At 43.0% G+C, this 115,343-nt stretch carries 94 protein-coding genes, 2 tRNA genes, 3 rRNA genes and 1 pseudogene (2 of these 100 only partly in view); 42 read left to right on the top strand and 58 right to left on the bottom strand.

From position 1 onward, the window contains the following. The 5 genes from SALWKB2_RS02015 to SALWKB2_RS01975 form a co-directional block, all read right to left on the bottom strand. Positions 1–1,812: the start of a T6SS phospholipase effector Tle1-like catalytic domain-containing protein gene (locus SALWKB2_RS02015; protein WP_025330021.1), read on the bottom strand. Its footprint begins 2,697 nt before the window's first position; 1,812 of the gene's 4,509 nt are visible here — the first part of the coding sequence; it begins with the start codon at positions 1,810–1,812; the stop codon falls past the left edge of the window. A gap of 295 nt (positions 1,813–2,107) precedes the next feature. Continuing rightward, complete coding sequence (locus SALWKB2_RS02005) at positions 2,108–2,884, bottom strand: DUF3304 domain-containing protein (RefSeq protein WP_025330020.1); 777 nt, start codon at positions 2,882–2,884, stop codon at positions 2,108–2,110. Positions 2,885–3,290: 406 nt separating this feature from the next. Continuing rightward, the gene (locus SALWKB2_RS01995) at positions 3,291–4,067 is read right to left on the bottom strand and encodes a DUF3304 domain-containing protein (RefSeq protein ID WP_025330018.1); all 777 of its coding nucleotides are present in this window, start codon (positions 4,065–4,067) and stop codon (positions 3,291–3,293) included. A 398-nt stretch (positions 4,068–4,465) separates the two neighbouring features. After that, positions 4,466–5,248: a DUF3304 domain-containing protein gene (locus tag SALWKB2_RS01985; RefSeq protein ID WP_025330016.1), complete on the bottom strand. Its 783-nt coding sequence runs from the start codon at positions 5,246–5,248 to the stop codon at positions 4,466–4,468. A 398-nt stretch (positions 5,249–5,646) separates the two neighbouring features. Next, the gene (locus SALWKB2_RS01975) at positions 5,647–6,423 is read right to left on the bottom strand and encodes a DUF3304 domain-containing protein (protein ID WP_025330014.1); all 777 of its coding nucleotides are present in this window, start codon (positions 6,421–6,423) and stop codon (positions 5,647–5,649) included. Between the two features lie 716 nt (positions 6,424–7,139). On the opposite strand from SALWKB2_RS01975, the gene SALWKB2_RS11540 reads away from it, so the two are divergent. Both SALWKB2_RS11540 and rnz read left to right on the top strand, forming a co-directional pair. Then, positions 7,140–7,508, top strand: a complete 369-nt coding sequence (locus SALWKB2_RS11540; RefSeq protein WP_025330013.1) for a lysozyme inhibitor LprI family protein — start codon at positions 7,140–7,142, stop codon at positions 7,506–7,508. 103 nt (positions 7,509–7,611) lie between these two features. After that, positions 7,612–8,529, top strand: coding sequence for a ribonuclease Z (gene rnz, locus SALWKB2_RS01965; protein WP_025330012.1), 918 nt, complete (start codon positions 7,612–7,614; stop codon positions 8,527–8,529). A gap of 260 nt (positions 8,530–8,789) precedes the next feature. On the opposite strand, the gene SALWKB2_RS01960 is transcribed toward rnz, so the two are convergent. After that, a complete protein-coding gene (locus SALWKB2_RS01960; protein WP_025330011.1) occupies positions 8,790–9,350 on the bottom strand; it encodes an NAD(P)H-dependent oxidoreductase in 561 nt (186 codons plus the stop codon). 114 nt (positions 9,351–9,464) lie between these two features. Here SALWKB2_RS01960 and SALWKB2_RS01955 point away from each other — a divergent pair, with 114 nt between their 5' ends. Then, positions 9,465–9,812, top strand: coding sequence for a winged helix-turn-helix transcriptional regulator (locus tag SALWKB2_RS01955; protein WP_025330010.1), 348 nt, complete (start codon positions 9,465–9,467; stop codon positions 9,810–9,812). A 933-nt stretch (positions 9,813–10,745) separates the two neighbouring features. On the opposite strand, the gene mqo is transcribed toward SALWKB2_RS01955, so the two are convergent. The 3 genes from mqo to uvrB form a co-directional block, all read right to left on the bottom strand. Continuing rightward, a complete protein-coding gene (gene mqo / locus SALWKB2_RS01950) occupies positions 10,746–12,257 on the bottom strand; it encodes a malate dehydrogenase (quinone) (protein ID WP_025330009.1) in 1,512 nt (503 codons plus the stop codon). A gap of 400 nt (positions 12,258–12,657) precedes the next feature. After that, complete coding sequence (locus tag SALWKB2_RS01945; RefSeq protein WP_144353309.1) at positions 12,658–13,098, bottom strand: hypothetical protein; 441 nt, start codon at positions 13,096–13,098, stop codon at positions 12,658–12,660. A gap of 163 nt (positions 13,099–13,261) precedes the next feature. Beyond that, on the bottom strand, positions 13,262–15,289 hold the full coding sequence (gene uvrB, locus SALWKB2_RS01940; protein ID WP_025330007.1) for an excinuclease ABC subunit UvrB: 2,028 nt from the start codon (positions 15,287–15,289) through the stop codon (positions 13,262–13,264). 306 nt (positions 15,290–15,595) lie between these two features. Here uvrB and SALWKB2_RS01935 point away from each other — a divergent pair, with 306 nt between their 5' ends. Together SALWKB2_RS01935 and SALWKB2_RS01930 are read left to right on the top strand one after the other, a co-directional pair. After that, positions 15,596–15,796, top strand: coding sequence for a hypothetical protein (locus tag SALWKB2_RS01935; RefSeq protein WP_025330006.1), 201 nt, complete (start codon positions 15,596–15,598; stop codon positions 15,794–15,796). Beyond that, positions 15,789–17,210, top strand: coding sequence for a KAP family P-loop NTPase fold protein (locus SALWKB2_RS01930; RefSeq protein WP_025330005.1), 1,422 nt, complete (start codon positions 15,789–15,791; stop codon positions 17,208–17,210). The genes SALWKB2_RS01935 and SALWKB2_RS01930 overlap by 8 nt, the downstream gene beginning before the upstream one ends. Positions 17,211–17,339: 129 nt before the next feature. On the opposite strand, the gene SALWKB2_RS01925 is transcribed toward SALWKB2_RS01930, so the two are convergent. The 3 genes from SALWKB2_RS01925 to SALWKB2_RS01915 form a co-directional block, all read right to left on the bottom strand. Continuing rightward, a complete protein-coding gene (locus SALWKB2_RS01925) occupies positions 17,340–17,888 on the bottom strand; it encodes a hypothetical protein (RefSeq protein ID WP_025330004.1) in 549 nt (182 codons plus the stop codon). A gap of 273 nt (positions 17,889–18,161) precedes the next feature. Further along, on the bottom strand, positions 18,162–18,986 hold the full coding sequence (locus tag SALWKB2_RS01920; protein ID WP_025330003.1) for an amidohydrolase family protein: 825 nt from the start codon (positions 18,984–18,986) through the stop codon (positions 18,162–18,164). A gap of 22 nt (positions 18,987–19,008) precedes the next feature. Next, a complete protein-coding gene (locus SALWKB2_RS01915) occupies positions 19,009–20,277 on the bottom strand; it encodes an MFS transporter (protein WP_025330002.1) in 1,269 nt (422 codons plus the stop codon). Positions 20,278–21,286: 1,009 nt separating this feature from the next. Between SALWKB2_RS01915 and SALWKB2_RS01910 the strand changes: the two genes are divergently transcribed. Both SALWKB2_RS01910 and SALWKB2_RS01905 read left to right on the top strand, forming a co-directional pair. Continuing rightward, a complete protein-coding gene (locus SALWKB2_RS01910; RefSeq protein ID WP_025330001.1) occupies positions 21,287–21,547 on the top strand; it encodes a hypothetical protein in 261 nt (86 codons plus the stop codon). Positions 21,548–22,008: 461 nt separating this feature from the next. Continuing rightward, positions 22,009–22,437, top strand: coding sequence for a hypothetical protein (locus SALWKB2_RS01905; protein ID WP_144353310.1), 429 nt, complete (start codon positions 22,009–22,011; stop codon positions 22,435–22,437). Between the two features lie 9 nt (positions 22,438–22,446). Here the strand turns inward: SALWKB2_RS01905 and SALWKB2_RS01900 are convergent, their stop codons facing one another. The 7 genes from SALWKB2_RS01900 to SALWKB2_RS01870 form a co-directional block, all read right to left on the bottom strand. After that, positions 22,447–23,364, bottom strand: coding sequence for a lysine exporter LysO family protein (locus SALWKB2_RS01900; protein WP_025329999.1), 918 nt, complete (start codon positions 23,362–23,364; stop codon positions 22,447–22,449). Between the two features lie 112 nt (positions 23,365–23,476). After that, complete coding sequence (locus SALWKB2_RS01895; RefSeq protein ID WP_025329998.1) at positions 23,477–24,253, bottom strand: ferredoxin--NADP reductase; 777 nt, start codon at positions 24,251–24,253, stop codon at positions 23,477–23,479. A gap of 267 nt (positions 24,254–24,520) precedes the next feature. Then, positions 24,521–27,190, bottom strand: coding sequence for a preprotein translocase subunit SecA (gene secA, locus SALWKB2_RS01890; RefSeq protein ID WP_025329997.1), 2,670 nt, complete (start codon positions 27,188–27,190; stop codon positions 24,521–24,523). A 446-nt stretch (positions 27,191–27,636) separates the two neighbouring features. Then, positions 27,637–28,053, bottom strand: coding sequence for a DciA family protein (locus SALWKB2_RS01885; RefSeq protein ID WP_025329996.1), 417 nt, complete (start codon positions 28,051–28,053; stop codon positions 27,637–27,639). Between the two features lie 107 nt (positions 28,054–28,160). Continuing rightward, on the bottom strand, positions 28,161–28,937 hold the full coding sequence (locus SALWKB2_RS01880; protein WP_025329995.1) for a ferredoxin--NADP reductase: 777 nt from the start codon (positions 28,935–28,937) through the stop codon (positions 28,161–28,163). A gap of 47 nt (positions 28,938–28,984) precedes the next feature. After that, complete coding sequence (locus SALWKB2_RS01875) at positions 28,985–29,767, bottom strand: J domain-containing protein (protein WP_025329994.1); 783 nt, start codon at positions 29,765–29,767, stop codon at positions 28,985–28,987. A gap of 20 nt (positions 29,768–29,787) precedes the next feature. Further along, the gene (locus tag SALWKB2_RS01870; protein ID WP_025329993.1) at positions 29,788–30,945 is read right to left on the bottom strand and encodes a trans-sulfuration enzyme family protein; all 1,158 of its coding nucleotides are present in this window, start codon (positions 30,943–30,945) and stop codon (positions 29,788–29,790) included. A gap of 256 nt (positions 30,946–31,201) precedes the next feature. Between SALWKB2_RS01870 and folE2 the strand changes: the two genes are divergently transcribed. After that, complete coding sequence (gene folE2 / locus SALWKB2_RS01865; RefSeq protein ID WP_025329992.1) at positions 31,202–31,975, top strand: GTP cyclohydrolase FolE2; 774 nt, start codon at positions 31,202–31,204, stop codon at positions 31,973–31,975. A 149-nt stretch (positions 31,976–32,124) separates the two neighbouring features. Continuing rightward, on the top strand, positions 32,125–33,984 hold the full coding sequence (dsbD, locus tag SALWKB2_RS01860) for a protein-disulfide reductase DsbD (RefSeq protein ID WP_237749810.1): 1,860 nt from the start codon (positions 32,125–32,127) through the stop codon (positions 33,982–33,984). 77 nt (positions 33,985–34,061) lie between these two features. Here dsbD and SALWKB2_RS01855 read toward each other — a convergent pair whose 3' ends face one another. Next, on the bottom strand, positions 34,062–34,433 hold the full coding sequence (locus SALWKB2_RS01855; protein WP_025329990.1) for a hypothetical protein: 372 nt from the start codon (positions 34,431–34,433) through the stop codon (positions 34,062–34,064). Between the two features lie 251 nt (positions 34,434–34,684). Here SALWKB2_RS01855 and recC point away from each other — a divergent pair, with 251 nt between their 5' ends. From recC to SALWKB2_RS01825, 6 genes are all read left to right on the top strand, one after another. Then, positions 34,685–37,909 (top strand): exodeoxyribonuclease V subunit gamma, encoded by a 3,225-nt coding sequence (gene recC, locus SALWKB2_RS01850; protein WP_025329989.1) that lies wholly within the window; start codon positions 34,685–34,687, stop codon positions 37,907–37,909. Continuing rightward, a complete protein-coding gene (gene recB / locus SALWKB2_RS01845) occupies positions 37,909–41,535 on the top strand; it encodes an exodeoxyribonuclease V subunit beta (protein WP_025329988.1) in 3,627 nt (1,208 codons plus the stop codon). The genes recC and recB overlap by 1 nt, the downstream gene beginning before the upstream one ends. 54 nt (positions 41,536–41,589) lie before the next feature. After that, positions 41,590–41,991 (top strand): hypothetical protein, encoded by a 402-nt coding sequence (locus SALWKB2_RS01840; RefSeq protein WP_025329987.1) that lies wholly within the window; start codon positions 41,590–41,592, stop codon positions 41,989–41,991. A 480-nt stretch (positions 41,992–42,471) separates the two neighbouring features. After that, on the top strand, positions 42,472–43,107 hold the full coding sequence (locus tag SALWKB2_RS01835; RefSeq protein WP_025329986.1) for a hypothetical protein: 636 nt from the start codon (positions 42,472–42,474) through the stop codon (positions 43,105–43,107). Positions 43,108–43,404: 297 nt separating this feature from the next. Continuing rightward, entirely contained in the window at positions 43,405–44,721 is a 1,317-nt protein-coding gene (locus SALWKB2_RS01830; protein WP_025329985.1) for a DUF445 domain-containing protein, read from the top strand. 111 nt (positions 44,722–44,832) lie between these two features. After that, positions 44,833–46,914, top strand: a complete 2,082-nt coding sequence (locus SALWKB2_RS01825) for a TonB-dependent copper receptor (protein WP_025329984.1) — start codon at positions 44,833–44,835, stop codon at positions 46,912–46,914. 81 nt (positions 46,915–46,995) lie between these two features. Here the strand turns inward: SALWKB2_RS01825 and SALWKB2_RS01820 are convergent, their stop codons facing one another. From SALWKB2_RS01820 to SALWKB2_RS01810, 3 genes are all read right to left on the bottom strand, one after another. Beyond that, the gene (locus SALWKB2_RS01820) at positions 46,996–47,517 is read right to left on the bottom strand and encodes a Spy/CpxP family protein refolding chaperone (RefSeq protein ID WP_025329983.1); all 522 of its coding nucleotides are present in this window, start codon (positions 47,515–47,517) and stop codon (positions 46,996–46,998) included. 169 nt (positions 47,518–47,686) lie between these two features. Then, entirely contained in the window at positions 47,687–50,095 is a 2,409-nt protein-coding gene (locus SALWKB2_RS01815) for a membrane-bound PQQ-dependent dehydrogenase, glucose/quinate/shikimate family (protein ID WP_025329982.1), read from the bottom strand. 443 nt (positions 50,096–50,538) lie between these two features. Continuing rightward, a complete protein-coding gene (locus SALWKB2_RS01810; RefSeq protein WP_025329981.1) occupies positions 50,539–51,714 on the bottom strand; it encodes a phosphoglycerate kinase in 1,176 nt (391 codons plus the stop codon). Between the two features lie 252 nt (positions 51,715–51,966). Here SALWKB2_RS01810 and SALWKB2_RS01805 point away from each other — a divergent pair, with 252 nt between their 5' ends. From SALWKB2_RS01805 to SALWKB2_RS01795, 3 genes are all read left to right on the top strand, one after another. Beyond that, entirely contained in the window at positions 51,967–52,350 is a 384-nt protein-coding gene (locus SALWKB2_RS01805; protein WP_025329980.1) for an MAPEG family protein, read from the top strand. Positions 52,351–52,404: 54 nt separating this feature from the next. Then, positions 52,405–52,824: a GFA family protein gene (locus SALWKB2_RS01800; protein WP_025329979.1), complete on the top strand. Its 420-nt coding sequence runs from the start codon at positions 52,405–52,407 to the stop codon at positions 52,822–52,824. Positions 52,825–52,980: 156 nt separating this feature from the next. Then, positions 52,981–53,451, top strand: a complete 471-nt coding sequence (locus SALWKB2_RS01795; protein ID WP_025329978.1) for a nuclear transport factor 2 family protein — start codon at positions 52,981–52,983, stop codon at positions 53,449–53,451. A 120-nt stretch (positions 53,452–53,571) separates the two neighbouring features. Here the strand turns inward: SALWKB2_RS01795 and SALWKB2_RS01790 are convergent, their stop codons facing one another. The 6 genes from SALWKB2_RS01790 to SALWKB2_RS01765 form a co-directional block, all read right to left on the bottom strand. After that, positions 53,572–54,753, bottom strand: coding sequence for an acetyl-CoA C-acetyltransferase (locus tag SALWKB2_RS01790; protein ID WP_025329977.1), 1,182 nt, complete (start codon positions 54,751–54,753; stop codon positions 53,572–53,574). Between the two features lie 30 nt (positions 54,754–54,783). Beyond that, on the bottom strand, positions 54,784–55,449 hold the full coding sequence (locus SALWKB2_RS01785) for a 3-oxoacid CoA-transferase subunit B (RefSeq protein ID WP_025329976.1): 666 nt from the start codon (positions 55,447–55,449) through the stop codon (positions 54,784–54,786). A gap of 13 nt (positions 55,450–55,462) precedes the next feature. Further along, the gene (gene atoD, locus SALWKB2_RS01780; protein ID WP_025329975.1) at positions 55,463–56,116 is read right to left on the bottom strand and encodes an acetate CoA-transferase subunit alpha; all 654 of its coding nucleotides are present in this window, start codon (positions 56,114–56,116) and stop codon (positions 55,463–55,465) included. 123 nt (positions 56,117–56,239) lie between these two features. Continuing rightward, positions 56,240–56,542 carry an AtuA-related protein gene (locus SALWKB2_RS01775; RefSeq protein WP_025329974.1) on the bottom strand — a complete coding sequence of 101 codons (303 nt, stop codon included), beginning with the start codon at positions 56,540–56,542 and terminating at the stop codon, positions 56,240–56,242. A 2-nt stretch (positions 56,543–56,544) separates the two neighbouring features. Continuing rightward, positions 56,545–57,882 (bottom strand): acyclic terpene utilization AtuA family protein, encoded by a 1,338-nt coding sequence (locus SALWKB2_RS01770; RefSeq protein WP_025329973.1) that lies wholly within the window; start codon positions 57,880–57,882, stop codon positions 56,545–56,547. 43 nt (positions 57,883–57,925) lie between these two features. Next, complete coding sequence (locus SALWKB2_RS01765) at positions 57,926–59,290, bottom strand: CitMHS family transporter (protein ID WP_025329972.1); 1,365 nt, start codon at positions 59,288–59,290, stop codon at positions 57,926–57,928. Positions 59,291–59,525: 235 nt separating this feature from the next. Between SALWKB2_RS01765 and SALWKB2_RS01760 the strand changes: the two genes are divergently transcribed. Then, complete coding sequence (locus SALWKB2_RS01760; RefSeq protein WP_025329971.1) at positions 59,526–60,413, top strand: LysR family transcriptional regulator; 888 nt, start codon at positions 59,526–59,528, stop codon at positions 60,411–60,413. 23 nt (positions 60,414–60,436) lie between these two features. Here the strand turns inward: SALWKB2_RS01760 and SALWKB2_RS01755 are convergent, their stop codons facing one another. Continuing rightward, positions 60,437–60,754, bottom strand: a complete 318-nt coding sequence (locus tag SALWKB2_RS01755; protein ID WP_025329970.1) for a ComEA family DNA-binding protein — start codon at positions 60,752–60,754, stop codon at positions 60,437–60,439. Between the two features lie 311 nt (positions 60,755–61,065). On the opposite strand from SALWKB2_RS01755, the gene tkt reads away from it, so the two are divergent. Next, the gene (tkt, locus tag SALWKB2_RS01750) at positions 61,066–63,051 is read left to right on the top strand and encodes a transketolase (protein WP_025329969.1); all 1,986 of its coding nucleotides are present in this window, start codon (positions 61,066–61,068) and stop codon (positions 63,049–63,051) included. A 60-nt stretch (positions 63,052–63,111) separates the two neighbouring features. Here tkt and SALWKB2_RS01745 read toward each other — a convergent pair whose 3' ends face one another. The 6 genes from SALWKB2_RS01745 to SALWKB2_RS01720 all read right to left on the bottom strand — a co-directional run bounded on the left by SALWKB2_RS01745 (position 63,112) and on the right by SALWKB2_RS01720 (position 71,087). Next, positions 63,112–64,398 carry an MFS transporter gene (locus SALWKB2_RS01745; protein ID WP_025329968.1) on the bottom strand — a complete coding sequence of 429 codons (1,287 nt, stop codon included), beginning with the start codon at positions 64,396–64,398 and terminating at the stop codon, positions 63,112–63,114. Between the two features lie 40 nt (positions 64,399–64,438). Next, positions 64,439–65,626 carry a M20 aminoacylase family protein gene (locus SALWKB2_RS01740; RefSeq protein ID WP_025329967.1) on the bottom strand — a complete coding sequence of 396 codons (1,188 nt, stop codon included), beginning with the start codon at positions 65,624–65,626 and terminating at the stop codon, positions 64,439–64,441. Between the two features lie 305 nt (positions 65,627–65,931). Continuing rightward, positions 65,932–67,797, bottom strand: coding sequence for a YfhO family protein (locus SALWKB2_RS01735; protein WP_148295343.1), 1,866 nt, complete (start codon positions 67,795–67,797; stop codon positions 65,932–65,934). 485 nt (positions 67,798–68,282) lie between these two features. After that, positions 68,283–69,257, bottom strand: a complete 975-nt coding sequence (locus tag SALWKB2_RS01730) for an NAD-dependent epimerase/dehydratase family protein (protein ID WP_025329965.1) — start codon at positions 69,255–69,257, stop codon at positions 68,283–68,285. A 1-nt stretch (position 69,258) separates the two neighbouring features. Then, entirely contained in the window at positions 69,259–69,633 is a 375-nt protein-coding gene (locus SALWKB2_RS01725; protein WP_144353312.1) for an EamA family transporter, read from the bottom strand. A 23-nt stretch (positions 69,634–69,656) separates the two neighbouring features. After that, entirely contained in the window at positions 69,657–71,087 is a 1,431-nt protein-coding gene (locus tag SALWKB2_RS01720; protein ID WP_025329963.1) for a UbiA family prenyltransferase, read from the bottom strand. Positions 71,088–71,133: 46 nt separating this feature from the next. Between SALWKB2_RS01720 and SALWKB2_RS11820 the strand changes: the two genes are divergently transcribed. Beyond that, positions 71,134–71,454, top strand: coding sequence for a tRNA (cytidine(34)-2'-O)-methyltransferase (locus SALWKB2_RS11820; RefSeq protein ID WP_080690422.1), 321 nt, complete (start codon positions 71,134–71,136; stop codon positions 71,452–71,454). Between the two features lie 113 nt (positions 71,455–71,567). Here the strand turns inward: SALWKB2_RS11820 and rrf are convergent. From rrf to SALWKB2_RS01690, 6 genes are all read right to left on the bottom strand, one after another. Beyond that, positions 71,568–71,681: ribosomal RNA gene (gene rrf, locus SALWKB2_RS01715) — 5S ribosomal RNA — on the bottom strand. Between the two features lie 105 nt (positions 71,682–71,786). Beyond that, positions 71,787–74,676, bottom strand: a 23S ribosomal RNA gene (locus tag SALWKB2_RS01710). 326 nt (positions 74,677–75,002) lie between these two features. Further along, positions 75,003–75,078 (bottom strand) — tRNA-Ala (locus SALWKB2_RS01705). 16 nt (positions 75,079–75,094) lie between these two features. Beyond that, positions 75,095–75,171: transfer RNA gene (locus tag SALWKB2_RS01700), tRNA-Ile, on the bottom strand. Between the two features lie 77 nt (positions 75,172–75,248). Further along, positions 75,249–76,788, bottom strand: a 16S ribosomal RNA gene (locus SALWKB2_RS01695). Together the 16S, 23S and 5S rRNA genes with 2 tRNA genes alongside form the textbook arrangement of a ribosomal RNA operon. Positions 76,789–77,155: 367 nt before the next feature. Then, on the bottom strand, positions 77,156–78,049 hold the full coding sequence (locus tag SALWKB2_RS01690) for a Rossmann-like and DUF2520 domain-containing protein (protein WP_025329962.1): 894 nt from the start codon (positions 78,047–78,049) through the stop codon (positions 77,156–77,158). Positions 78,050–78,182: 133 nt separating this feature from the next. On the opposite strand from SALWKB2_RS01690, the gene minC reads away from it, so the two are divergent. The 5 genes from minC (at position 78,183) to dtd (ending at position 81,604) form a co-directional block, all read left to right on the top strand. Then, entirely contained in the window at positions 78,183–78,914 is a 732-nt protein-coding gene (gene minC, locus SALWKB2_RS01685) for a septum site-determining protein MinC (protein ID WP_025329961.1), read from the top strand. A gap of 62 nt (positions 78,915–78,976) precedes the next feature. Further along, complete coding sequence (gene minD, locus SALWKB2_RS01680; RefSeq protein ID WP_025329960.1) at positions 78,977–79,792, top strand: septum site-determining protein MinD; 816 nt, start codon at positions 78,977–78,979, stop codon at positions 79,790–79,792. 3 nt (positions 79,793–79,795) lie between these two features. After that, positions 79,796–80,062: a cell division topological specificity factor MinE gene (gene minE / locus SALWKB2_RS01675; protein ID WP_025329959.1), complete on the top strand. Its 267-nt coding sequence runs from the start codon at positions 79,796–79,798 to the stop codon at positions 80,060–80,062. After that, complete coding sequence (locus tag SALWKB2_RS01670; protein ID WP_025329958.1) at positions 80,062–80,988, top strand: hydrogen peroxide-inducible genes activator; 927 nt, start codon at positions 80,062–80,064, stop codon at positions 80,986–80,988. Before minE ends, SALWKB2_RS01670 begins: the two co-directional genes overlap by 1 nt. A gap of 181 nt (positions 80,989–81,169) precedes the next feature. Then, the gene (gene dtd, locus SALWKB2_RS01665) at positions 81,170–81,604 is read left to right on the top strand and encodes a D-aminoacyl-tRNA deacylase (protein ID WP_025329957.1); all 435 of its coding nucleotides are present in this window, start codon (positions 81,170–81,172) and stop codon (positions 81,602–81,604) included. Positions 81,605–81,640: 36 nt separating this feature from the next. On the opposite strand, the gene SALWKB2_RS01660 is transcribed toward dtd, so the two are convergent. Then, positions 81,641–82,225 carry a hypothetical protein gene (locus tag SALWKB2_RS01660; RefSeq protein WP_144353313.1) on the bottom strand — a complete coding sequence of 195 codons (585 nt, stop codon included), beginning with the start codon at positions 82,223–82,225 and terminating at the stop codon, positions 81,641–81,643. A 386-nt stretch (positions 82,226–82,611) separates the two neighbouring features. On the opposite strand from SALWKB2_RS01660, the gene SALWKB2_RS12475 reads away from it, so the two are divergent. Next, on the top strand, positions 82,612–83,202 hold the full coding sequence (locus SALWKB2_RS12475) for a CHAP domain-containing protein (protein ID WP_025329955.1): 591 nt from the start codon (positions 82,612–82,614) through the stop codon (positions 83,200–83,202). Between the two features lie 39 nt (positions 83,203–83,241). Here the strand turns inward: SALWKB2_RS12475 and SALWKB2_RS01650 are convergent, their stop codons facing one another. From SALWKB2_RS01650 to SALWKB2_RS01640, 3 genes are all read right to left on the bottom strand, one after another. After that, positions 83,242–83,805 carry a DNA-3-methyladenine glycosylase I gene (locus tag SALWKB2_RS01650; protein ID WP_037393194.1) on the bottom strand — a complete coding sequence of 188 codons (564 nt, stop codon included), beginning with the start codon at positions 83,803–83,805 and terminating at the stop codon, positions 83,242–83,244. A 52-nt stretch (positions 83,806–83,857) separates the two neighbouring features. Continuing rightward, positions 83,858–84,424, bottom strand: a complete 567-nt coding sequence (locus SALWKB2_RS01645) for a TMEM165/GDT1 family protein (RefSeq protein WP_025329953.1) — start codon at positions 84,422–84,424, stop codon at positions 83,858–83,860. Between the two features lie 320 nt (positions 84,425–84,744). Further along, the gene (locus tag SALWKB2_RS01640) at positions 84,745–86,199 is read right to left on the bottom strand and encodes an anion permease (protein ID WP_025329952.1); all 1,455 of its coding nucleotides are present in this window, start codon (positions 86,197–86,199) and stop codon (positions 84,745–84,747) included. 398 nt (positions 86,200–86,597) lie between these two features. Here SALWKB2_RS01640 and dnaK point away from each other — a divergent pair, with 398 nt between their 5' ends. From dnaK to SALWKB2_RS01625, 4 genes are all read left to right on the top strand, one after another. After that, positions 86,598–88,532 (top strand): molecular chaperone DnaK, encoded by a 1,935-nt coding sequence (gene dnaK / locus SALWKB2_RS01635; protein ID WP_025329951.1) that lies wholly within the window; start codon positions 86,598–86,600, stop codon positions 88,530–88,532. Positions 88,533–88,813: 281 nt separating this feature from the next. After that, positions 88,814–88,981, top strand: a complete 168-nt coding sequence (locus tag SALWKB2_RS12295) for a hypothetical protein (protein WP_167539456.1) — start codon at positions 88,814–88,816, stop codon at positions 88,979–88,981. Positions 88,982–89,152: 171 nt separating this feature from the next. Further along, on the top strand, positions 89,153–90,322 hold the full coding sequence (locus SALWKB2_RS01630; protein WP_025329950.1) for an alpha-hydroxy acid oxidase: 1,170 nt from the start codon (positions 89,153–89,155) through the stop codon (positions 90,320–90,322). A 178-nt stretch (positions 90,323–90,500) separates the two neighbouring features. Next, complete coding sequence (locus SALWKB2_RS01625) at positions 90,501–92,780, top strand: Tex family protein (RefSeq protein ID WP_025329949.1); 2,280 nt, start codon at positions 90,501–90,503, stop codon at positions 92,778–92,780. Between the two features lie 66 nt (positions 92,781–92,846). Here SALWKB2_RS01625 and SALWKB2_RS01620 read toward each other — a convergent pair whose 3' ends face one another. Beyond that, a complete protein-coding gene (locus tag SALWKB2_RS01620) occupies positions 92,847–93,284 on the bottom strand; it encodes a hypothetical protein (protein ID WP_025329948.1) in 438 nt (145 codons plus the stop codon). Between the two features lie 112 nt (positions 93,285–93,396). Continuing rightward, positions 93,397–94,098 carry an acetolactate decarboxylase gene (gene budA / locus SALWKB2_RS01615; protein ID WP_025329947.1) on the bottom strand — a complete coding sequence of 234 codons (702 nt, stop codon included), beginning with the start codon at positions 94,096–94,098 and terminating at the stop codon, positions 93,397–93,399. 76 nt (positions 94,099–94,174) lie between these two features. On the opposite strand from budA, the gene SALWKB2_RS12470 reads away from it, so the two are divergent. The 5 genes from SALWKB2_RS12470 to SALWKB2_RS01590 all read left to right on the top strand — a co-directional run bounded on the left by SALWKB2_RS12470 (position 94,175) and on the right by SALWKB2_RS01590 (position 97,554). Further along, positions 94,175–94,780: a YnfA family protein gene (locus tag SALWKB2_RS12470; RefSeq protein WP_232335828.1), complete on the top strand. Its 606-nt coding sequence runs from the start codon at positions 94,175–94,177 to the stop codon at positions 94,778–94,780. A gap of 111 nt (positions 94,781–94,891) precedes the next feature. Then, on the top strand, positions 94,892–96,052 hold the full coding sequence (locus tag SALWKB2_RS01605; protein ID WP_025329945.1) for an MFS transporter: 1,161 nt from the start codon (positions 94,892–94,894) through the stop codon (positions 96,050–96,052). Positions 96,053–96,069: 17 nt separating this feature from the next. After that, positions 96,070–96,276 carry a hypothetical protein gene (locus SALWKB2_RS01600; RefSeq protein WP_025329944.1) on the top strand — a complete coding sequence of 69 codons (207 nt, stop codon included), beginning with the start codon at positions 96,070–96,072 and terminating at the stop codon, positions 96,274–96,276. Between the two features lie 27 nt (positions 96,277–96,303). Then, positions 96,304–96,897, top strand: a complete 594-nt coding sequence (locus SALWKB2_RS01595) for a uracil-DNA glycosylase family protein (protein ID WP_025329943.1) — start codon at positions 96,304–96,306, stop codon at positions 96,895–96,897. Positions 96,898–96,924: 27 nt separating this feature from the next. Next, a complete protein-coding gene (locus tag SALWKB2_RS01590; protein ID WP_025329942.1) occupies positions 96,925–97,554 on the top strand; it encodes an NAD(P)-dependent oxidoreductase in 630 nt (209 codons plus the stop codon). A 60-nt stretch (positions 97,555–97,614) separates the two neighbouring features. On the opposite strand, the gene SALWKB2_RS01585 is transcribed toward SALWKB2_RS01590, so the two are convergent. The 6 genes from SALWKB2_RS01585 to metK form a co-directional block, all read right to left on the bottom strand. After that, positions 97,615–98,499, bottom strand: coding sequence for a lipid A biosynthesis lauroyl acyltransferase (locus SALWKB2_RS01585; RefSeq protein ID WP_025329941.1), 885 nt, complete (start codon positions 98,497–98,499; stop codon positions 97,615–97,617). A 207-nt stretch (positions 98,500–98,706) separates the two neighbouring features. Continuing rightward, the gene (locus SALWKB2_RS01580) at positions 98,707–100,236 is read right to left on the bottom strand and encodes a DHA2 family efflux MFS transporter permease subunit (protein WP_025329940.1); all 1,530 of its coding nucleotides are present in this window, start codon (positions 100,234–100,236) and stop codon (positions 98,707–98,709) included. 208 nt (positions 100,237–100,444) lie between these two features. Next, positions 100,445–101,641, bottom strand: a complete 1,197-nt coding sequence (locus tag SALWKB2_RS01575) for an efflux RND transporter periplasmic adaptor subunit (protein WP_025329939.1) — start codon at positions 101,639–101,641, stop codon at positions 100,445–100,447. A 38-nt stretch (positions 101,642–101,679) separates the two neighbouring features. Then, positions 101,680–103,125: an efflux transporter outer membrane subunit gene (locus SALWKB2_RS01570; protein ID WP_025329938.1), complete on the bottom strand. Its 1,446-nt coding sequence runs from the start codon at positions 103,123–103,125 to the stop codon at positions 101,680–101,682. Between the two features lie 18 nt (positions 103,126–103,143). Next, positions 103,144–103,638 carry a MarR family transcriptional regulator gene (locus SALWKB2_RS01565; RefSeq protein ID WP_025329937.1) on the bottom strand — a complete coding sequence of 165 codons (495 nt, stop codon included), beginning with the start codon at positions 103,636–103,638 and terminating at the stop codon, positions 103,144–103,146. A 784-nt stretch (positions 103,639–104,422) separates the two neighbouring features. After that, positions 104,423–105,592, bottom strand: coding sequence for a methionine adenosyltransferase (gene metK / locus SALWKB2_RS01555; RefSeq protein ID WP_025329935.1), 1,170 nt, complete (start codon positions 105,590–105,592; stop codon positions 104,423–104,425). 103 nt (positions 105,593–105,695) lie between these two features. Between metK and SALWKB2_RS01550 the strand changes: the two genes are divergently transcribed. Further along, entirely contained in the window at positions 105,696–106,568 is an 873-nt protein-coding gene (locus tag SALWKB2_RS01550) for a lysophospholipid acyltransferase family protein (RefSeq protein WP_025329934.1), read from the top strand. A 381-nt stretch (positions 106,569–106,949) separates the two neighbouring features. Here the strand turns inward: SALWKB2_RS01550 and SALWKB2_RS12680 are convergent. From SALWKB2_RS12680 to dinG, 4 genes and pseudogenes are all read right to left on the bottom strand, one after another. Continuing rightward, a pseudogene (locus tag SALWKB2_RS12680) lies at positions 106,950–107,168 on the bottom strand (tRNA-dihydrouridine synthase); the annotation flags it as partial. Positions 107,169–107,330: 162 nt separating this feature from the next. Beyond that, a complete protein-coding gene (gene rpsI / locus SALWKB2_RS01540; RefSeq protein ID WP_025329932.1) occupies positions 107,331–107,723 on the bottom strand; it encodes a 30S ribosomal protein S9 in 393 nt (130 codons plus the stop codon). A 9-nt stretch (positions 107,724–107,732) separates the two neighbouring features. Continuing rightward, positions 107,733–108,161: a 50S ribosomal protein L13 gene (gene rplM, locus SALWKB2_RS01535; RefSeq protein WP_025329931.1), complete on the bottom strand. Its 429-nt coding sequence runs from the start codon at positions 108,159–108,161 to the stop codon at positions 107,733–107,735. Positions 108,162–108,305: 144 nt separating this feature from the next. Next, a complete protein-coding gene (gene dinG, locus SALWKB2_RS01530) occupies positions 108,306–110,438 on the bottom strand; it encodes an ATP-dependent DNA helicase DinG (RefSeq protein ID WP_025329930.1) in 2,133 nt (710 codons plus the stop codon). Between the two features lie 133 nt (positions 110,439–110,571). Between dinG and SALWKB2_RS01525 the strand changes: the two genes are divergently transcribed. The 5 genes from SALWKB2_RS01525 to SALWKB2_RS01505 all read left to right on the top strand — a co-directional run. Continuing rightward, positions 110,572–111,402, top strand: coding sequence for a MetQ/NlpA family ABC transporter substrate-binding protein (locus tag SALWKB2_RS01525; protein ID WP_025329929.1), 831 nt, complete (start codon positions 110,572–110,574; stop codon positions 111,400–111,402). 285 nt (positions 111,403–111,687) lie between these two features. Then, entirely contained in the window at positions 111,688–112,287 is a 600-nt protein-coding gene (locus SALWKB2_RS01520) for a CDP-alcohol phosphatidyltransferase family protein (RefSeq protein ID WP_025329928.1), read from the top strand. A gap of 1 nt (position 112,288) precedes the next feature. Then, positions 112,289–113,203: a phosphatidate cytidylyltransferase gene (locus SALWKB2_RS01515; RefSeq protein ID WP_025329927.1), complete on the top strand. Its 915-nt coding sequence runs from the start codon at positions 112,289–112,291 to the stop codon at positions 113,201–113,203. Positions 113,204–113,206: 3 nt separating this feature from the next. Then, positions 113,207–113,851, top strand: coding sequence for a lysophospholipid acyltransferase family protein (locus SALWKB2_RS01510; protein ID WP_025329926.1), 645 nt, complete (start codon positions 113,207–113,209; stop codon positions 113,849–113,851). Continuing rightward, positions 113,844–115,343, top strand: the 5' portion of a protein-coding gene (locus tag SALWKB2_RS01505) for a bifunctional alpha/beta hydrolase/class I SAM-dependent methyltransferase (protein ID WP_025329925.1). 261 nt of this gene lie beyond the right edge of the window; the window shows 1,500 of its 1,761 coding nt (coding positions 1–1,500); its start codon is at positions 113,844–113,846; its stop codon lies off the right edge, out of view. Before SALWKB2_RS01510 ends, SALWKB2_RS01505 begins: the two co-directional genes overlap by 8 nt.

Raw genomic sequence — 115,343 nt, 5'->3', positions numbered from 1 at the left:
GAGCAGTTTCAGCTCTATGCCCTCATAGGGTTTTTCTGCTTTCTTATCATCGGCCTTAGCCGGTTTGTTGCCTTTCGGAGCACTGGCGCTCATGGTAGCAGCCTGCGCCTGCACCCGCTGCATGGCGGCTTTGGTAGCGCTGCTGTTTACCGGCGCGGCGGCGGTAGGAGCCGGCTGCTTGGCTTTATCCTTGTCCTGCTCGTCTGATTTGTCTTTGTTTTTCGCCTCGGCTTCCTCTTTGGCTTTAGCCTCTGCCGCAGCACGGTCGTCTTTACGCTGTTTGATGCGCTCTTTCTCCTGCTCCGCCATCAGCTTTTCCAGCTGCTCGCGTGCGTCAGCATTTTCATCACGGTCGAGCAGATAGTCGAGCAGCCAGTTCATAAAGGTGCGCGCCTCGGCGGCACCGCGGGAAAAGCCGACCACATACAGCTTAATTGCATCGGGTAATGGTTTGGAATCCGGGCGCTGCAAGGTATCCAGAAAGCTGTCGAGCTGGCTTTTGCGTCCGGCACGCGAATCCATACCTTTTACCATTTTCTGCGCGGTTTCCAGTGATAACTCTTTTATATTAAATATTTCACTGATACCTAAGCTATCGCAGATACGGGTTAAACCCCAGTTTATCCGTGCCTGGCCGAACTTCGCCAGCGCCTCGCCGAGCATCCCCGGATCATCATCGCCGATTTCCTCAAAGCGGGTGCCGACGCCCTGAATATAATGCTTAAACCAGCCGTATTTAATCATTTCCTTATCACGGTTACTTTCTCCCGGTGTACCGCCGGCACCCATACAGGCATGAAACAGGCGCGCCGCATTGGATGTACGCGGATAAGTATACGGCTTAATCAGCTTTGCCTGCTGAGCAGCGGCATCTTTAAGCGGATCAAGCTGCTCTGGGGTCGGTGGCGTGGCACCGGAAACTACTTTATCGGCTTTTTCATGATTATTGGTGCCATCAAAAAAGAAGTTGATTTTAAGCACTTTCTGGCACGGCTTGGCTTTAGTGCGGTCGACAAAATTATTGTCTTTGCGGTTTTCCTGGATGCTGCTGATGGAAGCCGGCAGGCGGCCACCGGCAGCAGTGGGAAACTCATCCGGTTTAAGCACGCCCGGCCACTGAAATTCAATCGGCTTAATCGTCGGCAAATACGGCTTAAGCTTATCGCCGATCTTTTTTCCGATACTCGGCGGTTTGTCCAGAGGGGGTACTCCCGGCCCGGTTTGCGGCAGAAATTTGTCGTCGGGCTTGTTACCATTCGCTGTTGTATTCGCCGGTGTTTTAGCGCCCGGTTTTTGACCTTGCTGCGAAGCTGCCGGCTTATTCGGCTGGTTTTGCCCGGACTGGGGCTTGTTCGGCTGGTTTTGCCCGGACTGCGGCTTGTTCGGCTGGTTTTGCCCGGACTGCGGCTTGTTCGGCTGATTTTGTCCAGACTGCGGCTTGTTCGACTGGTTTTGCCCGGACTGCGGTTTTTTCGGGTTGGCAGGAGGCGGATGATTGGCAGCATCGGCAGCGTCACCATCCTTATAAATTCCGAAATCATTCTGCTCTGGCGAGTGGCCGGCAGTGATGCTGTCTATACTGATTCCTTTATTGTGCGGATTATTCGGCGTTGGCAGCGGCGCTTTGCCGCCACCCGGCTTGCCCGCTCCTGCGGCACCGGCAGGTTTATCGCCTGCACCCGGCTTACCGCCTGCGGCACCGCCACCGGCAGGCTTTCCGCCTGCACCCGGTTTACCGCCGCCGGCACCTCCCGGCTGCGGAGCACCGGCAGGTGCATTCGGCTGTTTTTTATTATCGTCGTTACTCGCCATAACTGGTTTCCCTCTTTAACTAAGAAATACAAATAAGCTGAGTGCCGGTGGCCGGTAGTACTTCGTATTGTGAGGCAGGCTGATTCTGTTTGCCCGGATGCCGACGCTGCTCCCTGGTCTGTGCATTTATGCCGATATAAGCGCTATCTGAATGCACCATTTCCGTAACCACTTATTTTAACATATTTAATACAATTTCTGTAGTTTTGTTTACATAATTATAAACAAAAACACAATTTAAAAACGCAGCCATACCGGCAAGCTGCGGTATGGCTGCGAAAAATTAAATGATATTTTATTTACTCGGCGTAGGTAATTTGCCCTGCTGCTCGAGTTCTTTAATATATTCCGGCAAGATTACCTGCTTAATATTTGCCCGTTCCTGCTTGATTGCATCCATTTTTGCTTTATTGCGCCGGTAATCTGCCATGGATTTGATTGACGGGCGCGGGGTACATAGTTTCTGGCTTTTGGCAAAAAGCTGGTAATGCATCGGGGTATTTCTGCCTTCTTCTACTGTACCGTAAGTAATATACAATTGATTACAGGCCAGAAAATGCACTGTGATATTCCTTACTTTGCCAAAATCATCACCGGCAGACGGTGGAGGGGGGGGTAATGGTATTACTGCTGAATAGTTTTCATCATATTGATCAAGAATAGCTAATTCTTTAGGATCCCTAACCATTCCAGGGACATTTAGTCCTCTGGCATGCCAGCCCGGATAAGGCAATACACGCCAGTATATACGTGCAGTCATACCCGGCTTCCATTTCGCCGGCAAATAAGCTGCACCACAAGTTGCACCGCCACCATAACGTTGTTTGCCAACTGCATAATCGTCTATTCCCGGTGTTTTGGGAATACAACCACCATTGATTGAGCCGCCGGACATATTTTCATAGTTGTATTCCAGTGCCTCTACCGGCGCAGCATAGGATTTGTTTTTACCGGAAGTAACGCCAACAAAGGGTTCGAAACCTCCGCCACAGGAGGTAACCGCAGTTACCGACAGCAGTAGTAAGCTCAGCCGGATAAGACGGCTTGCCGTAAATATTTTTCTTCCAGACATTTGATTCTCACTATTCTTAAATTGATACGGTATTTTTATGCAATATTCGGTGTTAACTTTGTATTAGCAGCCGTGTCTGATTTGCCGGCTTTATGCCGGTTTTGGTTGATGGTATCGCTTCCGGCTTTTACTACCTATATCAATATTTTACACAATTACCACTACCGGCGCAGAATATTATTTACATTAATATGCTGAATATAATTAATTTTCCGAACTAAGACATTATTTATGTATATATTAATTTTTTACAGCATAATATTGCGATATTCTGGTTTTTATTTAGTTTTATGGCTATGCGGGATTAATTCCGTTGTGGTGAAAGTGTCGGTTGCAGCGCCGGCGATGGCTATCACTGTTGCCGTTGCCAAATCAACCGGCGCACTAAGCAGCAAAAACCGCCAGTCTATTTACCAGTAACCGGCAGCTTGCCCTGCTGCTCCAGTTCCTTTATATATTCGGGCAGAATCACCTGCTTAATATTTGCCCGTTCCTGCTTGATTGCATCCAGTTTAGCTTTATTACGCCGGTAATCCGCCATGGATTTGATTGACGGGCGCGGTGTGCATAGTTTCTGGCTTTTCGCAAACAATTTGTAATGCATTGGCGTATTTCTGCCTTCCTCGACTGTACCGTAAGTAATATACAATTGATTACAAGCCAGAAAATGCACTGTGATATTTGCCACCTTGCCAAAATCATCACCGGCAGATGGTGGTGGAGGTGGTAATGGTATTACTGCGGAATAGCTTTCATCATATTGATCAATAATAACTGACTCTTTACGATCAAAAACTAATCCTGGTTTATCTAATACTTTTGCGCGCCAACCTGGATAAGGAAAAACCCGCCAGTTTATACGTGCTGTCATACCCGGTTTCCATTTCGCCGGCAAATAGGCAGCTCCACAAGTAGCACCACCACCGTAACGTTTTTTGCCCACCTCATAATCATCTACACCATTAGTACCGGGAATACAGCCACCATTGATTGAACCACCATCTATATTTTCATAGACGTATACAAGTGCCTCGACCGGCGCAGCATAAGCTTTGTTTTTGCCGGAAGTAACGCCGACAAAAGGTTCGAAGCCTCCGCCACAGGAGGTAACCGCGGTTACCGACAGCAGTAGTAAGCTCAGCCGGATAAGGCGGCTTGCCGTAAATATTTTTCTTCCAGACATTTGATTCTCACTATTCTTAAATTGATACGGTATTTTTATACAAAATTCGGTGTTAACTTTGTATTAGCAGCCGTGTCTGTTTTTTCTGCTTTATGCCGGTTTTAATTGATGGTATCGCTTCCAGCTTTTATTACATATCAATATTTTACACAATTACAGCTACCGGCGCAGGATATTGTTTACATTAATATGCTGAATATAATTAATTTTCCGGACTAAGACATTATTTATGTATATATTAATTTTTTACAGCATAATATTGCGATATTCTGGTTTTTATTTGTTTTTATGGCTATTCCGGTTTCATTCCGTTGTAGTGAAAGTGCCGGTTGCAGCGCCGGCGATGGCTGTTACTGTTGCCAAATCAACCGGCGCACTAAGCAGCAAAATCTACCAGTCTATTTACCCGTAACCGGCAGCTTGCCCTGCTGCTCGAGTTCCTTTATATATTCCGGCAGGATTACCTGCTTAATATTTGCCCGCTCCTGCTTGATTGCATCCATTTTGGCTTTATTACGCCGGTAATCTGCCATGGATTTGATGGATGGGCGCGGCGTACATAGTTTCTGGCTTTTCTTAAATAGTTCAAACTGTTTCTTTATTGCCTCACGGGTATCATCGTCTGTAGTACCGTAATCAATATATAACTGATTACAGGCCAGAAAATGGACAGTGATATTACTTACTTTGCCAAAATCATCACCGGCAGACGGTGGCGGAGGTGGTAATGGGATTACTGCTGAATAGTTTTCACTGTATTGCTGAATTGTTGCCCGTTCTTTTTCGTCAAAATTTAATCCAGGCAGATTTAATACTCTGGCATGCCAACCCGGATAAGGCAAAACCCGCCAGTTAATACGTGCCATCATACCCGGTTTCCATTTTGCCGATAGATAAGCTGCTCCACATGTAGAACCACCACCATAACGTTTTTTACCTACCTCATAATCATCTACTCCAGGGGTATTCGGTATACAACCACCATTGATTGAACCACCGGAAATATTTTCATAGACGTATACAAGTGCCTCCACTGGTGCAGCATAAGCTTTGTTTTTACCGGAAGTAACGCCGACAAAAGGTTCGAAGCCTCCGCCGCAGGAGGTAACCGCGGTAGCCGACAGCAGCAATAAACTCAGCCGGATAAGGCGGCTTGCCGTAAATATTTTTCTTCCGGACATTTGATTCTCACTATTCTTGGATTGATACAGTATGTTTATGCAAAATTCGGGGTTAACTTTGTATTAGCAGCCGTGTCTGATTTGCCGGCTTTATGCCGGTTTTGGTTGATGGTATCGCTTCCGGCTTTTATTACATATCAGTATTTTATACAATTACAGCTATTAGCGCAGAATATTGTTTACATTAATATGCTGAATATAATTAATTTTCCGGACTAAGACATTTTTATGTAGATGTTAAGTTTTTTACAGCATAATATTGCGCCAGTCTGGTTTTTATTTATTTTTATGGCTATGCGGGATTCATTCCGTTGTGATGAAATTGCCGGTTGCAGCGCCGGCGATGGCTGTCACTGTTGCCAAATCATCCGGCGCACCAAGCAGCAAAATCTGCCCGTCTATTTAGCAGTAACCGGCAGCTTGCCCTGCTGCTCCAGTTCCTTTATATATTCCGGCAGAATTACCTGCTGGATATTTGCCCGCTCCTGCTTGATTGCATCCATTTTGGCTTTATTGCGCCGGTAATCTGCCATGGATTTGATTGATGGACGCGGAGTGCATAGTTTCTGGCTTTTCGCAAAAAGCTTATAATGCATGGGCGTATTTCTGCCTTCCTCAACTGTACCATAAGTAATATACAATTGATTACAGGCCAGAAAATGCACTGTGATATTCCTTACCTTGCCAAAATCATCACCGGCAGATGGTGGTGGAGGTGGTAATGGGATTACTGCTGAATAGTTTTCATAATATTGCCTCATTATACTTTTTTGACTTTCATCAAAATTAACTCCCGGCATATCTAACATACGTGCTTTCCAGCCGGGGTAAGGTAAAACCTCCCAGTTAATACGTGCTGTCATACCCGGCTTCCATTTCGCCGGCAGGTAGGCAGCGCCACAAGTAGCGCCACCCCCGTAACGTTTTTTGCCCACCTCATAATCATCTATACCATTAGTCCCGGGAATACAACCACCATTAATTGAACCACCAGAGATATTTTCATAGACGTATACAAGTGCCTCCACCGGCGCAGCATAAGCTTTGTTTTTACCGGAAGTAACGCCGACAAAAGGCTCAAAACCGCCGCCGCAGGAGGTAATGGCGCTAGCCGACAGCAGTAATAAACTCAGCCGGATAAGGCGGCTTGCGGTGAATATTTTTCTTCCAGTCATTTAATGCTCACTTTATAGATACAAAAGACAATATTAGTTTCTGTGGCCTACAGATTTAATCAATAATAGATAGCGGACTATCATCCGATAAATGTGCTTACTGTATTTTATCTGCACTAAATCTGTTTGTTATTGAATTAAACAAACAGTATAGCAATGGATTAATCATATTGAGCAATGCTAATTCACTCTCAACAGATTGAATATTATATTTAATTTTTACTGATGAAGGTTTGATTTATGTCGAAAATTTGTATATGAATCAATTTATTAAGATTGATGGAATTGATATTTCTTCTTTAGGACTGGTTGTTGAAATAATTTCGATAAAGTTGATTATAAATAATTAATAAGGATCGTTGAAAGACGCGCCGGCTCTCTGTAATCATTAATATATAATTAAAATGTATCTGTTAATCATTTGATATATAAATGAAAATATTCAGGACTATAATAGTGACCTGATTGTTAAAATTTTTTCGATATGTAACAAAATGTATAACTCAGAATATTAAGCTGAATTAATGATGAATTTTATAAAAAATTTATTTTGTTCTTATCTTACTCGGATTTGCTGGGTTTATTTCAGCCGCAGATAATTGGGTTGCTTCACTTTTTTTTACCCGATATTTCAGTGGATTTTGGCAGCCCTATTTCTCAGGCAAGTATTATTTTAACTGCATATCTCGTTCCATATGGTGTGCTGCAACCGTTTTATGGCTTTTATAGTGATTGGTATGGCTGTAAGTAAATACTATTACTCCTCTTCAGAAGCAGAATTAATTAAATGTTTAGAAAAAATTTTTTATATCAGTCAATCTGAGTTAAATAGATCGCAGCAGAAATTTTTAATGCATTTTCAAATTGGTATGAAGACAAAGAGTACATCGGTAATTGCAAAAAATAAACTTAAAAAATCTAATAAAGAATTTATTAAATATCGTGATTTACAGGGTGACTTTGCTTATTCGTTAGGGGGTGGAGCAATTGGTAATGCTCTAAATATGTTAAAATACACTTATTTAGCTGAACTAAATTTTCAACGAACAAAACAACTTGATCTTTATTGGTCTGATTGTTTGTAACTGCTATAAAATTTTTTCTTCTTATTGTTATTGCATAAAAATAAAGTTATATATTGTTATTCTTAGTATGTAATAAGACATTCAACAAAAGATTGATATAGTTATGAAACTCACTTTTTTAGGAACAAGCTCAGGTTCACCAACCGCCGAGCGCAATGTAAGTAGTATTATGCTCGATCTCCGACAAGAAAGAGGGCGATTATGGCTTTTTGATTGTGGTGAGGCAACTCAAATGCAAATGCAGAAAGCAAAATTCAGCTTAGCCAAATTAGAGATGATATTTATAACACATTTGCATGGTGATCATCTGTTTGGTTTACCAGGTGTTTTAACTACACGTTCATTAACTCAAAATCAATCGGAACTAACTTTGATTGGCCCTAAAGGTATCAAACAATTTATTCAAACTGTGATTGATATTAGTTATTCCTGGATAACTTATCCTTTAAACATTATTGAACTTGATCAAGATGGTTTGGTATTTGAAGATACTAAATTGCGGGTTGAAGCCAAATTATTAGCGCATCGGGTACCTTGTTTTGGTTATCGTGTTATTGAAAAGGATTCATCACCTGTCTTAGATATCGACAAATTACAGCAAGATAATATTAATCCTGGTCCACATTATGCCTATTTAAAAGAAGGTAAAACAGTAACACTAGCTGATGGCCGTGTCATTGATGGTCGTAATTATCTTGGTGATTTTAAACAAGGGAAAAAACTGGCTATTTTAGGTGATACAGTACCTTGTGATGCTTCAATTGAATTAGCTAAAGATGTTGACGTACTTGTGCATGAAGCAACGCATGAAAGTGCATTAGGACAAAAAGCAATTGAGCATGGTCATTCTACCACTGTTCATGCAGCCACGATTGCTAAACAAGCCAATGTTAAAAGATTGATTATAACGCATATAAGCCCCCGATATTCTCTCAATGACAATGCTAAATTAGTTAATGAGGCTAAGAGCATTTTTATCCATACTGAAATCGCAACTGATTTTGCTACGTTCCAAGTATAGAAGAATATGCCGACATTATCGGCTAGTTTGCTGATGTTTCAATTAGTAATAAAATTTCGCAAGAAAAGCTCATTGAGCCTGAAATTTATAGATTTTGTAAAAAATATTCAGGAGTCTGTACCGTTTCATTTTTTATTCAGAATAAAATCATTAAATACCCATTACTTTAGGAAAATAAGAAATATGCAGTATATTTCTTAATTTTTATCCAGAGCAGATTTTATTTAGTAATAAGCTTGGATGAACTTTAATGATCTGTTTTAAATTAGCATTCCTAATTTTTTCATCCAGTTCACATAATCATCTGCACTTTTATCTATATCTTTTTGTGTAATTTTATCGGGATAGTCTGGCTCATTATTTGCGCCATAAATTGCAAAAACGGGCTGATAATCAGCCTTAACGTAATTTATTGTTAATTCAAAGGGGCTGAGAATTTGCTCAAGTGTATATTTATAATGTCCTGTTTGAGAATAGTCCGCTTTCTTTATACCTGCCGAAACAGCTAAACCAATTTTCTTACTTTTTAATTTATCGCCTAAGGCACCAAATGCCCATCCGTAAGTGAAAACGTCATCTAACCATTGTTTTAATAATGGTGGACAATTAAACCAATATATCGGAAATTGAATTACCAAATTTTGATGATTTTCAATTAAGTTTTGTTCGAAACCAGAGTCTATTTTATAAGAGGGATAGTAAGAATATAAATCATGTATGGTTACTTGTTCATGATACTGATTTAATCTATTAACCCAGCATCGGTTAACACTTGAAGAGGCTAAGTGAGGATGAGCAACAATCACTAAAGTGCGTTTCATTGTTAAATATTCCTTCTATATTTTTATCAATAATTAAGTCATACTAATATTAATACGATTAATTTTGAAGTACGGTAATTACTGTTATGTACTATCTTTATGGAAAGTATCTACATGGAAAATCATCATTGTGCCGAAGATCATTTTGAGGATAGTGGATTTAATTACACTCTCTCAATGATTCGAGGTAAGTATAAAATTGTTATTCTTTATTGGTTAAACGAAAATCAACCCTCAATGCGATTCAATGAACTTAAACGAAGCATTAATCATATTTCTTTTAAGACACTGAGTAATACCCTAAAAGAGATGGAAAAAGATAAATTAATTTTTAGAAAAGAATATCCGCAAATTCCACCTAAAGTGGAATATGGGTTATTAGAACGAGGTAAATCTTTAGTTCCTATTTTAGATATGCTTTGCCAATGGGGAAATAATCATAAAAATGACTCATTATCATAATCTGAAAAAACTTTATCCGCCGACATTGTCGGCGTATTTATATGACTAAAGGCAGAATTTGGTGGCGGAAGGATTGGTAATCCTGGAAGCTTTAAATTATCAAATTCTATTTATGGTATTTCTTTGCCTGATCTTTATTCCTCTGCTGATTACAATACGCAGTAAAGATATATAAATCAATATATCAGACTATATTTAAGCTTTAGTATCAATGTGATAGCTGATGTCGATGCAGTTATACGGAATTCTTGCATAATCAGTTTGTTTGTTTATCCTGAGTTTATTGTGTTATCGATATAGCGGTATTTTTAGGTGTATGGATTTTCTATATAAGTTTTAGCGATAAGCACGGATATGCGGCTATTGTTCAGAAAATAAGATTTCTGCTGTGTCTGATAGTGATACACGGAAAAAAACAGTGTCCTATATCCGCTGGATTAAGCGGTATTATTATAAATGGAACATTGCTTGAAGATGCCGGATTGACGGTGAATGCAGGCTCTGCCCTGCTATCAGGAAAAATTTTTATCCGGCGGTATAAATCATACCTGTTGCGACTGGGCTGATACAAAAAAAACGCCACCGCATTTTTGAAAAATGAAGTGGCGCTTATTACTGCACTATATAGTTATAAGTGTTAGTTATAATTATATATTTTTGTATGTCTATGTTATTTACTTTTAACTTATACTAAATAAATTTAATCCGTACAGCAAGTGTTTTTTTCAGTTTTATGCTTTAGTTGCGATTTTAAAATTATAGTGTTGGAAAGTAACTACAGTATAACGGGTACAGTAATAATTACAGACGAAACTATCACTATATACTGGTACGTGTATGCTCTAAATTGCAGCAATAACACAAAAAAAACCAAATTCAGCAAGAATTTGGTAAGGAAGTTTATGGCAATAATGGTTTTTAGTATGTGTGTGTTCAGTTGTTTATGGTTTGTTGTTGCGGAGTATGTAAGTTAAGCGATTTAATTGTCCAGTCGCGAATACGCTGTACCAGCTCGGGGTTTTGTTCCAGTTTCTGACCATAGCTCGGTATCCATTCATGCAGTTTTTGCTTCCATTCGCCGCTGACTTTATCGGCAAAGCAGTGTTCGAGTAATTCAAGCATAATGGATACGGAAGTAGAAGCACCCGGAGATGCGCCTAACAGGGCAGCCAGTGTACCATCGGTAGATTTTACCAGCTCAGTACCAAACTGTAGCACGCCACCTTTTTGCGGATCTTTTTTGATTACCTGTACGCGATTGCCGGCAACGGCCAGATGCCAGTCTTCATCGCGGGCTTCGGGATAAAAGGTACGTAATTCCTGCATGCGGTCGGTAAAGCTTAATCGTACCTGCTGTATCAGGTAATGCTCAAGGGCGAAGTTATGTACGCCGACGGTGAGCATGGGGCAAATATTGGCAAAATTCAGGGTCTGGAACAGATCTTTAAATGAGCCGCATTTGAGAAATTTGGTGGTAAAGCCGGCAAAAGGACCAAAAAGCAATGCATCTTCGCCATCGATAACCCGTTTATCAAGATGCGGCACACTCATCGGCGGGGCGCCGACTGATGCTTTGCCATATACTTTGGCATTATGCTGTCTGACAATTTCGGGATTTTTACATACCAGCCACTGACCGGATACGGGAAAGCCGCCGTAGCCTTTGCTGGCCTCAATCTGGCTCTTCTGCAGCAGTCTGAGGGAGCCGCCACCTGCGCCAATAAATACAAAGCGGGCAGATACTTGTTGACAGGTTTGATTAGTTAAATCTTTGATTTTCAGGTGCCAGCGGCCATTCTGCTGTTTCAAGTCGATAATTTCGTGCTGCAGATGCAGTTGACAGCCGTGACTGGTGAGGTTGTTAATCAGGATGCGGCTTAAGGCGCCGTAATTGACATCGGTACCCAGATCCGACCAGGTAACGGCTATCGGCTCGCTGTTATCCCGCCCCTGCATCATGAGCGGCACCCACTGGCTAATCTGCTCTTTATCTTCGGTATAAACCATATCCTGAAACAGGCAGTATTGCTGCAAGGCGGCAAAACGTTTACGCAGAAAAGCAACATCAGTTTCACCGCGTACAAGGCTCATATGCGGCACACTGCGGATAAATTCACTGGGATTGGCAATCATGCCGGCATCGACAAGTGATGCCCAGAATTGTTTGGACAATTCAAACTGTTCGATAATTTTAATTGCTTTGGATACTTCGATTGTGCCGTCTTTCAGCTCAGGGGTGTAGTTGAGTTCGCATAGGGCTGAATGACCGGTACCGGCATTATTCCATGCATCTGAGCTTTCTGTAGCCACTCCAGCGAGACGTTCGTAGATATTAATCTGCCAGTCTGGCTGTAACCCCTTAAGAAAGGTTCCCAGTGTCGCGCTCATTATGCCGGCGCCGATTAATACTACGTCTGCTGAGCTATCGCTATTGGTGTTTTTCATAACGCAAACTCTTTTCTCTTCTCTTCAGGCTACTCTGATTAAATGTTTATCTGGAAGTTCGCACACGGAGTAATCAATATTGGTGTGATTTACTTGTTTTTGACTTAAATCATTGACAATAACAAGTGGTTAATTTAAGCACTTTTACTAACAGGCAGCAATAGCAAAATACGGTATATACCAGACTCTATGGCTTTTTATTAACTATTTTATTGTTTATTAAGAAAATTGTTTTTTATTAGCATGACAATGCTATTTTATAGTAACAGCAAATGATTATATCTTTATTGTTTTAAATTAATTTTTATATATTTTTATACAAATTTTTACAAATCAATAACAAGGGTATTATAACTATGCCGGCTATGACCGCTGCGGTTATGGCTATTTTTTTCTGTGCCTATTGTTGCAAACGGCTTACACACAGCGCACTGATGGCGGCGGCCAGTGCATTAAACAGTATCGGTATCCAGTCCAGCGGCCAGCTAAATAGCCAGTTTTGCAGGAGTGCGACTGAAAAGGCAATAATGGCGGCGGCTGCGGCTGCGCCGAGCAGAAAGCGCGGCAGACGCCAGACAAAATAAGAGCAGAATACGGCCGCCAATAGTGAAGGGACTAACGCAAAAAGCATGCAGCCACAGATAAGTACAAGAATAAGCTTGATATCATTGAAATTAAGTAAGCTGATCTGCATCAAGGGCAGTTCACTATTGGCGCGCCAGTAAAATAATATAGTACAGAATAAAGCGGTGATGATTACACTGCTTAGCGTTTGCAGCATAATTGCGGGCAGTCTGGCCAAAGCTGATGGATGATGGGTATGGATCTGCCTGTGCTGCATGATGCTGTCCCGTTCTGACCGGCCGGCTAACAGGAGCCGGCTTGTGTTATTCAGTGTACCTGACAATGCCGTATGCAAGTATGCTGTTTGGTGTTAAGTATCTCTGACTACTCCGGCATGATACTAGATACTTTACCGCAGCCGGTGCAGAAAAAGCCAGTGATTAAGCTTCGCTGGCACCAAATAACAGATTTTCTTTAATCGCACGGATTTTGTCCCGAATCTGTGCTGCCTCTTCAAACTGTAAATCACGTGCAGCAGCCTGCATGGCTTTTTCCAGTTTGGCGATTTCTTTAACAGCATCATCTTCGTTATGGATTTCTCCGACTTTGAGTTTGCTGCGACCTCGCCCTTTGCTGCCGTTTTCATCGTGGTAAACGCCATCTATCAGGTCGCGTACCTGTTTTTTAATTTGCTGAGGCACGATACCGTGTTCTGCATTAAAGGATATCTGACGGGCACGGCGGCGCTCGGTTTCGTCTATGGCGGCTTTCATGGAATCGGTAATTTTATCGGCATACAGTATAGCTTTACCGTTAACATTGCGTGCAGCGCGACCTATGGTCTGAATCAGGCTGCGGTGACTGCGCAGAAAACCTTCTTTATCCGCATCCAGAATTGCCACCAGTGAAACTTCGGGAATATCCAGCCCTTCACGCAGCAGGTTAATGCCTACCAGTACATCAAACAATCCCAGACGCAGGTCACGAATGATTTCTACCCGTTCGACGGTATCAATGTCACTGTGCAGATAGCGCACTTTTACACCCAGCTCGGCGTAGTAATCGGTAAGCTGTTCGGCCATGCGTTTGGTCAGCGTGGTGACCAGCACGCGCTCGCCCAGCTCGCGGCGGATATTGATTTCCGAGAGTAAGTCGTCTACCTGTGTAGCCACAGGACGGATAATGATTTCCGGATCCACCAGACCGGTGGGTCGCACCACCTGCTCGACTACCTGACCGGCATGTTCTTCTTCATATTTCGCCGGTGTAGCCGACACAAATATGGTTTGCGGCATCACCCGCTCAAATTCATTGAATTTTAACGGCCGGTTATCCCGCGCAGACGGCAGGCGAAAGCCATAATCCACCAGATTCTGCTTACGTGAAGCATCGCCCTTGTACATACCGCCAATCTGGCTGACGGTAACATGGCTCTCATCGATAAACATCAGTGCATTTTTGGGCAGATAATCCATTAATGTAGGCGGCGGCTCTCCTTCCGGTTTGCCGGAAAAGTGGCGTGAGTAGTTTTCAATACCTTTGCAAAAGCCCATTTCATAGAGCATTTCCAGATCAAAGCGGGTGCGCTGTTCAATGCGCTGCGCTTCGACCAGTCGTCCTTCATGGGTAAACCATTTAATCCGGTCGCCCAGTTCCTGTTTGATGTTTTCGCATGCCCGCAATACGGTTTCGCGCGGGGTAACATAGTGGCTGGACGGGAATACGGTATAGCGCCCGACCCGCTGTTGCAGGCTGCCGGATATCGGGTCGAACAGCTGCATGCGGTCTACTTCGTCGTCAAACAGGCTGACACGCAAAGCCAGCTCAGAGCTTTCCGCGGGAAAAATATCAATCACATCACCGCGCACGCGGAAAGAACCACGGGCAAAGTCGATATCACCACGCTCATACTGCATGGCTACCAGACGTGCGATGATATCGCGCTGGTCAATTTTCTGCCCTTCTTTCAGGTGCAGAATCATCTGGTGATATTCATTAGGGTCACCAATACCATAAATGGCAGATACGGTTGCCACAATCACCACATCCTGACGCTGCATCAGGCTTTTGGTGGCACTCAGACGCATCTGCTCGATATGCTCGTTAATGGCCGAATCTTTTTCAATGAACAGGTCTCGGCTGGGCACATAGGCTTCCGGCTGATAGTAATCATAATAGGAAACAAAATACTCGACTGCGTTTTCCGGAAAAAACTCGCGCATTTCCGCATACAACTGGGCGGCAAGCGTTTTGTTATGCGCCATGATAATCGCCGGCCGGCCGCTTTGCGCAATCACATTGGCCATGGTGAATGTTTTACCGGAACCGGTAACGCCGAGCAGAGTCTGGCCGGACAAACCGTCTTCCAGCCCCTCCAGCAATCCTTTGATTGCAGCCGGCTGATCACCGGCAGGGGGAAATGGCTGGTGCAGTTTAAACACACTACCCGGATACTGAATAACATCCATAAGTTTGTAACCTAAATTAAATTCAACTCAGCAAAAAATCACGGCTGAAACAGCCAAAACCGCCGGCAGCGGTTTTGGCTTATAAATAAGGCCATTACAGGTAAAAAGCAAGTTTGAACATAATGCTTTATATCACTTCTGCTTGCTGAAATACCGGCTTCTGCCAGACTTTACTTTTTATGGTGGTTTTCTAACAAATCAGTTATTTAATCAGAAAGTTAATATTCCACAGCAGCCAATCAGGCATATTATGCCGAGCCTGCCCTGCCGGCCGGTGGTTTTGCGTTGAACGACAGCAGGCAATAGATGGTTGGCGTAATCATACTGCGCCCTGTCTGGCCGTGTTGTAAAACCCGCAAAGGGTATATTTTTATGCGCCTTTCCGGATTGATTTCTGTATTACAACCATTCAGAAATATTATAATGAAATCATTGATTACACCAACCAGAATAACCGGTGAGTACCGGCAGAATATTGCTATACAGGGGGAAAAGTATTATGGGTAAACTTAGTCTGAGCAAATGCCAGCCAATCGAAATTGATGCCGACAATCCGTTTAAAAACGATGCACTGGGCAGAGAGGAAAATATCACCGTTCTGACTCAATTTATTACCAGCTTTAAACAGTCTATTGTACTGTGTATTGATGGTGGCTGGGGACAGGGTAAAACCACCTTTATCAAAATGTGGCAACAGTATCTGAAGAATCAGCATATTCCTACAATTTATTTCAATGCATGGGAAAGTGATTATACTGACGATGCTTTGATTGCGCTGATTGGGGAAATTAGTTTATCTATAGAAAAATTAAAAGTTCAGGATAAAACTGAGGCCGAAAAAATAATTACCCGTATCTATGAATATACAGCCAATCTTACTAAAGTTGTTTTACCTTCTATTACTAATCTAAGTATTAAAGCTATTACAGGTGGTTTAACCAGTGCTGATGAATTATCTAAAACCTTAGGTGCATTGGGGGAATCCCTGGTGAAAGAACAGATTAAAAAATACGAAGAATCCCGGAGAACTTTAAGCAAATTTAAAGAAGAATTAAGTAAACTGGCAAAATGCTATGCCGATGGCGATAAACAAAAGCCGTTGGTAATTTTTATAGATGAACTGGATCGCTGCCGTCCTGATTTTGCAATTGAGGTACTGGAAAAAGCCAAGCATTTGTTTAATGTCGATAATATTATTTTTGTACTGGCGACGGATAAAACTCAGCTTGGTCATTCTATCAGGGCTGTGTACGGTCAAGGGCTGGATGTTAACGGCTATTTGCGCCGGTTTATTGATTTTGATTATTTTCTACCACAATCAAATCAACCATATATACTTTATTTAATGAATAAATTTTCACTTGGAAAGTATTTTCAAACAAAAGACACAAACGTACCGGCTAGTGAATTTTTAGTAGACATTGTTCACAAATACACATTAAGCTTAAGAGAACAAGAATCTCTTTGTAATATTTTCAATGTTGTTATTAGAACGAAAATTAATATTCGTTTAAAAAATTGGACACTTATTACATTTATCTTTTTAATTATATTAAAATTAAAATTTCCGGATATTTATAAAAATTTGGATAATACAAATATTAGTGATTTTCTTGATGAAACAATAAAAAATATTGATTCACATTGTACTTCAGATGATAATAATTCTAATTATTACTTAGAATTATTAGAAATTTTATTTTTAGAACTTTTAAGATCATTACCATATATTTATAATTCAAATTTATTAGAAGATGTAATTGAGCAAAATGCAAAAAAATTTAATTTTGATGAAAATAAAATAGAAAGACTAATTGACATTGCATTTGAATATGAATACGGAAAACTTAAAATAAATTTACAAATGCTGTTAAACATAAAAAAAGCCATTGAAATTTCTAATTCATTTAAAATTAATTAATTTTCCGGATAGGTACTTATCTACATTTTTTATCTTTTTTACGAATAAAGAATTAATATCTGAAATATTGAAACCTGCTGGCAAAAATAAAATTTGAATAAAAAAACCGCCATACAGGCGGTTAAATATTTATTTTTTCGGTGTACGTTTAGAATAATCAATGGCTTTGTAATAATCTGCGCCACTACCTGCCGGCGGTTTGGCTGCCTTTTTAAGACAGGCATTAATCACTGTTTCATCATTCAGTCTGAACTGTTTACTGTCCAGTTTACCGCTTAAGGCCTGATTTTTGATTTTTTTAGCGATATTGATTAAATCCTCACGTGACATAAAACCGGTCAGATTATAAATCCGGTTCTCTGCAATTTCCTTTTCAAGGCCGTTTCTTTTTATCAGATTATAATATTGCAGCATGCCATTATTCAGATATTCTTCTGGCGTCCCTTTCAGAAACGCCGCTCTGATTTCGGTGGAAACAACATTATCGGCAGCAGATAAAGATTTCTGCCCTTTATAGGCCATGTCATACTGATTGTTGGCTGTGGATACAAAAGCTTTTAACGTAATGCACTGCGGTGGCAGATCATTCACATCGCTGGTTTCATAATTGTATTCTTTGGCAGCGGCACCGGCGGATATACAAAAAAATAAAACTGAGGTAAGCAGCAGTTTGTTCATACAGTTTTCCTGGTTAATCAGATATTGCTTTAACTTTATTTATCAAATCAGATAAAGCCAGAGCTTTTATTCAGACAGCAGACAATAAAGCTTAAATTCTGTTTCTCTTAATTTATGATAACTTCACAATAAAGATATCATTAAATCATTAATGTTTAAAGATATAGTGTGTATGGTAAATAAGTTTTATATTTTTTTGTCTGCCGAAGTCATTTTCTCTGCATATTGTGCTGATTAATTACCGAATGGTTTCAGTGGTCGGATTAGCAATTTTTAGATAAATCTGAATAGCTTTGCTGGTGTATCCCAGAGTATATTGTGTGTCAGCTGTTTATCCTGCAACAGCATATTCAGCTGCGTAGACAGATAATCAGGGGTAATCTGCTGTTCAAATTGGGTATGCGGCCAGTCGCTTCCCCACATCAGCCGATGGCTGCCCAGATTTTCTACTAATAAAGGGATAGCAGAAGCAAAGAATTTGTGACCTTCTGCTGCGGCAGCACTAATCCGGTATGCTCCCGACAGTTTGCACCATATCATTCCGCTACGCCCCCACTCGAGCAACTGCTGAAAACCATAATCGCGGGCAGGCTGACAATCCGAAGGCCGGCCGAAATGATCAATCACCACTTTCACATCTTGTTTGAGCAGTGTTGCAATCATGTCACTGAGTTTATTACTGCGGCAATGTACTTCTACATGCCAGTTAAGCTCTTTCACTTTATCAAGCAGATTTTGCCATGAATCGGTTTGTAAATCCGGCTGGACACCATCAATAATATTCAGGCGTATACCGACAATACCGCCTTTATTTAGTGCTTCAAGTTCAGGCATTGTGACAGAGGGCTCAACACAGGCAACGCCTCTGAGACGGGGTTTAGTCTGTGCAATAGCCTGGAGCATAAAGCTGTTGTCATAACCCAGAAAACTGGGCTGAATCAATACGCCATGTGTACAGCCATGAGCATCCAGATGTGCCAGATAATCAACGAGCGGCGCATTTTGTGCCGGTGTATAGCGACGGCCGGCCGCCATCGGTAAATCCAGCATAAAAACATGGGCGTGGCTGTCTATAATACCTACCGACTCCTGATTCATGTTATTTCTCTTTCTCAATCTGCTATTTGTCAGATATCTGACCGTCCTGATCAATTTCGCTTAAGTCGCGCCCTTTGGTTTCCGGTAACAGCAATACGCTAATGACCACGATTGAATAAGCCCAGCTGGCATCTATACCGATGGCTGAACCCAGCGACATTGAAGCGCTCATATGCCCGACCAGAAATGGAAATACAGAAGAAAGAATACGGCCGAAGTTATAACAGAAGCCCACTCCGGCACCTCTGTACTTCTGCGGATACAATTCATTAAATAATGCGCCCAGACTGGAAGGAATACCGGCAGCAAAAAATCCCAGCGGAAAACCCAGAAACAGCATCTGGGTATTGGTTAAGGGGACAAACAGATAAATACGTACTGTAATTACACAGCAGATAGCAAAACAGGCAACATTAAAACGCCTGCCGATTTTGTCGATTAAAACTGAGCTGGCCATACAGCCACACCAGAAGGCAACGATGATTACTGCCAGATAAGCACTGGAATTGAGCACAGAAAGGTGACGTTCTGCTTTCAGATACGTAGGCAGCCACGACATGATTGCATGATAACCGCCATGAGCACCCAAACCCAGCAAACCGCCTAGTAAAGTAGTACGAATCAGTGAAGGAGAAAAGATGCCGAACAGTGCTTCGGTAATAGGCATGCTGTTTTCGTTTTTCGAAACTACACTAGCTTGTTTTACCGGCTCCTGTACATGCCGGCGTACATAGAAAATCAGTAGTGCCGGCAATAAACCAACTGCAAACATGATGCGCCAGGCGAAAGTTTCCGGAGCCAGACTGAATACAACGGAAAACAGTATAACGGCCAGTCCCCACCCCACAGCCCATGCACTTTGTACTGTTGCCATCACTTTGCCGCGATACTGGCTGGAAATGGTTTCTGCCATCAGTACAGCTCCGGCTGCCCATTCACCGCCAATACCAAATCCCTGTAAAGCTTTCAGCGCCAGCAACCAGTGATATTCGGTAACAAATGCCGCCAGAAATGTAAAAATTGCAAACCATATAATCATAATTTGCAATGTTTTAACGCGTCCGTACCGGTCTGAAAGAGCTCCTGCAAACCAGCCACCCAGTGCTGAAGTGACAAGTGTGGCACTACTGAATAAGCCAGCCTCCCCTTTACTGATAGCAAAATATACAAGCAGTGACGGAATCACCAAACCAAACATCTGTGTTTCCAGAGCATCGAGTGCCCAGCCACTAAAGCATGCCCAAAAGGTTTTTCTTTCATTTGCTGAAACTGCCCGGTACCACTTAAACATAAAGTTTCTCTTTCTTTATCTAATTTTGAGAATATCAATTTGTTATGCTTGCAGCAGATATAAAACTTAATTTTTAAAACTTTATGTCTTTAATTTACGCTTAATAGCATTTAAAGCCAATAAAAAAACATAATGTAATTCAAAATAAAATAAAACAGATGAAATTTTTCATTAATCACCCTATTTCGATAATCAATCTATTAAACATTAAGATATACAAGATTTATCTTTCCAGATACATACACTAGTATATTAGTCTTTTTCCATTTAACTACAATTATATACAATAAAGTTTTGATTTTAAGCAAATCTTTAAGTCTTTATTGCACATAAAGGTTATTAATTAATAAATTATTTTAATTCTAATAAAATTGGCACATTTTGTGCACCTTTTTTTCTATTATATTTGTTTTAGCAATAAATTATGAAAATTTATTCTTAATAACAAATATTATTTTAATAAAAATATATTTTTTAAAAATAAATACCAATAAATATCCGATATTTATCCGTAGTTGTCCCTGACAAGCATTAAAACATTCATTTTATTTGGCATACAATTTATGCAAATAATATTAAATGATTATTATGGTGAATGAACCATTTTATGGCCAGGCAATATATATTTTTATAAAAAAATTTATATATCTCTGTCTTGATGCTTACTTATAATCCATCTTATCCTCCCTGAATTTAAGCTTTGATTAAATTAAAACAAACCCATATATCAGATTATATTTTTAAACAATATATTTAATCAAATTAATTTTTACATAAAAAATTTAATCTTAACATTAAATTTCTCTTACTTTCTTCGATTTCTCTTACATAAATTTTTAATAACCACTGCTTATCTTTTTAAAATTGATTATTTCAACCTCAAAAATAATACTGGTACTAATTAAAACTGATATTTTGAGGATTTTTATTAAATTATGTAATATTTTTCTTTACAATATAAGTTATATTAATAAAATTGTTGGTATTTTAAAAAAGAAATTATATTTAAATGGATATTAAACAAATTAAAACTGATTCAGACAAAACAACTGAATCACTTAACGCTGAGGAACAACAAGTAGTAAATGAGCATTTTAAATTACTTGTGCATAATGCAATAGATTTTTTAGAAAAATCAGTCAATTATTTTGAAAATGATTTGAAGGTTTCTATTATTTGCATGTGCTCTGCTTTTGAACTTTTTCTCAAAGCTCGAATAATTAAAATTGACTGGAAACTAATTTTTTTAATGCAAAAAATGCAACGATAGAAAATTTTATTAACAAAGAGTTTAGTTCTATTACCACTTCCCAAGCTCAAAAAATTCTCGAAGAACATGATGAAGATAGTCTTTGTTTAATTAATCATGAAGTTTTTAAAGAATTAAGAAAACTTAGAAATAAAATTATTCATTTTTTTTCAGAAGAAACTCAAAATGAAGACAAAAATAGGATTATCATAAACCGATATAAGGCTCTTTATTATTTAGATAAATTATTACAAAATCAATGGAAAGAATTCTTTAAGGATTTCTATAGTGAACTTAAGATTATTACAAAATTGCTATTAAAGCATAAATCATATCTGCAAATTAAATATGACAACTTACAGGATGAATTAAAAAGTTATGAGACTAAAGAAACATGTAATGTTTGCAGCTTTAAGTCATCAGTTAAAACAAATATATACCATAAATTAATTACAGAATTTACCTGTAAAGTATGTGAAACAATGCAATTACAAATTAAATATAATTGCCATAATTGTAAAACAGATATACTCTTAAAAATTCCATCCTCAATAAAATTAGAACCCCAAGAATTAAACACACTAATTTGCACGAAATGCGATGATGAAATTGTAACTGATGATATTCATACCTATTTAGCCAATAATCAAAAAACTATATATGCTACTGATTCTGATAATTTAGACCAAGAATGGGTAAGTTGTGGGTACTGTGAAAAAGAAGGTTCTTGTGTCGAATTAGAAAAAGATTATTATTTTTGTTTAAACTGCTTTGCTTTTGCATCAGGTATTTCTAAATGCCAATACTGTAATCACTCATTTACGGGTAAAGATACATTAGATGAAGAAAATAGTTATGTTTTTGGATGCCGATTTTGTGAAGGATATTTAGGGAATAATTGTCATAATTAATATTATCTGTTAAAACTTTAGTGATGAAAAAAACACCATCAATACTGGCGAAGTAATATTAACAATAAAACCAAAGCTGATTGCCACCGGTACGGCAGTAATGCCGCCGGAAGACTGAATTACTGGCAAAGTAAAATCCAGACTGGTTGCACCACCTACGCTGACGGCTGTAGTGGGATAACGACGCATCAGTACGGGAATAAAAATAAGGGCAAAGAATTCGCGTGCCAGATCATTAAACATGGCAATACTGCCCCAGACTGCACCGTAAGCCTGACTCATGATAATGCTGGAAAGTGAATACCAGCCATAACCGCTGCTGAGTGCCAGCCCTTTACTTACAGACACATCAGGCATAATCAAGGCAAATAGCAAACCACCAAGCAGGCTGGCCAGTGTGAATAATCCGGCACAGATAACGCCGCGGCGATTAAGAAATACCTGATGCAGGGTAATGCCGCTGCTGCGCAACTGCATGCCCACCAGTAAAAGCAAAATTATCAGTGCTTTATTAACAGCAGCCAGCGGGCTGCCCAGCCAGTCAAAAGAGAGATAATTGCCGGCGATTAGCCCAGCAAGCAGACAACCAACCTGCTTGAGACTGCCCATAATACTGGTATTGCCGGACTGGCCTGTTTGTTGCTGCCGTTTCAGCCGCCACGGATAACGGCGGTCAAACCAGATAAATATCAGGAGGTTGGCTGCGATAAGGCAGACGAATAATACCGCTACTGTTAAGCTGATATTAGCCAGTTGTGCGCCCAGATTGGGTTCTTGCGCCAGTGATAATCCTATTAGAAATAAAATCAGATATACCAGCCATGCCAGCCCGTAATTCAGCCAGTTTACAACCCGTGCCGGTGTGGGTATGCAAAATCCGATAAACAAGGGAATCAGGATGATTAGCAGGGAGATTAAATTTTGCATGGATATTTGTATACGGCAGAATTAGGGATAATAAACGGTTTAGCTACAGGCAGGTACAGAACAGGCAGCACATTGTGTGACAATGGCTGCCTGTGAAATATACGTTCAGGTTTTATTGGTCAACGAAAGCGCGTTCGATAACGTAGTCACCACGCTGCCCCATTTTCGGGGAAATAGTCAAACCAAAACTGTTAAGTGTTTCACAGCTGTCTCTGAGCATTTCGGGGCTGCCGCAAATCATCGCCCGGTCGTCAGCAGGATTAATCGGCGGCAAGCCAATGTCGGTAAACAGTTTACCTGATTTCATTAAATCAGTCAGGCGTCCGTGATGGATGAAATCTTCCCGGGAAACCACCGGATAGTAAATCAGTTTTTCACGTACTAATTCACCCAGATATTCATGATTGGGTAACTCTGTGGTGAAATGATCATAATAGGCCAGATCTTTTTTATAGCGCACGCCGTGAATCAGAATAATTTTTTCAAACTGTTCATAGATGTCCGGGTCTTTGGTTACGCTGAGAAATGGTGCCAGACCGGTACCGGTAGACAGCAGATACAGGTGTTTGCCAGGGTTAAGGTCACCGACAATCAGGGTACCGGTAGGCTTTTTACTCACCAGTACTTCGTCACCCGGTTTCAGATGCTGTAAGCGGCTGGTTAACGGACCATCCTGTACTTTAATACTGAAAAAAGCCAGCTCTTCTTCCCAATTGGCACTGGCAATACTGTAGGCTCTCATCAGGGGTTTACCGTCTACCATCAGACCAATCATCACAAACTGACCATTCTGAAAACGTAATGATTCGTCCCGTGTGCAGGTAAATGTGAAATATGCGTCTGTCCAGTGGTGTACAGACAATACTTTTTGTGTGTTATAGGCTGCCATTAATTATCCATGGTTAAGGAAAGCGGTATTATTAGCGTAAACCGAAAACACGCCAGCTTTCTGTTGCCATTCAGGGACATTTATGCTCTGGTTGCTGACGTAAGGTGTGAATTTTAAGACAATTTGATGTGCTGTTCAATGGGTTTTAGAGTATTCACTTTAATAAAAGTACTCTGTTTCAGGCAGTTTTATCTAAACAGCAGTAAATATATCAACAGGTTGCCATAAATATAGCAACCTGTTGATGTTAAGCTGGTTTATCCGCAGTTACAGACGGCCATGGCACAGTTTGTATTTCAAACCACTGCCACACGGGCACGGATCGTTACGACGAATAACAATACCGCGTGCTTCCAGAGCTTCGGGGCTGAAATCTTCATCTTCTGCTACATTATCAGCAGCGAATACTTCTTGCTGCTCTTCTTCAGAGGCCGGTTGAAAACGCACTGAAATCAGCAATGAAGCAACGGTATGGCGAATATTGCTCCACATGGCCTGAAACATTTCAAATGCTTCGCGTTTGTATTCCTGTTTCGGATTTTTCTGGGCATAACCGCGCAGATGAATACCCTGACGCAGGTAATCCATATCGGCCAGATGTTCACGCCAGCGGCTGTCAATGATTTGCAGCATAATGTCGCGTTCAAATTTGCGCATGGTGTCGATGCCAACCAGTTCGACTTTATAAGCATAATCTTTTTCTACTATATCCAGCAGACGTTCAGAAATGCTTTCGTTGTCGAGGCTGTTGTCTTCTTTAAGCCAGTCATTGATGGAAACTTCAATGTTGTAATCAGCAGCCAGTTTGTTTTCCAGACCGGAAATATCCCACTGCTCCTCCATACTATCCGGCGGAATAAAGCTGTCTACAGTATCAACAATTGCATCATGGCGTATTTCCTGCATCATACCGTCAATATCGTTGCTGGCCAGAATATCGGCACGCTGATGATAAATAACCTTACGCTGGTCGTTGGCTACATCATCGTATTCAAGTACTTGTTTGCGCATGTCGAAGTTACGGTTTTCGACTTTGCGCTGTGCTCCTTCAATCTGACGGTTGAGCATTCCGGCTTCTATGGCTACGCCGCGTTCAGGAGCCAGACGGTTAAGAATGGCTGTTGCACGGTCAAGTGCAAACAGGCGCAACAGCGGATCTTCAAACGACAGGTAAAAGCGGCTGGAACCGGCATCACCCTGACGACCGGCACGGCCGCGCAGCTGATTATCAATACGGCGGCTTTCATGGCGTTCGGTACCGATAATGTGTAAACCGCCAGCCGCAATCACGGCATCGTGGTCAATCTGCCATTGCTGCTGTAATTTGTCGATTTCGCTTTTTTTCGCTTCTTCGGTGAGGCTGTCGTCGGCATTAATGGCATCTATTTGCGGTTTGATATTGCCGCCGAGCACAATATCCGTACCACGACCGGCCATATTGGTGGCTACGGTAATCATGCCGGGGCGGCCTGCCTGAGCAATAATATCCGCTTCACGCGCATGTTCTTTGGCATTGAGAACATTGTGTCTGAGGTGTTCTTTATCCAGTAAGGCGGATACCAGTTCGGAATTTTCAATACTGGTGGTACCAACAAGGATTGGCTGACCTTTGGCATGGCGTTCTTTGATATCGGCAACCACAGCTTCGTATTTTTCTTCGATAGAACGATATATCTGGTCGTTCAGATCTTTACGTATCATCGGGCGGTTTGGCGGGATGATAACGGTTTCCAGACCGTAAATATTCTGAAATTCGAAGGCTTCCGTGTCGGCAGTACCGGTCATGCCGGCCAGTTTGTCATACAGACGGAAGAAATTCTGGAAAGTAATGGAAGCCAGTGTCTGGTTTTCTTTGTTGATTTCCACGCCTTCTTTGGCTTCAACAGCCTGATGCAGACCATCAGACCAGCGCCGTCCAGCCATCAGGCGGCCGGTAAATTCGTCAACAATAATTACTTCGCCATCCTGTACCACATAATGCTGGTCGCGCTGGTAGAGTGTATAAGCACGCAGCGCAGCCATCAGATGATGCATCAGCATGATATTGGTGGTGGAATACAAGGAATCGCCTTCCTGCAGCAAACCCATTTTGGTGAGAATCTGCTCGGCATGCTCATGTCCCTGATCACTGAGCACTACCTGCCGTGCTTTCTCGTCTACCCAGTAATCGCCCTCACCGTCTTCGCTTTTCTGGGCAATCAGCTGTGGCGGAATCTGATTCATTACCTGATAAAGGGTGACGTTATCGTCAGCCTGACCGGAAATAATCAACGGTGTACGGGCTTCGTCAATCAGAATGGAGTCTACTTCATCAACTACTGCAAATGACAGCTCACGCTGCACTTTTTCGCTTTGATCACTTACCATGTTATCGCGTAAATAATCGAAGCCGTATTCATTGTTGGTACCGTAGGTAATATCAGCCAGATAAGCGGCTTTTTTATCGGCATGATCCATGTTGCTGATAATGATGCCGACAGACATGCCCAGAAATTCATACAGCGGACGCATGATTCCGGCATCACGTGCAGCCAGATAATCATTCACGGTAACTACATGTACACCTTTACCGGTCAGAGCATTCAGATAGACGGCTGTCGTGGCAACCAGTGTTTTCCCTTCACCGGTACGCATTTCGGCAATTTTGCCATAATGCAGTACCATACCGCCGATAAGCTGCACATCAAAATGCCGCATACCGAGTACACGCTTACTGGCTTCACGGCATACGGCAAAAGCTTCTACCAGCAGGCTATCGAGTTTTTCCCCATCAGCCAGACGTTGTTTGAATTCAGCAGTTTTAGCCTGTAGTTCAGTATCGCTTAAAGCTTGAAGTTGTGGTTCGAGCGCATTGATTCTGGATACTTCTTTACGATATTGTTTCAAAAGCCGGTCGTTGCGGCTTCCGAGAATTTTTTTAGCTAAGTTTTTCAACATAAATCAACAGTCCGGCACCTGCTGGCGCAATAAATAGTAAGCTTGAAATAGGAGATTTTAACACAAGCGCCTACGCTGCTGTGCGGCTGTTTGCATGCCTGTGTCAATTATGTGCAATCTGAAGCTGTTCAGAAGTTACTGATTGCTGTTTATGGTGCTTAATATAATGGTAAAACCCTTTTTTCCAAGCACTATCTGACACAACACAAGCTGCTCACGTCCTTAACGCTGCTATGTGAAGATAAGAAAATTTATATGTAATACCGATTATTACTGTTCCGGCAACTGAATTTTGTTTAAAAAATAGTTGATTGCACATCAGTACAAAAATAATGATTCACAATCAGGACTGAATAAATATTATTTATATTTATTTAATCTTGTTATACTGATTAAATTGATTTCTCATTGCTTAAAGCATCAGACAAATACACAGACTGAAATAGTTAATTGCTCTTTTCACTTAAACGGCGCAGTGCTGCCGCCAGTTCCGGATGATGTGTTAAAGCTTCTGCCGAACGTGCCAGCGTATCGCGCGCCACAGGGCTTAAACTGGCATGCTTTACTGCTTCCGGTTTTGATTCTGCCGGCTGAACTTTAACCTTTACAGTTTCAATTGAAGCATCAATCTGCCGCAGTTGTGGCAATAATGCCGGCAACACCATACGTAAACGTGAAGCAGCCATACTATTTTGCGCAATCACCACCAGACAGCCGGTGCGTACACAGGCAACACTAAACTGAGTTCGCATACTTGCCGGCAACTCTTGTTTCAGACAGTTACTCAGGCGTTGCCAGTGTGCGGATTGCTGCAATAATTGATTAAGCTGGGCGTTTTTTTTGCCGAATTGATTCAGGTTCATACTGCCATACTAACTTAATTTGCCGGTGACATCAGAATATTTGGTTTAGTTTGAAAGTTATAGCTAAGTTTACACTCGTTATATCAGGAGCTGATTTTATCCGGTGATTAAAAGCCGTTTTCCATAATAATCTGTCCCGGTACTTTGTTACGGTGCATGCTATACCCCATATCCAGTAAGGTCTGAAAAGTATCGGTGACCATGGCCGGATTACCACACAGCATAAAACGGGTTTGTTCATGGTTGAAATTCAAACCCAGTCCCTCTGCCAGCGTACCATTCTGCAATAATTGCGGCAGACGCTGACCGAGTGCTCCGGCAGTAGGTTCACGGGTAACCACCGGTTGGTAAGTCAGTTGGTCTGTATATTCGCCAATCAGAGGGTGATGGATTAACTCGTTGATATGCTGACTGAAAATCAGTTCATTGGCATGTGAAACAGAATGTACCAGCCCGATATGCCGGAAACGTTCCCAGACAGCAGGCTGTTGCAGCATAGACAGAAACGGCGCAATGCCGCTGCCGGTACTGAGCATAATCAGCTGCTCGCCGTCAGTAAACCGCCCCGGCAGAAAAAAGCCAAAAGCGGTTTTATCCAGCAGTATAGAATCGCCCGCCTGCAATTGTGCCAGCCGGGCACTCATCGGTCCGCCTTCAATCAATACTACAAAGTATTCGAGTGTATCTGCATATTCGGCAGATACAACAGAATAGGCGCGCCAGATAAAACCTGCGCCGTCACGAAAGCCCAGACGCGAAAACTGACCGGCACTGAAGCGATAGGCTTCAGGCCGAGTGATGGCAAAAGTCAGCAGTTTAGGGGTATGCTGTTTAACCCAGAGTACGGTTTCTTCAGTAAATTTGGCTTCTACGGCAGCCTGCATGCAGTTATTCCTGTGTATGTACCACCGCCTGAGCGGTGACAGTATGATTACAGTCTGATATCAATATCCTGATATTTTCGGCTGGCTTCGGTATGACTGATTTCAATACCATCACTTACTGCCCATTTTCCATCATTAATACGCTGGTATTGCAGGCTGAAACTGCCATCACCGATTTTATGCAGGGTAAAGGTTTCGCCTGCCGGAATATAAAAGGTGCGTATAGCAGTAAATTTACCGGCGTGCAATTCGTATAATTGGGCAAATACCGGCGATTGCAAGGAGGTGGCATGTACGACAATATTGTTATTGCCGCGCTCACGCAAAACCGGATAACCGGATACATAAGCAGCTTTAAGCGGAAAAAGCTGTCCATTGGGTGCCGCGGTAACGGGCATGCTACTCTGCTCATTAACGTTATCAGCCGGCGGATATGCCAGCCTCCACCACACTCCGCCCATAGCAATCAGTACGGCAATCCCCACAATCCATAACCAGCCATGACCGCGTTCGTGCAGGTCGACAACTTTATCCTGATGGTTAGGCAATAAAACCGGAGGCGCAAATGGTGTCTGCCGGCGCGCCAGCAAGGCTGGCGACAACCTTGCCTGCAGGCTTTGCCGCGCAATCCACACATCATGATGATGGCGCTGCTCCGGATCAGACAATACTGCATATGCTTTGTTAATCTCAGCCATACGCTGATGTGCCTGCGGATTATGCGGATTGCGGTCAGGATGGTATTTTTGTGACAAAGCCCGATAGGCCGCACGAATAACTTCGTCGGATGCCCCTTGAGCAACATTTAATACTTCATAATAATTGTGCACGGATTTTTCACTTACACAGGTTAAATCAAGGTATTGAGTGCATGATTGATATCATCCCAGATATCTTCAATATCTTCGATACCGGCTGAAATGCGCAGCAGGCCTTCACGGATGCCCAGAGATTCTTTAACTTCCTTACTCATGCCGCTATGCGACTGGCTGGCACTGTGATTAATCAGGCTTTCGACGCCGCCAAGGCTGGCCGCCATCCGAATCATGCGCAGATTTTTTATCACACTATTGGCTGCTTCGCGACTATTCTGACGTAAATAAATGGAGACCACTCCGCCAAAACCATGCTGCATCTGTTTACAGGCGATATCGTGGTGTTCATGCTCTGCCAGACCGGGATAAAATACTTTTTCTACCGCAGGGTGCTGTTGCAAGCGTCTGGCCAGCTCAGCCGCATTAGACAAATGCCGGTCCATACGCACAACCAGTGTTTTGATACCGCGTAATACCAGTGCACAGTCCATCGGACCGGCCACGCCGCCGGTATTAATACTTAAGGCACGTAATAATTTTGCATGTGCAGGATCTTTTACCACAACAATACCCATCAGCACATCTGAATGTCCGCACAGGTATTTGGTTGCGGAATGAAAGACGATATCCACACCCAGATTCAGCGGATTCTGTACGTAGGGTGTCGCAAAAGTATTATCCATACCGACAATGGCACCGGCAGCTTTGGCTTTAGCAGACAGTTCAGCGATGTCTACCAGACGCAGCAGCGGATTACTCGGGGTTTCCAGCCATACCATTTTTACTTTGGTCTGTGCCAGTATCCGGTCCAGATTATCCGGATTGGTAAGATCGGCAAAAATAACGTTAACACCCCACTGGGCATATACTTCGGTTAATAAATCATAAGCTCCGCCATAAATATCGGCTACCGCAACAATGGTATCACCCGGCCGCAGAAAAGTACGCCACACAGCATCGATTCCGGCCATACCACTGCCATAGGCAAAACCGGCACAGCCATTTTCCAGCTCGGCGACTGTGTCTTCAAGTACTTGCCGTGTCGGATTGGAAATACGCGCATAACGGAACGGAATATTTTCGCCGATTTCATTCATGGCGAACATGCTGTTCTGATAAATAGGCGGCATTAGGGCACGGTTATGCTCTTCCGGCTGATAACTGGAATGGATGGTCTGTGTGGCAAATTTCATATTTTCTCCGTTTGATTACTGGTTTTGCTGTTCAGACAGCTGTTTATACGGGTAACGGCATTAATACTGAGGCTGCTAGTTTAGCACGCACTCTGGTTATCAGGCAGCATGCTGTTTCTTTTACACTAATCCCGACTGATTTGCTCGGAATTAAGGCATACAGTATAATTTTATGCCTTATATGCCGGCGGTTTCTGTGGTTTAACTATACTGCGCCGGCTGGATTCAGATTTGTTTTGCAAGGAAAATTATCAGAATGGACACTATTGCCGATGTGCAAAGCAGTGTTGATAAACGCAATATGCCAATCAATCAGGTTGGTGTGAAAGGCTTACGCCTGCCGCTGAGTATTATTTGTGCTGCAGGTAAACAACATACTGTTGCTGATTTAACCATGACTGTGTCACTGCCGGCCGAACAGAAAGGCACACATATGTCACGCTTTATTGAGTTAATGCAGACACAGCATGACAGTATTGATTTTGCTGTACTGCGGCAACTGACTACCGCTATGTTAGAAAAACTTCAGGCAACAGCAGGTAAAATCAGTATGCGCTTTCCTTTTTTCCGGCAAAAGCAGGCTCCGGTAAGCGGTATTTCCAGCCTGCTGGATTATGAAGTGGTACTCAGTGGCGAAATTCAGGCTGGTATTTATCAGCAAACATTACAGATCATTATTCCGGTTACCAGCCTGTGTCCGTGCAGTAAGGAAATTTCTGCTTACGGAGCGCATAATCAGCGTTCACATGTCACTGTTACGCTGGTATGCACTGAATCAATTGCTATTGAAGAAATTATTGATCTGGTAGAACAACAGGGTTCATGTCAGTTATACGGTTTGCTGAAACGGCCGGATGAAAAGTATGTCACTGAATATGCTTATGATAACCCCAAATTCGTTGAAGATATGGTTCGTGACGTTGCTACTGCGCTAAAAACTGATACACGTATTCAGTCTTTTACTGTAGAAAGTGAAAATTTTGAATCTATTCATAACCATTCTGCCTATGCACTGATACAATACCCGTAAACTGATTGTTTGCAGACTTAGCTTTATCTGGTAAACGAAATCAGAAAGCACTTAAGGGGAGATAATGACTACCCTTCGGTTCTGCCGGTAGTCATTTTCTTTGTTGATTGTTCAGGTTGAAATTACACTGGTTACAGTGACCATTTTTTATGTATCACAATCCTACCCGTTCTCGTGTCTGTATGGCTTCCCTGTTAAAACTGCTGTTTATGCTGCTGGTATTGCTGCTGGGGCTGAATAGTGCGGTACTGGCTGCGGACAATAAAAATTTATTACCGCCGGAACAGGCTTTTGTACCGGAACTGATTGTTCATAATCAGGATATTCGTGTACATTTTGTTATTGCCGACGGCTATTACCTGTACCGGAATAAAATTCAGATTATTACTGAACCGGCGGATATCTTTGGTGAAGGACAATTTATCCAGCAGGGACAGCAAAAGCACGATGAGTTTTTTGGTACCCAGCAGGTTTACTACAATCATGCAGATGCAGTCTGGCACTATAAGGCAGATGCACAGACTGTTCCGTATCAGTTAACTTTATCTTATCAGGGCTGTGCAGATGCAGGAATCTGTTATCCGCCGGTAGAAAATACATTTACCATCAGCCGTACCGGCAAATATCGTATTACGCCACAATCAACACATATTCAGCCAGTCCCGCCGGATACTTTTACTGATCCTCCGGTTAAAGCTCCGCCACCGGAGTGGTCAGGCAGCTCAGGCGGAGACAGTCTGTTTCAGCTTTCCCGAGCAACACTGATTACCAATTTAATGACTTTTTTTATTGCCGGGATGGGATTGAGTCTGACAGCATGCATGTATCCGCTGCTGCCGATAGTATCAGCCATCGTAATGGGCACCCGCCGGAAAACCACTAAATTGCGGGCATTTATCCTATCATTTGTTTATGTACAGGGGCTCGCTTTTACCTATACTATTGTTGGTATTGTTACTGCCCGTACCGGTGCGTTTCTGACCGGATGGCTGCAACAGCCTGCGGTAGTGCTGGCTGCCGCAGCCATACTGGTGATACTGGCTTTATCAATGTTTGATTTATACAGTATCCAGTTGCCGGCTCGCTGGCAGACGTTTTTTCAGCGGGTCAGCGGCCGCTTTCATGGCGGACATTTGCTCTCTGTGCTGATAATGGGGGCATTGTCAGCGCTGATTGTCGGCCCCTGTGTCGCACCACCGCTGGCTTTTGCACTGGGTTATATTGCTCAGAGCGGGGATGCTGCTCTGGGCGGCATGGCTCTGTATGTTATGGCACTGGGTACCGGCATCCCGCTGATTCTGATTTCTGTATTCGGTGTGCATATTCTGCCCCGTGCCGGTAAGTGGATGATTGGCGTCAAATATCTGTTCGGTCTGATGCTGCTGGGTGCCGCTACCTATATTGCCACTCCGTTTCTGAATTACTATCTGGTAGTCACTATTTATACTTTGCTGATGCTGATACCGGCAATCTATTTAGGCTGGCAGTGGTATCATTCATCAGCACGCCAGCGCTGGTTTAATGCGATTACCGGTATACTGTTTCTGGCTTGTGGCATTGGTTTTGTTTCTGCCAGCATAATGAACTGTGTGACACCTTTACATCGTTTTCTTACTTTAACTCCGCCAAACGGTCAGCATTTTGGTCGTTATTTCGATAAGCCGGAACAATTGCGTCAGGCTATGCAAGAGTTGTTTGATGAAGATCCGAATAAGCCGGTACTGGTAGATTTTTATGCAGACTGGTGTATATCCTGCAAGGAAATGACCGCATTTACTTTAAGTAAAGCTTCAGTCAGACGGGTAATTGAAGAAAAGCGTTTTTTGCAGATTGATGTAACCAATAATACGCCGGCACAACGCAGAATGATGCAACGCTATGGTCTGTACGGGCCTCCGGGATTATTTGTTGTACACAGAAACGGCTATCGCAGCCAGCCACTGATTGGCTATGTACCGGCATCAGAATTGTTAAGCTGGTATGACAAACAAGTACAGAAAGCACAATAAATTAACAGCCTCTTTGCTTGCAAAGAGGCTGTTGCACAGAGAGTTAACAGTGCTTACTTTTTTTGTTTGAGTGTGTTTCAATCCTGATAATGACGATCAGCCACTTTTAAAGCGCGCCGTGCCAGTGCCAGATTGGCTGTTTTGCGGTCGAGTACCATAAACATAAACACACCTTGAACATTCTTCATCGGCCGCAATAAATAATATTGTTTATGCAGGCTGATAAGAATATCGTCTATAGCATCTTCATTGTTGTCCTGACCATAAAGGCGCTCAATAGCCTTTATTTCTGAACGCACAATTTCGGTATTGCCGGCGGACAGAATGTCAAGATCCATGCCTGACGGACTAACTCCGTCTATAAACATTCCGCTTTCATAATCCACGACAGCACACGCCATGACACCTTTAGTTGCCGCTAACTCATCAATGACGCCATCAAATCTCACTGTGATATCCTTCTTTATATTGCCAGTATTTTAATTATGGCAGAGTATTTAATTACCTATTTTCCAATTTTTTCCAGCTTTTGACCAGTATTAACTATTTTTATAAAGAAATTTTTTTAATTTGATATCTGTAAACATGCATTTATGTCATAGCAATAAAATCGGCATAGGAGCAAATTTGTATTCGGCTAATCGCTCAAGTTACTTTGGTACAGCTATAATAACAGTCTTAACTGGTGCCGGATGCTGTTATGCTGTATGTTTATCAATCCAATCAACTATCTGATTTAGCTGCTTTGTTTGCCAGCATATATCAGCATACCTCACCACAGTCAGCATGGGCTGCAACAGAAATCGTGGTACAGAGTCAGGGTATGCGCCGCTATCTGAATCACTATCTGGCTCAGGAGCACGGTATTGCCGCTAATCTGCATTTCAGTCTGCCGGCCAGCTACATCTGGCAATTAACTCATCAGGTCTTACCGCAAACACCAGCGCTTAACCCGTTTCAGTCAGAAGTATTGCGCTGGCGCTTACTGGGATTGTTTCATAGCCCGGCATTCAGACAACCCCAGTTATGCCAAACTGCTACCGCACTACATTCTTATCTTGATAGCAGTACTCAGGCACCTTACCATCTGGCCGGAAAACTTGCTGATATGTTTGACCAATATTTAATCTATCGCAATGATTGGATAAATAATTGGCAGGAAAATAAATCTGCGAATCTGGGTGAAGATGAGCAATGGCAGGCAGAGCTATGGCGCTGGCTGAACAATGAATCAGATTTACCACACCGCGCCGGCTTAATGCAGGAATTTCTGAGCAAACTTGATTCTGAACATTTACCTGAGCGGATATTCGTATTCGGTATTGCCACACTGGCACCGGTTTATCTGCATGCATTACAGGTAATAGCCCAATATACTGATGTGCATATATTTGCGGTAAACCCGTGTGCTGAGTACTGGGGCAATGTGCTCTCAGCAGATATGCTGCTCAATAGTCAGGAAACAGACCTGAGTGTGGTTGGTCATCCTTTACTGGCCAGTCTGGGCAAACAGGGGCGGGATTTTTTTGATGCACTCAATGATCTGGGTGAAGTAGTGTATATGCCTTCTGTCTATGCTCAGTGTGATGAAGTGGCAGATACTCTGTTACACCGGCTGCAAAACGACATTCAGTGCCTGCAACATCCGAAACAGTCTGAACCACCCTACCGGCTGCAGGAATATGATAATTCCATTCAGATTGTGGCGGCGCATTCCTGCCTGCGCGAGCTGCAAATTCTCAAAGAGCAGCTGATTCAGGATCTGGCCGCACATCCGCAATGGCAGCCGCAGGATATTGCGGTACTTACACCACATATTGGGCCTTATCTGCCTTTTATCCACGCAGTATTCGGACAAACGCAGGGCGACACGCCTGCTCTGCCCTACAATATTGCTGACGTTAAAATCAGCCTGCATGAACCACTACTGCAATTATTCGAAAAACTGCTGCAACTGATGCAGAGCCGGTTTGATATAGAAACTGTGCTGCCTTTGCTGGATGAATCTGCTCTGCGCACACGTTTTGCTTTGAACGACAGCGATGCAGAACTGATTCACCGTGTCTGGAGTGAACAAGGGGTACGCTGGGGTGTGGATGCAGATATGCGTCATGAATATGGCGGACAGGGTAAGCACTTTACCTGGCAGCAGGCGCGTGAACGTACGGTACTCGGCTGGTTGCTGCCGGAAAATAAATATACGGCACTGTGGCAGCAACAGCTTCCATGGTTCGGTGATATTGGTCAGACTGAAATTCTGGCATGCGCACAACAGTTAATAGACTGTCTGATTAAACATCATAGCTGCTGGCAAAAAGCAGCTACTATTTCCGAATGGATTGCGCGTACACGACAACTTCTGCGGGATTTAGCTGATACCGATTCTCTGTCCGGACATGCCATGCAGCAACTGGAAACCAGTCTGGCTGAATGGCAGGCACAGGCAGCACTGGCACAATTTAATCTGACTATTGAACCGGCTATTGCAATCGAGCATTTGCAGAATTATTTATCCACTACCCGTCAGGCCGGATTTCTGCGCGGCGGGATTACCTTTTGCAGTATGGTACCGATGCGCAGCCTGCCCTTTCGCTGTATCTGTCTGCTCGGTCTGAATGACGGCGAATTTCCCCGTACTACTAAATCTGCTGCTTTCGACCTGATTGCACAGCATCCGCGCCGCGGCGATCGTGCCCGTCGTAACGATGACCGTTATCTGTTTCTTGAATCTATTTTAAGTGCGCGCGAAAAACTGTATTTGTCGTATATCGGTAAAGATATTCGCAAAAACGAAGAACTGGCTCCCTCTGCTCTGCTTTATGAGCTGACCGATGTTCTGGCCGCCATGACCGGCTGTAATCCGCTGGTATTTAATCAGCAGCATATCATCAGACACCCGTTACAACCCTTTTCCTATCGCTATTTTAACGGTGATTTAATCAGCTGCCGCAGTGATTACGCCACAGCCCTGAATCAGAATATAGTTAAGCCTGAGCCATTTTATGCAAAAATAACTGAACCGGAAAAACAGAATCAGGAAGTTGATATTGAATCCTTTATCCGGTTCTGGCGTAATCCGGTACGTCACTGGCTTCAGCAGCAGTTACAATGGCAGGCACCCTATCAGGAAACACCAGTCAGTGCAGCAGAACCGTTTGCAATTGAAAACAGTGCATCGATTTATACTGCCTATACCCGTGCACGCCGGCAGCATCTGGATTTTGCTGAGGTAGATGCAGCACTGGCAGTAAGCGGACTGGTGCCTGAAGGCGAGCTGGGTGTGATTGTCAGCCAGGTTTTACGCAATCAGACACTGGCTCTGGACAGCAGCATACTGTTCAGTCCCGCTGTCGCCGATATTGCCTTTATTTTTGAACACGAACAGTTACAGCTAAGTGGCAACATCAGCCGTTTACATCAGTGCGGGCAACTGATTGAACGGAATCACACCCCGACAGCACCGGATAATATTGAGTTATATCTGCGCCATTTACTCCTCTGCGCTACTGAAAGCGAAGGTGCACAGGACACATATGAGCTTTATCCGGCCAAACCGCGCATGCTGGCAGCAATGAGCCTGATTGATGCACAAGCGCAACTGGCTTTATGGCTTGAGTATTACCGGCTGGGACAAAGCCGGCCACTGCCCTTTTTTCCGAAAACCAGCCTTACCACTGCCCTTAAATGGTATCGTAACCGGCAAAAGAAAAACCGTGCACCCGAATATGGTGCCGAAGAACGCAGCACCGCGTTTAAAGTCTATGCAGACAGCCATAATGGAAAACTGCAGGCCGACTATCCCGAAGTAGCTCAGGTATTTGGCCGCGATGAAGAACTGCCGATTGACACCCCACTGTTCTGGCAACTGATTGAAGAATTACTGCTGCCCATGACAGCAGTGCTGGAAACCGCTGATAAATTATAATGAGCCAAGCATTAAATCCGATTACCATGCCCTTAAACGGCAGCAGCCTGATTGAAGCTTCTGCCGGTACCGGGAAAACCTTTAACATTGCCGCCCTGTTTGCACGGCTGGTGTTACTGGAACGTATGCCGGTTGACGCTATTCTGGTGGTCACTTTTACTAAAGCAGCTACAGCGGAGCTGAAAACCCGTCTGCGTACCCGCCTTAATCAGGCTCTGGCTCTGTTACAAAATAATCTGCCTGCGGAACAGAATGATCCGGTACTGCAACAGCTGATTGACTGTGCCCGCAGTCAGGATGATGATGCCAGCCTGATTCTCCGTCTGCAGGCGGCCATTACCCAGTTTGACCGTGCAGCCGTTTACACCATTCACGGATTCTGCCAGCGCGTACTCACTGATTATGCCTTTTTATGCCAGACACCATTTGATACGGAAACTATTGAAACTGATCCGGAAATGCTGTGCCGGTTTGCCGAAGACTTCTGGCGGCAGCAGGTAAGCAATAACAGCAGCATGGCCACTCTGGCCGTCGCTTACAAACTTACCCCTGCCCGGCTTATGCAGGAAATGGGACGGCACTGCGGCATGGTAGATTTACAGGTACGCCAGCCGCCGGTTGCGGATATAGCCGGCATAAATAACTGCTGGCAACAGTCCTGGCAGAGCGTATGTACACATTTCAGCCTTATTCAGGATTCATTCTGGCAGTTACATCAGCAACTAAATGGTAATATTTACCGCCAGAAAAGTTATCAGCAGCTTTTCACCGACCTGCAGCAGGTAATGGAAAGCGAAGTAAACTGTCATTCTTTTTCTTCTTCTGTACTGGAAAAATGTGCCAAACTGGCTTCATCCCAGCTACAGGAAAACACCAAAAAAAATCAAACACTCAATAATGAGCTGATAGCTAACATTGCCCCACTGGTCGAACTGGCAGAAGCTGTTACTGCCATGCTGACTGCAGAAGACAGCATATCACTGCAATTACAGCTGGACTGTTTTAACTACGTGCGCCAGTGTCTGAATCAGCACCGGCGCAACAGCCACCAGCGCAGCTTTGACGATTTACTGGCAGATCTGGGTCTGGCACTGTCTGCGGATAATCCCATGTCTGAAACACTGGCCGCAGCACTGGCGCAAACATGGCAGATTGCACTAGTAGACGAATGTCAGGATACTGATCCGTTGCAGTACCGAATTTTCAAAACCGCGTTTGCCGAACAAAACCGCCCGCTTATTATGGTGGGTGACCCGAAACAGGCTATTTACCGTTTCCGTGGTGCTGATATTCACGCCTATCTGCGTGCCGCTGCCGATACCCCGCCACAGCAGCGCTATACCCTAACTACTAATTACCGCAGCCATCAGGCACTGGTACAGGCCATTGGCCACCTATTCAGCGGCAAAAAGCTGCCTTTTATTCTTGAGGGTATCAGCTATCCGCAGGTACAGGCACAGGCAGAAAATAACCGTCTGCATTACAGTCACGGCAATACTGTTATACCGGCGGTAGTGGTGCGCTGGCTGCATGAAAAAATAGATGTCAGCGATAAGGGAGCGGAAATTATCCCGAATAAAGACAGTTTGCGGACACGTGCGGCCGAATATTGTGCCTATGAAATTGCCGGCATGATTAATCAGGGTATGCGCGGAGAACTGCTACTGAGTAACCGGCCGTTACAGGCTGGCGATATTGCCGTATTGGTGCATTCACATAATGAAGGCCGCATGATTGCCGGCGCATTGAAACGCTGCGGCATCATGAGCGTCTCTCTTGGAAACCATTCAGTTTTTTCCAGCACTGAGGCACAGGCTGTCGAGGCTCTGTTACGTTTCTGGCTGCAACCGCAGCGCACTGAAACATTACGCTTTATCCTTGGCGGTGTATTGTTCGGCTGGACAGCAGCACAGCTGGCAGAACTGAACCGGAATGAAAATACACTGAGCGAATGGATACAGCTGGCACTGCAAACCCGCGAACAATGGCTGCACTATGGTATTTATCCTGCCATACAGTGGTTTGCCGGCCAGACCGGCATGGAAATCAGATTGCTTACACAGCGCAATGAGCGCAGCCTGACCAATCTGTGGCAACTGGCCGAATTACTGGCTGCTGCTGAACAAACCTTGCCGACGGCCAACGCCCTGCTGAACTGGCTGACCAGTGCCATCGGCAACGAACGGTCAGCAGGTGAAAGCAGTCTGCTGCGACTGGAAAGTGATGAAGCACTGGTTAAAATTGTGACCATGCATGCTTCCAAAGGGCTGGAATATCCGGTGGTATTCTGTCCGTTTGCATGGGATGGTAAAGAGACCATTAATAATCAGGAACACTGGCAACGTCTGCATCAGCAGGATAAAGTGGAATTGATTGCCAATAGTTTGCTCAGTGACAGCGACCGGGATGAGCTGGAATGCGAAAGTATGGCCGAACGTTTGCGTCTGTATTATGTAGCCTTTACCCGGGCACGCGAACAACTGATACTGTACACTGCAGCCTGCAACAATACCGCCAGTAACCCCATGGCATGGCTACTGGACGGTCAGCCGGACAATACCCTGAAAGAATCACGCCAATTCTGGCAGGAAACACATAAGCCCAATCTGCCCAGTACTTTACGTGCTGCATGGCATCAATGTCTGGCTGCCGGCAACCCTGAGCTGTTTCAATGGTGTGAAGGTAATGTAGACCCTGCCTGTATTGATATCAGTAAAAAACCCGAACAACCTTATCGTGCACTAACACCGACAGTAAGGACTTTTCAATCCATACGCTATACCAGCTTCACCAGTCTGAGCCGGCATGATTACAGTCACCGCGAATCTGCTCCGGAAGAAGAAAAAATAGCACCTGCGCTGGATCAGGCTGAAGTACAGATTCAGCCGCTGAGCCCCGATACAGAAGCGGAAACACCTGTGCTCGCATTCGAGCGCGGTATCAACGCCGGACTTTGTCTGCATGCCATACTGGAACAGACCGAATTCAGCCTGCCGGCTACTGCAACGGAACAGGAGCATATTCTCGACTGTCTGGCACGTTATGGTTTCGACAGCCGGCACAGCGCCACCATGCAGACGCTTACTGATACCGTACGCCAATGCCAGCTGTCACCACAAACCATTATTGCAAACATACCTAAAGCACAACGAGTGGCTGAAATGAATTTCATGCTGCGGGTTGCCGATTTCAGTATCGCAGATTTACAACAGTGGTTTAACCACGCATCCGGATTACCGCAATGCTGTGTTCAGGCGGCACAGGAGCTGGATTTTGCTACGGTAAACGGATTTATCAACGGGGCTATCGATCTTCTAGGCGAAGACCGGCATGGTCAGGTATATGTTATTGATTACAAATCCAACCATTTGGGAAATCGTCTGTCAGACTATACTCAGGAAAACATGGACGAGGCTATTGCCAGACATCATTACTACCTTCAGGCACTCGTTTACAGCATTGCCTGTGCACGATTTCTGCACAGTCGCCGGCAGCTGCCGCCCAGTATCAGCGTACGTTATCTCTTCCTGCGCGGACTTAATCCGCACAACCAGAATGGCATATGGAAATGGGATATAGACACAGCCAGTCTCAGACCATGGCTAGTAGAACATGACAAAGTATAGCAGCTGCGGTATATTAACCATTCCAGCCGTATTTTTCGCTAAGGAAGCAACAACATGCTCAACAAGCCCGAAGAATTTATCATGGCCATACTTGCCGGCATATGGGTCGTTATCACCTTTATTATCTGTCGCTATCTGCATCTGCCAACTGATACGGGTTTATTAGTTACTACCCTGACATTGATATGGGCGCTGGTATTTTTCCTGTTATGGCAGCGCGGGCGTACATGCAAAATCTGGCCGGTTTTTCTGGGGCTTCTGGTTATGTGCTGGTGGCGCGCTATTTGTTACTCATCTACCGAAATTATTCTTAACAATGATAACAGTACCTCCACACTGGTACACTGGTACGGCAGCTGGACAGCCCTGATTATTTATGCGCTGATTCCGGTCATTGCCGGTTACGGATTCAAGTGGTGGCAGCATAAACGCCGTAAACCACAAGTAACGGCTTGAGGTTGCAATTTACCTGAGATAATCTGATACATATTGTTAAAAATACAATTAATACAAAACTCCGGATTGATGAAATTACAGGTAATTAAATAAGGTTATCGCCAGGAGCTGAACAAATTGAATAAAAAAAATCAATTTATTGAATTTTTTAATACAAAAAACTCCCTGAAACTTTCATTAATTTGTTTAACTATTTTTCATCTTTTCTGGAAGCTTCTGCCGCCACCTTTGTGGTACCCCGATTTTAATAATGGCATAATAGCTTTTATTGAATCACTATTAATTTATGGCTGCTTATATGTCTGCGGTCTTTTACTAATATGGGTATTCGGGCTAACAATAACACAGATATTTTCTTCATACTTCAATGACATAAATAGTCCGAATAAGACACCATCAACTGTTACACTATTGTGTTATTCAATCAGTAATTTTCTGATTTTTGCCTTATCCTTTTCCTTAGGGAAAAACGCACATCCCATGTTCTTTATTTTTAATAGCTATCCTGTTTTTACTTATGCCTTTGTTAATAGCATTGGTGCTTTTATTATTTTGATATTTAAACTTATCTGTCAGGTTTTATCACTTAAACGTTGTAAAACAGCTTCTGCTTCCGATAATTCATTAACCATCAAAAAAGCTAACACTGATCAAAAAGCCGGCACGGGTAAATTCAGTATTAAAAAATTGCTCATTTTCGCGGCAGTTTATCTATTTGTGCTGACTTGCAGTAACAGCATAATTGGTAAAGGTTTAATGACTCCTTATTTTGAAGGTAACATACTTGATATACTCTCTGTAGTAATGTTTCTGTGCTTTATACTTTACTGGATTAATATATTACTGGTCTTTGCTCTCGCTATTAAAGATAGTGTTACCCGAAAAAATCAAGTTACATGGTCCGGTTTATTCAATTATTTAATTTACAGCTCAGTCTATTATTTACTGGCACTTACTATTTTATATCCGCTAACAGGCGAATTATCTGGTACAACAGCCGGAGAACAATTCGGAATAGTATGGCTGATCAACTATTCGCTCTATATAATTTTAAATTATATTGGCGTACTCATTATTTTGTCAGTAAAAGCATTCCAAAAACCATTACCCGAATAATCAGTTTCCAGTATTATTTTTATCAGCCCAAAAAGCATAATGTCATATAAATAAAATATTCATGTAATATTAAATAATATGTATTATTCAATATAGGGTCCGGGTAAAAAATTTATTATAAAATCAAATCCAGCTAACGATAACCAACTTTTAACTGCCGGTTATTTCTCCCTTATTAAGATTGATACTTTCATTCAGTTGAGTAAATTCAGGAAATCACACCGGCAATAAGTCCAATTAACCAGTAAGCTTATATACTGAAAAATTTTATCCGGATATCTGAAACACACCGATATTATGAACACAGCCACCATTACCAGCCTGATACAGCGCCGGCGTCTGCAACGCATGCGATTACTGGCTACCAGTATGCTGATTATTGCCTGTGTTTTATTTGTTTTAAGCTGCCTGCTGCAAAAACAATATCCGGCTCTGGTCTATCTTAAAGCATTTACCGAAGCCGCTATGGTAGGTGCACTGGCAGACTGGTTCGCAGTTACTGCCCTGTTTCGCCATCCCCTTGGTCTGCCTATTCCTCATACCGCAATTCTGCCTCAGAAACAGGAAAGAATCGCCAATGAATTCGGACGTTTTATTGAAAATAATTTTTTGCAGGATAAAGCAATTGCCGGACGCATCTACCGTATGCATCCGGCCAGCAGAACCCTGCAATGGCTATGTGCTCCGCAAAATCAGCAAAAATGGCTGCCTGTTCTGACCCGCCAGATTCCGCTGCTGTTAAATACTGCCAGTGCCCGTGAAGTAGCCGGATTTTGCAGTCAGCTGCTAAACACCCAGTACAGCGGCACCCGTCTGGGCAAAACACTGGCTAACTTTCTTCATTTAATCCATAAACAAGGTATTGATACACTGCTGATACGATCTTTACTGCAACAAATACGCCAATGGCTGCAAAACGAACAGACACGGGCACAACTTGAAAAAAGTCTGTTATCTTGGGTAAGTAAAATTGAAAAAAGCGATCCAAGTACATGGGATAAATTTAAGGCTTCGCTGAAAACGACACTGACTGCACGTATTGATGACTGGGTCGCCGGCAAAGCACTCGATTGGGCAGATTCCTATATAGATGCGGTATTGGCGAACCCAAAGCACTTTTTCTGGCGCGCCTGCCGAAAACAGCTTCTCGTTACCGAACGCAAATTACGTCGCAGCCGGAGCTGGCACAGACGGCTTGCGGCCGGACGGCAGCAACTGCTGCATTCTGCAGCATTACAACAAAGCATAATGGATTTATGGGATAGTTTTGTGGCATGGAGTGAATACGACACCAGCCAGAGTAATTCATGGTGGCAGCAGCAGCTCAGCCGGTTATCTACCCATATACAGCAGCAAGCCATACAAAACCCGCGATTTATGCGGCGTCTGGATACCCGGATTACATTGTGTGCAAAACTCATCACTCGCCAGTACAAAAATCGCGTCAGTCAGTTCATTGCTGATAAAGTCAAAAGCTGGGACAGTAAACAAATGGTTGATAAACTCGAATTGAGTGTCGGGAGAGATTTACAATTTATCCGCATTAACGGCACCCTCGTCGGCGGATGCATCGGTCTGATTATTTACATTGTATCCCAGTGGATAACTGCCTAATTATATTATATTTACATTTACATTTAATTTAATTGATAAATTTATTAAAATATTTACTTAGATAATTTAAGATATAATAAATTACATTATTTCAGTCATTCAGGCACTCCCATGCATTATCGTGACAAATCTCTTTTTTTCTTAGCCCTGTCCTGTCTCATTTCTACAGTTCGTGCCCAGCCACAATCAGAAAACACAGAACCGCATACAGCAGAATTAAGTCCGATAGTGGTGGTCGCTTCAAAACAAAATACACCGGGTGTTGAAGTAATCAACCCCAAAACAGCCCTTCAGCCTTTACCGGCACAGGACGGTGCTGATTTACTTAAATCAGTTGCAGGAATGAATGTCACACGTAAAGGTGGCAGCTCAGGTGATCCTCTGCTACGCGGTTTGGGCGGTTCACGCCTGCTGATCAGTGCTGACGACCAGTTTGTACTGGGCGGCTGTCCCGGACGCATGGACCCACCCACCTCCTATCTGTTTCCGGCCAGCTACGACAGAGTCATTATTACCAAGGGACCACAAGCAGTTAATCAGGGGCCGGGAATGATTAGCGGTTCTGTACGTTTTATCCGTGATGAAAAACCATTATCTCAGCCCACAGCCAAATTAGACAGTGCCTTTACAAAAGGGTCATTCGGGCGCAGTGATGCTTATATCGACGGTACACTGGGTAATCAGTACGGCTGGCTGCGGCTTAATGCCAGTCACAATGAGTCTAAAGATTACAAAGACGGTAATGGAGACACCATTCATTCTGCATTCAAACGCAATAATCAGATGGCTCAGGCAGCTCTTACCCCATTTACTGACACCCTGCTGGCTGTACAATATGAACACAGCACCGGCCATGCCCGCTATGCCGACCGCAGCATGGACGGCACCCAGTTCGACCGCCATGGCTGGTCAATGAAATTGCGCCAGCAAAATATCACCAACTGGCTGAGTCAGCTACAGTTTGAATATGGTCGCAGCAAAATCGACCATGTGATGGATAATTTCAGTCTGCGTACTCCTGCACCGATGAAAATGGCTTCCGGTATGAGCAAAATGGCATCGGATATGCCCAATATGAATGGTATGCATACCACCATGCCGGTACGCCGCATGTATTCAGTAATGAATCCTTCGCGTGAAATAAAATCAGCTAAATTTTCAGCACAAATAGAGCTGGGAAATACACACAGTGAAATCGGTGCAGACTGGCAGAATGATGAAGTCAGCACCCGGCCTATGGTAATGAGTACCAATAAACAGCAGGCAGAAAATTATTACAAACTGCCCTTTATCTGGAACCAGACTTATAAACGGCACGGTGCCTATATTCAGAGTGAATGGAATATAAATGATAATAACAGTCTCTTTGGCGGTTTTCGTCATGACTGGACCAGTACCCTATTTAATCCGCAGAAAAATGCCATTGCCTCAAAGTATTTGCACCAGCATCAGGGACTGAATGCCGGCTTTATCCGTCTGGAACACCGCAACAATAAACTAACCAGCTATCTCGGCTATGGTATTGCCGAGCGTGCTCCTGATTACTGGGAACGCAGTAAAGCCAACGGCGAAAAATTGCGTAAGGAAACCAACCATGAAATCGATGCCGGTTTAAGCTATCAGGGTAACAGCATCAGCAGCTCAATTGATATTTTTGCAGGACAAATCAATGATTTTATTCTGATTGAAAGCATTAACAGCAAAAATTCAGCCCGTCAGATAGATGCGCGCCGCTATGGCTTCGAAGCCAGAACCAACTGGCAGTTCGCACCACACTGGAATCTTGGCGGCAGCCTCGCCTATACCTATGCCAGTAACCGCAGTGATAAACGACCACTGGCACAAACCCCGCCACTGGAATGGCGTACTTACCTCAACTGGGAAAACGAGCATTTCAGCGCCGGTGCCTTGTGGCGTGTTGCTACCAGTCAGCACCGCTATGCCAAAAATCAGGGCAATATTGTCGGCATGGACTTAGGTCAGAGCAGCGGCTTTGGGACACTGGCATTAAATGCCGGCTGGAAACCCGGTAAAAATATGCTGGTACAAATCGGTATCGACAATGTTTTTAACAAAACCTATGCCGAAGCAGTAAATAAATCTGCTTATGATTTCGACACCTATTCCGTACAACAATACCGTGTTAACGAGCCAGGACGTACACTGTGGGCACGGGCACAGATTAAATTCTGATAAAGATTTCTTACCAGAGAAAAATAAAAACCCCGCAATGCGGGGTTTTAAATCACAAAACCGAACTACAGTAACAATAAATTATCGCGCTTTGGAGTGCAGCAACTTTTGTTGCTGACGCAAACGCCAATATTGCTGTTGCTGTTTCGGAGTCAGAATCTGATAGATATCATGTTCGCGTTTTAACTGTAAAAAATCATAATCAGCACGTGCCTGTTGCTGTTCAGCCCAAAGACGCTGTTCCTGTGCAATCATATTTTTAGCTTTAACATCATCAAATTGCTTATTTAATACCAGATTCTTACGCTCCTGTTGCAAATTAGCCAGAATCTGACGATTTTCATTGCTCATAAGCGGACGCTGGCTGGCATACTGATGATCAATTTTCTGTACCAGTGCCCTTTGCTGATTACTTAAATTCAACTGAGGTAAAATTGAATGTGGATTTACCGGACCCAAAACCGGTTTCTGCTCATGCACAACCACTGTTTCAGTTTCAGTGACTACTGCTGTCGGCGGCTGTTCTGTTCCGGCAGCAGCAAAAGCACCCATACTCATTGAAGACAAAGCAGCAAGCGTTACTACACGAATAAAAGTTTTCATAACACAACTCCTTGTTATTTGAGTTAAGAATACATTCATATTTAACAGACAGTATTTCATAGTAGTATGTAAAATCATGAATATAATTGAAATTAATTAGTAAACAATTTTATTAATTCTTTAAAAAACAGCACCCGTCTCAGGTGCTGTTTTTTAGTGCCGGTCAGATTTACTTTTTATCCGGCAACGCATAAGCAATTACATAGTCACCAACATCATTTGAATGGCTGGTACCGCCGGCTGAAATAACCACATACTCCTTACCGGTTTTCGGAGAGACATAAATCAGCGGAGCAGCAACCGAACCCACTGGCAGGCGTGCTTTCCAAACTTCCTTACCAGTTTTGGCATCTATTGCACGCAGATAATAATCCTGCGTACCGGCAAAAAATACCAGACCTGAGGCAGTGGCTGTCGGACCACCCAGCGTAGGCATACCAATCGGCATTGGCTGTTTTGTCTTAATATTCAGAGGTCCGGTATCCTGAACCGTGCCCATTGGCACCTGCCATACTAGCTGCTTGGTGTTCAAATCAATAGCACTCAGCGTACCAAATGGCGGCTGCTGACATGGTACACCCAGCGGAGATTGCAGAATGTCGATTTTCACACCGCCATAAATACCGGCAACCTGCGGCCGAATCGTACCCATAAATCCCGGTACTTCATCAGTAGAAACCTTGAACTGTTTTGCCTCCTCACGGGTAACCAACTGCATACGCAGTGCCATGCGCATATCGTTCACAAACATCAGATTCCGTGATTCATCAATTGAGATACCACCCCAGTTCATGCCGCCAAGCAGACTTGGCCATTCAATATACGGCTGTGCACTCGGTGGCGTAAACCGGCCTTTGTATACAGAATTCTTAAACAGAATACGGCAATATAACTGGTCAAACGGTGTGATACCCCACATACTGCGTTCAGTCAGCGGCTCATTACCAATATTGGGCATACCCACAGAATCAGGCTGCGTAGCAGACAAATGTTCACCTTCGGCTGCCGGAGCTGTAGGTACAGGGCTTTCCACAACTTTAGTGACAAATTCCCCGTTTCGCCGGTCAATTACAAAAATCTGCCCGGTTTTAGTAGTTTGAATCAGAGCAGGAATTTTCTGGCCTTTATCATTGGTAACATCATACAGTACAGGCTGAGAAGGCAAATCATAATCCCATACATCATGGTGAACCAACTGACGTACCCAGCGTAATTTACCGGTGCTGGCATCCAGAGCAACCACAGCTGCCCCGAATTTTTCCTTAATATGATTGCGGTCACCACCCCAGTAATCCGGCGGTCCATTGCCGGTTGGTAAATAAACCAGATTCAGTTCTTTATCATAAGTAGGAATAGTCCAGACATTAGGTGTTTCAAGTGTGTAATTCTGACCGGGCTTAGCCAGACCTTCAGGTTTACCAATATCCCATGTCCACACCAGCTTACCGTCACGTACATCAAATGCCCGTACCGCACCAGATGGTTCACCGTGAACAATATCGCGAACCCAGCCGCCTACAACAGTTAAATGTCCCATCATTACCGGCAGAGAAGTCGGATGATAGCGCTTACTGTTTTCAGTCGGCCCCATATAAGCCTTGAGATTCACATAACCATTGTCACCAAAACCCGGACATAACGTCCCTTTATCTGCATCCAGAGTAAACAGACGTGCATCCACTGTAGATACAACAATTCTGCGCCGGCATACAGACTGAGTATAAGCGGCTTTTTCAGCATTGGTCAGGCTATCATCCTTATCCATATCATAATAGCCTACCCCGCGGCAGGTTACATGCTCGGCAGTACGTGCTTTAGGATCAAAGCGCCAGATTAGCTTACCGGTATCCGCATCAATTGCAGATACCAAATTTTCCGGTGTGCATGAATACAGCTTGTCACCAATCTGCAATGGTGTATTTTCGTCTACACCGATTGCTTTACCAGAAGTACGGCGGCCAGTATGAAATGTCCATGCTACCTGCAGATTACGCACATTATCCGGATTTATCTGAGAATACGGCGCAAAGCGGGTACCGCGCTGATTTCTGCCAAAAAATGCCCAGTCAGACGGATTTTGAGCATTTTCATGTGCCGCATCAGCATTCTCACTGATATTAACCTGATTACGAATCTGACCATGCGGATAAAACGACGCAATCAGCGTGGCCAGTAAAGCCAGAAATATAACAACACCGCTAAAATTATAAAAACGGCGGCCGGAAGCTGAAACACCCTGATAGCCACTGCCTGACCACAAAGTCATCATAAGAAACAGTGCAGGTATAACCAGACGCGGCATCAGAGCCCAATAAGTTAACTCCGTTGCATCTGTTAATGCCCAGATTAGCGTTGCCACAAACACTGCCAGCGAAAACAAGGCAGTATAAGACTTACGCAAACCAACCATTATCGAAAGTACCAGATAAGCAATACCAGCCAGTAAATAATAGCCAGAGCCGCCAAGTATCAATAGCTTAATTCCGCCATAGCCTAGCGCCAGACCGCCAGCCAGCAATATCAATACAAGCAGCCAGCGTGGCAGATTACGCCAGCAACTTCCTGAAGAACCAGACATCAACTACTCCTAACTTGAATGTGTGAATAAATATTGCTAACCAACATGTAAAGTACATAAAACTTTACTTATCAGGCAGCAATATTTTTAAATTATTTAAAATTAGTTATTTATAAATTAATAAATACAAAAAAATACTTTAAATAAACATAAATAAATTAAAATTTACAAAGTAACTAAATTATTAACCTTTAAATAAGCCATTGTCAAAAAATTAACACTCAGTTTTTTAGTACAGGAGGGATGCCCGAATAATGTACTTATCTCAGTACAATCCGAGTTTTATTCACATACAACAAAATATGTTTCTGCCGGAAAGAAGTTAACTTCTTATGTCATTGAATCATCATAAAAACAACAGACATGAAAAAAGCGAAATTGCCGTATTAAGCAATTTCGCCTAAAAAAGCATCCGTAACGATGCCAATAAATAAAATTAGCAATCAGGCTCGTGCAGTCAGCGCGGCAACGGCCGGTAAAGTCTTACCTTCAAGAAACTCCAGAAATGCCCCGCCACCGGTACTGATATAACTGATATCATCAGTAATACCAAACTGAGCAATTGCAGCCAGCGTATCACCGCCACCGGCAATTGAATAAGCATCACTATCAGCAATTGCCTTTGCCAGCACCTTAGTACCATGAGCAAATGCAGCAAATTCGAATACACCTACAGGACCATTCCAGACAATCGTTTTTGCCTCTTTCATCATCTCAGCCAGTCTCTGTGCTGATTGCGGACCAATATCCAGAATCATATCGTCTTCGGCCACATCGGCTACGTTTTTAATTTCAGCAGCTGCATCAGCAGCAAAACGTTTGGCTACCACCACATCAACAGGCAAAGGAATATCACCACCTTTAGCAGCTATCTTAGCCATAATCTGCCGTGCACTATCAACCAGATCAGCTTCAGCCAGCGATTGCCCTACAGGCAGTCCCTTTGCCAGTAAAAATGTATTGGCAATTCCGCCACCTACAATTAAATGATCCACCTTATCGGCCAGACTTTCCAGAATCGTTAGTTTAGTTGATACTTTACTTCCGCCCACAATAGCCACTACCGGAGCCTGCGGATTCTGTACTGCATGAGTTAATGCTTCCAGTTCAGCTGTCAGCAGCATACCGGCACAGGCCAGCGGTGCAAATTCTGCCACTGCGGCTGTAGATGCTTCTGCACGATGTGCAGTACCAAAAGCATCATTAACATAGATATCACCAAGCGCAGCATAAGCTGCAGCCAGAGCTTGGTCATTTTCCTTCTCGCCGATATTCAGACGAACATTAGGCAGCATGATTACATGTCCGGCCTGCAACTGTGGTTTGTGTTCACGCCAGTCTTCTGCCACACTGACATTCTGACCTAATAATTCTCCTAATCGCTGCGCCACCGGAGCAACACTGTCTTCCGGTTTTGGAGCGCCGGCTTTCGGTCGTCCCAGATGTGTCAGCACCACAACTGCTGCACCCTGCTGCAAACAAAAACGAATCGAAGCTAAAGAAGCACGAATACGCGTATCATCAACAATAACACCATCTTTAATAGGCACATTCATGTCTACCCGAATCACAACGGTCTTGCCAGACACATCCTGATCAGCTAACTTTTTAAACAACATGGTTGAGTTCCCGCAATAAAAAACGCTGATAAATTTGTTATATCACTCCGTACCTCCCAAAGAATGACAACATCAGCGCATCACAAATAGATAAAATAGTTATAAATCACAAAAAGCTTGAAAAACTTTGAATTATCTTATAATTTACCCATAGGGTAAAGTCACAGACAGGATAAAACTGCCCGTACTTAACCAGTCCCATCACATAATTTATTTAATTGCAGTACACACATACTACCGAGGTACAACATTATGACTCTTGCTTACTGGTGTGTTTTAATAGCCATGCTTCTGCCATGGATTGCAGCATCTTATGCTAAAAAAAGTGGTGGTTTTAAAGCTGATGATAATCATCAGCCCCGTGAATTCATGGCTAAAGCACAGGGTAAAGCTGCACGTGCTAATGCTGCACAGCAAAATGGATACGAAATATTTGCACCTTTCGCTGCTGCGGTCATTATTGCCCATGCAACTGATAACGCTGCCCAGTTCACCATTAACTTCTGGAGCGTATTGTTTATTCTCAGTCGTCTTGGTTATTTTTATTGTTACATTAAAGATAAATCTTTTGCCCGTTCATGTATCTGGGGAGTGGGCGTTATCTGTATCATTGCACTTTACATAGCTGCAATCTGAATACAATACTGGCAAGTAATTTTGATAATTCAATCTGCAATAAAGGGAGAGTATATGAGCAAACAATCAGGTTCATGTCTTTGCGGTAAAGTTAAATTTTCTCTGGAAACAGATAACCACTCACTGAGTGCCTGCCATTGCAGCACCTGCCGCAAATGGAGTGCAGGTCCGCTGATGACGATTATGCATAATGGTAAGATTCAGTTTGAAAATACCGAATTCATCAAAAATTACAATTCATCAGAATGGGCGGAACGCGGATTTTGCTCAGAGTGCGGTACTCATCTGTATTATCACTTAAAAAATAGCGACCAATACTACATAGCCGCATGGACACTTGACCAGCCTGACGCCCTGGATTTCAATCTTCAGGTTTATATTGATAACAAACCGGAATGCTATTCTTTCGCCAATCAGACACATAACCTGACCGAGGCTGATATTCAGCAAATGATAGCAGAACAGCAGAAATAATCACGGCCGGATTAGCCTATCCAACAGTTCTTATCCGAATAAATAACTATATTGTTTTATTTAGTTTTATTGCAACCATTCAAGCGGTCTGCATTATAGATTAATAACGCATTATAGATAGAGTTTATCTGAATTAAAATAGGAATTGGAGTTGGTATGGATGTAATTAAAAAAAGCTTTTTAATTGGTATTTGTTTGTTGAGTTTCACAGGTGTTGTCGCAGCAAAAGATCTAAAGCAAAGAAATATCGCTCAAGAAGAAAAAAATCGTACACTAGTTATCAAGTTTTATAATAACTTCTTTAATAAACATCAACTTGCTGAGGCAACAAAAACACTGGCTGAAGATTATAAACAACATAATCCTTATGTCGCTGATGGTAGAATACCTGCGATTACTTATTTCGAAGATTTCTTTAAACAAAATCCGCAATCAAGTGCCATCATAATTCGTTCATCTGTGGAGGGCGATATAGTATGGTTACATGTCCATTCTAAAATCAATAAAGATGATCTTGGTAAAGCAGTAGTTGATATATTCCGAGTTAAAGATGGAAAAATAGTTGAGCATTGGGATGTGATTCAAAATGTACCAGAACAGGCAGAAAATAATAATACGATGTTTTAATGATTGATCCAATAACTTATAAGCGCCTTAACGGCGCTTTCTTCGTTCAAGCAAAAACAGACTATATATGTTTAATATATAGTCTGTTTTCAATTGGATATTCAGTGAAATTAAACTGTATTACATACGCTCAACAATCATTGCAATACCCTGACCGCCGCCGATACACAGCGTAGCCAGCCCGAACTGAACATCTTTTGCCTGCATACCATATAACAGACTTACCAGAATGCGGGTACCACTGGCTCCAATCGGATGACCAATCGCAATCGCACCACCATGGATATTGGTCTTATCCATATCAAAATGCAATTCGCGGCCTACTCCGAGGAATTGTGCAGCAAAAGCTTCATTTGCCTCAACCAGATCAATATCAGTCAGTGCCAGACCGGCCTTCTGCAAAGCTTTCTGTGTCGCAGGTACAGGTCCCAGCCCCATCAGTGCAGGGTTTACACCAGCACTGGCATAACTGCGAATACGTGCCAGAGGCTGTAATCCGAGTTCTTTTGCTTTGCTTTCCGCCATCACCAACACAGCAGCAGCACCATCATTAATTCCTGATGAGTTGCCGGCAGTCACCGTTCCATCGGCACTGAATGCCGGTTTCAATTTAGCCAGTGCTTCAGCAGTTGCCTCTGCCCGCGGATATTCATCACGCGCAAATACAGTCTCACCTTTACGTGACTTAATTGTTACAGGAACAATTTCTGCATCAAATACACCGGCTGCAACCGCCTGCGCAGCCAGTTGCTGAGAACGTAAAGCCAGCTCATCCTGTTCCTGCCGGCTGATCTGATATTTCTGTGCAATATTTTCAGCAGTAATCCCCATATGATAATGATTGGTAGCACAGGTCAGCCCGTCGTGTACCATAGTATCAATTACCTGCTGATTACCCATACGATAGCCCCAGCGTGCACGGCTATCCAGCAGATATGGTGCCCGCGTCATATTTTCCATACCGCCGGCTATTACTACCTCTGTATTCTGTGCGGCAATAGACTGAGCGGCCAGTGCTACCGTTTTTAATCCCGAACCGCATACTTTATTAACAGTATACGCTGGTACACTATCAGCCAGTCCGGCTGCCAGGGCTGCCTGTCGTGCCGGATTCTGTCCTAGCCCGGCCTGCAGCACATTACCCATCACTACTTCATCAACCAGCCCGCTTTCAACACCGGCACGGTTTAAAGTTTCAGCAATAACCAGCTTACCCAAATCTACTGTGCCTACACTGGCCAGCGAACCATTAAAGCTGCCTACAGGTGTACGCGCTGCACTGACAATAACTGCATTTTCCATATTTAACTCCTAAATCTGACTGTTACCAGCCTATAAACCACGCTGGCTGATTGCCATTTCACGGAAATCTTCAGCCACAGTAAATTCAGCCTGAGTTTTAGCCTTAATTGTTTCCAGATCAACGCCTGGTGCATGTTCCAGTAAAACCAGTTGTCCGTCTTTAAAGCCAAACACAGCCAATTCAGTAACAATCAGATTAACTTTGTTTTTTGCTGTTAGCGGCAAAGTACATTCTTTCAGAATCTTGGATTCACCATTTTTAGTACAATGCTCCATACCAATAATAACCCGGCGCGAACCGGTTACCAGATCCATTGCACCACCCATGCCCGGTACCATTTTGCCCGGCACCATCCAGTTTGCCAGATTTGCCTGCTGATCGACTTCCAGACCACCCAACACACAAGCATCAACATGGCCGCCGCGAATCAGTGCAAATGAAAATGCACTGTCAAAAGTACAACCGCCGGCAGCGATACCACATGGCTGACCACCTGCATTCACCAGATTAGGATTGGCTTTTTCAGGGTCCAGTGCAGCCAGACCGAGAAAACCGTTTTCAGACTGCAAAGTAATATGAATATCTTCCGATACATAATTGGCTACCTGAGTTGGCAGACCAATACCCAGATTCACCACATCCCCATCATTGAATTCCAATGCAATTCTGCGTGCAATTAATTCTTTTGCATTCATGGTGACTCTTCCTTTATTCCGGATAAACAATATAATCAACCAGCGCTGCCGGTGTAGTCGCCGCATCAGGTGAAATTTCACCCACTTCAACCACATTGCCTGCTTCAACAATTACCTTTTTCGCAGCCAGAGCAACCAGCGGATTAAAATTCTGAGCAGACAGTTCATACACCAGATTACCCAGCTTATCTGCCGTTTTTGCTTCCACAATGGCCAGATCAGCCTGTAAAGGCAATTCAAGCAGGTATTCCTGTCCGTTTACCGCGATTTTCTGTTTGCCTTCTTCGACAATTGTTCCCAATCCGGTAGGTGTCAGCACACCACCCAAACCTGCGCCGGCAGCACGAATCCGCTCTGCCAGCGTACCCTGCGGTACCAGTTCAACTTCAATCTCACCGGCAATCATTTTCTTACCGGTTTCCGGATTAGTACCGATATGCGAAGTAATCACTTTTTTGACACGATTATTCGTAATCAGCGGGCCGACACCGGTTTCTACAAACGCAGTATCATTTCCAATAATAGTTAAATCCTTAACCCCTGAATCCAGAATAGCCTGTACCAGTCTGGCGGGCGTACCGATTCCCATAAAACCGCCAAACATAATGGTCATTCCATCCCACAGATGATTTTTTACATCCGCTAAACTGAGCTGTTTTGTTTTCATACTCTTCTAACCTGAGATAAACCAAAGACCGGACAAATACATAACAACTGATTTTGTTATAGATCTATGACAATATTTGATTTGCCGGCGATACCCTGAAAAGCACCGCCGGCAAGTGATTAATTACTCAATATCCATATCCAGAATTGCTGCACTCAAACCTTTACCATGCATATCATGTGCCAGCGTACGGGTAACACCACCACCCAAAGCACCATACATAACAAAATTCAGTGCACCGATATTCGGTAATTCATAGCGCACAACATCACCAGTCACGATGTCTGCAAAAAACGCTTTAACCTTTTCTGCAGTCACTGCTGCTTTAATACGTTCATAATCTTCAGGCCGATAAGCAATTACCGAAATATTTGAAGTATTACCTTTATCACCAGTACGAGAGTGTGCAATTTCACGTAACTTCATTATCAAACCTCCAGATAGTCAATACTGGTTGTCACCAGATTACGGGGAATAAATGTTGAATCCATAGCCACAATTTCTTTTACAGATTTCATAGCACCGCCACCGCCGGCCGGACCATTGGTATATAAAGCTTCAACTTCATTACCCACAACTGCTGCCGCAGCTTTAGTTGCGAAACGTCCGGCTACACGCACACGAACTTCATACGGCTGGCTGCTCTGTGACAAAGTTGCACCGTGCAGTGAATCGATACCAATCAGATCAAAACGCACCTCTTGTGGTTCTGCATGTGCGATTTCAAACCGCTCTTTTACGATGGCCAGTGCCAGACGACCGCGCTCTACCGCTCCCGGACCGGCATAGCTCATCTCACCTTCACCAATAAAACCATCTTCATAACCTACAGAGACCTTCAGCGTCTCAGGACGGGCACGACCTGTACCACCAGTAACTGCAACACGGTCTTTACCTACTTGTGTAAAGGTTACCTGCGTGAAATCTGCGGTGACATCCGGTGTTTTATATTCATCCGGGCGATGAATTTCATACAGCATCTGTTCCTTACAGGTATCAGGAGTAACCATGCCGCCAGAGCTTTCAACTTTAGTAATTACTGCATCACCATCGGCACTGATTTCGGCAATCGGAAAGCCCAGACGTGCCAGATCAGGTACATCGCGGTAACCCGGATCAGCAAAATAACCACCAGTAATCTGGCCGGCACACTCAAGCAAGTGTCCCAGAATAGTGCCCTTACCCAGATGCTCCCAATCTTCTGCACCCCATTTAAACTCATGCATCATGATTGACAGGAACAGAGACGGGTCAGAAACACGACCGGCAATAACAATATCAGCACCATTGTCCAGCGCCTGTACCATTGGTTCAGCGCCGATATAAGCATTGGCTGAAACAATTTTCTTACCGCATTGTGAAACCGGTTTTTGTAACTCATCCAGTGGCAGATCCTGCTGCATAACCTGTTCGTAAACATCATCGCCTTCAATAATGGCAATTTTCAGATTTTTTGCGCCCAGAGAACGTGCGATTTCGGCAGTTACTTTGGCTGCTGCACGCGGATTGGCAGAACCCATATTAGTAACAATCTTGATTCCCTTTTCCAGACAGGCCGGTAATACTGCCTGCATACGCGCTGCCAGTAATTCATTAAAACCGGTTTCCGGATTATGCTTTTTCTGGCGCTGACCGATAGCAATCGTGCGTTCAGCCAGACATTCAAATACCAGATACTGAATATCCCCTTTTTCCGCCAGCTCTACAGCCGGTTCAATCCGGTCGCCACCATATCCGGCACCACAACCAATTCTGATTTTTTTCATATGTCATATCCTTTTTACATTCAACAACTTAAAAACAACCTGTTTATATCGGGAATACTCCGAATAACATCGCACCTACAGCCATCACGATAGAAGCCAGCCAAAGTATCGGAATAGAGAATTTCTGATGGTCAGCCAAATCCACGCCGGACAGACTGCACAACAGGAAGGTAGCCGGAGTCAGCGGACTAACCGGGAAACCAGTAGTCATCTGTCCAAGTAAAGAAGCCTGAGCTACCTGAATAGGCGGGAAACCACCAATATTGGCCACCACCGGCATAATGCCGAAATAATAGGAATCAGGGTCAAACACCAGACTCAGCGGCATTGCTACCAGACTGACAATAAACGGAATATGAGAAGACAAGCTGTCAGGTACAAAATGACCGGCTGAATTTGCCATAGCTTTGAGCATACCGGATTCACCCATGATGCCTGTGAACACACCGGCAGCAAACAAAATGGATGCCATCATCAGCGCGCCCTTAGCATGAGCATTAATCCGTGCAGATTGTTCAGCAGGCTTGCGGTAATTTAATGTCAGCGCAATACAGCAGGCCACCATAAAAATAACCACTGGTGATATTTTTGTGGCTACCATACCCGTAATTACCAGAATCACCAGAGTAATATTCGCCCAGAATAAATGCGGCCGACGCAGCTTTTGCTCTTCTTCGGTTAATTCTTTTGGCGCAAAATGTGTTGCTGTTTCTTCATTTTCACCACCGATTACTGCACCAGCACCGGCTCCGGCCAGACCTAAGCGTTTTTCTTCTTTGCGTCCCCAGTACCAGCCCATAAACACCATAAATGCCAGCCCGCAAATTTGCGCCGGAATCAGTGGCGTAAACAGATCATGTGTAGATACCTCCAGTGCTGCGGAAGCACGAATCATCGGTCCGGTCCATGGCAGGAAATTTACACCGGCACTCAGTGCTGTAATCCCGGCAAGAATTCGCTTATCAATACCAAGTTTGTTATATAAAGGCAGCATGGCCGGTACTGTAATCAAAAATGTCACTGCTCCATTACCATCCAGATGCGCAATCAGTGCCAGAACACCAGTACCAATAATAATTCTCTTGGGATTAGTACCTACCACCTTCAGAATCTTGGCAATAATCGGATCAAACATCCCGGCATCACTTACCACACCGAAGAAAATAATGGCAAACACAAACATCGCTGCCATAGGTGCCAGTTTGGATATTCCTGTTACCACCATTTTTGGTATAACGGTGTAATGAGGTACTACATCCAGACTACCCTGAAACAACGGTACGATATATAGTGCGATTACAGCCCCTAGAATAGGAATAATAATCAAAGCGACTATTGGCGATAACCGCTTGCTCATAATGCAAAATAGCAAAGTTGCAATAGTTAATATGCCTACTAAAGCCAGCATAAGAATCCCCTTTTTGGGTTATTATTAAAAAAGAATAAATGAATAAATATTTAAGAAAGCCTTTGCATTCTCACCATAACGACACACCCTGTCTAATCGATAATAAAAATCGATTAATAAACAAATTCGATAAATCCGGCAGCATATGAAAAATTTGATAAAACTCAATATGTATTAACGCTAAATATGCTATTGTAGATAGCAATATGGATTTAAATACGGCAAATAATGCTATATGAATATATCAATCAAGCAGATAAAAGCCTTTCTGGCGCTGGTAGAAGAAGATAACTTCACCCGTGCAGCTCAGAAGATCCATTTGTCTCAGCCTGCATTTAGTAGTCTGATTGCCAATCTGGAACAGGAAATCGGCTATCGCCTGTTTGACAGAGATACCCGTAAAGTTCAGCTTAATGAAGACGGAATCCACTTCATCAAACTGGCACGTGAACTCATGTTTGCCTATGAGCGCACTACCAAAGAAATCCGCTCACATGCCAATAATCATAAGGAAAAACTGGTACTGGCAGTTATGCCGTCTATCGTCGTACAATGGGTTTCACAGCTGCTGGCTACTTTTCATCATCAGCATGCCAATGTCCAAGTTGAATTACTCGATACACAATGGGATTTGTGCCTGCAAGCCCTGTTACAAGGACATGCAGAACTGGCGTTAACCGCAAAATCTCCCTCTTTAACTGAAATTTCTGCTGAGTTCCTTTTTTCTGACAAGTTCCATCTCATATGTCATATCAATCATCCACTGGCCAGCAAAGCAGATATTGAATTAAAAGATTTACTAGAATATGGCATGATTGGATTTACTAAAGGCACCAGCATTCGCCATTTTGTTGATAAAATTGTAGATTTATTCGGAATAAATTATGTAGTAGAAGTTAGCCAGCTCACCACCATGATGGGACTGGTAGCGGCTAATTACGGCATTGGCATAGTGCCGAGATTAACATTATTTCAATTTGAACATAAAAATCTCGTAGTCAGAGATGTCAGAGACATGAATCTGGAACGGTCCATTTATCTGATTAAACATAAAGAACGCAAACTATCACCGCAGGCTGAGAATTTTTATCATCACATTAAAGCCAATATATTCAGAGACTAAAAAGTATATGCAGATAGCTAATACTATCTGGATGCAGCGGTAGCCGGTACAGCACGACGATATTTAGAAGCTGGGTTCGAATTAATCGTTACACCACTGACACTAATATCATTTTGCAATTTTTCATAAGTTGCCTTACCAATGCCTTTTACTCGCATAATATCTTCCGTGGAATGAAAAGGACCATGCGCATTACGATAATCAATAATTGCCTGCGCTTTAACTGCACCAATATTCGGTAAAGATTGTAACTGCTGTGAAGAAGCAGTATTAATATTAACAGCAGCCCACACCGAAGCCATAGCAAACAACAGTACCAGAATCATACAAATCTTTTGCACTCTGTATTCTCCTTTGATTGATAAAATGTGCTGATCAAATCATACTTATAAATTGACAATAGCATAAAATATAGACTCAAATTATGCAATTATTATTTTAATTAATAAGAGTACGATACTATTATGAATATCCCAACTTAACTGTCCCTTTTTCAAACCATCAAAATCAGATAAAAACAGTCTTACCTTGAAAGGTTTGTGCAGATTCAGGATAATTCGTACTGGATAACCTTTGTCTCTTGCGGCGGAGTACAGTCCATTAACTCACATCGCTATCGCAACCAGCAATTCCCTTATCAAAAGGCAACTTCATGGCTTCACATCTCGCTAATGCAATTCGCTTCCTGGCAATGGACGCAATTGAACAGGCTAACTCAGGGCATCCGGGCGCACCAATGGGTATGGCCGAAATGGCTACTGTAGTGTGGCGCGAATTCCTGCAACATAACCCAGCTAACCCCAAGTTTTACAACCGCGACCGTTTCATCCTTTCGAACGGACACGCGTCCATGCTGCTGTATAGTCTGCTGCATCTGAGCGGTTACAATCTCAGTATTGAAGATCTGAAAAATTTTCGCCAGCTGCACAGCAAAACCCCGGGACATCCGGAATACGGCTACACTGATGGTGTAGAAACCACAACCGGACCACTTGGACAAGGAATTGGTAATGCCGTTGGTATGGCACTAGCAGAAAAAATTCTGGCTGCCCGATTTAATAAACCGGGCTTGAATATTGTTGATCACTATACTTACGTATTTGTCGGCGATGGCTGTCTGATGGAAGGAATATCCCATGAAGTATGTTCACTGGCCGGCACGCTTAAACTGGGCAAACTCATTGTTCTGTATGATGACAACAACATCTCAATTGATGGCAAAGTAGACAATTGGTTCAGCGAAAACATTCCTGAACGCTTTAACTCTTACGGCTGGCACACAGTTGCCAATGTAGACGGCCATGATGAAACCGCTATCCGCGCAGCCATTACCGCAGCAAAAGCCGAAACCGAGAAACCATCGATTATCTGCTGTAAAACCAGAATCGGCAAAGGTGCCGCTAACAAAGAAGGCAGCCATAAAACCCATGGCGCACCATTAGGTGCCGAAGAAATTGCCGCTACCCGCGCTGCTCTGAACTGGACACATGAACCATTTACCATTCCGCAGGAAATCTATGACGACTGGAGTGCGGTTAAAGCCGGTACTCAACTGGAACAGCAGTGGCAAAATCTGTTTAATCGGTATCAGCAACAATACCCTGCTGAAGCAGCTGAATTTATCCGCCGCATGGACGGTAAACTGCCGGAAAATTTTGAAGAACACGTTCAAAATGCATTAAATGAAGTATGCAGCAAAGCTGAAAAAGTGGCCACCCGCAAAGCCAGTCAGAACAGCATCGAAATTCTGGCACAAATTCTACCTGAATTTGTAGGCGGATCTGCAGATCTTACCCCCTCAAACCTGACCGACTGGTCTGGCAGTACTGCCGTGACAGCCACCAGTGGCGGCAATTACATCCATTATGGCGTGCGAGAATTTGGTATGGCAGCCATTATGAATGGTTTGAGCCTGCACGGTGGTATCAAACCATTCGGAGCTACTTTCCTGATGTTCAGTGAATACGCCCGTAATGCTTTGCGCATGGCTGCACTAATGAAAATCAACCCGATATTTGTATTCACACACGATTCTATCGGCTTGGGAGAAGATGGTCCAACACACCAGCCGATTGAACAAATTGCCACCCTGCGTCTGATTCCGAACATGAGTGTATGGCGACCGTGTGACAGTGCCGAATCACTGATAGCGTGGGCAGATGCCGCCGCTGCAACCAATCACCCCAGTTGCCTGATATTCAGCCGTCAGGGGTTACCATTTATGCCACGGGATAACCAGCAGCTAGCCAATATCCGTCGTGGCGGTTATGTACTGAAAGCACCCGATACAAAGGCTGCACAGGCGGTACTTATTGCCACAGGATCTGAAGTGGAGCTGGCTATCAATGCTCAGAGCAAATTAGCTGAACAAGGTATTGCCACAACAGTTGTATCTATGCCTAATACCCATATTTTTGATCAGCAGGATCAAGCCTACCGTGACAGCGTCTTACCTGCTCATCTGCCTCGTATTGCCATTGAAGCCGGTGTCAGTGATTCATGGTATAAATACGTGGGTACGAATGGTGCCATTATTGGTATTAATCGTTTTGGTGAATCCGCACCAGCTGAGAAACTCTTTCAGGAATTTGGTTTCACTGTCGAACAGGTTGTTGAAGTAGTGAAAAATATCATTTAAATGAGCATATAAAAAAACGCCGGCATTGTTTGCCGGCATTTTTATATCATTATGATAGATTTAATCTTTTACATTTATATGACGTGTTTCCGGCATCATCAGAATAGCTATTACAGATAATAAACTGGTACCTGCTACATAATAAGCCGGCGATACTGCACCAAAATGCTTGATCAGCCAGGTAATCACAAATTGTGCCGTACCACCAAACAAAGTTATACTAATAGCATAAATTAGTGATACAGCGGTTGCGCGTAGTTTAAACGGTATCATTTCCGGAATAGCCACTAAACTACTGGCGCCGCTCATCCCTGTTAACAACGTTACCATCATTGTTACCAGCAACAGCATCGCCACACTTTCAGTTTTTACCAACAGATAAAACATCGGCACAATCAGCAACATTAAAGCCACCCGTGGCCATAATATAATACTTTTACGACCATATTTATCAGCCAGCATACCTGCCAGTAATGAAAACACAAACATCATCAACCCACCCGAAGTAGTGCAGATTTGCGCAATATTTGGCTTAAGTTTAAACGTATCGATAGCAAAAGTAGTCATATAATTACCTACCTGAGCGGTAATAGCCGTCGACATCAGCACCATAACTCCCAGTATCACCTCGTTCCTATAACGGGAAAATATGATTTTTATCATCTGAGTACCACTGTGATGAGTCGGTTCTTCCAGTGTTTCCGGTAAGGCTCGGCGAATATACAGAGCAATCGGAATTAATACCAGACTTATCAGAAAAGGGATGCGCCAGCCCCATGCATTCAACTGTTCCAGAGTCAGAATACTGGAAACAGTAAAACCAACCAAACCACCAACCACTACCGCAATTCCCTGACTGGCCATTTGCCAGCTGGCATAAAAAGCACGTTTATCTGGCGGAGCAGATTCAATCAGCATTGCTGAAGCCGGACCTACTTCTCCACCTAAAGCCAGCCCCTGAACCATACGTGCAATAACCACAATAATAGGAGCTGCAATCCCGATCACCTCATAGCTGGGTGTAACAGCCAGTCCCAGTGTTCCCAGCGTGATTAATGCCACAGTCAGCATCATCGCTGCCCGACGACCTTTTTTGTCTGCATAGGCACCAATAAGTAAACCACCCAACGGTCGCGTAAAAAAACCGACACCATATACAGCTACTGCAGCAAGCAAACTGGTGTATTTATCATTATTGGTTGAGGGAAAAAATGATTGCGCAATATACACTGCAAAAAATGAATAAATAATAAAATCATAAAATTCCAGTGCATTCCCTGCCACCGCCGCCGCAATCGCTTTCGCCGGTGGCTTATTATGCTCTATAGCTACTTGTCCTGTATTCATATCATTACTCCAATTATTTTATTAAATATTCAAATCTGATTTATTTTAAAAAGCGCTCAGCCAGTGCTACCCAGTATGTCGCACCAATAGCTATATTTTTATCATTGAAATCATAATAAGGATTATGCAAATCAAAACCCGAAGCAGCATCCACCTCTTTCAGACCATTACCAATAAACAAATAACTTCCCGGACATTTTTCCAGCATAAATGCAAAATCTTCACTTCCGGCCATTGGTTCAGTCTGATCGACAATATTTTCTTCCGCTACCACTTCACGTGCCACCTGGCGCGCAAACTGAGTTTCTTTACTGGTATTAAATACAGGAGCATATCCATGCTGATAATCCACTTCAGCCACAACATTAAAGCTTTGTGCCTGAGCCTGAGCGATTGCCACAATACGTTGCTGTAACAGCTTACGTACTTCAGGCTTGAAGCAACGCACAGTCAGTTTTAACTCAGCTTGCTCCGGAATCACATTATTTGCCACACCGGCATGAAACATACCTACGGTAACCACAGCCGAATCCAGCGGACTGACATTGCGTGACACAATTGTCTGTAAAGCCATTACGATAGAAGAAGCAGCCACAATCGGATCATGCGTATTGTGCGGTTTCGCGCCATGCCCGCCTACACCTTTTATTGTAATAGTGGCCACATCAGATGAAGCCATCATCCAGCCATCATAAAAATGTAACTGTCCCTGCGGATAACCCGGCATATTATGCATACCATATACGGCATCACACGGATATTTTTCAAACAGACCATCAGCAATCATCCGCATAGCACCACTACCAGATTTGCCATATTCCTCCGCCGGCTGAAAAATCAGATTTAATGTACCATTAAACGATTTTCTGCTGGCTAATACCTTAGCCGCAGCCAGTAGCATTACAGTATGTCCATCATGGCCACATGCATGCATTTTGCCTGTATGCTGGCTTGTATGCGCAACACCACTTTCTTCAGTGATCGGCAATGCATCCATATCAGCCCGGATACCAATACGTCTGTCACCATTTCCGGCTTGAAGTTGTGCTACCAGACCAGTACCACCAATACCCCGTTCAACTTTATATCCCCACTGCTCCAGCAAACCGGCAACTTTATCGCTGGTTCGATTTTCTGCAAAAGCCAATTCAGGGTGTTGATGAATATCATGACGCAGCTGAACAAAAGTACTTAACTCAGCTTCAATCAGCTCATGAATCTCTTTCATAAACATACCTTTACATTTTTAATGAATTAAGAAGACTATAGCTTAACAAACAAAATTATTATTGACAAAACAAAATAATTTAATACATTGTCTTATAAGATTAATTTTTTAAGTATATTTAAAACAAAATAGGAATAATAAAAACCAGTTATTTATATAGCCAAAAAAGTTTTCAATATTAATCTGTTTTGTCTCTTTTACATTAAAAAATCTAAACACCCGTCTGATGACAGAAAAAAAAATGCACTTTTAGAAATTTAAAGTGCATTTTTATATTTAGAAAAGTTATTTAATTAAACCCTGATTTAAAATATTTTTAACTCAAGTTTTAATCTTTCTTTAACTTTACCATTAAAAAACAATAAAGTTATCAACCCCATTATTGCCAATATAGGTAAAAACCATAAATATCGCCAAGTTACCGGAAAATAACTCAGACGTAACACTCCATTAAAATCAGACGGTACGGAAACCTGTACCAATGAACCTGAACTATCTGCAGTAACAGATAATATATGATCATCAATCTTAGCAGAATAACCATACCACCATAAACGCGGGAATATCAGAGTAATATTATCTTTATGCTCTGGAATCTGAACCCAATCTGTATTATTTTCGTGTTTCACAATTCTGACACCAGCTATATCAGGATAAACAAAGGGAGAATTATTTTCCCACCCTTTTGTCAGAGTAAATGGTAACGATACATACAAATCATTACGGCTATCTGCTGATTGAACTTCACTATATCCGCACTGCTTAAACTGATGACTAAAGGCAGCATAATCATCCTTATTAACGATAATAGTGCTAATCCGCATCAACACTGCCTGACAAACATTGAATCCTTTTGCACTCTGTAAAATATTCTCCAATGCCTGTTTAGATGTAAAAATACCATGTGCAGACTGATTAACCGGTAATATTTTCTCGAGTCTTTTACTACCTACAGGAGAATAACCATTTATTGATTTAATATCATAAAAACCGAACTGAGCTGAAGCAATATCATTTAATTGCCGGGTTTGTTTTAAATAAATATTTAATGGAAGAGACAAAACATAACCTTGTAAATTAACATTATCTGGTAACTGAATACGTTCAGCTAATTCAGTCTGACGCTGATAAGAACCGCCTAATGTAGGTAATCCGTTAAGGAACAATAATAAAATTAATAAAGTTAAGCCTATCATCCCGTATGAACTTTTTCTCTCTATTATTTTCGGGCTCAATATAAGCAGCCAGACAGAAAAAATTTGCAATACAATATAAAACGGATGAAGATTCCAAGAATTAAAAAACACCAGACAAAATACAAATAGAATAACTAAAAAATATTTTTTATTAAAATTAACTAATATACTTTTTTTAAAATTAAATAAATCATGTTCAAGTAAAAACAGCATCAACACTAAACTCAGAATCAATGTTAATGTATCAAAGCCCGCATAAGCTGGTAAAAATAAAAAAAATCCACCTAAGATAATATATAAAGAAATATAAATTTTTTTATTTAATATTATCTTTTTACCTTGGATAATATGTGCATACTGTAAAATATAGAATACAGCCAGACAGATAAAAAAAGAAATAAAGGGTAAAAATCGAAATGGCCAGCGCAAAGGGCCAAACTGGGATGGCATTTGTGATAAAAGAAAAAATATTATAATTAATGTGGAAAACCATTTCAGAATATTATCTCGTTGCCAAAGTTCTTTGATATTTCGGTAAAAAAATACCATAGGTAAAAATAAAGTAGAAAAACCCAAAGGTACTAACACCAGCCTATAGCTGATATAAGTCATATAATCATAAAAAGTAGGAAAAAAACCCAGAATAATAGTAGACCATGAAGGAATAAAAGTTCTGAGTGAACTATCAAATCCACTTACGCGATTAGTTAAATCATGCGAAAAAATATATTCGGAATAAATTGGTAAAGAAAAAATAAGTGCCAGAATAGCCGGAATACTCAAGTAAACAACTTTATTTAATTTACCTGATTGTTTAAATTCAAAAACCAGAGTTATTCCGACAAACACAGCATAACCTATTACTCCATGTGGCCAGCCGGAAGAAAGCAAAAAAATAACTGATATAAAGTTTAGAATAATATTGATTTTAGAGTAATTTTTTTTAAGTAATAAAAATGTGGCAATAGACACCATTGCCCAAGCCTGTCCGTTTGCCGCATTCCACCAGGCACCCAGATACTGATAAAGAAAGACCGGCTGAATAACTGTAAATGCGGCCAGTGTATAAGCATAACATTTATGTAATCTGAATACTCTGGCAATAACCAAAGAAGATAGCGAAACCAATACGATATTTATAAAAGCCAGTATCCAGCCAGATAACAGAATATGATGAAAACGAGAAGTAATAAGAGAAACCAGAATATTCTGAGGTAAAAATATACCTTTACCTAAATCAATCATCTCATTACCACCGATATACATAGAGTCAACTATAAAAGGTATTCTCCCTTCTGACCAAATATGGCCAATCTGTCTGAAAAAACCAAGCATTTCATAAGAAGCATCATCAATACAAAAAAAATCACTCTGAAACAGACTACATATAATAATTATTGAAATTGCATAAAATATTGAAAATAACAATGCCTCTTTAACATTTACGTTTTCATTACTCATTATTGGGTTTTCTTTATATTAATATAATTATCATATGCAGCACACATAGCAGTTATATCTGAACATGAAGGTGACCAGTCTAGCAACTGATTAACTTTTGTAATATCAAGCAAAGTATTCTGATCAGCAATGGTATACTGCTCAGGATATAATAGTGTCATGCCTATTTTATCCAGTCCGGACAGTACCGGTTTAATCAATCTTGCAGGAACCGGTATTAAAAAAGATTTTGAATTAGCATGTTTGATGATTGCCTCTAATAGCTCTCTGGTTGTCGGAGGATTTAATGAACCCAAATTAAAATTTTCTCTGGGAAAGTTATTTTTATAGGCCTGCAAAGCGGCAGTAACACAATCATCAACACTTACCATTTGATAACGATTAGTACCATTTCCTATCATCGGCACAGGTATATTTAAAGATATCAGCCTGAATAACTTACCTAATATACCTAAACGCCCAGCACCAGTAATCAGTCTGGGACGAAAAATAGTAGCATTTAATTTTTCATAACTTCGAATTAATTTTTCTGCTTCAACTTTACTGCTTCCATATGGCCCCAAAGGATTTTGGGGATGATCCTCTGATACCGGACATGAATTCACCATACCATAGGTCATATCAGTAGAAAAAAATACCATTCTGGTCGTACCTGCTGCTGACATTGCCTGCAAAATATTTTGAGTACCAGCAACATTTACCTCAAAAAACCAAGCCTGACGATTTGATCTGGGTACATTATCAGCAAACTGTCGTGCAGCCAAATGATAAACAATATCATCCGGTTGAAGATTTAATTTTCTTATATCCTGAACTGAACGTATATCACCATAAACAAACTGACTCTGTTTTTCCAGAGTGCAATCAGTATAGTTTTTTATGTCAAAATTAACTACTTCATTGCCATTCTGTAATAATTTTCTTATGAGAATCTGTCCTGTGAACCCGCTACCTCCGGTAATAATATGACGCAATTTACGCACTCCTGGAAATAATTATGATTCCTATACAAATAGTAATCAAACCTATAATACGAAGCAGATTAACATTTTCATGTAAGAAGAAATACCCGATAAAAGCAGTAATGATATAACCAATTGATAAAAGCGGATAAGCCAGACTCACTTCAGTTTTACCCAATACAGCCATCCATAAACCAATACTAATTGCATAAAGGCACATACCAGTAATAAACCATGCATTCAATATTAGCTGATACCCAAAGTATAAATAATCAGAAGCACTTTGAGGAAACTCCCCAAGTGTCTGCATAGTTTTACGTAATGCAATTTGCGCCAGAGCATTTAGTGTAACGCTGATAACTGCAAGCATAAATGTTAATAGATTCACTCTAACTCTTCCAAATCAGAAATCTAAATATATCTGGCTAACAATATGATATATATTATTAAAGTCAGTAAAATTAGACTTTTTTTATCTTGAATAAAAAATACAATTGGGTCATCATACATTAAACCTCTTTTAGTCATCATCCATAAATTACCAATCAGATAAACCATCAATAATTGTACCAACCATAATAAAGCAGGGGTTCTATAATGAACAATGGTTTCCGGAGCATTAATATAAAGACCAAAGACAATAATGGCACCAATATATGTACTGATACCTAATGGCCAAAGAATATCTAAATCGGATTTTATATACCCTCTACCGGCAATCGAATTATTCTCATCAGACTTTGAAACTAACTCAGCACACCTTTTCACTGTAGCCAAACTTAAAAATATTAAGACAGAAAATGCCAGTAAAGAATAACTTAATTCAATATTAGCAACTATTCCGCCTGCTAATATTCTCACGGTATATAAAACGGATAAAACTATTATATCTAACAATATAATCTGTTTTAACCTTAAACTATATAGTGTTGTTATAAATAAATATAATAAAAATATACCAAAAAAATATCTTGATATCAAAATAGAAATTAATCCTGCACTCATTAAAAGCAATAAACTTACCCTGAGACCCTGAGCAATCGATAAATCTCCAGAAGCAAACGGTCGATGTCTTTTATTCAAATGCTGACGATCATTTTCTAGATCCCATAAATCATTTAAAATATATGTTGCTGATGCACCTAAAGAAAAAGCAATAAAAGCCGTAGATACTATTAAAAATTTTTGAAAATCATAAAACTGAAAAGAAGTAAGGAGTGGAACAAAGAGAAGTAGATTTTTCAAACATTGATGTAAACGTATGGCTTTCAGCCACGTCATCATTTTTTTATCTTCATTGCTGAACTGTTTTAATACCGGCGTTCCGCTTTGCTTTATTATTTTTATAAGTTTATCAGTTTTATTTCCTGTAACAATAGCTCCACTAGCCTCTTTCCAAATTGGCAAATCAGCACTATCATTCCCAGCATATATAAATTTTCGTCCGATTTTCTGTTCTATCGCATTAAATTTGTTTATTCCTTTTAAATTTTTTTGTGAATCTGTAGCAATAACATCATCAAAACAATTCAAAAAATTCGCTACTTTATATGCAATATCTTTATAGGCAGCAGTAGCAAGTATGACTTTTCTTCCTTGTTGTCGTTGCTTTTGTATGTATTTTACTAATTCATGACGATAAGGTATTTTATCAGCATTAAAATTACTATATTCATAGACAAATTTTTTAAATTCTGCCTTACCTTGAAAATACACTCTTATTAATTTAAAAAGCTTAAACGGATATAATTTAAGCATACTAATCAGGGTTTCATGTAATGAATCAGTCAGAATTAATGTTCCATCTAAATCCACAACTAACGGAAGACTTGATTCTGTCACTATTTTCCCCTGCATATCGATAAAATAATGCAATAATTTTACATAGTTGTTTACTCATCATCAATACAGTTACCTAAAGCATTCATCATGCATAACCGAAACTCAAACTAATGCACAAGTTTACCTGATAGAAACCTACGGCACTCGCAACTACACTCAGTTCGACTACAGCGACCCCAATCAGCAAATCTACTTTCTCTTCGGTCGCGAAACCACCGGACTGCCCCAGGCATTCGCACAGGCTCGCGCCGAGCAATGTCTGCGTATTCCGCAGTCAGAGCACATCCGCTCACTGAACCTATCCAACGCCGCCGCCATCGTCCTCTACGAAGCGCTGCGTCAGCAGTCCTTCCTCTCTCTGACCTAGATACAGCAACAGCAGCCATTGGGCTGCTGCGGTATTGTTTTTTCTTCTGTTTTATTCTCAGTACTTAAAGTAAGAAACCCGGTTGACTAATCAACCGGGTTCTTCTATGGGGAGTCTGGCGGTGTCCTACTTTCACATGGGCAATCCATACTATCATCGGCGCTAGGTCGTTTCACGGTCCTGTTCGGGATGGGAAGGCGTGGGACCAACCCGCTATGGCCGCCAGACATTAAACTGTCAAATCAGAAAGCCTTAATCTCGGTGATGATGTGTATTCATCAGTAAGCTTTATCATTCTCTGTGCATTTACTGCACGAAGTCCTTCAAATGATAGAGTCAAGCCTCACGAGCAATTAGTATCGGTTAGCTCCAAGTGTTACCACTCTTCCACACCCGACCTATCAACGTCCTGGTCTCGAACGTCTCTTTAGAGGGATTAAATCCCTAGGGAAGTCTCATCTTCAGGCGAGTTTCACGCTTAGATGCTTTCAGCGTTTATCTCTTCCGAACTTAGCTACCCGGCGATGCGACTGGCGTCACAACCGGTACACCAGAGGTTCGTCCACTCCGGTCCTCTCGTACTAGGAGCAGCCCCCGTCAAACTTCCAACGCCCACTGCAGATAGGGACCAAACTGTCTCACGACGTTTTAAACCCAGCTCACGTACCACTTTAAATGGCGAACAGCCATACCCTTGGGACCGACTACAGCCCCAGGATGTGATGAGCCGACATCGAGGTGCCAAACTCCGCCGTCGATATGAACTCTTGGGCGGAATCAGCCTGTTATCCCCGGAGTACCTTTTATCCGTTGAGCGATGGCCCTTCCATTCAGAACCACCGGATCACTATGTCCTGCTTTCGCACCTGCTCGACTTGTCGGTCTCGCAGTTAAGCTACCTTGTGCCATTGTACTATCAGTCCGATTTCCGACCGGACCTAGGTAACCTTCGAACTCCTCCGTTACTCTTTGGGAGGAGACCGCCCCAGTCAAACTGCCTACCATGCACGGTCCCCGATCCAGATGATGGATCCGGGTTAGAACCTCAAAGTCACCAGGGTGGTATTTCAAGGACGGCTCCACAAGAACTAGCGTTCCTGCTTCTTAGCCTCCCACCTATCCTACACAAGTGACTTCAAAGTCCAATGCAAAGCTACAGTAAAGGTTCACGGGGTCTTTCCGTCTAGCAGCGGGGAGATTGCATCTTCACAACCATTTCAACTTCGCTGAGTCTCAGGAGGAGACAGTGTGGCCATCGTTACGCCATTCGTGCGGGTCGGAACTTACCCGACAAGGAATTTCGCTACCTTAGGACCGTTATAGTTACGGCCGCCGTTTACTGGGGCTTCGATCCGATGCTTGCACATCTTCAATTAACCTTCCAGCACCGGGCAGGCGTCACACCCTATACGTCCACTTTCGTGTTTGCAGAGTGCTGTGTTTTTATTAAACAGTCGCAGCCACCTATTCTCTGCGACCTCTCATAGCTTACGGAGTAAATCCTTCACCATAAGAGGCATACCTTCTCCCGAAGTTACGGTATCAATTTGCCGAGTTCCTTCTCCTGAGTTCTCTCAAGCGCCTTAGAATTCTCATCCTACCCACCTGTGTCGGTTTGCGGTACGGTTTCATTCAAACTGTAGCTTAGTGGCTTTTCCTGGAAGCGTGGTATCAGTCACTTCGTGTCCGTAGACACTCGTCATCACTTCTCGGTGTTGAGCACCCGGATTTGCCTAAGTGCTCCACCTACCGGCTTAAACGATCTATTCCAACAGATCGATGACCTAACCTTCTCCGTCCCCACATCGCATTTGAATCAAGTACAGGAATATTAACCTGTTTCCCATCGACTACGCATCTCTGCCTTGCCTTAGGGGCCGACTCACCCTACGCCGATGAACGTTGCGTAGGAAACCTTGGGTTTTCGGCGACAGGGCTTTTCACCCTGTTTATCGCTACTCATGTCAACATTCGCACTTCTGATACCTCCAGCATGCTTCTCAACACACCTTCTTCGGCCTACAGAACGCTCCCCTACCATGCCAGTTAACTGACATCCGCAGCTTCGGTTACAGATTTGAGCCCCGTTACATCTTCCGCGCAGGACGACTCGACCAGTGAGCTATTACGCTTTCTTTAAATGATGGCTGCTTCTAAGCCAACATCCTGGCTGTCTGGGCCTTCCCACTTCGTTTACCACTTAATCTGTCATTTGGGACCTTAGCTGGCGGTCTGGGTTGTTTCCCTCTTGACACCGGACGTTAGCACCCGATGTCTGTCTCCCGAGGAACCACTTGATGGTATTCTTAGTTTGCCATGGGTTGGTAAGTCGCAATGACCCCCTAGCCATAACAGTGCTTTACCCCCATCAGTGTCTTGCTCGAGGCACTACCTAAATAGTTTTCGGGGAGAACCAGCTATCTCCGAGTTTGTTTAGCCTTTCACCCCTATCCACAGCTCATCCCCGCATTTTGCAACATGCGTGGGTTCGGTCCTCCAGTACCTGTTACGGCACCTTCAACCTGGCCATGGATAGATCACTCGGTTTCGGGTCTACACCCAGCAACTCAACGCCCTATTAAGACTCGGTTTCCCTGCGCCTCCCCTAATCGGTTAAGCTCGCTACTGAATGTAAGTCGTTGACCCATTATACAAAAGGTACGCAGTCACGGATTGCTCCGCTCCCACTGTTTGTATGCATCAGGTTTCAGGTTCTATTTCACTCCCCTCCCGGGGTTCTTTTCGCCTTTCCCTCACGGTACTGGTTCACTATCGGTCGATGATGAGTATTTAGCCTTGGAGGATGGTCCCCCCATCTTCAGACAGGATTTCTCGTGTCCCGCCCTACTTTTCGTATACTTAGTACCGCCTCTGAAATTTCGAATACGGGGCTATCACCCTCTACGGCCAAGCTTCCCAGCTTGTTCTTCTATCTCAGTGACTATCATATACTGGCTCCTGCGCGTTCGCTCGCCACTACTTGCGCAATCTCGGTTGATTTCTTTTCCTCTGGGTACTTAGATGGTTCAGTTCTCCAGGTTCGCTTCTCTGTACCTATGTATTCAGTACAGGATACCATGCTTATACATGGTGGGTTTCCCCATTCGGATATCGCGGGATCACAGCTCTATTGCCAGCTCCCCCACGCTTTTCGCAGGCTTACACGTCCTTCTTCGCCTATCATCGCCAAGGCATCCACCTGATGCACTTATTCACTTGACTCTATCATTTCAAGAACCTCCTGACTTCGTCAGCATACCGTTGACTAGTATCTCTGACTTAAGGCCTTTACTCTCATAAAGCTTACTGCTTTGGTTGTCTGAACAACGCCTTTTGTGCTCGTTGTTCAGCGATACAATCATCACCCAATTCTTGCAGCACTTCTCTTCTTCTGTCTCCAGAATCAGTTCTATGCTCCAATCTTTGTTTGTTGATTTCGGCTTTCCAATTTGTTAAAGATCGATGCGTTACTTCGCAAATTAAAATCAGCTCTCTGAACTGCCTTTAATTTCCAAAGTATTTTACTGAACCCAACCTCCTCAGAGTGGTGGTGGAGGCAAACGGGATCGAACCGATGACCCCCTGCTTGCAAAGCAGGTGCTCTACCAACTGAGCTATGCCCCCTCTGTCCTTAAATAAGTGGTGGGTCTGGGAGGACTTGAACCTCCGACCCCACGCTTATCAAGCGTGTGCTCTAACCAGCTGAGCTACAAACCCAGTTTATTCAGTCTCTTCTCGCATCTTTTCAGTTTACCGATAAGTGTGAATGCCAATCAGCCCCTTCTTTTCTCTAGAAAGGAGGTGATCCAGCCGCAGGTTCCCCTACGGCTACCTTGTTACGACTTCACCCCAGTCATGAAGCATACCGTGTTAAGCGACCTCCTTGCGGTTAGTCTACCCAATTCTGGTATCCCCCACTCCCATGGTGTGACGGGCGGTGTGTACAAGACCCGGGAACGTATTCACCGCAGTATGCTGACCTGCGATTACTAGCGATTCCGACTTCATGCACTCGAGTTGCAGAGTGCAATCCGGACTACGATCGGCTTTCTGAGATTGGCTTCACCTCGCGGCTTCGCTACCCTCTGTACCGACCATTGTATGACGTGTGAAGCCCTGGTCATAAGGGCCATGAGGACTTGACGTCATCCCCACCTTCCTCCGGTTTGTCACCGGCAGTCTCATTAGAGTGCCCAACTTAATGATGGCAACTAATGACAAGGGTTGCGCTCGTTGCGGGACTTAACCCAACATCTCACGACACGAGCTGACGACAGCCATGCAGCACCTGTGTTACGGTTCCCGAAGGCACTCTCCTATCTCTAAGAGATTCCGTACATGTCAAGACCAGGTAAGGTTCTTCGCGTTGCATCGAATTAATCCACATCATCCACCGCTTGTGCGGGTCCCCGTCAATTCCTTTGAGTTTTAATCTTGCGACCGTACTCCCCAGGCGGACAATTTCACGCGTTAGCTTCGCTACTAAGACATCTAGTGTCCCAACAGCTAATTGTCATCGTTTAGGGCGTGGACTACCAGGGTATCTAATCCTGTTTGCTACCCACGCTTTCGAGCATGAACGTCAGTGTTATCCCAGGAGGCTGCCTTCGCCATCGGTATTCCTCCACATCTCTACGCATTTCACTGCTACACGTGGAATTCTACCTCCCTCTGACACACTCTAGTTAACCAGTTTCAAATGCACGTCCCAAGTTGAGCTCGGGGATTTCACATCTGACTTAATTAACCGTCTGCGCTCGCTTTACGCCCAGTAATTCCGATTAACGCTCGCACCCTACGTATTACCGCGGCTGCTGGCACGTAGTTAGCCGGTGCTTATTCTTTAGGTACCGTCAGCACCAGGTGGTATTAACACCCGGCTTTTCTTCCCTAACAAAAGTCCTTTACAACCCGAAGGCCTTCTTCAGACACGCGGCATGGCTGGATCAGGGTTCCCCCCATTGTCCAAAATTCCCCACTGCTGCCTCCCGTAGGAGTTTGGGCCGTGTCTCAGTCCCAATGTGGCGGATCATCCTCTCAGACCCGCTATGGATCGTCGCCTTGGTAGGCCTTTACCCCACCAACTAGCTAATCCAACATCGGCCGCTCAAATAACGCGAGGTCACTAAGATCCCCCGCTTTCCCCCTCAGGGCGTATGCGGTATTAGCCATCCTTTCGGACAGTTATCCCCCATTACTCGGTACGTTCCGATGCATTACTCACCCGTTCGCCACTCGCCACCAGAGAGCAAGCTCTCCGTGCTGCCGTTCGACTTGCATGTGTAAAGCATGCCGCCAGCGTTCAATCTGAGCCAGGATCAAACTCTTATGTTTAATCTTAGCTTTTTTGTAATCCCGAAGTCCCCTTCGGTTTCACTGGTCTGCTTCAAAGTTATTGACAAGAAATGTTTTTATCTTGTCTCTCTGAATCAGTGTGAGGCCGCTTGGCACTCACACTTATCGGTAATCTGTTCTGTTAAAGAGCGTTGCTTTCGACTGCGTTCTACTTTAAACTGTTCGTTTGTTTCGTGTCGCGTCATCAGCGAAGAAGGCGAACTATACGCCTCCACAAATCCTCTGTCAACTCCTGCCTGCATTTATTTTTGACTTCCTCCTCATTCAACTGTTTTATCTGAGTTTATTTTTGATCCATTATTTTTGATTACATCAAATTTGTATTCTTTAGCTGTGTATGTACTTTCTAATTTTCTTGCGAATTGATTATTTGCAAAATCTGTTGCTGTTTTTCTGCACTCAATGTGGTTAAGTGTAAGGTTTGCTCTGCCAATGCTTTATATAGTGTTTGTTCTGATTGTTTTAATGATTGCCAGTGGCGGGCAATGGTATTGCTGTCACCACGTTTAATGGGGCCGGTTAAGGCTTTGTCTGGAGACATCATCTGTAATTGATCGAGATTTTGCTGCATTAGTTGATTTACTAGAATTTCTGCTAATTCTTGCGACAAAGACAGTGAAGCTAATATATTTCTTGCGAAAGCATTTAATGTTACTAAAAAATTTGCACTGATGGAGAGAGCGGCGTGATAACGGCTTTTCTGAGCAGAATCAATATTAAAGTAGGATAAGTTTGCTGCCTGTGCCAATTTATATAATAAAGGTAATGCTTCTGCATCGCCTTCTATTGCACATAGATGCCCCGGTAAAGTATTGATGGCCGTTTCTATCGAAGCAAAGGCAAATACCGGATGTAATGAACCTACTAATAATTTTTGTTGATTGTTTGGTATTAATATATTGCTATTTAATGCACCACTAAAATGAAGTATCAATGTGTCAGCCTTTAGCCAGTCAATTTGATGTATTTTCCTACTAATTTCTTCAATGAACTGATCGCTAACACCTATGACTATAATATCCGCTGGTGGTAATGTTTCTAGCTGTTTGTGTACTTGGATGTGCGGTATGTGATTTTTAAGATACTCTGCAGCTGAAAAATTACGATTCCAGACTGCTTGAATATTAATCAGTTTACTTTGATGCCAGATTATGGCTAATGTTGAGGCAACCTTACCTGCACCAACAATGTTTACGCTTGGCCTGTGTGCTTTTTTCAGGCAAATGGAGCTAGTTGTCATTATTAATTTTTCTAACTAAAAGACGATTATTTTACCTGAGGCTTCGTGTTGCAATTGAAGCCTTTTAACCAAAACGGTACACTTCAATACTTACTCTATATTCTAACCATAATTTACTTGGGCAAACACGTTAATGAATGCTGCTTTTAATGTGAAATCTGCGCGTCTGGACACGCTGTCAGTACAATTACTGACAGATGATCTGACTTTGATTAACCAGGAACTAAAGCAACGGGCAGAACGTTTTGGTAATTTACGCAATATGCCTTTTACTCTGGATCTGCAAAATCTTTCCAATCAGGCAAATGTGAATTTAGCGAAGCTGATTGCGCTGTTTGCACGATATAATTTGCGCATTATTGCTATCCGCCATACCGATTTATCCTGGTCCAATCTGGCCAAACAGCATAATATTGCCTTTAGCATTCTTCCAGAGGAACAGGCCAGTGCACGCGTCAAAGCTGTAACTGAGGCGCAAATACCACAAATTACTGAAAAAGAAAAATTTACTTCATCTGTTTCTGCCTTACCAACGCTGGTAATAGATCGCACTATTCGTACCGGTCAGCAGGTTTATGCAGAAAAATCTGATTTAATTGTTCTGGGACTGGTAAGTGAAGGGGCGGAAATTATTGCGGATGGCAATATTCACATCTATGGCCCTTTACGCGGCCGGGCTTTGGCTGGTGCTGCCGGAAATAAGGATACTCGCATTTTTGCACAGTCTATGCAGGCCGAACTGGTATCGGTAGCAGGAATTTATCGCATTTTTGATCAGCAATTACCAGCACATCTGTATCGTCACCCTGTACAGATTTTCCTGCAGAATGACCGGCTGGTGCTTAGTGCGATTCAGGCACATTAATTTTATGACTGATTTTTGAATGTATTGACAGATTCATTTATATAACAAAAAGGATTTTGATTGTGGCAAAGATTATTGTGGTGACGTCAGGTAAAGGTGGTGTTGGTAAGACCACAACCAGTGCCAGTATTTCAACAGGTCTGGCTTTAGCAGGCCATAAAACTGCGGTAATTGATTTTGATGTGGGCTTACGTAATCTGGATTTGATTATGGGTTGCGAACGCCGTGTGGTTTATGATCTGATTAATGTTATTCAGGATGAAGCTACCCTGAATCAGGCATTAATTAAAGATAAACACTGTGAAAATCTTTATGTGTTACCTGCCTCTCAGACCCGGGATAAAGATGCACTTACCCGCGATGGTGTAGAAAAGGTTTTAAAAGATCTGACTGAGAAGATGGGCTTTGAATATGTAGTCTGCGATTCACCTGCTGGTATTGAACAAGGTGCATTAATGGCCTTATATTTTGCCGATGAAGCCATCGTCACTACTAACCCGGAAATTTCCAGTGTACGTGACTCTGACCGTATTCTGGGTATTTTATCCAGCAAATCTCGCCGTGCCGAAACTAATGGGATACCGGTAAAAGAGCATTTACTGATTACCCGTTATTCACCTGAGCGTGTAGAAAAAGGTGAAATGCTGTCTGTACAGGATATTCAGGATATTTTGCGTATTCCATTAATTGGTGTTATTCCTGAATCACAAAATGTATTACAAGCATCTAATTCTGGTACGCCGGTTATTTTGCAGGAAAATTCAGTTGTTGCTGAAGCTTATAAAGATGTTGTCGCTCGTTTGCTGGGCGAGGATCGTCCAATCCGTTTTCTGGATACTGAGAAAAAAGGTTTTCTCAAGCGACTGTTTGGAGGATAAGACATGTCTATAATAGATTTTCTTTTTGGTAAGAAGCAACAATCCGCAAAAACGGCTCGCGATCGTTTACAAATTATTATTGCTCAGGAGCGAGCTACTCATACACCGGACTATTTGCCTACACTACAAAAAGAGTTACTGGAAGTGTTATCAAAATATGTTCATGTTTCTTTAAATGATATTCATATTTCTCAGGAAAAGAAAAACGGTATGGATGTATTGGCATTGAATATTACTTTACCTGAAACAGGAAAGAAAAAGGCCAGTTAATGACGCTGACTGAATTGCGCTATATTGTGGCTGTAGCTCAGGAAAAACATTTTGGACGTGCTGCCCAGCGATGTTTTGTAAGTCAGCCTACTTTATCCATTGCAATTAAGAAGCTGGAAGAGGAGCTTGGGCTGGCATTATTTGATCGCAGCAGTAATGAGGTAATGACAACTGATGCTGGCCAGCGAATTGTGGTACAGGCTCGCCGTGTTCTTGAAGAAGCTGATCGTATTAAGTTGATGGCAAATCAGGAACAAAGTGAGCTGGAAGGAATATTTAAACTTGGTCTGATTTTTACCATTGCACCATATCTGCTGCCAAAGTTGATTTTATCTTTGCGAGAGATGGCTCCAGAAATGCCATTACAGCTGGATGAAAACTATACGGATGTATTAAAAGAATCACTTAAGCGTGGTGATCTGGATGCTATTGTGGTAGCAGAGCCATTTGATGAAACCGGGTTGGAAACTATTCCGCTTTATGATGAGCCTTTTTTTGTTATTGTTCCAAAAGGCCATGCTTTCGAGCAATTGGACGAGGTTACACCAAAGCAACTAGGTGAAGAACGGGTATTATTGCTCACCGAAGGCAACTGTATGCGTGATAATGTACTGGCTAGCTGTCAGGAATTGGCTTCGCGTCAGAAAATTCAGGGACTGTCTAATAGTATTCAGGGAAGTTCTATCAATACAATTAGACATATGGTGGCTAGTGGTCTGGGTATTAGTGTCATGCCAGCTACAGCTTTAACAGAGAATGATCATCTGTTGTTCAGTATTATTCCTTTTACTAGTCCGACACCGGAACGGCGCGTGGTTCTGGCCTCCAGACGAAATTTTGTTCGTCCTAAAGCCTTGCGCATGATTAAGTCTGCTATTCTGGCTTCGCAGTTAACTGGGGTAAAATTTATTCATGATGCTGATTAAGTTTTAGAGCAATCAAAAAACGCCTGTACTCTATAGCAGGCGTTTTTTGATGCACAAAATTTTCTGATTTAATGATTTAAGTTATATATGATTACAGATTATTTAATCATATGAAATTGATTAAATAATCTGTAATCTATAAATGAATTTAAATTCAAACAGATTCGAAACAGGATTTTCTATGATTGCATTAATACAGCGTGTGAAAGAAGCCAGCGTCTGTGTAAACTCTGAAATAGTCGGACAAATAGATCAGGGATTACTGGTGTTATTAGGTGTGGAAGAAGGAGATGATTTACAAAAAGCTGAACGTCTCTGTGACAAAGTACTTGGTTATCGGATTTTTAGTGATCAAGATAATAAAATGAATTTGAACGTTAAACAGGCTAATGGTCAGTTACTGGTTGTTTCGCAATTTACACTTGCTGCCGACACTAAAAAAGGGATGCGCCCTAGTTTTACCAAAGGTGCAGCACCAGAAAAAGCCAATGATTTGTATAATTATTTTGTTGAATTATGCCAGAAACAAATTGTGACTAAAACCGGTATCTTTGCCGCAAATATGCAGGTTTCCCTGATTAATGACGGACCGGTAACATTCTGGCTGCAAGTTTGAGTACTTGTATTTATTCAATAGCAAACAAATTAATTTTTAGTATCGGCTTAGTTCCTGCTTTAATACGCGGATATTGGCTTGCCGGTCTGTTATATTTTGTTGCCAGCGCTGAATTTGTGCTGTTGCTCCCTGCTTTTGTGCCTGACGCAACTTTTGCTGCGCTATTGTTAATGCATTCTGTTCACTGGCAATATCGCGCTGAACCAGTTGTTTTGGTGTCAGTTTGGGTATAGTGATTATTTTAGCCGGGACTGTAGCCATATTATTTTTATTTCTAATCATAGTCACAGTTTCAGGTTTCGGAGGCTGTTGTCGCAGTGAAATACCTATTTTGGGAGAAGCCGGTGTTTTCATTAAGTCACTGTCTTGTCCAAATTCAGCGCTGTACCAAAGACGCTGCAATTGCTCCAAACCCGGAGCATTCTGATTTTCCAGAGAATATTTTTTTAGATTATCATCATCTGCGGGTGGATACTTTGCAATCTGACACTGAACATCTAAAGGTTTGGTTGTATAGCTGACATGGTTATTTGCCAGCGGACAAGCATACCAGACCACAGATTTAGGCTCACTGGCTGTGGATACAGATGCTGTTGTGTCTTCAGCCCAAACTACATCCATATCACTGAAAAACAATAAACAGATAATGAAATAAAAGCTAAATCTGAACTTGTTTTGCATAACAATTACTCGTTACGTCCACATTTAAATACATACACAATGTAGTTTTATAGCACAATTTGCTGATTTGGATAATTAACCAGTGACTGAAATCTTTACAAAATATAATTGTAAGACAAATTATCTGGTGTACGGGTATTTTTTATATTATTGTAATATAAGTACAGAGTTTACGTTATTTAATTTATTCTCCTGATGTTTCTGATAATTTCAAAGATTGCACTTAACCACATAAATAAAAATCATAAAATTACTTCATCCTTCTTAAATTTACTTTTAATTATTAATTAACATAATGATAATATACTAAATAATAGGGAAACAAAATTTTACTTAAATCTAAAAAAGTTTTCTTCCCAATAATTATTGTATTAATATTATTAGGATTCAGTTTTTATTATGTATATGAAGATCTCTTTGTCGATGAAAGCAAAATAGGTACGGTTGTCGATGAATTCAATGGTGTTAAGGTTTACTACAATGGAAAAATCAGCCATGTAAGTGAAAGAAATATAGCACCAGATGGCTATAATTTAGGATTAAAGTATCAATGTGTCGAATTTATTAAGCGCTACTATTATGAACGCTTTAATCATAAAATGCCTGACAGTTACGATCATGCCAAACAATTTTTTGATGATTCGATACCAGATGGAAATCTTAATCCTAAACGTAATTTACTTCAGTTCCATAACGGCTCTCCCACAAAACCTCAAGTTGACGATATTATTGTCTTAGACTGGTCTAAATATGGTCACGTAGCCATTATCAGTAAAGTTACTGACAATGATATTGAGATTGTTCAGCAAAATCCTGGTCCTACTGCCAGTAGTCGTGCCACTTTTCCGTTAATTTATAAAGATGGATTATGGAAAATAGATTCTTTTCGTGTTTTAGGTTATTTACGTAAACGTTAAAAGCAAATTACATGATGAATCACAGAAATAATAGTTATTTTAATGCTGGGCACAAAAACAGTTTGTTAAATGATCATTTACTAATCCCATTGATTGCATAAACGCATAGCACGTAGTCGGACCTACAAAGCTAAAACCACGCTTTTTTAAAGCTTTGGACATAGCGCGACTAATTTCTGTCTGTGTTGGCACCTCTGATAAATGTTTATAGTGATTTATAATCGGTTGATCATTAACAAATGACCAGATAAAACTGGCAAAATCTTCCCCATTTTGCTGCATAGATAGATATGCATGGGCATTATTAATAATTGCTTTGAGTTTGGCCGGATGGCGAATAAGCCCGGAATTCTGTAATAGTGGTTCAATATCGGTAATTGTAATAATTTGATGCGGATTAAAATCATAGAAACAACGCCGGTATTCATCGCGTTTTTTTAATACAGTAATCCATGATAAGCCCGCCTGCTGACCTTCCAGACAAATCTTTTCAAACAGTTTTTGCCCGTCTCTCTGTATTTTTCCCCATTCAAAATCATGATAATGTTCATACAATGGGTCGGCGTTGACCCATTCACACCGTTGTTTCAACTGTTTTTGCATAATATTTGGATCCGCTTAATGTTATAAATTTTGCATAGTTATCTGATAATTTTTAATATAACCATGTCTGAATCAGGGTGATAATACCTAAAAGACAGAACAGAATGCAGGCTCCTATACGGATACGGTTTAAGGGTAAACGCTGCATCAGCCAGTTTCCGAAAAATATTACCGGAACATTAGCTAATAACAAACCTACTGTACTACCCAGAACTACTGAAAACAAATCACGGTACTGAGCTGCCAGCAAAATAGTAGCAATTTGGGTTTTATCACCCACTTCTGCCAGAAAAAATAATACTGCGGTGGCCACGAACGGACCGTAACGCATAAAACGAGTATCTACGCCATCATCTTTATCCGGCTTTAACAGCCATAAACCCACTATCAGAAAACTGAAACCTACAACCCAGCCCATTAACTGCGGTGTAAAAAAACGTGCTACTTCTACGCCAAACCATGCAGAAACAATATGATTAAGTAAGGTGGCACAAAGCATACCGGCAATGATGGAATATTTGCGCGAAAATCGGGTTGCCAGAAATAAAGTCAGTAATTGAGTTTTGTCACCAATTTCAGCAAGCGCAACTGGAATGACAGAAGAAAGAAAAGCATGAATCATTTTCAGAATACCGTTGGCGGGCAAAAGACAAAAGACACAATAAAACCCCCGCCGTAACGGTTTTATGTATCTCAAGTCTCGTTAGTCCGCCAACAGGCAAGGACGTTACGACCATACAGCAAAAACTGTAAATATGTTGACCGTAACCACAGGCTTGAAGAAACCACCTGTGCAACTACTCCCTTAAGGCAGGGCATCATAACCCATTCTATACAAACGCAACAAGTGAAATTCTTTAAAAATTCATTGAATTTGATTTCAAACAATAAAACAGGCTGCCATGCTTTATGGCAGCCTGCAATAATAGATTAATCAGATTAATAATAACCCAGAACTTTCCACCAAACACCACCGATAGCCACAAATATAATCAGTTCGACTACACTCATGATGAAACCGACTTTCCACCATTCGCCTAAAGTAACATAGCCTGAACCGAATATCACAGGTGAAGTACCAGTAGCATAATGCGTTAGTGTCATCATGATGCTGGAAGCTGCAGCCATCATCAGTGCAAACAGCATCGGAGGTGCGCCAAGCGCCAGACCGGCAGAATAGAAGGCAGCAAACATGGCTGTAATGTGAGCAGTAGTACTTGCAAACATATAGTGCGCATACATATAAGCCAGTAATAATAAGGCACAGGCACCCATCCAGCCCATACCCAGTCCGCCTATGCTGCTTTCCAGCACACCAGAGAACCATTTAATCAATCCGAGTTTATTCAGGAAAGTAGCCATCATGACTAATGCAGCAAACCAGGTAATGGTATCCCATGCACTTTTTTCTTTCAGAATATCATCCCAGCTTAATACACCGGTTAACAATAACAATGACAAACCAATGAATGCAGTAGTGGTCGCGTCTATAATGTATGCGTCACCAAACAGCATGGCCGGCACACCTGCCCATAAAATCAGCAATACTGCAAAAATACCCAGCATGATTTTTTCATCACGGGTCATCGGCCCCTGCTCTTTCAGACGCTCTTGAGCAAAAGCAACGGCATTGGGTGTTTGCTTGATTTCAGGCGGATACAACCAGTAAATAATCAGTGGCATCAGGAACATCGCTATCAGACCCGGTATTAACATTGCCAAAGCCCATGTACCCCATGTCAGATTAATATTTTTATTGGTTACATCGGCAATTAGCCTCACAATTAACGGGTTAGGAGCGGTAGCAGTAATAAACATGATTGAGCTGATGGGATTGGCATGATAATTTACCAGAGCCAAAAATTTACCCATACGTTTTTCTGTGCCCTTTTCAGGATCAGAATCATAGCTGGATGCAATAGACTTCATGATTGGGTGAATAATGCCACCGCCACGAGCAGTATTACTCGGTGTAACCGGAGCCAGTATTAATTCCACTACGGCCAGACTATAGGCAACACCTAGCGTACGTTTACCCCATAACCTAATGAACAGATAGCCCACACGTGCACCAAGACCGGTTTTTAATAAACCGCGCGAAATCATAATTGCCACACCAATCAACCAGATCAGCGGATTACCAAAACTGCTTAAGGCATCACCCATAGCCTTACTGGGATCATTATTGGTTACACCGGTTAAGGCAACCAGCATAATGGCAATAATAGATAGTGCACCAATTGGCATTGCTTTGCCGATAATGGCAGCAATAACTCCGACAAACATGGCCAGTAAATGCCATGCCTGAGGTGAAACCCCCTCTGGAACCGGTATGAACCAGATAATCAGAGCGATTATCAGCGCAATAGCCGCGGGAATGGGTTTAAACCCAATTTTTACAGGCATACAACATACTCCTAAATCATAAAGATACAGACTACAGCCAGACAGAAATCACTAACCTGAATGTGATTGTATACTTTTATAGCAAAATACCGTCTGATATAAAGCAAAAAAGTATCAGACGGTATTAACGAAAGTCAGATGATTATACTGTTTAAGCCTGAATGAATATAACATACAGCTGTGTAAGTAAACGCTATTGATGTTAAAGCAGATTTTCCGGATGCGATTAAATAGATAAATTTTGCAAAACTATGCTTGAAATCGTGCCGGGCATACCCATTTACGATTCATTAGCAATAGTATGGCGGTGGTAATTAACCACCCTGTTTGCAGCCGTAATATAGCGGCGCAAAGTACGAAATTAAATAATTAGGAGATTATTAATTATGGCAAAAGTAATCGGTATTGACTTAGGTACCACCAACTCCTGTGTTGCCATTTCCGAAGGTGGCCAGACTAAAGTAATTGAAAATGCGGAAGGTGCACGTACTACGCCTTCAATTGTTGCTTATCTGGACGATAACGAAATTCTGGTAGGTGCACCAGCCAAACGTCAGGCTGTTACCAATCCGAAAAATACTATTTATGCTGTAAAACGTCTAATCGGCCGCAAATTTGATGATGCTGAAGTACAGCGCGACATTAAATCTATGCCCTTTCAGATTGTTAAAGCAAATAATAACGACGCATGGGTAGAAGCACATGGTGAAAAATTATCACCTCCGCAAGTATCTGCCGAAGTATTGCGTAAAATGAAAAAAGCAGCTGAAGATTATCTGGGTGAAAAAGTAACTGAAGCTGTTATTACCGTGCCGGCTTATTTTAATGACAGCCAGCGTCAGGCTACTAAAGACGCCGGTCGTATTGCCGGTCTGGATGTAAAACGTATTATCAATGAACCAACTGCCGCAGCTCTGGCTTTCGGTATGGATAAAGGCGAAAAAGGCGACCGCAAGATTGCCGTATACGACCTTGGCGGTGGTACATTTGATATTTCTATTATTGAAATCGCTGAAGTTGATGGCGACAAACAGTTTGAAGTACTGGCCACCAATGGTGATACATTCCTGGGCGGCGAAGACTTCGACCAGCGTTTGATTAACTACATCATTGATGAATTCAAAAAAGATCAGGGTATCGATCTGAAAAATGATGTAATGGCTCTGCAACGTCTGAAAGAAGCTGCCGAAAAAGCGAAAATCGAACTTTCCAGTGGTCAGCAGACAGAAATCAATCTGCCTTACATCACCATGGACGCTTCCGGCCCGAAACATCTGGCGATGAAAATTACCCGTGCCAAGTTTGAAAGTCTGGTAGAAGATCTGATTACCCGCTCGATCGAACCTTGCCGCACTGCAATTAAAGATGCCGGTCTGAGCGTAAATGATATTAATGATGTTATTTTGGTAGGCGGTCAAAGCCGTATGCCAAAAGTACAGGAAGCTGTTAAAGATTTCTTCGGTAAAGAACCGCGCCGTGATGTTAATCCTGATGAAGCTGTTGCTGTAGGTGCTGCTATTCAGGGTGCCGTACTGGCCGGTGACCGTAACGACGTGCTGTTACTTGATGTAACACCTTTGTCTCTGGGTATTGAAACCATGGGCGGTGTGATGACTAAACTCATCAACAAAAACACTACCATTCCGACTAAAGCAACTCAAACATTCTCTACAGCTGAAGATAATCAAAGTGCGGTAACCATCCATGTATTACAGGGTGAACGTGAACGTGCTTCTGCTAATAAGAGTCTGGGACAGTTTAATCTGGGTGATATTCCTCCTGCACCCCGTGGTGTGCCTCAGGTAGAAGTAACTTTTGATATCGACGCCAACGGTATTTTGCATGTATCTGCAAAAGACAAAGGTACTGGCAAAGAAGCCAACATCACCATTCAGGCTTCTTCCGGTCTGAGCGAAGAAGAAATCGAACGCATGGTAAAAGATGCAGAAGCTAATGCTGAGGAAGATCGCAAACTATCCGAACTGGTAAGCAGTCGCAATCAGGCTGAAGCTTTGATTCATTCAGTACAGAAATCCTTGACTGAATATGGCGACAAACTGGATGCTGCTGAAAAAGAAAAAATTGAAGCAGCCATCAAGGAAGCTGAAGAAGCTGTTAAAGGCGAAGATAAAGCTGCAATTGATGCTAAAGCCGAGGCTTTAGGTACAGCCAGCCAGAAACTGGGCGAAATGATGTATGCTCAGGCACAGGCCGAAGGTCAGCAAGCTGGTGCCCAGACTGAACAGTCGCAAAGCAAAGGCAGCGATGATGTTGTAGACGCTGAATTTGAAGAAGTAAAAGATAAAGAGAAAAAAGACTAATTTTTTCCTGATACTATTTAACCCCGCTTCCAAGCGGGGTTTTATTTTATCTTGCCATTGCTTTGCAGACTAAAAAATACCATTTATATCTGTCATTTCTGCCGCAAAATTTCTGATTTTATTATTATTACCAGTTTATAATCATTTATACAGATAAAAATATCAATAAGCAGAAATTGTGAATATTTAATGTCCTGTAAAAAAACAGACATATTGGCAAACTGACCGTTACAATAATCGTAGCGATTATTTACAATAAAGAAATACAACTGGAGCGAAAGATGGATTTTTATATTTTACTGATTTTACTTGGTGTCTGTTGTGCCATACTAACTGCCGGATTTTGCGGACGCTCACAACGCTGGGGACCATGGACTATGCTGGTTGGCATTAGCTGCCTGCTAATTCTGATTATGGTGATGATATATAAACTATCGCGCGTTGTCTGAATTCTGATTCCTGTCTGCCAGCTTCATTCTGATTCCGGCAGATGAATAACTATTTAAGAATCAGTTGGAAATCAATGATGGTGATTACAACCGAATAAAATTGATGTATAACATTATCTTCTCTAGCTAAGACTGTTTTCTTCAAAGAAAATTTGAAAAATAGGTATCCACATGCAAAACAAATTAAGCAAAATAACCTGTATCGAAGATTTGCGTAAAGTTGCCAAACGCAAAGTACCTAAGATGTTTTATGATTATGCTGATACTGGTTCGTGGACTGAATCTACCTATCATGCCAATAGTAATGATTTTCAGGAAATTAAATTACGCCAGCGTGTATTGACCGATATGACCGGCCGTACACTGGAAACAACAATGGCAGGTCAGACAGTAAAAATGCCGGTGGCACTGGCACCTACCGGATTAACCGGTATGCAGCATGCCGACGGAGAAATTCTGGCTGCACGTGCGGCCGAAAAATTCGGTGTGCCGTTTACGCTGTCTACTATGTCTATATGTTCTATTGAAGACGTGGCCGAAAATACCAGCGCTCCGTTCTGGTTTCAATTATATGTTATGCGTGACCGCGAATTCATGCGCGATCTGATTCGCCGTGCTCAGGAAGCCAAATGCTCAGCATTGGTGGTTACTGCTGATTTACAGGTTCTGGGACAAAGACATAAAGATATTAAAAACGGGCTATCCACTCCGCCTAAACCCACACTGCGCAACTGGATGAATCTGGCTACTAAGCCGGAATGGTGTCTGGCTATGCTGAATACACAGCGTCGCACTTTCCGTAATATTGTCGGACATACCAAAGGCGTTGCCGACATGACATCACTGTCTTCATGGACATCTGAACAGTTTGATCCGCGCCTCAGCTGGAAAGACATTGAAGAAATCAAGAATCTATGGGGCGGAAAATTGATTATTAAAGGCATTCTTGATGCCGAAGACGCAGAAATGGCTGTGAAATCCGGCGCAGATGCAATTATAGTGTCTAATCATGGTGGTCGCCAGCTGGATGGTGCTCCTTCGACCATCCATGCATTACCCAATATTATTTCTGCTGTAGGCAATAATATTGAAGTCTGGCTGGATAGTGGTATCCGCAGCGGACAGGATGTTCTCAAAGCTATTGCTATGGGAGCCAAGGGTACACTAATTGGCCGCGCATTCCTGTATGGTCTGGGTGCATATGGTGAGGATGGTGTAACACGTGCACTGGAAATTATTTATAACGAAATGGATATCAGCATGGCCTTTACCGGTCACACTGATATCAAAACCGTTAATAAAGATATTCTGATACCGGGCACCTATCCGGTAGCCGGTTAAATCTGCCTGATTCTAAGGATATTTAAAAGCTATTTGTCTCAGACAAATAGCTTTTTTATCGATACCGCTCATCTTATTCAGCATTTGGTATAACTAACTGGCTTTTTAACTGACATGAACAGGTGACAAAGCCACTTCAGCCGGCTATGCTTGCCTTTTTATTGCTTATTAGACTGTTATGAACATCACTGAGAAAATTGCTTCGGAGCTGAATGTTGCTTCCGCACGAATTCAGGCAGCGATTGACCTGCTGGATGATGGCGCTACGGTACCGTTTGTGGCACGTTACCGTAAAGAAGCCACAGGCGGACTGGATGATACTCAGCTGCGGACGCTGGCTGAACGATTACAATATCTGCGTGAATTACAGGAACGCAAACAAACTGTATTATCCAGCATCGAAGAACAGGGCAAACTGACTGATGAGCTGCGCCAGAGCATAGAAAACGCTGATAATAAAACTGCACTCGAAGATATCTATCTTCCTTATAAACCCAAACGCCGTACCAAGGCACAAATTGCACGCGAGTACGGGCTGGCACCATTAGCTGAATCACTGCTTACTCAGCCAGATCTGGATCCGGAAATTACCTCACAAAATTATTTAAACGACAATGTCGCTGACAGTAAAGCCGCTCTGGACGGAGCGCGCGCGATTCTGATGGAACAATTTGCCGAAGAAGCCGGTCTGATAGGACGTTTGCGCGAGAAATTGTGGCGTGAAGGTGAAATCCATGCCACGGTAATCGAAGGTCAGGAAAGTGCCGGTGAGAAATTCAAAGATTACTTTAATCACCGTGAACCGATTCACAGCATGCCCAGCCATCGTGCTCTGGCCATACTGCGCGGTCGTAATGAAGGTATATTGTCGCTCAGTCTGAAATACCAGCCTGATGATACACCTGCCGGCGAACAGAGTATTTATGAGCAACTGATTGCACAACAGTTTGGTATCGCAGATATCGGACGTGCTGCTGACCGCTGGTTACGTGACACAGTGCGCTTAAGCTGGCGTGCCAAAATTTTTCTTTCATTAGAACTTGAAGCCCTCAACCGACTTAAAGAAAATGCTGATCAGGCTGCCATCAGTGTATTTGCCCAAAATCTGAAAGATTTGCTGCTTGCAGCTCCGGCCGGCCGTCTTACCACTATCGGGCTGGATCCCGGTATCCGTACCGGAGTAAAAGTAGCGGTAGTGGATGATACCGGTAAGCTACTGGAAACAGCTACTATCTATCCGCACCAGCCGCGTAACGACTGGAAAGGTGCTCTGACTGCACTGATGCATCTGGTAAAACAATATAAAGTCCGGCTGATTGCTATTGGTAACGGTACGGCCAGTCGTGAAACCGACAAGCTGGCCGGTGAACTGATTCGTGCCCTGCCTGATTATCATTTGCAAAAAATCGTTGTTTCTGAAGCTGGTGCCTCTGTTTACTCCGCTTCTGCTTTAGCAGCCAAAGAATTTCCTGAGCTGGATGTCAGTCTGCGCGGTGCTGTTTCTATCGCCCGCCGCCTGCAAGACCCGCTGGCAGAACTGGTGAAAATCGACCCTAAATCAATTGGTGTTGGTCAATATCAGCATGATGTTAACCAGAGCCAGCTAGCCAAAAGTCTGGATGCAGTTGTGGAAGATTGTGTAAACGCTGTCGGAGTGGATGTGAATACCGCATCAGTCGCCCTTTTGGCGCGTATTTCCGGTCTTAATAGTACACTGGCACAGAATATTGTCAGTTATCGTGACCAGAATGGCGCTTTTGCCAATCGCAAAACTCTGCTTAAAGTACCGCGTCTGGGCAGTAAAACTTTTGAACAGGCAGCCGGCTTTCTGCGTATTCAGGGCGGTGATGAACCTCTGGATGCCAGTGCAGTCCATCCGGAAAGCTATCCTATCGTTGCTAGAATGCTCAAAACGGCTCAGCTGCGTGCTGACCAGCTGATTGGCAACCACAGCGTGCTCAAAACACTTAAACCCACAGATTACATCGATGCTACTGTTGGTTTACCTACGATTAACGACATTCTGGCTGAATTGGAAAAGCCCGGTCGTGACCCGCGCGGTGAATTCCAGACCGCAACATTTGCTGATGGTATCGAAGACATCAGCGACCTTAAACCCGGCATGGTTCTTGAAGGCGTAGTCAGTAATGTGGCCGCATTTGGTGCTTTTGTCGATATTGGTGTGCATCAGGACGGACTGGTACATGTTTCTGCCTTAGCTGACCGCTATATTGCTGACCCACGTGATATTGTTAAAACCGGCGATGTGGTTAAAGTGAAGGTTATCGATGTTGATATAGCGCGTAAACGTATTGCTCTGTCGATGCGTCTGAACGACGATGCTCAGCCTGCATCCCGCCAACACGAACGACCACGCCGGCAAAATGGTAAAACACAAAATGTATCCGGCACAGATAATGCTATGGCGGCAGCATTTGCCCGGTTAAAACAGCAATAGACAAAAGACCGCTATAAAGGGGCATCTCTGCCCCTTTTTTTCATTAAACAGCCTGCATATAGTATCTTAGCGACAATCTTTGCCAGACAACGGCACACTTACCTGTGAATGATCCTGAAAAGTATAAACATACACAAAATTAAATCCCCCCAGTAACATACGCCGCGTCAGAGGCTGACGGCACGCCTGCTCTAAATCTTTTTTCACTGATGCCGGATTGAAATTAGCCTGATTTCGCTTACTGTCCAGCATGGTATACGAATAATAAATAGTCTGATTGTGCCGTACAGCTGCTGTAAACAGATTCTGTTTGTGTTGCTGTGGCAGTTTCTTCTGTAATGCCAGCAATTGCTGATCTACAGACGTAGTCAATACCGGATCAATAGCCAGAGGCATATGCCGAGGTTTACTGGCAGCTTCTGCAGAAGCTGCACCAGATTCTTCCGGCTGCCGGTTACAGGCTGCCAATAAGCACAAACAGAATAGCGCAATTATTTTTTTCATGGCTGACACTTTCAGAGCAGATACAGGCAGGAGTTATCCGGTAATACCGGAAAATTTTGTCCTCTCCCCTTAATTTACTCCAGATAATCAATAATAGTGTAACACGCGCTGATTAATTTTCTACTTGCTTAATAACTTTATTTAAATTATCCATTTTCAGATTCTTGCGTAAATATTCTTCACTTTCAGGTAAAGCAATTTGAATCGATTGTTTGCACTCATATGCCAGCTCAGCATTACTTGCAGAAAAATCTATAACATGACCACCAAGTTTACGTGTAGTATCAATAAAATGCAGATGAAAACCGGCTACAGATAATTCTTTGAAAAACTCTGGCGTCCAGAAACCGATTAATGTGCCAGTGACCTTCTCTACCGTATCCACGACTTGCTGTTCAAAAACTTTAACAACAGACGGATAAGGTTTATGCTGAGCAAACGGACGACGAATCTTCAGCTCATCAAACTGTCCGCTGATTCTTACTGCCACGAATACATTATCCAGAGGCAGATAGTGCGCCAGATGCGCATACAAATTGCTTTTACAGACATCAGTTATATCCACAACTTTATCAGGCTGAAATGTTGTAACCTGTACGAACGGCAACAGCTCATTATCTCCCATTACCTTAACCGCCTTATCACCGTCGGCCTCCAGAAAATCATGGTCAACAATTACCTCACCGGCCAGCGCATGAGAACAGCCTAAACCAAAATCACCATATTTTTTTGCTTCTCCCACACTAAATACTCCATCAAACAACCCTGCCATCAATGCATTAATGGTTGAAAACTGGACAATTGCTTTTTTCATTTTTTGCTCCGAGAATAGACAATAAATTTTATTTACATATTAATATACTCTAAAATAAAAATTTATTGAATAAACAATGTTTATATGGTTATTGCTGGTCAATTTAATACCAATAAATAACCGGACATCAGCAGAATCAATTAATTATTTTGATAATGTATTTAAATTCAGAACAGCAAGGTTTGAATCAGGTTTTGTATTGCAGTTACACTGGCAACAGCACTCACCTTTGGCAGATATCCTGCTGAAATCAGATTGTCCGGTGCAGGTAAGACTATTATGGTATAAGCGGTTCTCTTTATTTCTGCATCTGCAAGGCAGGTGGCCACAATCAATCAGACTGATTCGAAAACTCACCATGAAATCTTTTGTTTATTATTTTCTGGCTGCTGTTGCTGAAATCAGCGGCTGTTTTTCTTTCTGGGTCTGGCAACGCATGGGCAAATCAGTACTCTGGCTATTACCCGGCACACTGTCACTGTTGTTGTTTGCATGGTTGCTGACGCTGGTGGAAAGCAATATTGCCGGACGGGCATATGCCGTTTACGGTGGTATTTATATCTGCTGTTCGTTGCTGTGGTCTTGGCTGGTAGAAGGATCTGTACCGGATAAATGGGATATCAGTGGTGCACTGGTATGCCTGCTTGGTGCTGCAATCATTTTGCTTGCTCCGCGTGGCTAAACAAAATTTGTTTATATGATTCTGGTATTTACCAGTGCGAAAAGTGACAAGCCGGCAAGCTGCGTCTAAACTTATCGCTAATTGCTGAACAAACTATAGCTGTAAATTATTATGCTACTGAAAAGTTTACTTTCATTATCGTTAGGCACATTTGCACTGGGTATGGCAGAATTCAGCATGATGGGTATTCTGCCGGATGTAGCGGTTTCACTGAATATCAGTATCGCTCAGGCCGGACATTTTATTGCTGCTTATGCAATCGGTGTCTGCTGCGGTGCATGGCTGCTGGTATTAAGTTACCGTCTGCCACCCAAAACTATTTTATTGTCATTATCGGCATTGATTGCCATTGGTAATATACTGGCTGCATTATCTCCGGGCTATATGACTTTACTGGTAGCACGTTTTATTTCCGGTCTGCCGCATGGCGCATACTTCGGTATCGGCTCCATTGTTGCTACCAAACTTGCTCCGCCGGGACGTTCTGCGCAGGCTGTAGCACTGATGATTGCCGGAATGACAGTAGCCAATCTGATTGGTGTACCAGTAGGTACATGGCTGAGTTTGCATTTAAGCTGGCGTCTGGTATTTACTCTGGTGGCTGTAGTGGCCATCATACTGGTATTCACTTTACGGCGTTTTATCCCGCAAATGGATCGTTTACCCGATACCGGTATTCTGGGACAATTCCGTTTTCTGAAATCTGCTGCACCATGGCTGATACTGGCTGCCACCATGTTTGGTAACGGCGGGATTTTCTGCTGGTTCAGCTATATTAGCCCCTTACTCACACAGGTATCCGGTTTCAGTGGTAATCAGGTCAGCTTACTGATGGTACTGGCCGGCGCCGGTATGGTCGCCGGTAACTGGTGCGGTGGCCGTCTGGCCGACCGTTATACACCGGGTCAGGTCGCAGCCGGCTTACAGGGACTGGCAGCCGCAGCACTATTACTGATTTTCCTGTTTGCTTCGAATAGCTGGTTATCAGCCATACTGATGTGTGTATGTACATTCTGTCTGTTTGCCGTATCCGCACCACAGCAATTGTTATTACTGCGTCACTCTCCGGGCGGTGCCTTGCTTGGAGCCGCCAGTGTACAGATGGCATTTAATCTGGGTAATGCCATTGGTTCTTATAATGGTGGGCTGGCGATCAGCCATCACTGGGGGTATCAATATCCGGCATTACTCGGGGTGCCACTGACATTAATTGGTTGTGCCTGCCTGTTGTGGTTTCACCGTCGCTATGAAAATCTGGGACAGGATATCTGAACTATAAGGAAATAATAATGGATGAATCTATACCACCGGAAATCAGGCAACGTCTGCAACTTGCCAAAAAAAATGGTAATAAAACCGAACAACTGCGTTTATGGCAGGAATACAGTAGTCAGCAAGGCTTTTCCAGTGAATGGGTAATGGCTGCACGGCTGGGAGAAGCGGGTTATACAGATGAACAGGCTCATATGGTAGCCTGTCTGTTTGGTCGCTGCTAGTAAGTACGGGTTATATTATAGATACTTATGGCTGAAATTATTGTTGAAACACACCCGCTGAAACCTTTTTTACCTGCAAATGCGCGGCTGCTGATGCTCGGGTCATTCCCTCCGCCTGCCGGACGATGGAAAATGAATTTTTATTACCCGAATCTGCAAAATGATATGTGGCGTATTTTCGGGCTGGTATTTTTTCAGGACAAAGATTACTTTTTTACTGATAACAATAAAGCATTCAACGAGAAACTCATCCGTACTTTTTTATCAGAACGCGGTATAGCCATTAATGACGCTGCTTATCAGATCAGACGTTTACAAAATAATGCAGCCGACAAATTCCTCGAAGTTGTTACACCGGTAAACTTATCGGCAGTACTGACTCAGATTACGCACTGTCAGCATATTATGACTACCGGAGACAAAGCTACCAGCACATTATTACAACTATTACCAGCAGATACGCCTGTACCGACTATCGGCCATCCCAGTCACACTATACTGGACAGCCGGCATTTAACTTTATCCAGACTGCCTTCTTCATCGCGCGCTTATCCGCTTGCACTGGAACGCAAGGCAGCAATTTATCGTGATTATTTTGCTAACATTGGGTTATTGAATTAATTTTAACTATTCAGCGGGGGAATTTTTATGCATATTCTGATTTTTGGTGCCAGTGGCGGCGTTGGCAGAGCATTGGTTGAGCAGGCATTAGACAGCGGAGATGAAGTAACTGCTGCACTACGTTCACCGGAAAAATTTGATTTACAGCATCCTAAATTACATATTCGCCACTGTGATGCATTTAACGCTACTGATGTAGCGGCACTATTTAGCGGTAACAGCCAGTATGATGCTGTCGCTTCTGCTCTGAATACCAATCAGGGAGTTAAACCGGGTGATGATTTGCAGCGCATGCTTGACAACATCGTTACACAATTACAGAAACATGGCATTAAACGTATTGTGTATTGCGCCTCTGCCGGCGTGGATAATGAACTTGAAGGAGAGCGCGGTCAGGCTGCAATGGAATTTTTACGTTATCCGCTGGCAGACCATCGGGCGGCAATCGGAATCATTCAGGCAGCCGGTCTGTCTGCAACCATTGTGCGCCCGCTTGGCTTAACTAATGATGCGCTTTCGGCTCATTATCTTGAAACAGCACAGGGTGTACCAGCAGGAAGTGGTCGTATAGCCCGCGCAGATGTGGCACATTTTATGCTGAAAGCACTGCACAATGATGCTTATATCGGACAATCTGTCGCATTATCCGGCGTCTGAATAAATAATTGCTATAAGATAAATCTGACCGTCTGTCTGCTGTAGCAGGCAGACGATTTGTTATTTGCGGATTTTTCGATAAAACGACGCTTCACCCTCCGGACGGGTTTTAAAGCGTTTATGCAGCCAGTAATATTGTGCCGGCTGTTCACGTATTCTTGCTTCAATAAAATCGTTCATGCGCTGAGTATCGGCAACCATATCTTCACTGGGGAAATGTTCCCACTGCGGATAAAAGCGCAGAGTTACTGTACCATCAGCCTCGCGGGTTGGAATAGCAGGAATCACCTTTGCCTTAGTCAGAGCGGCAATCCGGCTCAGACCGGCGATTGTAGCAGTTGGAATTCCGAAAAAATTCACAAAAATTGATTCACGCCGGCCAAAATCCTGATCGGGCAGATAAAGAAACGGAGCGGTACTGGTTTTGATTTTCTTGATAATTGCACGCAGCCCTTCCGTTCGCCCAATCAGAAAAACATTATGATAACGATGACGTCCCTTAAGTATCTGCTCATCCATCTGTTTATTTTTCTGATGTGAGTAAACACTAATCAGAGGTACATCCTGATTAAGAGCATAGACAGCTGCTTCAAAAGCAGTAAAATGCGGATAAAGTAAAATTACCTTTTCACCCGCGGCGAGAGCTTCATCAAGATAATGTTTATCCTGATAACGCACCAGCTTTTTCAACCGGCCGGCATCTCCATACCAGTACAAACCATATTCCAGTAATAACATGGCCATATGGTAGAAATGTTCACGCAGTATTTTGCGCCGCTGCTGTTCTGTCCATTCAGGAAAACAGTGACGCAAATTAATCAGACCAATACGTCGTCTTGGTGCTACCGCATAATAACTTACCCAGCCTACACAGCGTGCCAGCGCATGAATCATACATAATGGCAGTAATTGCAGCACATACAAAAAAGCAAACGCCAATTTCATCATCATTACTATTGTTACCTAACTGATTATCGCCAGCTCTATCATTAACTGCGCTCTATTGTACACAAGCTGCGGTCACTTTACATTCACTGTTGTATATAACTTATTGCAATAACACCAGAGCAAGTGGTGACAGGCAAAATACTCCGGATAAAAATAAATACGGCCTGCAAAGACACAGACCGTATGAACCGGATTACAGACAAACTAATGTGCCCCGCCGCCACCGCCACTGCCAAACGGTGGTCTGGCAAACCACACCAGTACAATCAGAATCAGGAATGTCATCCCATACAGCCAGAACAGATCATTGGCACCCATAATATGAGCCTGCTGCCCTATGGTCTGCTCAATCGAGCCCAGTGGCTGAGTACCACTTAAACCGAGCTGGTTCATCCCCTGAATTGATTCATTCATTGTACTGTTATAAGGATGAATGTTTTCTACCAGTTGTGTATGATGCAAAGCCTCACGTTTATCCCATAACACATTGACCATTGAAGTACCAATACCGCCGGCCAGAATACGCACAAAATTGGAAATACTTGAAGCACTGGCAATCTGTGAACCGGACATATTGGACAAAGTAATCTGGGTTAGCGGCATAAAGAACATAGCCATACCAATCCCCTGCACAAACTGCGGCCAGAATACATCCATAAAACTCATACCGGCATTAAAATTGGTACGCCAGAAGAAACAGATGGCATATACAGTAAAGCTGATGGTTACCAGCACCCGCATATCCAGCCTGTTACCAAACTTACCAATCAATGGCGACAACAATACCGGGAAAATACCGATAGGTGCCGTTGCCAGCCCTGCCCAGGTAGCGGTATAGCCCAACTGCATCTGTAACAGCATCGGCAATAATACAATTGCGCCCATATAGGTCATATAGGCGGTACTAAGCGTAATCACACCTACGGTAAAATTACGGTCTTTAAACAGGCGTAAATCCACAATTGGATATTTTGCATACCATTCCCAGATAACAAAATAGCTCAGACATACTGTGGCAATAACCGCTAATATAATGATTTCATTGGATGAGAACCAATCCAGCTCATGACCACGGTCGAGCATCATCTGTAAGGCACCCACACCTACAACCATCAGGGACAGCCCCATCCGGTCGATTGGCTGGTTTTCGGTTTCAGTTTCGCGTTTTTTCAGCATCTGCCATGAGATACCCGCGGCCAGCAACCCGATTGGCACATTAATAAAGAAAATCCAGCCCCAATGCCAATTGTCACTGATAATCCCACCAAGAATCGGGCCGAAAATCGGTGCCACAATAATCACCATTGACCACATAGCCAGCGCCATCGGGCGCTTTTCCGGCGGATAAGCTGCCATCAGCAGACTTTGTGACAGCGGAATCATCGGACCGGCCACAGCCCCCTGCAATACACGGAAAAACACCAGCAATGCCAGACTGGGGGCAATACCACATAAAAATGAGGCCAGCACAAAGGACAGTGTAGCCACGACAAATACTTTTACTTCACCAAAACGGCGTGCCAGCCAGCCAGTAAGCGGTACAGAAATAGCATTTGCCACAGCAAACGCCGTAATTACCCATGTACCCTGACTGTTGGCTGCACCCAGATTACCGGTAATAGTCGGTAATGCCACATTGGCAATAGTTGAATCCAGCACCTGCATAAAAACGGCCAGTGACAGAGCCACCGTAACCAGAGCAAGTGCCGGACCTTTTAAAGGAGAATGCGTCATTCAAGCAGCCTTATCGCAGAAATATTTTTTATCTGCAGCATATCCGGATAGCTGTACTTACAAGTACAGTCAATACTATTCACAAAGACGATACTTCCGGAATAACAAAAAAATCAGGCAAAATCATTACCATGAATAATGGCTGCTGGCGGCAGAATATGCCCTTCTGCTTTAGCAGCCGTCGGATTATGGTTCAGCATTAACTCAATCAGGGTGCATATTGAGCAAAAATTTCCTCAATCATATTATTGATTGGAGTCCAGTCAATTGCAGCCATATTTCCATTAGTGGGAATCGCATTAGCCGCAGTTAAATCCTGACCATTCTGGTTGCGCGTATTCACTTCAACATCCATTGACAAACCTACCCGCAGCGGATGTGCAGCCAGCTCTTTCGGATCCAGAGCAATCCGCACCGGCACACGCTGTACCACCTTAATCCAGTTACCGGTTGCATTTTGTGCCGGCAACAGTGAGAACGCAGCTCCCGTACCTGCTGACAGACCGGCTACCTTACCGTGATAAGTCACCTTACTGCCATATACATCGGCACTGATTTCCACCGGCTGACCAATACGGATTTTAGCCAGCTGACTTTCCTTAAAGTTTGCATCCACCCACACATTATTCAATGGTACAACCGCCATCAGTGCAGCACCGGTTGCTACCTTCTGCCCTACCTGTACATTACGCTTGGCAACCTGCCCGTCAACCGGAGCCTTAATCTGAGTACGTTGCAAATCCAGCCATGCACTCTTCAGATGACTGACAGCAGTCATCACTGCCGGCTGCTGACGCAGCGGAACATTGTGACCCAATACAGCTTTGGCCGCGCTTTCCTGTCCCTGCATAGCTTTCAGATTAGCCTGTGCTTCCTGTACTGCATCACGCGCATGACTCAGCTCCTCAGCAGAGATGGCATCTGTACCGGCCAGACTCTGGCGGCGCTGTAAGTCAGCCTGCAAACGTTTTAACTGTGCCTGTTGCGCTGCAACCTGTGCACTGGCCTGACGTGATTGAGCAGTCTGCTGCTGATTCTGACGAATCGCATTAATCAACTCATCATGTGCCCGTTCAAACGCCAGCTGCATATCACTATTATCCAGCTCTACCAGCACCTGACCGGCTTTCACAGTTTGCGTATCATCCACATTTACCTTTTGTACCGTACCGGTAATTTGCGGAGTTATCTGTACCAGATGACCATTTACATACGCATCATCGGTAGATTCTTTATGCTGCCAAACCAGCAGATACATCAGCAGACAACCCAGTGCAATCAGCAGAAAAATCACGGTCAGCAACACGAGTTTACGTTTGCGGCCGGCCGGTACACGTTCTGACTGCGGCTGAACCGCCGGTTGTGAGGTGGTTACCGCCTCGTTAGTTTGCTTTTGTTCACTCATACGAAAATAGCTCAATAAAATTTAAAAATAACAGTAAATTAACGAGTAACCTCAGCATCTGACATCTGGAAACCGCCGCCCAGAGAAGCATGCAGACTATTCCAGCTTTGCTGCTGCCAGGCAATGGTTTTAACCAAATCAGCCCGTGCACTCAGAGCAGCGTCTTCACGCTGTAGTCTGGTAATAGCATTGTCCAGACCGGCTGCCTGACGCTTACTGCTGGCAGCCGCATTTTTCTGTGCCACCTGCCATGCCTGCTGCTGTAATGGCAGTGCCACAGTACTGTGCTGATAATCACTAATTGCATCAGCTGCCTGCTGCAAGGCAGTCAATACGGTTTTATCATATTGAGCTACCTGTTCATTATAAGCAGAGCGTTTACCGGATAATGCCGCCTGTAAACTGCCTGAAGTGAATAACGGCAGAGTAATGGCTGGAACAACGCCCAGCATCCGTGAAGAAGAGTGCACCAGATCAAACGCATCGACATGCGCAAGACCTGCCAGACCCTTAATTTCAATATTAGGATAAAAAGCAGCCTCAGCCGCCTTTACACCAAAATAATTTGACTGTAACAACGCCCGCTGTGCAGCAATATCAGGCCGCTGCCCTAAAATATCCGCCCGCAAACCATCAGTCGCAACTGCCGGCACCTTACCCAATGGCTGCGGTACCGCTTCCGGCAACTGGGTCGGCGATAATCCGACCAGTGCCGCAATACCATGACGGGTACGTTCAATATCCGCCTGTGTCTGACGTAAAGCGCTTTGCAAATTCAGCACAGTCTGCGTAAAAGCATACTCATCACTTGCCGGCTGCAAACCTGCGCGAATCCGGTTTGCAACCAGCTTCTGCAACTGCTGATTCACTGCAATACGCTGTTTCAGAATATCCGACTGTTCCTGTAACTGCTGCCATTGCGTATATTGCGACACAATACTCTGGCTCAGTACCAGCCGTGCCTGTTCCTGCTGATAAGAAGCTGCAAGACGGGAACCCAGCGCAGCCTTAATCAGATTACGCTGTCTGCCCCAGAAATCAAAAGTATAATTAACCGCTACCGCAGCCATTTCATTACTGAAAACATGATTCGGGTTATCACCGTCCCGATTTGAGTCAGGCTTCGGATTCAGATAGGCGGCCACACCATTAGCCTGTACCCCGACCTGAACACCAGCTTCGCCTCTGGCACCACGCCATTGAGCCTCAGCTTCTGCAATACGCGCAGCCGCAATACGTAAATCCGGCGCATTGGACAAGCCGGTTTCCACTAATCTGTTTAACAATGGCTGATTCAGCCCAAGCCACCAGTTTTGTTTCACTGCTACAGTCTGCCCTGCCGGCAATTGCAGCTGACCGGCATCCTGTGGATTTTCTAACTCAGGCTGTTTGCCAAAATTGGCACAAGCAGATAACAGCAGCAAAGCAACAGGGCTAACAAGAGCCAGCTGACGTAATCGGGGCGCAGATACAGTTAATTTCATGCAAATCTCAGCAAAAAGTTAAGCAGCGGTTAATAACTTAGTTAACAGCTGCTGTAATTGTTCATATTCCGGTTCACTCAGGGCTGACCATACCTGCCGGTGTACCTCATTGGTTTCCGGACTAACCGTTTGAATCAGATTCTCACCGGCTTTAGTTAGTTTCAGCGTAATTTTGCGCCGGTCATAAGGATGAGTAGAGCGCGTAGCCCAGCCATTAAGCACCAGATCATCCGATAAACGCGTTGCACTGGTACGAGTCAGATTCAGGATACTGCTCAGTTCTGATGGTAAAATCTCATGATTCGGTCGTGAATACACTGCCAGCAATGCATGCCACAGACTTTCTGATAAATGGTGCTTGTGTAAACGTTCATTCAGCTCACCGTGAATCGACGTATGTACCAGACGGATTAACCGGCTGAGCATCACCAACTGAACATTCATGCTTGGCATTTTCACTGCCAGCACCCCTAAAGTAGCTTCCAGTTCGGTAGCAGGAAGAGAAAAACCCATCTTAGAACACCTCAAAATCCAAAAAATAAACCATTTTAATAACCATACCACTTATTATAAATGAAGCTTATTATTTAGCTGAAAATATTCCATCCCTAAAATAGTCACTACCTTAGCAAATTTTTTGAAAAGCCCTCTTATCTATCTGTATATCTGCACATTGCCGGTAACAGTAAATACCCTATACCGTTATCGTTTTTTCCAGCCCGCATCTATCACCTGTCAAATACAATTACTGGAAACAGACTCTACAGACCAGAACAGCAAATTGCTTTAACGCATCATCCGTCGTTGCAGAAATGAAACAACCCGGACAGCATTCAGCAATACCGGTTAACCGGTTTTCAACTCAGACAAACCATCATCCAAACTTGTTAATAATTGACTGCAAAGACCATAAACATAATTATTTTTCTATACAAACCATAAAGTAACAACTCAAAACCATACTTATGTGTTAAGAGCATAATTATATTTAATAACAGATTAAATATAGAGACATTTTGAATTTTTTTACGCCTTATTAACCAGATACCTGTTTTACCAGCTTCTCCACAACAACCTTTGACACCAGCCTTAAACAAAATTGCATCTTCCACTCTGTACAAAACTGCAATTTTCTTAGCAAATACATTACCAATAACGACATAAGCAGCATATTCAGCTTATTCCACAGACAATCTACCGATACAACACCATCACAATATATACATATCCTGACTAACTGCCGCATCAGCAAAAAAACAGGCTGCGTCAAAAGCAGCCTGTTTCTACATAACCAGAATTAAATACCTGCGGCTTCACGCAGCAGTTGCGCTTTATCCGTACGTTCCCAGGTAAATTCAGGCTCTTCACGCCCGAAATGACCATACGCCGCTGTTTTCGCATAAATCGGTCGCTGCAAATCCAGCATTTTAATAATACCTTTCGGACGCAGATCAAAATGTTCCTGCACAATTTCAATCAGCTTGTTTTCATCGATCTTGCCAGTACCGAAAGTATCAATCGCAATCGAAGTAGGCTGTGCAATACCGATAGCATAGGAAATCTGAATCTGACACTGACTGGCCAGACCAGCGGCAACAATATTCTTCGCCACATAACGGCAGGCATAAGCAGCAGAGCGGTCAACCTTGGTAGGATCTTTACCGGAAAAAGCACCACCGCCATGAGGAGCTGCCCCACCATAAGTATCCACAATAATTTTGCGACCAGTAAGACCACAGTCGCCTTGCGGACCACCAATGACAAAACGCCCGGTCGGATTAATCAGATATTGCGTTTCTTCAGTCAGCATATCAGCAGGTAACACCGGCTCAATAATATATTCCTTAACAGCTGCAACCAATTCATCACGTTCGATATCCGGCTCATGCTGCGTAGACAGCACCACAGTATCAATGCGTTTTACCTTTCCGGTTTCACTGTCATACACACAGGTTAACTGTGCCTTGGCATCAGGACGCAGCCACGGCAGTTCACCACTTTTACGCACTTCACTCTGACGCTGCATCAGACGGTGTGCATAATAAATTGCAAACGGCATCAGTGTTGGCGTTTCATCACAGGCATAACCGAACATCAGTCCCTGATCGCCTGCACCCATGTCCAGGTCAAGCCCTTCCCCTTCATTAACCCCCTGAGCAATATCAGGAGACTGCTCGTCATAACACACCATCACCGCACAGCCACTGGCATCAAACCCCAGTTCTGATGAGTTATAACCGATACGTTTAATTGTATCGCGTGCAACCTGTATATAATTAATATGCGCACGTGTAGAAACTTCACCGGCCAGAACACACAAACCGGTATTTACCAGAGTTTCAGCTGCAACACGTGCAGTAGGATCCTGAGTCAGGATAGCGTCTAAAATAGAATCGGAAATCTGGTCGGCAACTTTATCCGGATGACCTTCGGATACCGACTCGGAAGTAAACAGAAATTCACTCATAATTGGCGGATACTTTCTGATGCTAATCAAGCATTATGATGGGCAGTTATAAATGCTTTTGTTACAATGTCGCCCAAATTTTCGAGTTTGAGATACAGAACGGATGCAAAAGCTGGTTTATTTCATATTTTTCCTGTTGGCATTAATCCCCTTACCTGTTTTACAGGGTTTAGGTTCCGTACTGGGGCGCCTTGGCTTTTACTTCGCCACCAGTGAACGTAAACGCACAACTAAAAATCTGCATTTTAGCAAACTTGCCGCCAACGACCAAGAATCAGAAAAACTGGTTAAATCTATTTTTGCAGAAACAGCCAAAAGCGGGCTTGAGTTATCCATAGCCTGGACCCGCTCAAGCAAGCATATCGTCTCATTATTTAAAGAAGTACACGGCTGGGAGTACATAGAAGCCGCTATTGAACGCAACGAAGGTTTGCTTTTAATTACACCACATCTGGGCAATTATGATCTTGCTGGCCGTTTTCTGAGCGAAAAACTGCCTTTTCCGCTTACTGCCATGTACCGCCCGCCTAAAATAAGCTGGCTGGAAAACGTTATGAATAGCGGACGTGTGCGTGATAACGGCTATACCGCTCCTGCCAATATGCTGGGGGTAAAACAGATTGTACGTGCATTAAAAAATAAGCAGGCTACCATTGTACTGCCCGATCAGGTACCCGGCGAAGGAGAAGGTGTATGGGCAACCTTTTTTGGTCAGCCTGCCTACACCATGACCCTGGCCTCCCGTCTGGCTATCATGCCTGAAGTAACCCCCCTGTTCTTCTGCGGCGAACGCCTGCCGCACGGTCGCGGCTTTGCCCTTCATATCGCACCGCTTGAAGGCACACTCAACGGCAACCGCGAGCATGATGCACAGATTATTAATAATAATGTTGAAAAATGGGTAACACGTTTCCCAAGCCAGTACCTGTTTGGCTATAACCGGTACAAATGGCGTAAAAACAGACCTGCTACCTAAAAAAATCATCAAAAAATTAGCAAACTATATCTTATACAAACAATATAGAAATCACAGAAGAATTATCCTTAAATTATAATTATTCGGAAATTATTTAATACATTATTTAATTAAAAATCGTCATATCAATTTAATAAATATTTATCGAGTATGATCTGAAATTAGATTAAATAAAATTATATAGATTAATTTCTACTAGATACAAATCATTAATTATTATTAATAAAACAGATATATTAATCTTAAAATTAATACCAAAAGTATAAATAATTTGTTTAGCAAAAATATTAAACAATTATCTAATTATGATTTGTTTTATTTTTATTAAATTATATAACTTGTAATTTTTTGCTTTTATATTTGCCCGTAAAACTCGACTTAATCCAGACCGATGCGATGCTTAATCGTAACCGGAATATTAACCGTTTCCTGCATAGCATTAAGCATTGTGCTACCAGTTCAACCACGCATCAGACAGATACCAAAAGCACCTTGCCGTACCCGCGAGCTAGTGCTGAGGCAGCCGCAGTTCAGATTAATTTCATCATACTCATAACCAGCAGCAATTTTAACAGCCTGTACTAGAACTGCCGGCTTACTGCGCCATCTAGCTGCTAAGCAATAGATTGCTCCTGCGGATAATATACCAGTAATCTGTTTCAGAATTTACAATATATCTTTATTGACCTATTCACAAAAAAAAAAGAGCCAATAAAGGCTCTTTTTTGAATATATAAACTGTTTTGGTAGTGGCAATACAGATTAACGTTTTGAGAACTGTTTTGCACGGCGTGCTTTGCGGAGACCGAATTTTTTACGTTCAACTTCACGTGCATCACGAGTAACCAGACCAGCAGCAGACAGAGTTGGTTTCAGAGCTGCATCGTAATCAATCAGTGCACGGGTAATGCCATGACGAATTGCACCAGACTGACCGGTTTCACCGCCGCCTACTACATTTACTTTAATATCGAAAGCTTCGAGATTTTCAGTCAGTACCAGAGGCTGACGAACAATCATGCGGCCGGTTTCGCGACCGAAAAATTCATCCAGCGGACGACCATTTACAATAATCTGACCGCTACCCTTTTGCAGGAAAACACGAGCCACTGAACTTTTGCGGCGACCCGTGCCGTAGTAATATTTACCGTTCATTGCGTGTCCTTAGATATCCAAAACTTTAGGTTGTTGAGCAGCATGACCATGTTCTGCAGTAGCATATACTTTCAGTTTTTTAATCATGGCATAGCCCAGCGGGCCTTTAGGTAACATACCTTTAACGGCTTTTTCCAGCGCACGGCCAGGAAACTGGTTTTGCATTTCAGCAAAAGTGCGCTCATAAATACCACCAGGAAAACCTGAGTGGCGATAGTATTTTTTGTCAGTCTGTTTCTGACCAGTCACACGCAGTTTGTCAGCGTTAATTACAATAATGTAATCACCAGTATCAACATGTGGCGTGTATTCTGGCTTATGTTTGCCACGCAGACGGCGGGCGATTTCAGCAGCCAGACGACCCAGAACTTTGTCTTGAGCATCAACCACATACCAATCGCGCTTCACCTCATGGGGCTTAGCTGAAAAGGTTTTCATAAAAGCTAATCCAGATAAATATACGAAAGCTTCTAATATTAAAGATTAATCAATTGATTGTCAATTGCTGTACAGGGTTTGTATGACAATTTCCCTGTACTGAGCAGGATACAGTTGCATTGATGATTACATCTGTAGTCATATTCAGCCGATACGTCTGAAAGGTGGTAAACACGCCAGTAACTGTTTACCATATCGCGCAGTCAGAATACGATTATCCAGAATAGTAACCCGGCCGTAATCCGTTTCAGTCCGAATCAGCCGCCCTACAGCCTGAATCAGCTTGATACTGGCTTCCGGCACAGTAATCTCCATAAACGGGTTACCGCCGCGTGCCTCTATCCACTGATTGCGGGTTTTCTCAATCGGATTATCCGGCATAGCAAACGGCAGCTTGGCAATAATGACCTGCACACACATCTCACCGGGTAAATCCAGACCTTCAGCGAAACTGTCCAGACCGAAAATAATACTTGGACGACCGGCAGCAATTGCCTCATGATGGCGCTCTAATAATATCTGTTTAGGTATTTCTCCCTGCACCAGCAATAAGGGCAAATGACTATCCGGCAATTTCAGCGCGACCTCCTGCATTTGCCGCCGTGAAGAAAATAATACCAGCGTCCCAATAGGTTCGCTTTCATTAATCAGCTTCGGCAGCCAATTAACAATTTCACTGGTATGCGCTGCCGCATCTTTCGGGCTGGCTGTCAGTGCCGGTATATACAGCTCACCCTGTTCTGCAAAATGAAACGGGCTGTCCAGTGCCAGCATAGTAGTATCAGGCAGCCAGCTCAGGCCTGTTTGTTTTAACAGTAAATCAAATGTACCCAGTGAGCGCAGTGTGGCCGAAGTCAGCAATGCCCCTGCTGCCCGCCGCCACAAACCACTGGCCAGCTTACTGGCACTGGTAATGGGAGAGGCATGAAAGTTGTAGTCAACCTTATCTTTAGCTATCCGGGTAATCCATTTAGCCAGTGGTGCTTCGCCTTCAACTTTTTCCATGGACATTAAATCCCATACATCCACGACCTGTTCAGTTCGCGCCAGCAGCATGCCCAAATCCGTACTGAGCTGATCAAGCAGGCTGTTATCCTTATTCTTATCCCGTCTGGAGGCAGATAATGCCTCATTCATACCATTTAAATGTTTCAGCAGCATTCGTGCGGCGATAGCGGTATTATTTACCAGCATATTCAAACTCGATGGTATTTCACCATCCGGCCACAGCCAGCTGCTTTCTTCGATACCGTCCTGTACTGCCAGACTGGGTTCATCAGCCAGACAAATCAGCCATTCCTGCAAACTTTCCTGCAAACCCGATGCAGCTTCAACAGCCAGCACTGCAAGTTCACTTTTATCCAGCACACCAGCTACTTTATCTACAATATTACCAATCCGGTCTAAAAACCATAATGTCTGATTCAAACTATGTTCAGCCGCAAATTGCTGTAAAGCTTTATGCGGTAAATGGTGCGCTTCATCGATACAATAAAAACTGTTGGCCGGTGCCGGCAAAATTACACCACCGCCCATGCCGATATCAGCCAGCAGTAAATCATGATTGGCTACCACAACATTCACCGTTTCCAGCGTCTCCCGCGCCAGAAAAAAAGGACACTCGGCGCGGTTCGGGCACCCGGATTTCAAACAACCATGGCGATCATTAGTTACTTTCTGCCATAAACCGTCGTCAATTTGTTCCGGCCATGTATCCCGGTCTCCATTAAAAGTACGGGCAGCAAACTGATCTGCCATATTACGCAATACTGCCAATTCTTCTTTTTTAGGCTTCCGCTCCCAGAGTACCATTTGTGGTTCAAAACCCTGCAAACTGTCCTGTGCGTTTAATTGGGTTAATTGATACAGTTTATAGGGACATAAATAACGTCCGCGTCCTTTAGCCAGAGCAAAACTAAGACTCAGTCCGCTGTGTCTGACTACAAACGGTAAATCACGCCCGACCAGTTGTTCCTGCAAGGCAACAGTCGCACTGCTTACTACCAGTATTTTGCCGCGCGTCTGCGCCATAATTCCGCCGGCAAGTAAATATGCCAGACTTTTACCCACTCCTGTCGGCCCCTCTACTACAACGATAGACTCACCATTGCGCTCCGGTGCATCCTCACCATCCTGCTGTTGCTGAGTGCGTGAAAATGCATTGGCAACAGCTGCAATCATTTCCCGCTGTGCCTGCCGGGGCCGGAAATTAGGCAAACTTCTGGCAATACTTTGGTAATGATCACGTATGGCGTTTTTTTCTAAATCAGTAAGCATAACAATTCAAACAATAGGTAAATAGCATAAACCCATATTCTTTTTAGTAGTAAAGTTATTTAAAATCAGTATATTTACAAACTAATTCCAATTATATACTTAAATTCCATATTAAATTTTTAGCAGGCACATTATGAACAAAATTATCTATTTCGTTTTATTCTGTCTCGTGACAACAGGTCTTATTGCCTGCTCTAAAACTCAGCAAGATTCCACAGCAGACAGTACGACCAAAAAAGAGCTGGTTTTTGGTGCCTCTGCTATGCCTTACAGCACAGTATTTGAACAAGGCATTAAACCTATTCTGGAAAAACAGGGCTACACCATTAAAACCATGAATTTTTCCACGCTGGAAGTGAATAATCAATCTGTTAATAATGGTCAGGTTGATTTTAATCTGGATCAGCATACTGCCTATCTTAATGTCTTTAACCGTGAAAAAGGTACACATCTGTATCCTTTGGTACATATCCCTACCATACCGGCTGCCATTTACTCAGACAAATACACATCCTTTCAGCAGGCGCCTAATGGTGCTACTGTGCTGATTCCCAGTGATCCGGCCAATACTTCACGTGCATTGCGCATTCTGACCGATAATCATTTCATTCAGCTCAAATCCGGCACTAACCCGATACTGGCAACATCCAGAGACATTGTCAGCAATCCAAAACAATTGAAAATTAAAGAAATGGATTCAGTCATGATTCCGCGCACACTGGGTGAAGTAGATTTCGGTTTCGCCTCCGGTGGAATTGCTTACCAGTCTAAACTTGATCCGAAAAAAGCCGTACTTCGTGAAAAAGTAATTCCGGAAATGGAAATGGTGGTTACCATTAATGAAAAAAATAAAGATACCCAGTGGGCAAAAGACTTAAAAGCAGCCTATCAATCACCAGAATTTAAACAATTTATGCAGAAATACAATCAAAATCAGATGTGGGCACTCCCACAAGGTGAATAAACCTATCTCATCCTGAAAATTGCCGGTAATACTATCACGCATTACCGGCAATTCATCTATAAATTCATCATGTAACAGTAAAAATTTAAAAACGTATAAGCAGATCACTAATTATTAATCAAAACACTGAAAATAAATCCCGCACTGTAATATTTATTAACGCGTGTTTTGCAGTATGGCTCAATAAAGCAGTACAGCAGCCTAACATGTTTAATAAAAATAACAAAACAAAAGTTTTAAATACATTTTATAATATAGAAATTACATAACTTAATTTATAAAAGCATGACTCTTTACAGTATCAAACCTGCTTTTCAAAAATTATTACGCCCGCTCATGTTCTGGCTGTATCGAAAAGGCGTTACAGCAAACCACATTACCCTTTCTGCAATTGGTCTTTCTGTATTAATCGGTGTCATACTGGCTATTTTTCCGCATCCGGGATTATTCTGGCTGCTACCGATTACATTATTTATCAGAATGGCGCTCAATGCACTGGATGGCATGCTTGCTCGTGAATGTAACCAGCAAAGCCGGCTTGGTGCTGTCTTAAATGAATTGGGTGATGTCTTATCTGATATTGCCTTATATGTGCCGTTCATTCTGTTACCGGGCAGTAATACAACTGTGGTACTAGTAATGCTCTTTTGTGCAGTACTTACGGAATTCTGCGGCATTCTTGCTCAAACAATTAATGGCATCCGCAGCTATGCGGGTCCCATGGGTAAAAGTGATCGTGCCCTGATTTTCGGTACATGGTCTTTATTACTGGCTATCTGGCCAGAATTAACATCATGGAACAATTTGCTGTGGTGTATATCAATTGTCTTACTGGTCTGGACTTGTGTTAACCGTTGTCGCAGTGCACTGATCGGAGAACACTGATATGCTGTTGCAAAAATCCTTACTGGTCATTTTCAGCCTTTTATTACTGGCTACAGTTATCAATGGCTTATTAGTGTGCCTGAAACGGGATAAAGACTGGCATGAACTCACACTGCGTATTCGAACGTGGTGGATTATTATTATACTGTTTTCTCTGGCATTAATCAGTCCATCCTGGTTAGGGATATGTTTTTTTGCTCTGGTCAGCTTTATGGCGTTAAAAGAATATTTAACGCTGGTACCGGCACGCCATGCAGACCGTATGCCTATCCTGTGGATGTTTATCACTATTCCGATTAATTACTGGTTTATTGGCAGTAACTGGTACGGTTTTTTTATTATATTTATTCCGGTATATATGTTCCTGTTTTTACCGGCACGAATGGTTATTGCTGGTGATACCAAACATTTTCTGCGTACAGTGTCTCAATTGCAGTGGGGTTTGATGACCACTGTATTTGCTTTCAGCCATGTTGCCAGTTTGCTGGTACTGCCGAATGATCATCAGCAAACTGGTGCACTATTGGTACTGTTCCTTGTGGGTTTAACAGAATTCAATGATATTACTCAATACTTGTGGGGTAAATCTCTGGGTAAAATCAAAATAACACCTAAAGTCAGCCCGAACAAAACTCTGGCCGGACTACTTGGCGGCATAGCCAGCACGACAATTGCAGCCATGCTGCTGGGTCCTATACTGACACCTCTGAGCTGGGAAATGTCCTTACTTGCCGGTCTGATCATCAGTATAAGCGGATTCTGTGGTGATATTGTCATGTCTGCAATCAAGCGGGATATTGGTATTAAAGACAGCGGCACGATATTACCCGGTCACGGAGGTATTCTTGATCGTCTGGACTCATTGATTTTTACTGCACCGGTATTTTTTCATTTCGTTCGCTATTTTTACTACTAAATCATGCTTAAATCATTACTCAAACCCTTATTTGCATTATGTATAGAATGGCCGTTTATGCGTTTCTGGCTGGGTTTGCGTATTCATCAGCATCACAATCTGCCTAAACAGGGTCCGGCAATCATTGTTGCTAATCATAATAGCCACATGGATGTATTTGCACTGATGGGTCTATACTCACCTTTACAGCAAAATCAGATTCATCCGGTAGCTGCAGCAGATTACTTTCTGAGTAATAAATGGCTGGCCTGGTTTGCAATTAATATTCTCAACATTATTCCGGTTACCCGTCAGAATGGCGGTCAGAACAATCCGCTTCAGGGCTGTGAAGAAGCCTTACGTCAAAACAAAATCCTTATCCTATTTCCAGAAGGCTCTCGTGGCGAACCCGGAAAAATGCAACCGCTCAAATCAGGTATCTGGTATTTAAGCGCTGCTATGCCAACTGTACCCATCATTCCGGTATGGCTACAGGGAACTGAACAGATTATGGCTAAAGGTAATCGTATTCCGCTGCCCCTATTTATAGACATTAATATTGGTAGTGCCATGTATTACCAGCCGGATAAGGACCAGTTTAAAGCAGATTTATTAAATAATTTACTCGCATTGCGTCCGCAATATACGAAAAGAGATTCTGATGACTGAACAACGCCAAGCAAAAGAAAGTACATTTTATACCAGCGATAAACAAGAATTATTTTATCGACACTGGCCTGCAATTACCTCCGGCACAATACGTAAAGTTATTGTATTGTTTCACCGCGGACATGAACATTCTGGTCGTTTGCAGCACATTGTGGATGAGCTGAACATGCCGGATACGGATTTTTATGCATGGGATGCCCGCGGGCATGGCCACTCTCCCGGCCCTCGCGGTTACAGCCCGTCTCTGGCTCGTTCTGTACAGGATGTGGATGAATTTATGCATTTTGTTGCCGCAGACAGCCAAACTCCCCTTTCGAATATCATAGTGATTGCCCAGAGTGTGGGAGCGGTACTGGCAGCAACATGGGCACATGATTATGCCCCGAAAATTCGCGGACTTGTATTAGCCTCTCCTGCATTTAAAGTAAAACTGTACGTGCCGTTTGCCCGGCCATTGCTTAGTTTCGGACAATATGTGAAAGGTCTGTTCTTTGTTAATTCCTATGTCAAAGGCAAGTATCTGACCCATGATCCTGAACGTGTTAACAGTTTTAATAACGATCCGCTGATTACCCGTGCAATTGCAGTAAATATTTTACTGGATTTATACCGTACAGCCGACCGCGTCATCGAAGATGCCGCTGCTATTACTTTACCTACACAACTGCTGATATCCGGTCAGGATTATGTAGTGCACAGGCAACCACAACTGGATTTCTATCAGCGTATTCGCAATCCGCTCAAAGAAATGCACATTCTGCCCGGTTTTTATCACGACACATTGGGCGAACTTAACCGAGAAGAAGCTTTTACAAAAATTCGCAGCTTTATCGATACCTTATATCAGCAGCCAGTAGCCGCTTTTAATTATCAGCATGAAGATCGCTGGAGCCCGAGTGCAGATAACTGGCGTGAATTAAGCGGCGGACCGGTTCCGCTTTCTTTCAGTGCCTTCAGTTATCGTGCCTTACATAAAGGTATGACAACCCTTGGTAAACTTTCTAATGGCATTAAACTGGGTTGTGAAACTGGCTTTGATTCCGGCAGTACACTGGATTATGTTTATCAGAATCAGCCTCAGGGTCAAAACTGGCTGGGAAAACAATTTGACAAAGCCTATCTCAATAGCATTGGCTGGCGAGGTATCCGGCAACGCAAAATTAATCTGGAATATATGATTAAACAAGCTGTATCAAAACTACAGGAAGAAAATCTTCCGGTTCGGGTTGTTGATATTGCTGCCGGTCATGGCAGGTATGTTATTGAAGCATTATCTAATATCAATGTAGTTGAAGAAATTTTATTACGCGACTACAGTGAACTTAATGTCAGCAAAGGTCAGCAGATGATTGCTGATTATGGTTTAAGCAATAAAGCGCGATTTGAAATTGGTGATGCCTTCAATCAGGAACAACTCGCAGCACTTACACCTCAGCCGACACTGGGTATTGTTTCCGGACTGTATGAACTTTTTCCGGATAACTCTCTGTTA

Source organism: Snodgrassella alvi wkB2 (genome assembly GCF_000600005.1).
GTDB lineage: Bacteria > Pseudomonadota > Gammaproteobacteria > Burkholderiales > Neisseriaceae > Snodgrassella > Snodgrassella alvi.
This window is presented reverse-complemented; position numbering and strand designations above follow the sequence as displayed.

What these genes read in the sequence shown, in the direction of transcription:
- SALWKB2_RS01570 (WP_025329938.1), bottom strand. Translation starts at nt 103,125, where the DNA reads ATGAAATTAACTGTATCTGCGCCCCGATTACGTCAGCTGGCTCTTGTT.
- SALWKB2_RS02005 (WP_025330020.1), bottom strand. Translation starts at nt 2,884, where the DNA reads ATGTCTGGAAGAAAAATATTTACGGCAAGCCGTCTTATCCGGCTGAGC.
- SALWKB2_RS01735 (WP_148295343.1), bottom strand. Translation starts at nt 67,797, where the DNA reads ATGGTGTCTATTGCCACATTTTTATTACTTAAAAAAAATTACTCTAAA.
- SALWKB2_RS01790 (WP_025329977.1), bottom strand. Translation starts at nt 54,753, where the DNA reads ATGGAAAATGCAGTTATTGTCAGTGCAGCGCGTACACCTGTAGGCAGC.
- SALWKB2_RS01820 (WP_025329983.1), bottom strand. Translation starts at nt 47,517, where the DNA reads ATGAAAACTTTTATTCGTGTAGTAACGCTTGCTGCTTTGTCTTCAATG.
- SALWKB2_RS01605 (WP_025329945.1), top strand. Translation starts at nt 94,892, where the DNA reads ATGCTACTGAAAAGTTTACTTTCATTATCGTTAGGCACATTTGCACTG.
- SALWKB2_RS01760 (WP_025329971.1), top strand. Translation starts at nt 59,526, where the DNA reads ATGAATATATCAATCAAGCAGATAAAAGCCTTTCTGGCGCTGGTAGAA.
- SALWKB2_RS01800 (WP_025329979.1), top strand. Translation starts at nt 52,405, where the DNA reads ATGAGCAAACAATCAGGTTCATGTCTTTGCGGTAAAGTTAAATTTTCT.
- SALWKB2_RS01765 (WP_025329972.1), bottom strand. Translation starts at nt 59,290, where the DNA reads ATGCTGGCTTTAGTAGGCATATTAACTATTGCAACTTTGCTATTTTGC.
- SALWKB2_RS01660 (WP_144353313.1), bottom strand. Translation starts at nt 82,225, where the DNA reads ATGGATGTAGTTTGGGCTGAAGACACAACAGCATCTGTATCCACAGCC.
- SALWKB2_RS01595 (WP_025329943.1), top strand. Translation starts at nt 96,304, where the DNA reads ATGGCTGAAATTATTGTTGAAACACACCCGCTGAAACCTTTTTTACCT.
- SALWKB2_RS01785 (WP_025329976.1), bottom strand. Translation starts at nt 55,449, where the DNA reads ATGAATGCAAAAGAATTAATTGCACGCAGAATTGCATTGGAATTCAAT.
- tkt (WP_025329969.1), top strand. Translation starts at nt 61,066, where the DNA reads ATGGCTTCACATCTCGCTAATGCAATTCGCTTCCTGGCAATGGACGCA.
- dtd (WP_025329957.1), top strand. Translation starts at nt 81,170, where the DNA reads ATGATTGCATTAATACAGCGTGTGAAAGAAGCCAGCGTCTGTGTAAAC.
- SALWKB2_RS01600 (WP_025329944.1), top strand. Translation starts at nt 96,070, where the DNA reads ATGGATGAATCTATACCACCGGAAATCAGGCAACGTCTGCAACTTGCC.
- metK (WP_025329935.1), bottom strand. Translation starts at nt 105,592, where the DNA reads ATGAGTGAATTTCTGTTTACTTCCGAGTCGGTATCCGAAGGTCATCCG.
- folE2 (WP_025329992.1), top strand. Translation starts at nt 31,202, where the DNA reads ATGGACACTATTGCCGATGTGCAAAGCAGTGTTGATAAACGCAATATG.
- mqo (WP_025330009.1), bottom strand. Translation starts at nt 12,257, where the DNA reads ATGAAAAACACCAATAGCGATAGCTCAGCAGACGTAGTATTAATCGGC.
- SALWKB2_RS01955 (WP_025330010.1), top strand. Translation starts at nt 9,465, where the DNA reads ATGGAAAATCATCATTGTGCCGAAGATCATTTTGAGGATAGTGGATTT.
- SALWKB2_RS01935 (WP_025330006.1), top strand. Translation starts at nt 15,596, where the DNA reads ATGGTTGGCGTAATCATACTGCGCCCTGTCTGGCCGTGTTGTAAAACC.
- rplM (WP_025329931.1), bottom strand. Translation starts at nt 108,161, where the DNA reads ATGAAAACCTTTTCAGCTAAGCCCCATGAGGTGAAGCGCGATTGGTAT.
- SALWKB2_RS01830 (WP_025329985.1), top strand. Translation starts at nt 43,405, where the DNA reads ATGAACACAGCCACCATTACCAGCCTGATACAGCGCCGGCGTCTGCAA.
- SALWKB2_RS01575 (WP_025329939.1), bottom strand. Translation starts at nt 101,641, where the DNA reads ATGAGTGAACAAAAGCAAACTAACGAGGCGGTAACCACCTCACAACCG.
- dinG (WP_025329930.1), bottom strand. Translation starts at nt 110,438, where the DNA reads ATGCTTACTGATTTAGAAAAAAACGCCATACGTGATCATTACCAAAGT.
- SALWKB2_RS01825 (WP_025329984.1), top strand. Translation starts at nt 44,833, where the DNA reads ATGCATTATCGTGACAAATCTCTTTTTTTCTTAGCCCTGTCCTGTCTC.
- SALWKB2_RS01515 (WP_025329927.1), top strand. Translation starts at nt 112,289, where the DNA reads ATGCTGTTGCAAAAATCCTTACTGGTCATTTTCAGCCTTTTATTACTG.
- SALWKB2_RS01625 (WP_025329949.1), top strand. Translation starts at nt 90,501, where the DNA reads ATGAACATCACTGAGAAAATTGCTTCGGAGCTGAATGTTGCTTCCGCA.
- SALWKB2_RS12295 (WP_167539456.1), top strand. Translation starts at nt 88,814, where the DNA reads ATGGATTTTTATATTTTACTGATTTTACTTGGTGTCTGTTGTGCCATA.
- SALWKB2_RS01835 (WP_025329986.1), top strand. Translation starts at nt 42,472, where the DNA reads ATGTTCTTTATTTTTAATAGCTATCCTGTTTTTACTTATGCCTTTGTT.
- SALWKB2_RS01745 (WP_025329968.1), bottom strand. Translation starts at nt 64,398, where the DNA reads ATGAATACAGGACAAGTAGCTATAGAGCATAATAAGCCACCGGCGAAA.
- SALWKB2_RS01925 (WP_025330004.1), bottom strand. Translation starts at nt 17,888, where the DNA reads ATGAACAAACTGCTGCTTACCTCAGTTTTATTTTTTTGTATATCCGCC.
- SALWKB2_RS01985 (WP_025330016.1), bottom strand. Translation starts at nt 5,248, where the DNA reads ATGTCCGGAAGAAAAATATTTACGGCAAGCCGCCTTATCCGGCTGAGT.
- SALWKB2_RS01670 (WP_025329958.1), top strand. Translation starts at nt 80,062, where the DNA reads ATGACGCTGACTGAATTGCGCTATATTGTGGCTGTAGCTCAGGAAAAA.
- SALWKB2_RS01945 (WP_144353309.1), bottom strand. Translation starts at nt 13,098, where the DNA reads ATGCAGCACAGGCAGATCCATACCCATCATCCATCAGCTTTGGCCAGA.
- recB (WP_025329988.1), top strand. Translation starts at nt 37,909, where the DNA reads ATGAGCCAAGCATTAAATCCGATTACCATGCCCTTAAACGGCAGCAGC.
- SALWKB2_RS01795 (WP_025329978.1), top strand. Translation starts at nt 52,981, where the DNA reads ATGGATGTAATTAAAAAAAGCTTTTTAATTGGTATTTGTTTGTTGAGT.
- recC (WP_025329989.1), top strand. Translation starts at nt 34,685, where the DNA reads ATGCTGTATGTTTATCAATCCAATCAACTATCTGATTTAGCTGCTTTG.
- rpsI (WP_025329932.1), bottom strand. Translation starts at nt 107,723, where the DNA reads ATGAACGGTAAATATTACTACGGCACGGGTCGCCGCAAAAGTTCAGTG.
- SALWKB2_RS01815 (WP_025329982.1), bottom strand. Translation starts at nt 50,095, where the DNA reads ATGTCTGGTTCTTCAGGAAGTTGCTGGCGTAATCTGCCACGCTGGCTG.
- dsbD (WP_237749810.1), top strand. Translation starts at nt 32,125, where the DNA reads ATGTATCACAATCCTACCCGTTCTCGTGTCTGTATGGCTTCCCTGTTA.
- SALWKB2_RS01580 (WP_025329940.1), bottom strand. Translation starts at nt 100,236, where the DNA reads ATGACGCATTCTCCTTTAAAAGGTCCGGCACTTGCTCTGGTTACGGTG.
- SALWKB2_RS01930 (WP_025330005.1), top strand. Translation starts at nt 15,789, where the DNA reads ATGGGTAAACTTAGTCTGAGCAAATGCCAGCCAATCGAAATTGATGCC.
- SALWKB2_RS01975 (WP_025330014.1), bottom strand. Translation starts at nt 6,423, where the DNA reads ATGACTGGAAGAAAAATATTCACCGCAAGCCGCCTTATCCGGCTGAGT.
- SALWKB2_RS01910 (WP_025330001.1), top strand. Translation starts at nt 21,287, where the DNA reads ATGGATATTAAACAAATTAAAACTGATTCAGACAAAACAACTGAATCA.
- SALWKB2_RS01915 (WP_025330002.1), bottom strand. Translation starts at nt 20,277, where the DNA reads ATGTTTAAGTGGTACCGGGCAGTTTCAGCAAATGAAAGAAAAACCTTT.
- SALWKB2_RS01590 (WP_025329942.1), top strand. Translation starts at nt 96,925, where the DNA reads ATGCATATTCTGATTTTTGGTGCCAGTGGCGGCGTTGGCAGAGCATTG.
- SALWKB2_RS01740 (WP_025329967.1), bottom strand. Translation starts at nt 65,626, where the DNA reads ATGAAAGAGATTCATGAGCTGATTGAAGCTGAGTTAAGTACTTTTGTT.
- SALWKB2_RS01770 (WP_025329973.1), bottom strand. Translation starts at nt 57,882, where the DNA reads ATGAAAAAAATCAGAATTGGTTGTGGTGCCGGATATGGTGGCGACCGG.
- SALWKB2_RS12470 (WP_232335828.1), top strand. Translation starts at nt 94,175, where the DNA reads ATGTTTATATGGTTATTGCTGGTCAATTTAATACCAATAAATAACCGG.
- SALWKB2_RS01920 (WP_025330003.1), bottom strand. Translation starts at nt 18,986, where the DNA reads ATGAATCAGGAGTCGGTAGGTATTATAGACAGCCACGCCCATGTTTTT.
- SALWKB2_RS01995 (WP_025330018.1), bottom strand. Translation starts at nt 4,067, where the DNA reads ATGTCTGGAAGAAAAATATTTACGGCAAGCCGCCTTATCCGGCTGAGC.
- SALWKB2_RS01650 (WP_037393194.1), bottom strand. Translation starts at nt 83,805, where the DNA reads ATGCAAAAACAGTTGAAACAACGGTGTGAATGGGTCAACGCCGACCCA.
- uvrB (WP_025330007.1), bottom strand. Translation starts at nt 15,289, where the DNA reads ATGGATGTTATTCAGTATCCGGGTAGTGTGTTTAAACTGCACCAGCCA.
- dnaK (WP_025329951.1), top strand. Translation starts at nt 86,598, where the DNA reads ATGGCAAAAGTAATCGGTATTGACTTAGGTACCACCAACTCCTGTGTT.
- minE (WP_025329959.1), top strand. Translation starts at nt 79,796, where the DNA reads ATGTCTATAATAGATTTTCTTTTTGGTAAGAAGCAACAATCCGCAAAA.
- rnz (WP_025330012.1), top strand. Translation starts at nt 7,612, where the DNA reads ATGAAACTCACTTTTTTAGGAACAAGCTCAGGTTCACCAACCGCCGAG.
- SALWKB2_RS01775 (WP_025329974.1), bottom strand. Translation starts at nt 56,542, where the DNA reads ATGAAGTTACGTGAAATTGCACACTCTCGTACTGGTGATAAAGGTAAT.
- SALWKB2_RS01585 (WP_025329941.1), bottom strand. Translation starts at nt 98,499, where the DNA reads ATGAAATTGGCGTTTGCTTTTTTGTATGTGCTGCAATTACTGCCATTA.
- SALWKB2_RS01870 (WP_025329993.1), bottom strand. Translation starts at nt 30,945, where the DNA reads ATGAAATTTGCCACACAGACCATCCATTCCAGTTATCAGCCGGAAGAG.
- SALWKB2_RS01805 (WP_025329980.1), top strand. Translation starts at nt 51,967, where the DNA reads ATGACTCTTGCTTACTGGTGTGTTTTAATAGCCATGCTTCTGCCATGG.
- SALWKB2_RS01840 (WP_025329987.1), top strand. Translation starts at nt 41,590, where the DNA reads ATGCTCAACAAGCCCGAAGAATTTATCATGGCCATACTTGCCGGCATA.
- SALWKB2_RS01520 (WP_025329928.1), top strand. Translation starts at nt 111,688, where the DNA reads ATGACTCTTTACAGTATCAAACCTGCTTTTCAAAAATTATTACGCCCG.
- SALWKB2_RS01525 (WP_025329929.1), top strand. Translation starts at nt 110,572, where the DNA reads ATGAACAAAATTATCTATTTCGTTTTATTCTGTCTCGTGACAACAGGT.
- SALWKB2_RS01960 (WP_025330011.1), bottom strand. Translation starts at nt 9,350, where the DNA reads ATGAAACGCACTTTAGTGATTGTTGCTCATCCTCACTTAGCCTCTTCA.
- minC (WP_025329961.1), top strand. Translation starts at nt 78,183, where the DNA reads ATGAATGCTGCTTTTAATGTGAAATCTGCGCGTCTGGACACGCTGTCA.
- SALWKB2_RS01690 (WP_025329962.1), bottom strand. Translation starts at nt 78,049, where the DNA reads ATGACAACTAGCTCCATTTGCCTGAAAAAAGCACACAGGCCAAGCGTA.
- SALWKB2_RS01900 (WP_025329999.1), bottom strand. Translation starts at nt 23,364, where the DNA reads ATGCAAAATTTAATCTCCCTGCTAATCATCCTGATTCCCTTGTTTATC.
- secA (WP_025329997.1), bottom strand. Translation starts at nt 27,190, where the DNA reads ATGTTGAAAAACTTAGCTAAAAAAATTCTCGGAAGCCGCAACGACCGG.
- SALWKB2_RS01550 (WP_025329934.1), top strand. Translation starts at nt 105,696, where the DNA reads ATGCAAAAGCTGGTTTATTTCATATTTTTCCTGTTGGCATTAATCCCC.
- SALWKB2_RS01810 (WP_025329981.1), bottom strand. Translation starts at nt 51,714, where the DNA reads ATGTTGTTTAAAAAGTTAGCTGATCAGGATGTGTCTGGCAAGACCGTT.
- SALWKB2_RS01620 (WP_025329948.1), bottom strand. Translation starts at nt 93,284, where the DNA reads ATGAAAAAAATAATTGCGCTATTCTGTTTGTGCTTATTGGCAGCCTGT.
- SALWKB2_RS01905 (WP_144353310.1), top strand. Translation starts at nt 22,009, where the DNA reads ATGCAATTACAAATTAAATATAATTGCCATAATTGTAAAACAGATATA.
- SALWKB2_RS01510 (WP_025329926.1), top strand. Translation starts at nt 113,207, where the DNA reads ATGCTTAAATCATTACTCAAACCCTTATTTGCATTATGTATAGAATGG.
- SALWKB2_RS11540 (WP_025330013.1), top strand. Translation starts at nt 7,140, where the DNA reads ATGGCTTTTATAGTGATTGGTATGGCTGTAAGTAAATACTATTACTCC.
- budA (WP_025329947.1), bottom strand. Translation starts at nt 94,098, where the DNA reads ATGAAAAAAGCAATTGTCCAGTTTTCAACCATTAATGCATTGATGGCA.
- atoD (WP_025329975.1), bottom strand. Translation starts at nt 56,116, where the DNA reads ATGAAAACAAAACAGCTCAGTTTAGCGGATGTAAAAAATCATCTGTGG.
- SALWKB2_RS01880 (WP_025329995.1), bottom strand. Translation starts at nt 28,937, where the DNA reads ATGCAGGCTGCCGTAGAAGCCAAATTTACTGAAGAAACCGTACTCTGG.
- SALWKB2_RS01895 (WP_025329998.1), bottom strand. Translation starts at nt 24,253, where the DNA reads ATGGCAGCCTATAACACACAAAAAGTATTGTCTGTACACCACTGGACA.
- SALWKB2_RS01565 (WP_025329937.1), bottom strand. Translation starts at nt 103,638, where the DNA reads ATGGGTTTTTCTCTTCCTGCTACCGAACTGGAAGCTACTTTAGGGGTG.
- SALWKB2_RS01630 (WP_025329950.1), top strand. Translation starts at nt 89,153, where the DNA reads ATGCAAAACAAATTAAGCAAAATAACCTGTATCGAAGATTTGCGTAAA.
- SALWKB2_RS01885 (WP_025329996.1), bottom strand. Translation starts at nt 28,053, where the DNA reads ATGAACCTGAATCAATTCGGCAAAAAAAACGCCCAGCTTAATCAATTA.